Consider the following 114,900-nt stretch of genomic DNA (forward strand, 5'->3'; position numbering starts at 1 on the left):
ACCACGAGCTTCGCCTGAGCTACCTGGCTGCCCTGGTACTGGATCGGGAGCGGACCGGTGAGCCCTGGGGGCTGCGGCTGCCGGGTATCACCATTGAGCCCGACCTCGGCAACCTCCACACTCGGCAGTGCCTGAGAACCCTGGCTACCTGGCAGAGGTCAGCACCCGGCGAGGGGGTCCAATGAGCCTAAAACCGTCGCTACTGCCCACCCGTGCCCTGCTGTGGCTGCTTTGTGGCTTCCTGTTGTTGCTGTTACCCCAGTGGGACCGGCTTCCGGTCTGGCTCGCCGCAGCCTGTATTGCACTGGCCGGCTGGCGGTGGCTGGCGCAGACCGGCCGGGCCCGTCTGCCGGGCAGATGGCTGAGGCTGGCCATTATGGGCACCCTGATTGCGGTCTACATCGCCACAGTCAGCGGTCGGTTCAGTGTCGATACGGCGGCCTCATTCTTTGTGCTGGCGGTCGGCCTCAAGTGGCTGGAAACGGCCAACCGGCGGGATTTCTTTGTTCTGTTCTTCATCCTGGTATACCTGGCCACAGTGAATTTCCTGTTTCGTCAGGACATTGGCTGGTCATTAGTGACCCTGGCCGGGGTGGTAGTGACCCTGGTGGCACTGCAACTGTTGCATACGCCTGCGGACAGCCGACACAGCTCATTCCATGGTCTCCGGCGCCTGGGCGGCATGCTCTTGAAAACCCTGCCGGTGGTGATCGCGCTGTTTGTGTTCTTCCCCCGTATGGCGCCGTTATGGAGTGTGCCCCTGGTTTCGGACCAGGCTCGAACGGGGCTGTCGGACTCCATGACGCCCGGGGATATTTCGAGCCTTGCGCAAAGCAGCGAGCGGGCGTTCCGTGTGACGTTCGCTGGCGAAACGCCCGAGCACAGAGACCGGTACTGGCGCGGCCTGATCCTTGACCGTTTCGATGGCCGTACCTGGAGTCAGTGGCAGCAGGAGCCCTATCGTCCCCTTGGCCGGGTCAACCGGGACGCAGGCCTCGAAGCGCTGGCTGACAATGAATACGATGTGCTGATGGAAGCCTCCGGCCAGCGATGGGTCTATGCGCTGGATAACTCCCGGCCGGTATCTGCCAATATTACGGAAGTTTCCGGGAGGGTATTCCGGCTGGAGCGGCCTGCGGATACCTCGGTGCGTTACCGTATGGAGCTGGAGCGGGAAACAGGCACGGCTGGCGAGCTCTCGCCTGCCGAGCGCCGCCAATACCTGCAACTGCCCCCGCAAGGCAACCAGCGTAGCCGGCAGTTGGCCCGGGACCTGGCCATGGGTGCAGGCACGGACCTGGCCTTTGCCAACGCGGTGCTCAACCGGTTCCGGGAGCAACCCTACTATTACACCCTGCGCCCACCGGCCATGCCAGACGACCCCGTGGACACGCTGTTGTTCGATGCCCAGCGAGGATTCTGCGCCCATTACGCCAGTGCCATGACCTTCCTGTTGCGGGCCGCTGACATACCTGCGCGGGTCGTGGCTGGCTACCAGGGAGGCTCCCCAGGCCCCGACGAGGCCTACCTGATTATCCGCCAATACGATGCCCACGCCTGGGTGGAAGCCTGGATCGAGGAGCGGGGCTGGGTGCGCTTCGATCCGACGGCGGCGATCGCACCACAGCGGATCGAGTCTGGCCTGCGGGATGCTGTCGCCGAGGAGGGCTCGTTCCTGGAGGATAGCTGGGCATCCCCACAGCGTTATGGCGATCTTCCCCTGGTGCAGTGGGCGAGCCTGCAACTGGACCGGATCAACTATAATTGGCAGCGCTGGGTTATTGGCTATCAGGGGCAGTCACAAATGGACCTGATGAGCCGTCTTCCAGGGAATATCGGACTCAGGGAGCTGGGCTACCTGACGGCCGGCCTGATGGGTGTTGCTTTGCTGGTGGCAGCGCTGGTCGCGGCGATTCGCCATGGCGGGGCAGCACGAACGGACCCGGCCGGGGTGCTGGTTTCACGGTGGACCCGGCTGTTGCAGAAGCGGGGGAGCACCGTACCGGCCGGGGCAACGCCGTTGGAGCTGGCCAGGATGACCGAGCAACAGGCGCCGGCAGCCGCTGCGGTCGCACGCGCCTTTGCCCGTGACCTTAACAATCATTACTATGGCTCCGGTTCCCGGTCGCGTCCCGGGCGCGGCAGCCACCGGTCAACCGAGCTGCGCCTGATGCGCCGGCGCCTGGCTCGCATCCGCCGGGAACTGAGAAAACGATCCACCGTACACGGGCCTGCGCAGCACCCGTCCTGATTCGGAAGTCACTGTGAACGACATGCCCTGGCTGACGCCGGTACTTGAACATTTCGGACAGGCCCTGGATCAGGGACGTTTGCCCCATGCCAGCCTGGTTACCGGTGAACGCGGCGTGGGCAAGCGTCAGCTGGCTGAGCGAATTGCCGCATTGCTGGTTTGCGACCGTCGAGCGCCAGGTATGCGCGCCCCGTGTGGGGAGTGCCGGCAGTGTCAGTTACGGGCGGGTGAATCCCATCCGGATATCCGGCTTTACCAGCCCGAGAAATCCCGCATGATCCGCATCGACCAGGTGCGGTCATTGTCGCAGTTTGCGGTGGCATCACCCCAGGTGGCTGGGGTGAAGGTTGCCATTGTCCACCGGGCGGATCAGCTGAACATCAATGCCGCCAACGCCTTGCTGAAAACCCTGGAGGAACCCGCGTCAGATGTGGTGCTGTTGCTCCTCCAGGAGAGCGGACGGCCAGTGCTTCCGACCATCCGGTCCCGCTGTCGTATCCTGCCAGTGGCAACCCCGCCGGCCGAAGAGGCGACCGCGTGGCTTGCTACAGAACTTAACGCCAGTGAAGGGGCGCCTGATCCGGAGCGCCAGGCCCTTGCGCTGTACCTGGCCGGCGGTGCTCCGAGACTGGCAATGGAGTTACTGGAGAGTGGCTTCCTCGACCAGCGGGACGCCGCCCTCGACGCTTTTCGCCAGTTTATGAAAGGCGCAATAACGGTTGCGATGACTGCCAGGGCGTTCCGGGACCTCGGTCACGAGGCCACCCTGAACCTGATGGAAGGGTGGGCCAATGACCTGGCTCGCGTTATGGCGGGAGGCCTCGCCCGCGATCCGGGGATCGCAGAGGTGGTACGATACCTGGCCCAGTCGAATCCGCCTTGGCGCGCGCAGCAACTTGTCGACGCGATCCGGGACTCCCGGCGCGCGCTGGTGAATAATGTGAACCCGGAACTGGAGACTGATCGTCTGCTGATTCAGTGGCGGAGCCTGATGCCTGGCCGGAGACGTTCGGCGGGCTAAGGGGCCAGTGTCACTCCGGCGGGAGGTTCAGGCCGGCCAATAATTATGAAGGGAGTGTGGCATCCTGTGACACTACCGGTAACCTGAAAGAACGATAACAGCTGGAGGAACAATATGGGTCCTGGATTTGGCGCGCGCAGCGGTATTCTGACCCTGACCATCAAGGATAAGGCGGTGCTTTATGCAGCATATATGCCCTACATTCGCCAGGGGGGGCTGTTCATTCCGACCCAGAAGCAGTACCAGCTGGGGGATGAGGTTTTCCTGCTGCTTAACCTGATGGATGAGCCCGAGAAGATACCTGTCGCCGGCAAGGTGGTGTGGATTACACCCAGGGGTGCCCAGGGAAACCGGGCGGCAGGTATTGGCGTACAGTTCAATGGTGAGGACGAAACCGCCCGCACCAAGATCGAAGCCTACCTGGCAGGGTCACTGAGTTCGGATCGGCCGACCCACACCATGTAGGATGGGCTGAACTCGCCCGTAGCAACCCTGTGGCAACACCGGGCGTCAATGCCCGCAGTTCCTTTAGGAGGATGAACCGCGTCCATGAACCTTTCCCTGTCTCCGGGCCCCCTGGCCGAAACCGAAGCAAGCTTCACCGAAATGCGCTGGCCGCTCAGGCACATTACCCTGGCAGGCCTGCACTGGCCCGCTTCCGGCGAGCCCCGGGACGGCCGCCCGGTCATCATGCTCCATGGCTGGCTTGATAACAGTCTCAGCTTCTGCCGGCTTGCACCGGGGCTTCGGCAGTTGGGTCCGCTCTGGGCCATTGACCACGCCGGGCACGGCCATTCTGACCACCGGCCGGAAGGTCAGGGCTACATGCTGGCAGACTATGTGTCTGACGTGGCGGAGTTGCTGGAAACCCATTTCAGCGACCATGAAACCGTCGATCTGGTAGGACACTCCCTCGGTGGCATCGTTGCCCTGCTGTTTGCAGCGGCGTTTCCGGAAAAAGTTCGCCGGCTGGTGATGATTGACAGCCTGGGGCCTATTTCCAAGGCGCCGGAGGAGGCGGTGAGCCAGCTTCGCCGCGGCATCCGCAAGCGTCTGGCTGGCTCCGGCACCAGCAACACATACCGTAGTCTGGAAGAGGCTGCCCGGCTGCGAACCGGGGGCCGCAACCCCCTGTCAGAAGACATAGCCCAGGTGTTGCTGTCCCGTAACCTTACTGAGGGTGCGGATGGGCTTCGCTGGCGTACGGATCCGCGGCTGAGACATCCCTCGGTAATGATGTTCACTGAAGAGCAGGTAATGGCATTTGTCGCTGCTGTGGAGGCGCCGACCCTGCTGGTTCGTGCCGAACATGGGCTGCTGGCCAGTTTCGATCGTTGGCAGGAACGTTTCGACACCCTGGCCGACGTGCGCTGCCTGGATATTGATGGCGGCCATCATTGCCACCTGGATGGTGACACGACTCCCGTTGAAGACGGCATACGTTCGTTCCTGTCCGAGAAGTGAGAATTGCAATGTCTGTCTGTAGTAGCCGTCATTCGCTGTCCAGCCGCCTTGCGCTGACCCTGTTTGCCTCGCTGTTGCCCTGGCTGCAGGCGGAAGCCAGTGTCCTGCTGGCGTTTCCCCAGGCGGAACTCGAGGAGGAACGGGTCCGGTCCTCGTCGTCATATCGCGTGATGCTGAGCCCCATCCGTGAGGTTGGTTCCGAGCTGCGTGCGGAGAATTCCGTACGCCTGGCTGTGGAAGGTAGCGGCCAGCTCTTCAGGATGGCTCCTGGTATCACCCGCCAGGATGCACGACGCTGGTACCTGGAACAGCTGCAGAATCGAGGTGCGTCCATCCTGTTCCAGTGTAGCGGGCGGGAATGCGGGCGCAGTAACGTCTGGGCAAACCAGGTATTCGACCTGTCGACGCTTTATGGCCGTGACGCACAGCAGGAGTACCTGGTGGCGGGTTTTGAGGACGGCGAAGGTGGCCGGTGGCTGGTGGTGCTCTATACCGTCACCCGCGGCAACCAGCGGGAGTACCTGTGGCTCGAGCAATTGCAGCTGGCGGACGATGCCGTTTTACCTGGCCTGGATGGTGAAGGCGGTCGACTGGCCGGCCCGGTCATCGTGCCCTGGGAAGGGAGTGTTAGCGTAAGTTTCGAGTGGGGTGCTGAAAGCCAGCGTATACTGGACAGTATGGCTTCGGACCCGAATGCCCGCATCGTGATTGCCGGTTTTTCCGGACTCGAACCGGGGGAGACCCTGGAAGCGGCAACCGATCGGGCCGAGCGGGCAGCCAACACCATGTCGGACCTGCTAGACAGGTCCGGACTGTCCAGCTCACGGCATATCGTCCGGGCTATCGGTCCACTGGTACGGTTCTCGACACCGGAACGCCCCGAGAACCGGATCGAAATCCTCGTAATCAGGCCCCCGGAAGGAAGTAGTGGTAATGAGTGACACCCCAAAGCCCAGCCCCCCTGCAAAATCCGGGGGGGCGGAGCAGGTCGGAGCGGTCAGCGTCGGGCAGGGTTCATTACCCCAGGAGACCGGTCGTAAAACCGTTGCCCTGGCACTTGGCTCCGGAGGTGCCCGCGGCTATGCCCATATCGGTGCCATCGAGGTGCTCAGTGAGCGCGGTTACGACATTGTCGCTATTTCCGGCTGTTCCATGGGGGCACTGATTGGCGGCGTCCATGCTGCGGGCAAACTACAGGCCTACAAGGACTGGGTGACCGGTCTTGGACAGTTTGATGTGTTGAAACTGCTCGACCTTACCCTCAACTCCGTGGGGGCTATCCGCGGAGAGAAAGTATTCTCGGTAGTCAGGGAAATGCTCGGGGATACCCGCATTGAAGACTTGCCCCTTGCCTATACGGCCGTTGCGACGGACCTGCTGAGCCACAAGGAGATCTGGTTCCAGGAAGGTCCATTGGACCAGGCGATTCGTGCGTCTATTGCCATACCCGGCCTGATTACCCCGGTCGTGATGAACGGGCGGGTGCTGGTGGACGGTGCACTGCTTAATCCGCTGCCAATCATGCCGACCATCTCGGCCCATGCAGACCTGGTGTTTGCGGTCAATCTCAGTGGTGAGGATGACGCAGGCCGGCGTATACCTGATGCGGCCTTTCATCCGGTAACAGACGACAGTGAGCTGGATGAATGGGTCGGCAAGGTCCGGGACAAGGCATCGCGCTGGTTTGACTGGGATGTCCTGAAGAGTTTTGGCGGCTGGCGCGATAATGGCGTACCGGACAAGGCCGGCACTCCGGAAGAAAAGCTGGAGGAGGAGATGAGGGACCAGGCCGAACAGAAACCCGCGGCACGCCAGGACCCCTGGGCTGAGACCGGCACCATCAATTGGGAAAAACTGGGTATTGGCAAGTTCGATATCATGAACCTGACAATCGAAACGATGCAGAGCGCCCTGGTGCAATACAAACTGGCCGGGTACCCGCCAGACCTGCTGGTGAACGTGCCCAAGAACTCTTGCCGCACCTACGACTACCATAAGGCGCCGGAGTTGATCCAGATCGGTCGCGAACGCATGCATGCCGCCCTGGACCGGTTTGAGAAGAATCGCAGCAGTTCCGGCCCCCTGTCCCTCTGAGGACGCTGAGCCTTCGGGGCTGCCCGGGGGCAGGGAATCCGCGTATAATCCGCCACAACCATTCATGGTCCGCCCCGTGGCGGCCCGGACAGAAGGACCCGGCAGTGACCCGTCCCATTGACGACCTGATCACCGTAAGAGACTACCTCAGGTACGCCGCTTCCCGCTTCAGCGAGGCTGGCCTGTATTACGGCCACGGTACCGACAACCTGTGGGATGAAGCGGTATTGCTTGTCATGCGAAGCCTGCATCTGCCGCTGGAAAACAACAATCTGTTCCTGGAAGCTCGCCTGACCCGGGATGAACGCCAATTGATACTCGAGCGGATTGAACGACGCATCAATGAACGGCGCCCGGTAGCCTATCTTATCGGCGAAGCCTGGTTCATGGGGTTGCCCTTCCACGTAGATGAGCGGGTCCTGGTGCCCCGATCCCCCATTTCTGAGCTGCTCGAAGCCCGGTTACAGCCCTGGCTGGCGGACCACCCGGTGGAGCGCATCCTGGACCTCTGCACGGGCAGTGGCTGTATCGGTATTGCAGCAGCCACGGTTTTCCCGGAAGCAGAGGTGGAACTTTCCGATATCTCGGAAGATGCCCTCGCTGTCGCGGAATCCAATATCGAGCTGCATGAGGTCGGTGATCGTGTAATGACCGTTCGTTCGGATGTATTCGACCAGGTAACCGGACGTTATGATGTGATCGTCAGCAATCCACCCTATGTGGACGCCGAAGACATGGCCGACATGCCAGCCGAATACCACCACGAGCCCCGTCTGGGCCTGGAAGCGGGTGATGATGGCCTCTCTATTGCCCATCGCATACTGGCTGATGCTGCCGACCACCTGAATCCCGGTGGCCTCCTGGTGGTGGAGGTGGGCAACAGCTGGCACGCGCTGGATGCTGCCTATCCGCAGCTACCCTTCACATGGCTGGATTTTGAGAATGGTGGTGACGGTGTCTTCCTGCTGACCCGTGAGCAACTGGTGTCAGGGCTGGCAAATTCCTGAGAATCTTTCTGAATACTTTATTACAAGATACTGAATCATGTCCGGAAATACGTTTGGAAAACTGTTTACCGTCACCTCCTTTGGCGAAAGTCACGGGTTAGCTCTGGGGTGTATTATCGACGGCTGTCCGCCTGGGCTGGAGCTCACTGAAGCCGATCTCCAGAAGGACCTTGACCGGCGCAAGCCTGGCACCTCCCGCCACACCACCCAGCGCCGGGAAGCAGACGAGGTGCGTATCCTGTCCGGGGTGTTCGAAGGAAAGACAACCGGCACGCCTATTGGCCTGCTGATCGAGAACACAGATCAACGGTCCAAGGACTATTCGAAGATCGCGCAACAGTTTCGACCGGCCCATGCCGACTACACCTACATGCACAAGTACGGCGTGCGGGACTATCGTGGCGGGGGCCGGTCCTCAGCCCGGGAAACCGCCATGCGTGTTGCGGCAGGCGCGGTGGCCCGGAAATACCTGGAGCAGAGACTGGGAATCCGTATCCGTGGCTACCTGTCCCAGCTGGGCCCGATCAAGGCAGAGTCCTTCGACTGGGACGAGGTTCATCAGAACCCGTTCTTCTGCCCGGATGCAGGCAAGGTGGCGGAAATGGAAGCCTACATGGACGCCCTGCGCAAGGAGGGTAATTCCATCGGTGCCCGTATCAACGTCGTGGCCGACGGGGTGCCACCGGGGCTGGGCGAACCCATCTTTGACCGGCTGGATGCTGACCTGGCCCATGCGCTGATGAGTATCAACGCGGTCAAGGGCGTGGAGATCGGCGCCGGTTTTGAATCGGTGACACAGAAGGGCACCGAACACCGGGACGAACTGACCCCCGAAGGCTTCCTTAGCAACCATGCCGGTGGTGTTCTGGGCGGCATTTCGTCGGGGCAGCCCATCGTTGCGAGCATTGCACTCAAGCCGACGTCCAGCCTGCGCCTGCCGGGGCAGAGCATCGACGTGGACGGCAACCCGGTGGAAGTGATCACCACGGGCCGCCATGACCCCTGTGTTGGCATACGGGCAACACCCATCGCCGAGGCAATGATGGCCATTGTGCTGATGGATCACTACCTGCGCCACCGGGGTCAGAACGGCGATGTCGAGGTGACGACACCCAATATCGGACAGCGTTGACAGCGGGGGCGAAAGCCCCCGTAACGGGTTTTACCGGACGATCTGAATCTTAAGGAAAACCGTTATTTACTGGCGACTCTCAAACCTTTACTTCTGGTTCTTCGCCCTGCTGGGCTCACTCTTGCCTTACTGGTCCCTGTACCTGGAAGGGCGTGGCTTCTCCTACCTGCAGATCGCCACCCTGATGGCGACCATCCAGCTCACCAAGATCTTCGCTCCCAGCCTGTGGGGATGGCTGGGAGACCGCACCGGCCTGCGGGTTCGGCTGGTGCGCTTCGGCGCTGTCATCGGCTCACTTTGCTTTGCCGGTGTATTCCTGGAGCCGGGCTTTTACGGTCTGCTGCTGGTGATGCTGCTGTTCACCTTCTTCTGGAACGCCATCCTGCCGCTGTACGAAGTGATTACCCTGCGTGTGCTGGGCCGCCAGAAGGAACGTTATGGCCGGATCCGTCTGTGGGGGTCTGTAGGTTTCATCGGTGGCGTAGCCATTATCGGAGGGGTGCTGGAACGGGTACCCATTACATCGCTGCCCTGGCTATTGCTGCCGGTGTTTGCTGGTATCGCCATCTCGGCGTTCCTGGTCCCTTCAGAGCGGGGCGAGAAAAAAGCCCCCGCGCCCCGGGGCAGCCTCAAGGCCATCGTCAGCCATCCCGCCGTGGTGGCCTTCTTTGCCATGAACTTTCTGTTGCAGGTATCCCACGGAGCCTACTACACGTTCTTCAGCATCCATCTGGAGCAGTTCGGCTACAGCAAGCTCAGTATCGGATTGCTCTGGTCCCTGGGTGTCCTGGCGGAAATTGGCCTGTTCCTGGTCATGCACCGGATTACCCGGCATTTCTCCGTACGCCAGATTGCCATCGGCGCGCTCATGCTGACCATGGTTCGCTGGATCCTTATTGCTGAAGTCACCGACGTAGTCTCTGTCCTTATCTTCGCGCAATTACTCCACGCTGCCTCGTACGGCGCGTTGCACGTTATCTCCGTGCAGTACGTCCAGGGCTTCTTCGGCCAGCACCACCACGGGCAGGGGCAGGCGCTCTATAGTGGCTTGACCTTTGGCGCTGGTGGCGCAGTGGGGGCCTGGCTCTCCGGCTTCCTGGTGGAGGGCTTCAACACCTCGATCGCCTTCTGGGGCGGCGCCATCGCCATGGTCTTCGCCGTCGGCATTACCTGGCGCTGGCTGCGGCCACCACCGGAGAGCACCGTTACCTGATCTCACCGGCAATCCCCAGCAGTGCCCTTGCCTGGGGACTCAGCGTTCGCCCTCTCAGCCCGATAGCGCCGAGGAAACGGCTTACCCGGTGCGGCACGGGTACCACCTTCAGGGATTCATCCACCATATTGACCGGTAGCACGCTCCACCCGAGACCAACGCCGGCCATAACCTTCAGCGTTTCCATATAATTGGTTGGCATGGGCAGGTTCAGGGGCAAATCTGCGTCCAGGAACAACCGGCTCACTGTCCGATAGGTCGCGGTACCTGCCTCCGGCAGCAGGGCATCGTAGCGGGATAGCTCAGCCAATCCGGGGCTGTCCAGCTGCGCCAGAGGATGGTCCGGCGACACCACGAACGCCATGCGGTCCTCCCAGCGCACATGCACTTCAAACGACTGGTCCATACTCTCACTCAGCGTCACAAACGCCAATTCCGCCGTCCGCTTGCGCATCTGGTCATAGGCACCCTCCGAGTCCATAAACTGCAGCCCCAGCGACACCTCCGGATACTCACGACTCAGCCGCTGCAACCAGGCTGGCAGGTGGTGTAATCCGATATGGTGGCTGGCAATCAACGCCAGGTGCCCCGACACCTCACCGGCCCCGTCCTGCAGCGCCAGCCGGGCATTATGCACCTCATCGAGAATCCGCCGGGCATGGGGCAGCAACCGGGCGCCGGCATCGGTTAGCCGGATCTGCCGGTGGCGACGTTCCAGCAGCGGAGTCCCCAGCTGATTCTCCAGGGCCGCCAGTCGCTTACTGATGGCCGGCTGGGTCAGGTGGAGGGTTTCGCCAGCCTCAGAGAACGATCCCTGGTCCACGATGGTTACAAAGGCTTTTAAGGCGTTGGAGTCCAAGGTGCTTTTCCTGAGAGGCGTGCAGTTAGTATGCGGGACGGGGTGGGGGATGACTTTCCAGGACCGTCGAGCGCCATGGACGGCGCTCGTCGAGCCCTACATGGACGTACTTGCGGGGCGTGTCCTGGAAAGTCATACCGCATTCCGGCCCAGGCACCACTCTATCATGCCTATATGGAATGCATAAGATAAAAAACATGAATTGCGGTTATTCGATACGCGGGAGTAAAATCCACCCAGAGCAATCAAAACCAGACCCGAACAACCGAGAGAGACACCACCATGGCGGGCAAGACCTTATACGACAAATTGTGGGACGACCACCTGGTCAAACAGCGGGATGACGGCTCGGCCCTGATCTACATCGACCGGCAACTGCTCCACGAAGTCACCTCACCGCAGGCCTTCGAAGGACTGCGCCTGGCCGGTCGCAAACCATGGCGCATCGACGCCAACATCGCCACGCCGGACCATAACGTCCCCACCACCGACCGCGAGCGGGGCGTAGAGGGCATCGTCGACCCGGTCTCCCGGATCCAGGTAGAAACCCTCGACAAGAACTGCGACGAGTTTGGCATCCTCGAATTCAAGATCAAGGACCAGCGCCAGGGCATCGTCCACGTCATAGGGCCAGAGCAGGGCGCCACCCTGCCGGGTATGAGCATCGTCTGTGGTGACTCCCACACCTCCACCCACGGCGCCTTCGGCTGCCTTGCCCACGGCATCGGCACCTCCGAAGTGGAACACGTGCTGGCCACCCAATGCCTGGTCCAGCAGAAGATGAAAAACATGCTGGTCAAGGTCAATGGCAAGCTTGGTCCCGGCGTGACCGGCAAGGATGTGGTACTGGCCATTATCGGCAGGATCGGCACCGCCGGCGGCACTGGCTACGCCATCGAGTTTGGCGGCGAGGCCATCCATGACCTGAGCATGGAAGCCCGCATGACCATCTGCAACATGTCCATCGAAGCTGGCGCCCGTGTTGGTATGGTCAGCGTTGATGACACCACCATCGACTATGTTAAAGGCCGTCCGTTTTCCCCGAAAGGCGAACAATGGGACAGGGCCGTAGACTACTGGCGCACATTGCATAGCGATGACGACGCCGTGTTTGACAAGGTGGTGGAGCTGGAAGCTTCCGAAATCCAGCCCCAGGTAAGCTGGGGGACCAGTCCGGAAATGGTCACCGGTGTTGATGGTTCGGTACCGGATCCGGACCGGGAAGACGATCCCATCAAACGCGAAGGCATCGTCCGGGCGCTGAAGTATATGGGCCTTCAGCCCAACCAGAAGATCACTGACATCAAACTGGATCGTGTTTTCATTGGCTCCTGCACCAACAGCCGCATCGAAGACCTGCGGGAAGCGGCCAAGGTTGTAAAAGGCCACAAGGTGTCTCCGACCCTGAAGCAGGCCATGGTGGTGCCGGGCTCCGGCCTGGTGAAGGCCCAGGCCGAGAAGGAAGGCCTCGACAAGGTCTTTATCGAAGCCGGCCTGGAATGGCGGGACCCGGGCTGCTCCATGTGCCTGGCCATGAACGCCGACAAGCTGGGGCAGGGGGAGCATTGCGCGTCCACCTCCAACCGTAACTTCGAGGGGCGCCAGGGCTTTGGTGGCCGGACTCACCTGGTCAGCCCCGCCATGGCGGCGGCGGCAGCCATAAAGGGTCATTTCGTCGACGTCCGCGAAATGATGAACTGATTGATCCACAGGAGACAAAGCCATGCGCGCATTCAAGCAACATCAGGGCGTCGTCGCCCCCATGGACCGGTCCAATGTGGATACGGACATGATCATCCCCAAGCAATTCCTGAAATCCATCAAGCGGACCGGCTTTGGCCCCAACCTGTTTGATGAACTGCGTTACCTGGATGAGGGCAAGCCTGACCAGGACTGTTCCAACCGGCCCCTGAACCCGGCTTTCGTACTCAACCAGGATCGCTACAGGAACGCCAGTGTGCTGCTGGCCCGCCGCAACTTCGGTTGCGGCTCAAGCCGCGAACATGCCCCCTGGGCCCTGGATGACTTTGGATTCCGCGTGATCATTGCCCCGAGCTTTGCAGATATCTTCTACAACAACTGCTTCAAGAATGGCCTGTTACCCATTGTTCTTGACGAAGAAGTGGTTGAGAAGCTTTTCCAGGAGACCTATGAGAATGAGGGCTATCAGCTGTCCATAGACCTGGAAGCAAAGACGGTTACAACACCGTCCGGCGAATCCTTCAGCTTTGACGTGGACGATTTCCGCCGGCACTGCCTGCTGAACGGACTGGACGATATCGGCGTGACCCTTGAGGACGCAGACCTTATCCGCGACTACGAAAACAAGCGGCGCGAAACGGCCCCATGGCTGTTCAACACGGCGAACTGATCATCCAAGCAGACAACGGAAAAAATATTATGTCCAGAAGCGTACTGATGCTGCCCGGTGACGGGATTGGCCCGGAAATCGTGGCCGAGGCCGAGAAAGTCCTGAACAAGGTTAACGACCAATTCGATCTGGGACTGCAGTTCGAAACCGGCCTGGTCGGTGGTGCTGCCATCGACGAAACCGGCGAACCACTGCCCAGTGACACCCTGGAGCGGGCGAAGAAGGCCGACGCCATTCTGCTGGGTGCCGTTGGCGGTCCCAAGTGGGACAAACTGGAAATGGCAAAGCGGCCGGAAAAGGGGCTGCTGGGCCTGCGCTCCAATCTTGAGCTGTTTGCGAACCTGCGGCCAGCCATCCTGTACCCGCAGCTGGCGTCGGCATCTTCCCTTAAACCTGAGGTGGTGTCCGGCCTGGACATCATGATTGTCCGTGAACTGACCGGTGGTATCTATTTCGGCCAGCCCCGAGGCGTTCGTGAGCTTGAGGGCGGCGAGCGGCAGGGTTTTAATACCTATGTCTACAGTGAGTCCGAGATCCGTCGCATTGGCCGGGTTGCCTTCGAGGCGGCACAGCAACGCAATGGCAAGCTCTGTTCCGTGGACAAGGCCAATGTCCTGGAAGTTACTGTACTCTGGCGGGAAATCATGAATGACCTGGCAAAGGAGTATCCGGACGTGGAACTGTCTCATATGTACGTGGACAACGCCGCCATGCAGCTGGTCCGCGCACCCAAGCAGTTCGACGTGATTGTGACCGGCAACATGTTTGGTGATATCCTCTCGGATGAAGCGGCCATGCTCACCGGCTCTATCGGCATGCTGCCGTCCGCCTCGCTGAACTCCGAAAAACAGGGCATGTATGAGCCCTGCCACGGGTCAGCGCCGGACATTGCCGGGCAGGGCATTGCCAACCCGCTGGCCACTATCCTTAGTGGTGCCATGATGTTGCGCTACAGCCTGGGCGAGGAAAAAGCCGCCGAGGCCATTGAGGCAGCGGTCAGCAAGGTACTGGACCAGGGGCTGCGCACTGCGGACATCATGTCCGAGGGTGCAAAACAGGTTTCTACCCGTGAAATGGGTGAAGCTGTGCTGGCGGCCCTGTAAGCTTCAGGTACCATTTGTTTCATCGAAACCCGACGGCAGCACAACGCCGCTGCCGCGGGGTCATCCATCCTGTCCCTGCCAGCGATAACGGTAGCGGGCGGGCATAGAGTCAAAGGTCGCACATGAAGCGAGTTGGACTTGTAGGTTGGCGTGGCATGGTGGGCTCGGTCCTCATGCAGCGCATGCGTGAAGAAAACGACTTTGCTGACATCGATCCGGTGTTTTTCTCCACCTCCCAGACCGGTAAACCGGCCCCGGATGTTGGCAAGGATGGCGTTCCGCCACTCCAGGACGCCTTTGATATCGACACCCTGAAAACCCTGGATGTCATCGTTACCTGCCAGGGCGGTGATTACACCAATGCGGTCTATCAAAAGCTCCGTGATGCGGGCTGGGACGGCTACTGGATTGATGCTGCTTCCACACTGCGCATGGTGGATCACTCCGTCATTGTTCTCGATCCGGTCAATCGTAATGTCATCGATGCGGCATTGGACAAGGGCGTCAAGGATTACATCGGCGGTAACTGCACCGTCAGCCTGATGATGCTGGCCCTGGGCGGCCTGCTGGAGCAGGACCTGATCGAGTGGGTGTCCCCCATGACCTATCAGGCGGCCTCCGGTTCCGGCGCCCAGAATATGCGTGAGCTTCTTAATCAGATGGGTGAGCTCAACGGCGCGGTGAAGTCCGAGCTGGAAGATCCGTCCTCGGCCATCCTGGAGATTGACCGCAAGGTTACCGAGACCATGCGTGCCGGCAGTTTCCCCACCGAGCACTTCCAGGTACCGCTGGCAGGCAGCCTGATTCCGTTTATCGACAAGCAGCTCGATAACGGCATGAGTAAGGAAGAGTGGAAAGCGGGCGTCGAGACCAACAAGATTCTTGGTCGCAGTGATAACCCGATCCCCATTGACGGTATCTGTGTCCGGATCGGTGCCATGCGTTCCCACAGCCAGGCGCTGACCATCAAGCTGAAGAAGGACCTGCCGGTTTCAGAGATCGAATCGATCCTGGCAAAGGCCAATGACTGGGTGAAGGTCATCCCCAATGAGAAGGAGGCCACCATCGAGGAGCTGACGCCGGCGAAGGTTACCGGCACCCTCAGTATCCCGATCGGCCGTATCCGCAAACTGACCATGGGCCCGGAATACATCTCCGCGTTCACCGTGGGTGACCAGTTGCTGTGGGGGGCGGCGGAACCCCTGCGGCGGATGTTGCGGATCCTGCAGGAGCGTTAAAAATCTGTCGCGGACAAGTGCGTGTAATGCCAACTGTGTACCGTTTCAGGTAACAGGCCAGGGGCGGCGGCTGAAATCAGTCGCCGCCCCTGTTATTTTCTGAGATCTTCTCCTTGGCTATCCCGGGATAGCCAAGGCAGTTCTAATCTTGGTTTCACAACTGGTTCCGTGAAATACATCAGGAAGTGGTACAAAGTTGATGCGTGATTGATTGATAAAGAAGGCATTATCAACAATACTTTCGAAACCCTGATTTTAATAACACGAAAGTCATCCAACCTCGTCCGAATCTGTATTCAATATGCGGTAACGAATAACGGAGACTGGTAAGGAAAAAGCATGAAGGTACGCAAGCTTGCGGTTGCTCTGGCTCTGGCGGGAGGGCTTGGTTCCGGTGTCGCACAGGCATTGGGGCTCGGGGAAATAGAACTACAGTCCTATCTCAACCAGCCATTGGATGCAGAGATCGACGTAAACAGGGCGGGAGGCGTCAGCCCGGGCGATATTATCGTCAACCTGGCATCGGAACGTGACTACGAACGTGTCGGTCTCCGCCGTGACTACTTCCTTACCCAGCTGGATTTCAACGTAACCACTGCACCTAACGGTGAGCTGGTTATCTCTGTCACTTCCCGGGACCCCGTCCGCGAGCCGTACCTCAACTTCCTGGTGGAAGTAACCTGGCCCAGCGGCCGCGTCATGCGTGAATATTCGGTACTTGTAGACCCGCCGGTTTATGCGGAAGAATCCGGCGATACCCAGCCGGTTCAGCAAGCCCGGACTACGGCTGTTACCAGTGAGTCCCCATCCCGGCCTCGCGCCGAGTCCGGCTCCACCTCGACCGGTCGGAGTGCAGCAGCAACATCCTCCGGTCCGCGTACCCTGGGTCCTGTCCAGGCATCGGATACGCTGTGGGAGATTGCCCAGTCCATAAGGCCCGACAACAGTGTCTCCATGCAGCAGGTCATGCTGGCCATCCAGGACCTGAACCCGGACGCATTTATTAATGGCAATATCAACCGACTCAAGCGTGGCGCCGTTCTGCGGGTGCCGGATATGGATGATATCCGATCCCGGAGCCAGGCCCAGGCCAACCGTGAGGTCGCCGCGCAGAACCAGGCGATCGCCCAGCCGGAGCCTTCCGTCGATGCGACCGCCGGGGATGTAGCTGATGCCTCGGGTGGCACAAGTGAAGCAGGTCAGCAGGGTGCCGATGAGCTCAGGTTGGTGGTTCCCGGAGAGGGTGAAGACGCCCGTAGTGAAGGTTCTGCCAGCGGTGACGGTACCCAGGGTGGCACTGCGGATGCTGGCTCCGCGATAGCCCTCGAAGAACTGGACAGCGTACGCCGGGAAAACGAAGAGCTGAACAGTCGCCTCCAGGATTTGCAGGATCAGGTGGAGACACTTGAGCGGCTGATCGAACTGAAAGACAGCCAGCTTGCGGAAATTCAGGGAAGTGTTGGCCAGGGCGACGCTGAAGTTGTGCCTGGCGCCGGCGATGAAGCCACTGCCGATGCCGCCGACGAGAACCGCTCTGTCGCAGAAGGAGCCACTTCTGGTACCGGTGACGACAACCTTGCTGGCGTGGATCAAAGTGGGACTGGAGTAGCTGAAGACGCTTTCGGAGCAGAGGTTTCTGCGGACGCAGCGGCTGGCGAAGACGGACAGCCACCCGAGTCTGAATCAGCGGAAACGCCCGCCGCGGGCGCCGGAGAGAGCGACTCAACAGAAACAGCCCAGACTACTGACCTGGACCAGGGTTTAAGTGCCGAAGAGGACGCCGAAAGCACGGCAGAACCGATCCAGGCAGACGAGCCCGTGGCCGCCACCGGCGAACAGCCTGAGCAGCAGCCTGCTACCACCATCGCTGAGGAACGTACTGCACCGGAGAAAGGGTTCCTGGCAACCGCTATCGACCTGATCGCCGGAAACTTCATGTACCAGATTGCGCTTGGCGGTTTCCTTGTGCTGCTGTTGTTGCTGGTGCTGCTTGTTTCCCGGCGCCGTGCCAGTAAGGACGAAGAATTTTACCAGCAACTTGATGACGAGTCCGATGACGATGGTTTCGAGCTGACCCTGGGTGAAGAAGAGGCAGCAGCTTCCGGGAATGCCCTGGAGGAAGCCGACCGGTACATCTCTTACGGCCAGCATGATTCTGCTGCGGAAGTACTGGAGAACGCCATCTCTCGTGAACCCAGCCGTTCCGATCTGCGGCTGAAGTTGCTGGCTGTCTATGCGGATACCGGTAACCGGGCCGCGTTCGACAAGCAGTATGCCGAACTGGAAGCCATGGAGCACGATGATGTCCAGCCGGAAGCTGAGGCCTTGAGGGCGCGTCTGGAAGAAGTCGAATCCACACCGAGCATTGATGAACTCGAATCCCAGCTACGGGGCGGCGACAGCCTTGGTACCCCCGCGGCAGACGAAACAGCTTTTGCTGAGGGTAACGTTGCTTCATCTGAAGCACCGGCCGACCCGGAAACCAGCGAGCTGATGTCTGCCTTCGAAGAGCTGGATCTGCCGGAAGAGGAATCCCGGGCTGGCGACGAGCCGGAAGAGGACGGCGATATCGAATACGACTTTACCGGTTTCGATACTACCGGCGCTGATGAGCCTGCGGGTAAGGCGGCAGCGGCTGAGGGCGACACGGTCGAGGAGCCCTTGGCCGAGGACGACTTCGCGAGCATCGATTTCGAGTTGCCGGCAGAAGACAGCGCCACCGCGGAAGCCGCGGACGAGCCCTCTGAGCAGCCACTCGACCTGGAAGACGACTTCAGTTCCCTGGAGTTGGACGATGCCGGTATCGACAGCGAGCCCCGTGCGGAAGACGTTGAGGGCGCGGCCGACCTCAGCGAAGAGGATAACCTGGACTTCGGCGACCTCGACCTGGAGGACGCTGCCGCCGAGCAAGGGCCTGTCGACCAGTCTGCCAATCCGGAAGAAGAAGCCGACCTCGACGAGTCTTTCCTCGACGAACTGGATGCGGAGCTGGACAAGGTTTCCTCGGAGGAAGATGAAACGACTGACGGTCTGGACGACCTTGAGCTGGATGTGTCTGATGAAGACCTGGCGCTGATGGATCAGGCCTCAGATAGTGAGCCGGAGGATGAAAGCCAGTTGGATCTGGGTGACCTTGACCTGGATGAGCAGGCGCTTTCCGAAGCGCAAGGTACCGAGGAAGACGATCTGTCTGACTTCGATATCCCAGAGCTGGAAAGCGACGAAGCCCTGGAGGAGGAACTTGGCGAATCCGGAGTTGATGCGGTTACCCCCGCGACCGGAGTCTCCGGTATCGATGAGATCAGTGAGGCATCCCTTGGCGATGACGATGATTTCGATTTCCTGTCCGGTACCGACGAGGTGGCTACGAAGCTGGACCTGGCCCGCGCCTACGTGGACATGGGAGACAGCGAAGGTGCACGGGAGATTCTTGAAGAGGTAATCCTCGAAGGCACGGACGAGCAAAAGGAAGATGCCCAGTCATTGCTCAAAAAGCTGCCCTGATACGTTATAATCCTGCCCCTGAACTGAACGCCGGCCCAGAGCCGGCGTTCTTTTATGTCCGTAATCCCATTATTTTCAGGTAGACACTTGTTTCAGACCCCGGTAGCACTGACCACCGACAACGCCATCGGACAGGGCAGGGTTGCACTTGCCCTGGAGTACGATGGTGCCGCGTACCATGGCTGGCAAAAGCAGAAGAGCGGTGTCCCTTCGGTCGAGGAAGAACTGGTTCGCGCAGTCAGCAAGGTGGCCAACGAACCTGTCGAACTGGTCTGTGCCGGGCGTACAGACGCCGGTGTCCATGGCAGTTACCAGTTGGTGCACTTTGATACCAATGCAGTCAGGGACCTGCGGTCCTGGGTCATGGGCATCAATACCGCACTACCGCCTTCCATTGTGGTTCATTGGGCCGGAAACACCCCGGAACCCTTCCACGCGCGCTTTTCAGCCGTGTACCGGCGCTATCGTTATGTTATCTTCAACGGTCCGGTCCGCCCGGCGTTGCTGGCACGCCAGCTGAGCTGGACGTTTCGCCCGCTGGACGAGAAGGCGATGCAGGAAGGGGCCCGGCAACTCGAAGGTGAGCACGATTTCAGTTCTTTCCGGGCCGCGGGGTGTCAGTCCCGGTCTCCCTGGCGTTTCGTGGAGTTTGTCCGGGTCTGCCGCCGGGGTGATTTTGTGGTCATTGATGTCCAGGCCAATGCCTTCCTTCACCATATGGTGCGGAATTTTGCCGGTGCGTTGATGGCGGTCGGGCAGGGAAAGTACCCGCCGCAGTGGGTGGCTGAGGTTCTGGCCGGAAAGGACCGGCGTATGGCCGGGATCACCGCACCGGCGGCCGGTCTGTACCTGGTGGATGTGGGGTACCCTGCAGAGTTTGGTATTCCCCGGGCCAGCTGTGGGCCGGCTTTTGTCAGACCCTGGTTCGAAGATGATCAGAATGCGCCCATTGCCCCGAGCTGGGTCCACCGTAAGACGCCACTAAGTAGCTGAGCAGGATACGCCGCGAGGAGCAAGAGTGCAGCCCACCCGTATTCGTACCAAGATTTGTGGTATCACCCGGCCGGAAGACGCCCTTGCAGCGGCGGAAGCCGGTGCGGATGCTATCGGGCTGGTGTTTTACGAGCCCAGCCCCCGGAGTGTGTCCATCGAGCAGGCCCGGGCCATTGTCAGCAGTGTACCGGCGTTTGTCACCGTTACCGGTTTGTTCGTAAACCCCGACAGGATGGCGGTGGAACAGGTCCTGTCCAGGGTACCGCTCGACCTGCTGCAGTTTCATGGTGATGAACCGCAGGATTTCTGCCAGCAATTTCATCGTCGCTGGATAAAGGCGGTCCGGGTACAGCTGAGGAGCGACATTGAACAGGCGTTTGATAGCTGGAGCCAGGCATCGGGTTTGCTGGTGGATGCGTATGACCCTCAACGCTATGGCGGTACCGGACAACGTTTCGACTGGTCTGTCATACCTGAAAAACGACCCATGCCGCTGATTCTTGCCGGAGGCCTGGAGGCCGGCAACGTGGCCCGCGCTATCCGTCAGGTTCGTCCCTGGGGCGTGGACGTCAGCGGTGGGGTGGAAGCTTTCGACATAGAACGCGGAACAGCCCTGAAGGGCATCAAGGACGCCGCCAAAATTACCGAGTTTCTGAGCGAGGTTAATAGTGTCAATCAAACTGACTGAAGAAATGCTGAGCCATCTGCCGGACGCCAGGGGGCACTTCGGCGCCTATGGTGGCCGCTTTGTATCCGAAACCCTGATGGACTCCCTGATGACCCTGGAACGGGAGTACCTGCGCCTCAAGAAGGACCCCGACTTCCAGGCAGCCTTTGACAAGGACCTGGCCCATTACGTAGGCCGACCAAGCCCGCTGTACTTTGCCGAGCGTCTGACTCGTGAGACCGGTGGCGCCCAGATCTGGCTCAAACGTGAAGATCTTAACCACACCGGCGCCCACAAGGTGAACAACACTATTGGGCAGGCCCTGCTGGCAGCGTTTCTGGGCAAGAAACGCATCATTGCAGAAACCGGTGCGGGTCAGCACGGGGTGGCTACGGCCACTGTATGCGCCCGTCTCGGCCTTGAATGTCATGTGTTCATGGGGGCCGAGGACGTGCGCCGTCAGTCCCTGAACGTCTATCGCATGAAGCTGCTTGGCGCCCAGGTCCACGCCGTCCAGAGCGGTACCCGTACCCTCAAGGATGCCATGAACGAGGCCATGCGGGATTGGGTAGCCAATGTCGACGATACCTTCTATATCATCGGTACCGTTGCAGGCCCCCATCCTTATCCGTTGCTGGTCCGTGATTTCCAGTCGGTTATCGGTCGCGAGACCCGGGCTCAGGCCCTTGAGCAGGCCGGCAAACTGCCGGATGCCCTGGTGGCCTGTGTGGGAGGGGGATCCAATGCTATCGGTATGTTCTATCCGTTCCTCACTGACGAATCAGTACAACTTTATGGTGTCGAGGCAGGTGGTCTTGGCGTTGAAACCGGCCAGCACGCGGCACCCCTGGCAGCGGGGCGCCCAGGTGTCCTCCATGGTAACCGAACCTACCTGATGGAAGATGAGAACGGCCAGATTGCCGCTACTCACTCCGTCTCTGCCGGCCTCGACTACCCCGGTGTTGGACCGGAGCACAGCTGGTTGAAGGATATCGGTCGGGCCAACTACGTGTCGGTAACCGATCAGGAGGCGCTGGACGCATTCCGCAAACTGACCCGTGTCGAAGGTATCATGCCGGCCCTGGAAACCGCCCATGCAGTGGCCTACACCATCAAGCTGGCAGCCACCATGGATCCGGAACAGATGGTGGTGATCAATATTTCCGGCCGGGGCGACAAGGACATCCATACCATCGCCGAACTGGACGGTATTGAGGTCTGATAACCGTTCCGGTGAACCGGGTCTATTTCTTACAGGAGCAGGCATGAGTCGAATTACAGGGGTACTCGAGACCCTCAAGGAACAGGGCCGCAAGGCATTGATCCCATACATTACCGCCGGGGATCCCCATCCGGACCAGACCGTTGACCTGATGCATGCGCTGGCGTCGGCCGGAGCCGATATCATTGAGTTGGGAGTACCCTTCTCCGACCCGATGGCCGACGGCCCGGTCATTCAGCTGGCCTGTGAGCGGGCGCTGAAACATGGCACCTCCCTGCGGCAGGTGATTGGCATGGTAAAAACTTTCCGTGAACAGGATCAGGACACCCCTGTGGTGTTGATGGGATACCTCAACCCGATGGAAGCCATGGGCTACGAAGTCTTTGCCGATGCGGCGGCCGAGGCTGGTGTCGACGGCATCCTCACGGTGGACCTGCCTCCCGAGGAAGCGGAGGACGTGGCTCCACTGTTTTCCCGCCGCAATATGGACCCGATTTTCCTGCTCGCCCCCACCACCACTGATGACCGGATACGTGCAATCAGTGAACACTCTTCCGGCTATGTGTACTATGTTTCAGTCAAAGGGGTAACTGGCTCTGCAGCCATTGATGTGGAGGAGGTTGGTCGCAAGGTGGCCAATGTTCACCGGATAACTGCCTTGCCGGTTGGGGTTGGTTTCGGAATCCGTGACGCAGACACCGCAGCTGCGGTGGGTAAGGTATCCGATGGTGTAATAGTCGGCTCCGTGCTGGTGGATACAATAGCCCACCACCAGACAGATCCCGCCGCTCTCAGACAGGCCCTGACGGATCTGTTGCACCCGATGCGCGAAGCACTGGACGCGCTGGCCTGAGGCCGCCCGTACAGTGAATGGAATGACAGGATGACAACATGAGTAACTGGCTAGACAAGATCATGCCGAGCAAGATTCGCTCGGAATCCAAGCAGCGGACCGGTGTGCCGGAAGGGCTGTGGAAGAAATGCCCGAAATGTGGGGCGTTCCTGTACAAGCCTGAACTGGACAAGAACCTGGATGTTTGCCCCAAATGTAACCACCACCTGCGGGTAACTGCACGGCGGCGGTTGGAAATCTTCCTCGACGAGGATGGTCGTGAAGAGGTCGCAGCGGACCTGGAACCCTGGGATCGGCTCAAGTTCAAGGACACCCGCCGCTACAAGGAACGCCTGGCGCAGAACCAGAAAGCCACCGGCGAGAAAGACGCACTGGTGGTCATGAAGGGTCGTACCCTGGGCATTCCACTGGTAGCTTGTGCGTTCGAATTCAACTTCCTCGGCGGCTCCATGGGGCAGGTCGTTGGTGAAAAGTTTGTCCAGGCCGCGAATATCTGCCTGGAAGAGCGCATTCCGCTGGTGTGTTTCTCGGCGTCCGGTGGTGCACGCATGCAGGAGGCGATCCTGTCCCTGATGCAGATGTCCAAGACGGCAGCCGTGCTGGAACGGATGAAGCAGGAAGGCATCCCCTATATCTCGGTGATGACGGACCCGGTGTTCGGCGGTGTGTCTGCCAGCCTTGCCATGCTGGGTGACCTCAATATTGCCGAGCCCTACGCACTGATCGGGTTTGCCGGCCCCCGTGTTATCGAGCAGACCGTCCGGGAAAAGCTGCCGGAAGGCTTCCAGCGCAGCGAATTCCTGCTGGAGCACGGCGCCATCGACATGATTCTCCACCGTCACAAGATGCGGGAGCGGATTGCGGCCATCCTGGCCAAGTTCACGGGCCAGGAAAAACCGGCCCCCGATGAACCCATCGAGTTCGATGTGAGTGAAAGGCCGGACAGTCCCGACGTAGCCGATGCCAGGGAATGAAACCATCCCGGCCCCCGGGCCGGGCGCATCCCTTGATCAGTGGCTGACCTACCTGGAGTCCATTCACCCGGTGGAAATGGACCTGGGACTGGACAGGGTGCTGCTGGTCCTGCGGCGACTGATGCCGGCCCGGCCAAGGGCCCGGGTGATTACCATTGGCGGCACCAACGGAAAGGGCAGTACCGTCGCTGCCCTGGAAGCCCTGTTGCTAGCAAGTGGTGAATCGGTCGGCAGCTATACGTCTCCCCACCTGATTGATTACAACGAAAGGGTTCGTGTTAATGGCAGTAACGCCAGTGATGAGGCCTTTATCCGGGCCTTCGAACAGGTGGAAGTTGCCAGGCGCGACACCACCCTGACGTATTTCGAGTTCGGCACCCTGGCGGCCTTTCTGATCATGGCCGAGGCCGGTGTCAGTAACATGGTGCTTGAGGTGGGCCTGGGGGGGCGGTTGGATGCTGTCAACACCCTCGATGCGGATCTTGCAATTATAACGTCCGTGGACCTGGATCACACCGCCTGGCTGGGTGATGACCGCAATACGATCGGCTTCGAGAAGGCCGGAATTCTCCGTCCAGGACAAACGGCGATCTACGCAGACCTGGATCCACCCCCTTCGGTGTTGCAGCAAGCCAATGCACAGCGTGTGAACCTTCTCCGGCCCGGTAATGGCTATGTCGTCCTGCAGGAAGGCGGGCATGTGGCTGTCATGACGGACTCCGGGCACCAGGTCGTCCTTCCCGGCGACCGCCTGCCGGTTCATAGCCTTGCTGCCGCTGCCGTCGCAGCAACCGAGCTTGGTCTGTCGTTGTCTGACCAGCGTATCGGTGAAGTACTGGCCGGGGTATCGCTGGCGGGAAGGTTTGAGCAGGTCAGTCATCACCCGGATGTGTTCCTGGACGTGGGCCATAACCCCCACGCCGCCCAATGGTTGTCCCGCCGGTTGTCATTCCTTCGTCGTACCGGGGGTTATACCCGCATCGTTGCCGTGTATGGGGGGCTTGCCGATAAAGACTCCGCTGGCGTAGCACGGGCGCTTCTACCTGTCGTGGATCACTGGCTCCTCGGCCGACTGGATGTCCCTCGCGGCTTGTCGGCGACAGCCCTTCAGGATCGCCTGGGTTCCGTGATCCCCATGGGCCGACTTACGGTCTGCGACAGCATAAGGGAGGCAATTTCGGAGGCAATGGCAAGCGCGGGCGCTGAAGGGCTGGTGCTGGTCTTTGGGTCGTTCTTCACAGTGGCTGAAGGGCGTCGCTACTTTTCCGCAAGCCCTTAAATATTGGTCATAGACCCGCTGCCACTTTGAGTTGGGGTTTTACGACAGTTATATTCAATGGTGTCGATGCCTCGAAAGGGGCTGGTCGTTAACCGGTTACAATGCCGGGGGCTGCAACAGGGAGCCGAAGTAACGTGAGTGGATTGAAACAGCGGATTATAGGCGCACTGGTGCTGATTTCACTGGCGGTGATTTTCGTACCAATGATGTTTGACGAGCCCCATAACGAGCGGGCTGTGCGTTCCCTGGATATTCCGGAAGAGCCTCCATTCCCGGAGGTGAACGCCCCCGGGGATGCAGACCGACTTGAGGGTGTGCCGAGCTACCGGGTTGAGGAACTTGACCCTGCTCCAGTCCCCGACGTCATTGAAGCCCCGGCCATGGGCCAGGAGCCTTCGGTAGCCGGGGACGACTCGGCGTCGGCTGAAGCAGGGGACCCGGTGCCGCTGGTTGGGGAGCAGGACCCCGAAAGCCCGCCTTCGGTCCGGCAGGAAACCCGGCCCGCAGAAGTTACCGACACCGAGGTTCCTGCCGAAGTTGCTGACAGCGATGCCGGACCCGCGTCCGGCGACGAAGCTTCTGAAGCGGACGCCGACGCCGATTTCCAGCGCACACTGGAGGGCGCGTGGATCCTCCAGTTGGGCAGCTTTGGTAATGCGGATAACGCGCGCCGCCTGCGTGATAACGTGAGGGAGCGGGGTTACGGTGCCCACTTGCAGGAGGTCACTCGGGGTGACCAGCGTCTGGTAAGGGTGTTTTCCGGTCCGTTCGCCGAAAAGGCAGAAGCCGAAAAGGCCAAGTCCGTTCTGGACGAGGCATTCGGCATCAAGTCCCTCGTCACCAAGGGCGAAGGCTGAGACTGTCCGCAGACTGAGCGATGGGGCAGGGCGGCCAGCACGCCTTCCCGGTTGTGGCTTGCGATGGGGTAATTGGTTTGGGTTGCCGGTGATTCCTGATAGAATTCGCGGTTCCTGTTCATCACCGGGTAATTCATGAACGCGCTGATCTGGATCGACTGGGTCATCATCGCCCTGCTGACAATCTCCACCCTGATCAGCCTGAAAAGGGGCTTTGTCAGGGAAGCCCTGTCGCTCATTACCTGGGTGGCAGCGTTCATTGTCGCCCGCACGTTTCATCCGCAAATGCAGTCCCTTCTGGCTGGCACGGTGGAAACTCCCCTGGTTCGCCTGATTGCCGCCTTTGCTATCCTTTTCGTGGCCACTTTGATTGTCGGCGCCATTATCAACAACCTGATTGGCCACCTGGTCCGGGTAACCGGCCTGAGTGCCACCGACCGTGTGCTGGGGATGGTTTTCGGGTTGCTGAGGGGCGTGGTCGTTGTTGTGGTCGCCATTGCCTTTACCCGTTACACCCCGCTGGCTGAGGACACCTGGTGGCGCACCTCCGTAATGATTGAACGGCTTGGTGTGGTCGAGGACTGGTCCCGGCGAACCTTTGGTGATGAATTCGAACGTTTCCTTGGGCCCGCGCCAGACGGTGACGTGGTCCGGGAGCAGGTGTCCGACGCCGTCAAGGCTCAGGCGCTGTAAGTAACGCAGTCGTTTCAATGTTCTGGAGAACGCAGCACCCATGTGTGGAATTGTAGGAATTGTCAGTACGCAGTATGTCAATCAGGCGTTGTATGACGCTCTGACGGTACTCCAGCACCGGGGTCAGGACGCGGCCGGTATCGTAACCTTCCAGGATGACCGGTTTTATCTGCGTAAGGACAATGGCCTGGTGCGTGATGTGTTCCGCACCTCCCACATGCGCAGGCTGGTGGGTAACGTTGGCATCGGTCATGTACGGTATCCCACCGCCGGAAGTTCCAGTTCGGCCGAGGCGCAGCCGTTCTACGTGAACAGTCCCTACGGGATCACACTGGCCCATAACGGCAACCTGACTAACGCCGATGACCTGTCCCGGGACCTGTTCCGCACCGACCTGCGCCATATCAACACCAATTCCGACTCGGAAGTGCTGCTCAACGTATTTGCCCATGAACTGCAGAAACTGGGCAAGCTCGACCCCAGCAAGGACGAAATCTTTGCTGCAGTGCGTGCCGTACACCAGCGCTGCCGGGGAGCCTATGCGGTGATTGCCATGATTACCGGCTACGGCATCGTCGGCTTCCGTGACCCTAACGGTATCCGTCCGGCCTGTTACGGTGTGCGGGAGACCGCGGAGGGCAAGGAATACATGATTGCCTCTGAAAGCGTGGCCCTGAGCGCAGCCGGGTTCAAACTGGTGCGGGACATAGCGCCGGGTGAAGCGGTGTATATCGAAACTGATGGCACGCTCTATACCCAGCAGTGCGCAGAGGCTCCGAGCCTGAATCCCTGTATCTTCGAGCATGTCTACTTCGCGCGGCCCGACTCCATCATGGACCAGGTGTCGGTCTACAAGGCCCGGCTGCGCATGGGTGAAACCCTGGCTGACAAGGTGCTTCGCGAGCGCCCTGACCACGATATTGATGTAGTGGTGCCCATCCCGGATACCAGCCGGACCTCTGCGCTTCAGATGGCCCACCGGCTCGGCGTGAAGTTCCGGGAAGGCTTCATCAAGAATCGCTATATCGGCCGAACCTTCATCATGCCGGGTCAGAAGATGCGCAAGAAGTCGGTGCGCCAGAAGCTCAATCCCATTGACCTGGAATTCCGTGGCAAGAATGTAATGCTGGTTGACGACTCCATCGTGCGAGGGACCACCTGCCATGAAATTATCCAGATGGCCCGTGACGCCGGGGCCCGCAAGGTCTACTTCGCCTCGGCCGCTCCCCCGGTACGTTTTCCCAATGTTTACGGCATCGATATGCCATCCCCCGGGGAACTGATTGCCCACGACCGCACCGTGGAAGAGATCCAGACCCTGATTGGGGCTGACTGGCTGGTCTACCAGGACCTTGAAGACCTGATCTCCTGCGTTAACGATGTGAACCCGGACATAGAGGGCTGGGAGTGTTCCGTATTCAATGGAAAGTACATTACCGGCGACGTTGACGACGCCTACCTGGCCAGGCTGGATGCGCAGCGCCGGGATGAGGCCCGTGAAGCGGCCCAGGCCGGGCTCCCCGAAGACAACGGTATTATCGACCTGCACAACGACGAAGACTGAGGCTAGCACCACCATGACGCAAAGCCGCGAAGAGCACATCATGATTCCGGAAGCAGACCTGGACGGGGTCTCAGTGGACACCCTCGCGGTACGGGCCGGCCAGCACCGGACCGGAGAGCTGGAACACAGTGACGCTATCTTTCCCACGTCCAGCTTTGTCTATGGGAGTGCCGCCCAGGCGGCGGCACGGTTCGGCGGTGAGGAGCCTGGCAATATCTACTCCCGTTTCACCAATCCGACCGTAAAGGCATTCGAGGAGCGCATTGCCGCCATGGAAGGAGGGGAGCGAGCCGTTGCCACTGCCTCCGGTATGGCGGCTATCCTGGCAACCTGCATGTCGATGCTGCAGAGTGGGGATCACGTGGTCTGCTCCCGGGGGGTCTTCGGGACCACCAACGTGCTTTTCCAGAAGTACCTGGCCCGCTTTGGCGTGAGCACAACCTTTGTCGGACTCACTGACATGGATGGCTGGCGTGATGCGGTAACCGGGAACACCCGCATGCTATTTATCGAGACCCCGTCGAATCCGCTGTGCGAGGTGGCCGATATGTCCGCACTGGCGGAGCTGGCCCATGCCCATGGTGCACTGTTTGTGGTGGACAACTGTTTCTGCACACCGGTACTGCAGCGCCCGCTGGAATTCGGAGCCGACATCGTGATCCACTCCGCCACCAAGTACCTGGATGGACAGGGACGGTGTGTTGGCGGTGTGGTGGTTGGCAGTGCTTCGCTGATGGAAGAGGTATACGGATTCCTGCGCTCGGCGGGGCCCACCATGAGTCCGTTTAATGCCTGGGTGTTCCATAAGGGTCTGGAAACCTTACCAATCCGTATGCGTGCGCATTGTGAGAATGCGCTACAGTTGGCCCGTTGGCTGGAGCAGCAGTCAGCGGTGGAGAAGGTCTATTACGCCGGGCTGGAAAGCCACCCCCAACATCAGCTGGCATGTCGCCAGCAGAGCGGCTTCGGCGGTGTGTTGTCGTTCACCGTGAGAGGCGGCCAGGCTGAAGCCTGGGCCTTTATTGATGCCACTCGCATGGTGTCCATTACTGCCAACCTGGGTGATGTGAAAACCACCATCACCCATCCCGGCACCACCACTCATGGCCGCCTGTCGCCGGACGACAAGGCACTGGCGGGGATCACTGACAACCTGATCCGCCTGTCGGTGGGCATCGAGGCCCTCGAAGACCTGAAAAACGACATGAAGCGGGGGCTGCAGGCCCTCCAGAATTGATGCCGGCGGTATCGACGCTTTCGCCATTTCATCAGCAAAGGATCATGTCCCGACTTCATGGCTAAAACCGGCAAGCAAGAGCAAGCCCCAGCGGCTCTCACCGAAAAACAGCAAAGGTTCCGTCGCCTGGTCGCCCAAGGCGCCAGGGAAGGCTTGGTTATTGCGCTGATTGCCATGGCCATTTTCCTGGCCATGGCGCTGGCGACCTACAGTGCAGCGGACCCCGGGTGGGCGTCGATCGGCCATGATGTTCGGGTCGATAACTCAGCTGGCCGTTTCGGGGCCTGGCTGGCCAGCCTGATGATGGATGTATTCGGCCAGGTTTCCTATCTGTTTCCGCTGATGGTCGCAGGTTATGCACTGTTGTTGATACGTCTGCGCCATGACCCACTGGAGATGCACTGGCCGCTGTTGCTGGTGCGCGCCGGTGGTTTCCTGCTTATCCTTCTGTCCGCGTGCAGCTTGCTGGCACTCTATTCCCTGTTTGGCCTCGGAGCTGCCTCCGGAGGCGTTCTGGGGCAGGCGGTGTCTTCCGCGATGGTTCGTTTCTTTAACTTGCCCGCTACCACCCTGATCCTGGTGGCAATCTTCCTGTTTGCATTGACGGTGACCACGGGACTGTCCTGGTTCAGCCTGATGGACAGGGTAGGGGGCTATACCCTGGAAGGCATGCTCTGGCTTCGCGGACTCTTCGCCTCGGGAGATGGGCCGGATGCCTCCCCGAAAAAGGAGCCGCCCCGGAAGGAACCGGAGCCTCCGCTACTGACCTCTGACAATGAGGTCTCTGACAAGCCGTCCTGGTGGCGACGCTTGTGGCCGTTTGGTGGCACCGAAAGACCGGTTCAGGACCACGGCTCATCCGATCATGGCAAGCAGCAAACCGGTTCTGCGCGTCGTCGTCCTGATGACGACGAACCTGTCTTGCTTGAGAGTTTCAGCTCCCGCGATGACGCAGAACCCGAACCAGAGTCCGTCAGGCCGGCAAAGGCCGCCGGTGTCGCCAGCAAAGTGAAGATCTCGCCGTTCAAGCGGGACGACAACACGGACTCCGAGAAGGAAAAGACCCGTAAGCAGGCTTCGCTGTTCGAGGACCTGGAAAGTCCGATTCCGCCACTGACATTGCTCGACCCCCCCGACGAGCACCAGGAAAAAGGCTATTCCGAGGAATCCCTGGAACATATGTCCCGCATGCTTGAAGAAAAGCTGGCGGACTTCGGCGTAACGGTCGAAGTGGTGGAGGTAAACCCGGGGCCTGTCATTACCCGTTTTGAGATTAAGCCGGCGCCGGGCGTCAAGGTCAGCAAAATCTCGAACCTCGCGAAAGACCTGGCCCGCTCACTTGCGGTACTGAGCGTTCGTGTGGTCGAGGTTATCCCGGGAAAATCGGTGGTGGGCATCGAAATCCCCAACGAAAAGCGCCAGATGGTTCGCCTCAGCGAGGTTCTTGGCGCCCGGGTATTCACCGAGTCCTCTTCGCCGCTGACCCTCGCCCTGGGGAACGACATTGGGGGTAACCCCATGGTAGCCAACCTGGCGAAGATGCCTCACTTGCTGGTGGCCGGTACCACCGGCTCGGGCAAGTCGGTGGGGGTTAACGCCATGCTGCTAAGCATGTTGCTGAAAGCCACGCCGGATGAGGTTCGCTTCATCATGGTGGACCCCAAGATGCTGGAGTTGAGCATCTATGAGGGTATCCCTCATCTGCTCTCACCTGTGGTGACGGACATGAAGGAGGCCGCCAACGCCTTGCGGTGGTGTGTGGCCGAGATGGAGCGCCGCTACAAGCTCATGGCAAACCTGGGTGTCCGGAATATCGCAGGCTACAACCGCAAGGTGAAGGATGCCCGTACCGCGGGGGAACCCCTGCTTGACCCTCTCTGGAAGCCGGACGAATACCTGGAAAACGACGAGCAGCAGCGCCCCGAACTGGACACACTGCCGTTTATCGTGGTTGTGATCGACGAGTTCGCCGACATGATGATGATTGTCGGCAAGAAGGTGGAGGAGCTCATTGCCCGTATTGCCCAGAAGGCCCGGGCGGCTGGAATCCACCTCATTCTGGCGACCCAGCGTCCGTCGGTAGATGTCATTACTGGCCTGATCAAGGCGAACATTCCCACCCGGATTTCCTTCCAGGTGTCGTCGAAGATCGACTCCCGTACCGTGCTGGACCAGGGGGGGGCAGAGCAGTTGCTTGGTCATGGCGATATGCTCTACCTGCCGCCTGGCTCCGGGCTGCCGGTCCGCGTCCACGGGGCCTTTGTGGATGATGATGAGGTGCACCGGATTGTGAATGCCTGGAAGGCCCGTGGGGAACCCGAGTACGTCGATGATGTCCTTAATGGGGCCGAGGGCGAGAGTTTGCCCGGTGTGCCCACCCTGAGCGAGGGGGGTGACGATAGTGAAGGTGACGCCCTGTTCGATGAGGCTGTTGCCTTTGTGACGGAGGGTCGTCGGGTCTCCATTTCTTCCGTTCAACGCAAGTTCAAGATTGGCTATAACCGTGCCGCCAACCTGGTGGACGCCATGGAAGCCGCCGGTGTTGTGAGCCCGGCCGGCCATAACGGTGCCCGGGAAGTTCTGGCACCGCCACCCCCGAAAGCCTGATCCATCAGGAGGTTCCAGATGATCAAAACCGGTCGTGTAATATTGGCCTCATTCGCGCTCCTGCTCTTTGCGACCGGCACAGTCCGGGCAGAGCAACAAGCTGCCGATCGACTGGCGGATGTCCTTGGCGGCTATTCCACCTTTCAGGCAGCTTTTACCCAGGTCGTTGCGGACGAACAGGGCAGGGTTATGCAGCAAACCACCGGTAATCTGAAGGCCAAGCGTCCGGGCCTGTTCTACTGGGAAACCGATCCCCCTGCCAACCAGTTTATCGTTAGTGATGGCGAGACCGTTGAACTCTACGATCCAGACCTGGAGCAGGTCACCGTCCAGGAACTGGACGAGCAGGTGAGTACAACCCCGGCTTTGTTGCTCAGTGGCGAAACCGAAGGCCTGGCCGAGACCTACGAGATCACGGAAGAGCGCTATGGTGACAGCACCCGTGAATATACCCTCTTGCCCCGCAGTGAGGATTCGCTGTTCGTCTCGCTGACCCTTACCTTCTATAACGGAGAGCTTCAGGCCATGCGCCTGGATGACTCCCTGGCCCAGCGCACGGAGCTGGAATTCGGCAATATCCGCATCAACGAGCCCGTGCCGGATGGGGCGTTCGAGCTGGATTACCCTGACTCGGTAGATGTGATTCAGGGCATTCAGTAATGCAGGACAGCCTGTTCGACAACCAGCCGGGATTTGAACCCCTGGCCGCCCGCATGCGACCGCGTAACCTTGATGAATACGTTGGCCAGGCCCACCTGGTCGGGCCTGGAAAGCCCCTTCGCATGGCGGTCGAGCAGGGTCAGTTGCATTCAATGATCCTCTGGGGGCCGCCAGGCGTTGGCAAGACCACCTTCGCCCGGTTGCTGGCCAGTGTCGGGGATATGGGCTACGAAACGCTCTCAGCGGTACTGGCGGGCGTGAAAGATATCCGTGCCGCGGTGGACCGGGCGCGAAGTCGCAAGCAGGCAGAGGGAAGGGATACCTTACTGTTTGTTGACGAGGTCCACCGCTTCAACAAGAGTCAGCAGGATGCGTTCCTGCCCCATATCGAGGATGGTACCTTCATATTTGTGGGGGCGACCACTGAAAATCCCTCCTTTGAGTTGAACAGCGCACTGCTGTCCCGAACCCGGGTCTATGTCCTGAAAAACCTTGAAGAACCTGACCTGATCGCGCTTCTGCAGCGGGCATTGACCTCCGCAGAGGGGTTGGCAGGGAAGGTCAGAGTGAGTGAAGACGTGCTCGCAATGATCGCCAGTGCCGGCGGGGGTGACGCGCGGCGGGCGTTGAACGTGCTGGAGGTGGCGTCGGATCTCGCTGAGCCCGGGGTGGAAGGTATTCCCGAGATCACCGAAACGGTTCTCGAGCTGGTGCTGCAAAGCAGCCTGAGGCGCTTCGACAAGGGCGGCGATGTTTTCTACGATCAGATATCTGCTCTGCATAAAGCTGTGCGCGGCTCTGACCCTGATGCTTCCCTGTACTGGATGTGTCGCATGCTCGATGGAGGCGCTGAGCCGGTGTACGTGGCCCGGCGGCTGGTCCGGATCGCCTCCGAAGACATCGGCAATGCTGATCCCCGGGCCCTGAGACTTTGCCTGGACGCGTGGGACGTTCAGGAGCGGCTCGGATCGCCGGAAGGTGAGCTGGCCATGGCCCAGGCGGTCATCTACCTGGCACTGGCACCGAAGAGCAATGCTGTCTATAACGCCTACAACCGTTGCATGGCGGACATCCGACAAGATCCGGACTATCAGGTGCCGGTGCATATCCGGAATGCCCCGACGGCCTTGATGAAGGACCTCGGCTACGGTGAGGAGTACCGCTACGCCCACGATGAACCCGATGCCTTTGCCGCCGGGGAGGCTTATCTTCCGGAAGATATTCACCAACGCCGATATTACATGCCGGTGCCACGGGGGCTTGAAATCCGGCTGGGCGAGAAACGTGAGCGGCTGGACGCCATGAACCGGGCCAGTGATCGTCAGCGCTATCCTTCCGGCTCGCGCTGAGCCCCACACATTCGGTGGTTTTATCCCCCCCCGGCTGACCATAACCGGCGAATTGGCAGCCACGCCTTAACGGCACGCAGGCCCCAAGGTTATAATGCGACGCTGTCCAAACCGATTTCATCCAGTTAACCACAGGGATTGCCATGCTCGACCCCAAACGCGTCCGCGCTGAAACCGACGAGATTGCCCGCCGCCTGGCTATCAAGCACTTCACCTTCGACCGGGATGTATTCAACGAGCTCGAAGAGAAACGTCGTGCCATCCAGGTGCGGACCGAGACGTTACAGGGCGAGCAAAACCGCCGTTCCAAGTCTATTGGCAAGGCCAAGGCAGCCGGAGAGGACATCCAGCCGCTACTGCAGGAAGTGGAAGAGCTCAAGCGTCAGAAGGCGGAAGCCGAGGATGAGCTTCGTTCAGTTCAGGAGGCCCTCAACGCATTTTTCTCCGGTATCCCCAATGTGCCGGACGAGACCGTACCGGAAGGTGAGAGTGAGGCGGATAACGTTGAAATTCGCCGCTGGGGCGAGCCCCGTGCCTTTGACTTCGAGGTCAAGGACCATGTGAGCCTTGGTGAAGAACTCGGTGGTATGGATTTCGAGGCAGGAACTCGCCTGGCCCACAGTCGGTTCGTTGCCATGCGCGGCGCCATTGCCCGCCTGCACCGGGCCCTCACCCAATTCATGCTTGATCAGCACACGCTTGAGCATGGTTATGAAGAAACCTATGTGCCTTACATGGTTAACGCCAACACACTTTATGGCACCGGTCAGTTGCCGAAGTTCGAGGCAGACCTGTTCCGCACCGTGGGCGAACACCCCCTTTACCTGATTCCCACAGCGGAAGTGCCGGTCACCAACCTGGTGGCCGACAGCATTATCGATGATGCCAGCCTGCCGTTGAAGTTTGTCGCCCATACGCCATGCTTCCGCAGCGAAGCCGGTTCCTACGGACGTGACACCCGTGGCATGATCCGTCAGCACCAGTTCGACAAGGTGGAGCTGATCCACGTGGTGAGACCGGAGCAATCCGATGCGGCGCTGGAGGAGCTCACCGGCCATGCAGAAAAAATCCTGCAGTTGCTGAACCTGCCCTACCGGGTGGTCGAGTTGTGTGGCGGCGATATCGGCTTCTCGGCTGCCCGTACCTATGACCTTGAGGTCTGGCTGCCGGGGCAGGATCAGTACCGGGAAATTTCGTCCTGTTCCAATACACGGGATTTCCAGGCACGGCGCATGCAAGCGCGTTGGCGTAACCCGGAAACCGGCAAGCCCGAACCTGTACACACCCTGAACGGTTCAGGCCTGGCGGTAGGCCGAACCTTGATTGCAGTTATGGAAAACTATCAGCAGGCTGATGGCACCATTGAGGTGCCGGAAGTACTGAGACCCTATATGCGAGGCCTCGACAGGATTCAATGACACGACCGGACCGGAGCGATATCAACAGGCTACAACAAAGGGCAGGGCGGCCCGAAGATGCACCACTCAGAGGCAAGGACGGCGTTCGCCTGCCGCCCCGGTACCGGGCCAATCCCGTTACCCGGAACCCTAACTCGTCCGCAGGGGAGGTTTTCCTGGTGGGGGCCGGTCCGGGCGATCCCGAACTGCTCACCCTGAAAGCCTGGCGCATCCTGCAGTCAGCAGAGGTCGTACTGTATGACCGACTGGTTTCCCAGCCCATACTGGATATGATTCCTGACGGTGCCCATATGGTGCATGTGGGCAAGCAGCGTTCCAATCACAGTGTTCCCCAGGACGAGATCAACCAGCGCCTGGTGACCCTGGCCCGTGAAGGCCGGCAAGTGGTACGCCTGAAGGGCGGAGATCCGTTCATATTCGGTCGTGGCGGTGAAGAGATTGAAACCCTGGCAGAGGCGGGTGTTCGCTTCCAGGTTGTGCCCGGGATCACTGCGGCCTCTGGTTGCGCTGCCTACGCAGGCATACCATTGACCCACCGGGATCACGCCCAGTCAGTCCGGTTCGTAACAGGCCATCTCAAGAACGATACCTGCGACCTGCCATGGAATGACTTTGTACAGACTCACCAGACCCTGGTGTTCTATATGGGGCTGGTAGGCCTGCCCATTATCGTCCGGGAGCTGACAGCCCACGGCATGCGGCCAACCATGCCAGTGGCGCTGGTGTCCCGGGGCACCACGCCGGAACAGGAAGTCGTGTGTGGCACCCTTGAGAATATTGTCGAGCGTGTACAGCAACGGGAGGTGCCAGCACCGACCCTGGTGATTATCGGTGAAGTAGTGAGTCTGCGGAATCGACTGGACTGGATGGCTGCGGTTCAGACTATGGACGGCCGGGAAACACCGTAAATTCCAGCCAGGGAAGGGGAGCAAGGGCGGACCGTATTACCGGACCGCCTCAGTATCGATGCAGATCAGCCCAGACGGCGTGGCAGTACGTCTTTCAGTTTATCCCGCATTTCGCGCAGGGCTTTTTCGGTGGTTTCCCAGTCGATACAGGCATCGGTTACCGATACGCCGTACTTCAGGTCGGCCAGGTTTTCCGGAATGGGCTGGTTGCCCCAGTTCAGGTTGCTTTCAATCATCAGGCTCTGGATAGAGCGATTGCCTTCCAGTATCTGGTGGGTGACATCCTGCATCACCAACGGCTGGATAGCCGGATCCTTGTTGGAGTTTGCGTGACTGCAATCCACCATGATGGACTTGCGTACCCCTGCCTTCTCCAGGGCTTGTTCACACAAGGTTACGCTCACAGAGTCGTAATTTGGCTTTCCGCCGCCTCCGCGAAGTACCACGTGGCCATACTTGTTACCTCGCGTACGGATGATGGCGCCTTTGCCCTGCTGATCGATGCCCAGGAAAGAATGGGGGTGGGATACTGACTTCAGGGCGTTGACGGCCACATCGAGGCTGCCATCGGTGCCGTTCTTGAAGCCAATGGCCATGGACAGGCCGCTGCTCATCTCCCGGTGAGTCTGGGACTCAGTGGTACGGGCGCCAATGGCGGACCATGAAATACTGTCCTGCAAATACTGGGGTAAGGTTGGATCCAGGGCCTCGGTAGCCGTCGGCAACCCAATCTCGGCGATATCCAGCAGCAGGCGGCGGCCAATATGCAGCCCCTGTTCGATGTCAAAGGAGTCGTCCAGGTGCGGGTCGTTGATCAAACCCTTCCAGCCCACGGTCGTACGTGGTTTCTCGAAATACACCCGCATGACGATGTACAGGGTATCACTGACTTCATCCGCCAGGGCCTTGAGACGGCGGGCGTATTCAAGGGCTGCCTCTACGTCATGTACCGAGCAGGGGCCAACCACAACAAACAGGCGGTGGTCCTTGCCGTCAAGAATGTCATAGATGGTTTGCCGACCTTCTGTCACGGTGGCGGCGGCCTTGTCAGTGAGGGGCAGTTCCCGTTTCAGGGCTTCCGGGGTGATCAGCGGCTCTTGACTGGCCACGTTCAGATTCTCTAGTTGCTTGCCGGACATACTGTTGTGTTCCTGGTGCTCTCTCTTGGAAGCCTTGCGGTCTGTGCCTTGCAGGGCTTTCAGTGGTTATTTTGATGGATGGATATACTGCGCCATTTGACAGGTCAATGCAACGAGCCAAGGGGGACAGCGCCGGCGTTTTGGCTGGACCTGGGGAACTTGCCGTGATGCAATGTGATCCTGTACCTCTATGTTCGAAACACAGACTGTGTCACTGAATAACCCCATGCCGGTAAGCAGCCCCTATGCCTGAAACCCCACCCCCCCTGGCGATGTCTGCCAGGATTGACGGTGTCCTCCGGGAAATCCGGGTTCCGGACCTGCCTTATCCCGTAGGCCAGCCAGTCCAGGCAGCGGACTGGAACGGGCTGTTGCGGTCGCGGTGGGCTGACCAGGTCGACCAGCGGGTCTCGGATCTGCTCCGGCACCTGGACGGACCCTGGTCGGTGATACAGGTGAATGCGGCCTATGTGGCCGATCGCATTATGGATGTCTTCCTGCGCTCGTCAGGATTACACCCGGTGCTGGTAGCCCGGCTGGCACGGCTTCGATACCCTCTGGCATGGCAGCTGGCAGGGGATCAGAGGGAGGCCTTTCTCGACACCCTTGTAACCTGGCTGGACAGTTTTGTTGACTGGCGGGGCTGGAGCGACTCCGGTGGCCGCTCTTCCCGGGCGCTGCTGGACCGCCTGGACGTCCTGGTTGGTGACATCGATCAGTGCTTCGAAAACAGGGATATTTCCCCGTTCATGGCATATTGCGAAAAGTGGCAAACCGACGCCCAGAGACGTCGTGAGCATTCAAGCCGGCTGCACCAGCGATTACTGGAAACCGAAGCGGGGGCGGCACGCCAGCGCCGGGCTGACCAGGTTTCCCGGGCGATTACTGGCCGTGCACTCGAAGGTCGCCAGTTGCCGGCGGCTACCCAGGACTTCCTGGTAGATCACTGGGTGCCCCTGCTTCGCCAGATTGCCTGGCGTGAAGGACTGGAAGGTGAGAACTGGCGGCATGGACAGCGGTTGCTGGAGTGGATGGTCTGGGTTGGTGATCCGGCGTTGGCTGGACAGAACCTCGAGCGCCTCTACCAGGTGGGTGAGCAGTTAACTGACCGGATTACCGAAGTCTGGCAACGAATCTGTCATCAACCCCCACCCCGGGACGAGCTGGCGGCGATGGAACAGGTGCTGGTAGCGCGGCTTCGCGGTGACGAGCCCGAAGTTGTGTCCACCAGGAAGCGACTCGCCACCCTGGATTACCACAGCCACTGGCTGGACCTTCCGGATGTTCCCACCGAAGAACTCAGTCGCTACCGGGACAACTGGTTTGTGGAAGGCGAGGGAGAAGATGAGCAGCGCCGTTATTTCCTGGCCTGCTTTCCGGAGACGAGCGAAATCCTCTGGAGCAATGGTTTTGGCGTCAGGCTCGCGACGACTGACTGGCAATCGTTCCAGCAATCCCTTGCCAACGGCGCTGTACGGCCTTTACCGGAACTGACACGCTTTGGGCAGGTGCTTGATGACACGGTTAACGCCCTGAGCCGGGTGCTTGAGTCACAGAGACAACAACGACAGGAGGCAGCCCGTCGTGCGCGGGCCAAGGCTGAACAGTTGCGCTTGCAGCAAGAGGCGCAGGAACTCGAGCAGCGCCAGGCAACAGCACGGAGACAGGCCGAAGAGGAACACCAGCAACAGCAAGCCCGGGCGCGAGCCCTTGAGGAGGAGGCAGCCCGCATTGAGGCGGTCCGTGCTGCTGCCCGGAACCAGGCCCAGACGGAGGTTGACCGCCTCGGGCCGGGTAGCTGGATTGCCTTGAGGGTGCCGGTTGAGGGGCAGCAAGGGCAGGAGCAGCGATTGAAACTGGCGGTCCGGATTAATGCCCGCCGTAAACTGGTTTTCGTAGACCGGCTTGGACTCAATCGTACCGAGTTGACGGTAGATGGCCTGGTCGATCACTTGCTGGCAGGAACGGCCCGTATACTCGGGGCCTCTGCGGAGTTCGACGAAACCCTGAGTCGGGTGGTGGGTCGCATCCGGGTGGGCCGTTAGCAAGGGACGAACGCAGACGGCTGGAAAGCATCTGCCAGAAACTACGGGGAAACACCGACACCATGACAACACAGGATCCATACTCGTTCGGTAATCCGGAGTCGGAACCCGAGCAGGACAAGCGAGCGGAATATCGCCTGACCGGGCGGGCCGGCGTTACGCTGGAACTGGTGGCGGCAGAGCCGGGTAGCGGCACTGAGGCCAATATCATCCAGGCGACAAGCTCAGATGTGTCCGCCGGTGGCATGCGCCTGGTGACCGAAGAACCGTTGCCTCCGGGCGCCTTGTTGCCGGCACGGGTGCTACTGCCCGGAGAAGAGCAAGGGTTTGAACTGACAGTGGAAGTGGTCTGGTGCCGCCCAATGGCAACGGATGGCCAATGGCAGTCAGGGCTTTGCGTACTGGAGTCGGGGGAAGCAAACTACCTGGCCTGGATAGAGGCGATGGCCCGGGTAATGGAGGCGGGCTAGCCCGGGCCAGGCCCGGGCTAACTAACCCCTGGCGCCCCCCTTAGAACAGGTGCACCTGGCGTGGTATCAATCTTCCAGGGTACCCATGCCGGTGATGTTGAAGCCGCAGTCCACGTACATGACTTCACCAGTCACGCCGCTGGCCAGGTCAGAGCCAAGGAATGCGGCCGCATTACCAACTTCCTTCTGGGTGACGTTACGCTTCAGTGGTGCCCGGCCGGCGTTCTCATTCAGCATCCGGCGGAAGGCCTTGATACCAGAGGCGGCGAGGGTCTTTATGGGGCCCGCAGAAATCGCGTTGACCCGAACACCGTCACCACCCAGGGCGACGGCCATGTAACGTACACTGGCTTCCAGCGAGGCCTTTGCCAGCCCCATGACATTATAGTTCGGAAGAACTTTTTCGGAGCCCAGGTATGAAAGGGTCATCAGGGAGCTGTTCTGGTTCAGCAGCCCCTGCTGGCGGGCGCCCTTGGCCAGCGCAACAAAGCTGTAGGAACTGATGTCGTGGGCAATGCGGAAGCCTTCCCGGGTTGTGACATCCACGTAGTTGCCGTCCAGTTCATGAGCGGGCGCGAAGCCGACTGCGTGAACGATGATGTCAACCGAATCCCAGTGCTGCTTCAGGTCAGCAAATACCTGATCAATTTCTTCGTCGGAAGCGACATCGCAGGGAAAGGTCAGGGTGCTTCCCCAGCCTTCGGCAAATCCCTGTACCCGGGACTTGAGCTTGTCGTTCTGATAGGTGAACGCCAGCTCGGCGCCTTGCTCGTGAAATGCCTCGGCAATACCGTAGGCAATGGAGTGCTTGCTCGCGACACCTACGATAAGTGCGCGTTTTCCGCTGAGGATTCCCATGGTTTTTCTCCCTATGATGAATGTTGCGGGCATTATCCCTGATGGAGGTGGTGCTGCCTAACGGTCCATTGGTCGTAGGTCTGCCACCGGTTCGGTCACTGGTGGCCGATAGAACAGGGCGGCCGTCAGGAGTTCCCGGGTATAGTCAGTTCCGGGGTTCCGGAAGATGGTTTCTGCCGGACCACTTTCAACGATCTGGCCACCGCGCAAAACCAGCAACTGGTGACTCAGGGCCCTTACCACCGCCAGATCATGACTGATAAAAATGTAGCTCAGGCGGTAACGGGCCTGCAATTGCTGCAATAGTTCAATAACCTGCTTTTGTACCGTACGGTCCAGGGCCGACGTGGGCTCGTCCAGCACAATGATATCCGGTTGCAGAACCAGCGCCCGGGCGATGGCAATTCGCTGTCGCTGGCCACCAGAGAACTCGTGAGGATAGCGGTGGCGAACGGTAGGGTCCAGCCCTACATCCTGCAGGGCACGGATAACCTGCTGTTCCTGGACGTCCCGGCTATCTGTGCCGTGTACTTCCAGGCCCTCCCGAACAATGTCACCTACCGACATGCGCGGGCTCAGGCTGCCAAAGGGGTCCTGGAAAACCAGCTGCATACGCCGGCGCCAGGGCCGGAACTCCCTCTGGTTCAGATGATCAATTCGCTCACCGAGAAAATGTACGCGGCCCTGGCTCTCGGTGAGCTTGAGCAAGGCATGGCCGATAGTGGTCTTGCCACTGCCGCTTTCGCCGACAATGCCCAGGGTTTCGCCCCTGTGCAGCCGGAAGCTGACGTTCCGGACGGCATGGAACCACTCGCGGGTACGACCGAAAAGGGATTGCCGGACCGGGAAACGAACACCCAGGTCCTCCACGTGAAGGAGTTCTTCACTGTTGCTATCCAGTGCGCCCGGATGTTCGGGCGGTTCGGAGTCCAGCAACTTTCGGGTATAGGGATGTTCAGGCTTGCTGAATACAGTCCCTGTTTCCCCGTCCTCAACCTTGGTGCCCCTTTCCATGACCACTACACGGCGGGCGTAGTGGCGCACGATGGAGAGGTCATGGGTGATCAGCAGTATGGCCATGCCAAATCGCTGCTGCAGGGACTTGAGCAGCTCCAGGACCTGCTTCTGTACGGTCACATCCAGCGCCGTCGTGGGCTCGTCAGCGATAAGGAGGTCGGGTTCGTTTGCCAGTGCCATGGCAATCATTACCCGCTGTTTCTGGCCGCCCGAAAGCTGGTGTGGGTAGCTCTTCAGACGATCCCGTGGCTCGGGGATGCCGACCAGTTCCAGCAGCTCCACAACCCGCTCCCGGGCTTTTGGCCCACGCAGCCCCTTGTGTACGGCGAGGATCTCGCTGATCTGCTTCTCCACCGTATGGAGAGGATTGAGCGACGTCATTGGCTCCTGGAAAATCATACTGATGGACCGGCCACGTACCTGCCGCAGGCGTTTTTCGTCGGCATGCAGCAGATCCTCGCCCCGGTAGAAAATCGAGCCGCCCGGGTAGCTTACCAGTCGATGATCAAGCAGGCGTAACACGGACAGTGCGGAGACGGACTTGCCTGAGCCGCTCTCGCCAACCAGGGCAACGGTTTCTCCTTCGTAAATCTCGAATGACAGGTCCCTGACCGCGGGTTCGTCGTGGCCAAAGCTCAGGGTCAGCCTGTCGAAGCGCAGCACACTGCCCATATCAGTTCTTCCTCGGGTCGAATGCGTCACGAACTGCCTCGCCGACGAACACCAGCAGGGTAAGCATGAGCGCCAGGCTGAAGAATGCGGAAATGCCCAGCCAGGGCGCGTGCAGGTTTTCCTTTCCCTGATAGATCAGTTCACCAAGGGAAGGTGATCCCGGAGGCAACCCAAAGCCCAGGAAATCCAGCGACGTCAGCGCGGTTATTGCGCCGGTCAGGATGAACGGCAGAAAAGTCAGGGTAGCCACCATCGCATTGGGCAGGATGTGCCGGAACATTATCTTGCGGTTGCCCATCCCCAGGGCGCGGGCGGCCTTTACGTACTCGAGGTTACGGGCGCGAAGGAACTCGGCACGAACGACGTCCACCAGTCCCATCCAGCTGAACAGCAGCATGATGCCCAGCAGCCACCAGAAATTCGGCTGCAGTATGGCTGACAGGATAATCAGCAGGTACAGCACCGGCAGCCCGGACCAGATTTCGATAAAGCGCTGGCCGAACAGGTCGATCTTGCCGCCGTAATACCCCTGGAGGGCACCCACGGCCACGCCAACGAGACAGCTAAGTGCCGTCAGGATCAGCCCGAACAGCACGGAGATACGGAAACCGTAGATTACCCGGGCAGCCACGTCCCTGGCCTGGTCATCAGTACCCAGCCAGTTCTCGGTTGAGGGTGGTGCCGGTGAGGGCTGGTCCAGCTCATAGTGCACTGTGTCATAACTGAAGCGGATAGGCGGCCAAAGCATCCAGCCGTGACTGTTGATTTCGTCGGCGATGACGCTTTCCCGGTAGTCGGCTTCCGAGGGCAGAAAACCGCCGAAGGTTTCCTCCGGAATGGACTGTACTACCGGAAAATAGAGGTCTCCCTGGTAGGACACCAGCAGCGGCCGGTCATTGGCGATGAGTTCCGCGCACAGGGACAGGCCGAACAGCGCGAGGAATATCCAGAGCGACCAGTACCCACGGCGGTTACGGCGAAAATTGGCCAGGCGGCGTTGCTGAATGGGAGACAAACCTAGCCCTCCCTGCTTTCAAAATCGATGCGTGGATCCACCGCCACGTAGGTGAGGTCACTCACCAGCTTCAGCAATAGTCCCATCAGCGTAAAAATGTACAGGGTGCCGAAAATGACCGGGTAGTCCCGGTTGAGTGCCGCCTCGAATCCCAATAATCCGAGGCCGTCGAGGGAGAAGATGACCTCGATCAGTAGTGAGCCGGTGAAGAACAGGCTGACCAGGACCCCGGGCATGCTCGCAATCACAATCAGCATGGCATTTCGGAACACATGCCCGTAGAGCACCTGGCGCTGGCTGAGACCCTTGGCCCGGGCTGTCACCACGTAGTGTTTGCCGATCTCGTCCAGGAAGGAATTCTTGGTGAGCAGAGTGAGGGTGGCAAAGCCGCCGATGACGTTGGCAGTAACAGGCAATACCAGGTGCATGAAGTAGTCCTTCACCTGTTCAGGCCAGGACAGTTCGTGGAAATTGCTGGAAGTCAGCCCGCTGTTCGGGAAAATATCGAAATAACTGCCGCCAGCGAACAGGACGATCAGCAGTATCGCAAACAGGAACCCGGGTATGGCGTAACCGATGACGATCAGCGAGCTGGTCCATACGTCGAACCGGGAGCCATCCGACACTGCCTTGCGGATGCCCAGGGGAATGGATATCAGATAGATGACGAGGGTAGACCAGAGGCCTAGGGAGATGGATACCGGCATCTTGTCGATGATCAGCTCCACCACGCTGCGGTCCCGGTAGAAGGAATCACCAAAGTCGAAGCGGGCATAGTCGCCCACCAACTGGAAAAAACGTTCATGGGCCGGTTTGTCAAAGCCGTACATGGCTTCGATTTCGGCCAGGAGTTCCGGGTGTATCCCCCGGGATGCCCGAGAATCCCCCCCACCGCTGGAGACCTCCGCTCCGCCACCGCCGCCGGCACGGCTGAGCGCGCTGCCACCATGGCCCTGCATTTCAGCCAGCATTTGCTCGACAGGTCCACCGGGTGCCGCCTGGATGATGACAAAGTTGAGCAGCATGATCCCGAACAGGGTCGGAATGATCAACGCAAGTCGCCGGAGTATATAGCCGCCCATGGTTGCTATCAGCTCCGGTGGAGGGGGTGGATAGTGGTCATCAGCATGAAATCAGTTGCCATACCACCAGTTGTTGATGTCGACGCCATTTTTGGGAGTGGTTTCCGGCCTTTCCAGGAAGGACCAGTAAGCGATCCGGTCCATGGACAGGTGCCACTGAGGCACCACATAGTGGCCGTGAAGCAGAACCCGGTCCAGGGCACGGGTTCGATACACCAGCTCTTTCCGGTCAGGCGCCTGGATAACCTGCTCCACCAGGGCGTCCACCACCGGATCACGGACGCCGGCGTAGTTGCGGGAGCCTTTGATATCGGCAACGGAGGAGTGCCAGAAATCCCGTTGTTCATTACCGGGGGAGTCCGACTGGGCAATCACCTGCGTAATGATGTCGAAGTCGAAATTCTGTACCCGCTCAACGTACTGGTTGGTGTCCACCAGCCGGACCTCCACTTTCATACCCAGCCGCTCAAGATTGTTCTTGAAGGGCAGCACAATACGTTCGAAGTTTTTCTGGTGCAGCAGAAACTCGAAGGAAAGGGGCTGGCCGGTCTCGCTGTGCACCATGATGCCATCCTGGATACGGTACCCGGCTTCCTTAAGCAGTGTCAGCGCCTTGCGGAGATTATCACGGAGCGTCTGGTCACCTTCCGTAGATGGAGGCGAGTAGGGTTTGTTGAATACTGCGTCCGGGATTTGTTCCCGGTGTCCTTCGAGTATCTCCAGTTCACGGCCTTCAGGGAGTCCGGAGGAGGCCAGCTCGCTGTTCTCGAAATAGCTTTGCGTCCGGGTGTACTGATCGTGGAAAAGGTTGCGATTGGCCCAATCAAAATCAAAGGCGTGGGCGATGGCCTCACGGACCTTCGGGTCAGCGAACTGGCCGCGGCGGGTGTTGAAAATGAAGGCCTGCATCCCTGCGGGGCGTTGGTGTTCGATGGCCTCGGTAACAATCTGTCCGGTACTGAAACGGTCCCCGGTATAGGCCGTAGCCCAGTTCTTCGCGGAGCTTTCGACGCGGAAGTCGTAGTCACCCGCCTTGAAGGACTCCAGTGACACGGTCTCGTCCGAATAATAGTCGTAGCGCAGCCGGTCGAAGTTGTAACGTCCCTTGCGGACTGGCAGGTCCTTGGCCCAGTAGTTCTCTACACGCTCATAGGTAATATAGCGGCCCGCCTCGAATTCCTTGATGCGGTAGGGGCCGCTACCCAGGGGTGGCGTCAGGCCATTGTCGCCAAAACTGCGCTCTTCCCAGTAGTGGGCTGGCAGCACCGGCATCTGTCCCAGGATCAACGGTAGCTCCCGGTTGTTTGTTTCGCCGAAGTCAAAGCGTACCCGGCGCTCGGACTCCACCGTGACGCTTTCAACTCCGCCATAATAGCTGCGGTAGAACGGATGTCCTTCCTTCATCAGCGTATTGAAGGTAAAGGCGACATCTTCTGCCGTGATGGGGTGGCCGTCATGGAAGCGTGCGTCCGGGCGAAGGTTGTACACAACATAGCTACGATCTTCCGGAGTCTCGATGCTTTCGGCAATCAACCCATAAGCGCTGAACGGCTCATCGTCAGAGGACACCAGGAGGGTTTCGTACAGATAGCTGTTGATGCCGGCGGCAGCAACGCCGCGGACAACGAACGGGTTGAAGCTGTCATAACCGTTAGCACGAACCGCCAGTCGCAGGCGTCCGCCCTTGGGCGCGTCCGGGTTGACGTAGTCAAAGTGCTCAAAGCCCGCAGGGTAGGCCGGCTCTCCGTGCATGGCGAGTCCGTGCACCGGCTCCGGAGCCGGGTTCGATGACGCGCGTTCTGGGGACTGAGCCGCGCTGAAACCAGCGGGCAGAATCAGGGCACCAATGAGAAGGAGAGAGCGCGATAATCGGGAAGTCCTTGGACTGCTGGCCATAGCTGTTGTTATACCCGTTGTCGGTGGCCGGGCTGCCAGTCAGACAGCCCGTGGAAACTTTCGAAAGCGTTTGACCGGAAAACTCAGGGGCTGTTCCGTACGTCCACGTAAAGTACCAGACTCTGTCCTGGCTGCAGGTAACGGGATGTATTCAGGTCATTCCAGGCCGCGATATCACGGACGTTAACTGCGAACCGGTTGGCGATAGCGGACAGCGAGTCTCCACGGCGGACCCGGTAACCCACCTTGCGCACCATGCCGGCGCGGTTGTTGGTGGCAACACGGGCGCCGGAGGCTGCCTCAGCGTTCTTCGACCATATCACCAGCTTGCGGCCGGGGACCAGTGGGTCTCCGGGTGCCATGCCGTTCCAGGCGGCCACCTGGCGGACACTGACACCGTGCTCACGGGCAATATCCCAGAACGTATCACCCCGGGTCACGCGGTGTTCAACACGTTCACCCCCGTTATTACGCCCGGCGCTTTCCTGTTTGCGGGCGAGTCGCTGGTTCTGGCTGAGGCTGTAGCTGTCCTGACCGGCTCGGGCCGAGGGAATCAGCAGTTGCTGGCCAACCCGGATAAGGTCATTGCTGAGTTTGTTGACTTCTTTCAGAACTGAAGGCGTAGTGCCATAGCGCCGGGCTATGGCGCCAAGGTTATCGCCGGAGCGGACCTGGTAGTTCTCCCATGAGACACGACTGTTCGGGTCCAGCGACGCGATACCCTCACGAAAACGGTTTGCGCTGGCCACCGGGACCAGCAAGCGGTGAGGCCCATCGGGGCGAGTTGCCCAGCGGTTGAAGGACGGGTTGAGAAGGTAGATTTCATCCACGTCTACCTCTGCCAGTTCCGCCGCATGGGCAAGGTCGATCTGACCGCCGGTTTCGACCACCTCGAAATAGGGCTTGTCTTCAAGAGGCGGTAGCTTGACACCATAGGCCTCCGGATCATCGAAGATCCGTGCCAGGGCGATCAGCTTGGGCACATAGTGACGGGTTTCCTTGGGCAGCTGCAGTGACCAGTAATCTGTGGGTTTGCCCTGGCGGCTGTTGCGGCGGATGGCACTGTTTACCGTCCCGCCCCCACTGTTGTATGCAGCCAGCGCCAGTGTCGGGTCGCCATCAAACCGTTTCGCAAGCTGATCCAGATAGGTAAGCGCTGCATTGGTGGAAGCGATCACGTCACGCCGGTCATCGTGCCACCAACTCTGGTCCAGCCCGAAGTGGCGTCCGGTTCCGGGGATGAACTGCCACAGACCGGAGGCGCGGCCATGGGAGTAGGCGAAGGGGTCAAAGGCACTTTCGACCACCGGTAGCAGGGCGTACTCCATTGGCAGCCCACGGCGCTCGGTTTCGTCGATAATATAGTGCAGGTAGCGCCGACCACGCTCAACAACCCGCTCTATATAGGCAGGATGACGGGCGTACCAGTTCAGTTGCTGCTGGACCCGCTCGTCTCCCTGCTCGTGGTCCATGTCGAAGCCATTACGAAGCCGGGTCCAGAGGTCACGCTCTTTCGGGGGTGCTTGGTCCCCGGCTACCTGACCGGAATCCAGCCGGTTGCGGGCCTGCTCTGCGGTCTGCTTGAGAGAGGGCTCTATGGAGTCATCCAGCCGGGTGGTGTCTTGCTTGTTGCCTCCCTCCACGGAGTCCTTGAGGGCTTCATCGCCAGCTGCAACCGTTTGCTGGTGGGTACCCAGAACGGCGTCATCATTGTTACCTAGCCATGCAGGTGTGGAAGAGCAACCAGTCAGCAATACGGTAAGGAGGGTCAGCGTGGTCGTACGTCTTGCCATCATAATCGACATTCCAGGGCTCGGAAGGGGCCTGGAAGTCTGCAAGGCAGGAAAGTCGGGCAGACTCCCGCGATGTTCCCGGGCTTCCGAGCGGGTTATCGGGTTCTATGAAACGTTCGCGATTCTATGTGTGCCGGCAATCCGGGTCAATGAAACCTGCGTTACGGGATCGAAACGACTCGCCTGGCAGCCGCTGGTTGCCGGGCGAGCAATCATTTTACTGGATCAGAAATGATCCTTGCCGTGACGCACTGCCGCAAACACGCCACTGTCACTGTCGGTAACGAGCCCGTGCCCTCGTCCATAGTCTGTTGCCACCCGGATAACGGCCGGGTCATCCCAGCGCAGGAACGGGTTGCGCTGTTTTTCGTCACCGAGCATCACTGGCACCGTGGGCTTGCCTTCGTCTCGCAGGTTCTGGCAATGAGCTTCAAATGAGGATAGTGCAGGGTCGTCCGGGAGCCAGTCGCGGGCGAAACGAAGGTTTGCAAGGGTATACTCATGGGCGCAGTACACCATGGTTTCGTCGGGCAGGGCCCTCAGGCCGGCAAGGGATTCCACCATTTGTCCCGGTGTGCCCTCGAACAGCCTGCCGCACCCGCAGGCAAAGAGCGTGTCACCGCAGAACAGAACCGGGTGTCCGGCTACCTGTGTGTCCGAGAAGTAGGCAATATGGTCAAGGGTGTGACCGGGTGTGGCGAGCACTTCGAACGTCAGGCCCAGCCAGACCACTTCGTCGCCGGCATGAACGGCATCGGTTCCACCGGTATAGGGGGAGTCGGCGGGCGCCACGATCCGTTCCGGATTATAGCGTTCAAACAATTCGGCGATTCCGCCGGTGTGGTCCGGGTGGTGATGGGTTACCAGGATAGTATCCAGGGTAAGCCCCTGGCGCTCAAGAAAGTCAGCGACCGGGGCCGCCTGGCCCGGGTCGACCACGAGTGCCTTGCCGGACTCCGAATCGGACAGGCACCAGATATAGTTGTCGGAGAATGCCGAAATCGGTGTAATGCTCAGCATAGGGCCCTCATGTTCAGGTGGCAGATGGTGACTGCTATCATAGTGCATCAGGCAGTCCCTGCCCAAGGGAACCACTGCAGGGCTTCCATACCGGGTTGGGGGAAGGATGATGCAAAGCAATCGCGGTCAATGGCAGAAACCGTTCAGGTCAAGTGGCAGGCGACGGCCTGATTACCGGGTCTCTCACCGCAACCTGGAGCACTGGTTCCGTTCGCCTCTGGGCCAGGCATTGCTGGAAGATCAGCGGGCCTGTGTCAATACCCACGTGCAGGACCTGGGAGGTGCACGGCAGTTACACATCGCCCTGAGTCATCGCCTTCCGCTGGCTGCTGATACCGACTATACCCAGCATATTGTTGCGACACCCTACTGGCACGCTGAACTCCCCGATGGTGTGGTGGTCTGTGATCCTGACGAGTTGCCACTTCCCTCGGCCTCCATTGACCTGGTCATCCTCCATCACAGCGCGGATTTCTCTGCCTGGCCCCACCAGGTGTTGAGGGAGTCTGCCCGGGTGTTACGGGGCGGGGGACAGTTGCTGGTGCTGGGTTTCAACCCTCTCAGCAGCTGGGGTATACGCCGGTTGCTGAGCCGCAGGCGGCGAGGCCCCTGGGGCGGTCGTTTTCTCCTGCGATCACGAATGGAAGACTGGCTTAACCTGCTTGATTTTACGGTGGAAAGCTCCGGCAGCTATTTTTTCCGTTTGCCGCTGCAAAATGAGCGACTGCTGGAGCGTCGCAGTGCCCTGGAGTATCTCGGTACCCAGGGCATGCTCCCGGTAGGCGCCTATTACTGCATCCTGGCGAGCAAACGGGTTTGTGCGCCCATTGCCCGCCGGCGCCTGTGGCGCCCCGGTAAGGTGATTCCATTGCCTACACCCGGTACACTCGGCGCCTCAAGACAGGCCCGGCGTCAGGAAGGACCGGGGCGGAACGCCGAAGGATGCTGACTGCGGATATATCATGAGCAAACGAGTAACGCTGTATACCGATGGCGCCTGTAAGGGGAATCCCGGGCCCGGCGGCTGGGGTGTCCTGTTGCGGTACGGGGATAAATCCAGGGAGCTTTGTGGGGGTGAAGCCGACACCACCAACAACCGGATGGAGTTGATGGCCGCCATCGAGGGTCTGAAGGCCTTGAGACGGAGTTGCCCAGTAGATCTCTATACCGACTCCCAGTACGTGCGTAAAGGCATCACCGAGTGGATGACCGGCTGGAAAAGGAACGGTTGGAAAACCGCCGCAAGGAAACCGGTCAAGAACGAAGACCTCTGGCGCACCCTGGACGAGGAAGTGGCGAGGCACGAGGTGAAGTGGCACTGGGTGAAAGGGCATTCCGGCGTGCCGGACAACGAGCGTGCGGACGCACTGGCTAACCTGGGCATTGAAAAGGCCGCGGCCAAGAGAAAAGGGTAGTGAACCAATGAGACAGATTGTTCTGGATACGGAAACCACCGGTATTGATCCCAATGAAGGTCATCGCATTATCGAGATCGGATGCGTTGAACTAATGGAGCGTCAGCTCACCGGGCGCCACTACCACGTCTACATCAACCCGGATCGTGAAGTGGAAGAGGAGGCCATCTCGGTTCACGGTATTACCAATGAGTTTCTGGAGGACAAGCCACGGTTCAGGGAGATTGCCCGGGAATTCCTGGACTTTATTGACGGTGCCGAGCTGGTCATTCACAACGCGGCCTTTGACGTGGGTTTTATCGACGCAGAGTTTGCCCGCATCAAACCGGTGCGTAAGGTCGCGGACCATTGTTCTGTACTGGATTCGCTGGCGGTTGCCCGTCGCAAGCACCCGGGCCAGAAGAACAGCCTGGATGCCCTCTGCAAACGCTACGGCGTGGACAACAGTAACCGTGAGCTGCACGGCGCCTTGCTGGATGCCGAGATCCTCGCCGATGTATTCCTGCTGCTCACGGGTGGACAGACAGCGTTATCCCTGGACGCAGGCAGCGATGGTGACCAGGGTGGACAGGTTATCCGGCGGTTGTCGGCGGACCGTCCGGCGCTGTCTGTCCTCCGTGCATCTAATGAAGAGGTGGAAGCCCATGAAACCTTCCTGGATACGGTAGAGAAAGCCGGCGGCGAAGCGGTCTGGCGTAACGCCTGAAATGCAAGCTCCCGGGGCGGTGTGCGATGGCCAGCGTGCAGAACTGAGAACTGCTTAGGATATCGCGAAAGTGGTTGCAGCAGGCCCTTGAGCGGCCAGCCTTTTGTGTTATAAGTAATGGACAGTCCTTGAATTACGGCAGTTCGTCAGGGCGTTCATTGGTGCGACTTTGTCGTGCCGGCTGGGGCGCCCGACCAGGCAGTACCCGTTGTAGCCGGGGGTCGGATTTCCGACGCCCCCGGGGAAACCCCTGTTCAGGTCAGCCCTGTGCAGGAGGTGCCCGGATAATGTTGTGACCAGGGTACCTGCGCAGGCAAAGCTGAGACAGGAAGCGCCAGTATATGATCCAGTCGTCACTCGCGACGAAGTCACAGTCGTTCGATCTGGTAAAAAGTGAGATCGAACAGACCATCCGTAATGCGGAAACCAGCCTGGAACGCTTCCAGGAAAACCGTGAAAGCGGAGAAGACCTCCAGAACTGTGTCGATTACCTGAACCAGCTCCGGGGCATTTTTGTGCTGGTGGAGCTCAGGGGCGGCACACTCCTGTGCAAAGAGGCAGTGACCGTTGCCAATGACGTTCCTGTAGGCGCCAGTGACGACAAGAATATTCTGCTAACCACGCTCAATAGCGCGTTGTTTATCCTCCGTCGTTACGTTGAGTACTATCACCAGCAACGGGAAGATCACCCGGAGCTACTGCTGCCCATTATCAACGAACTGAAAGTAGCCCGGGGCGAGGCGCCCCTTCCGGAGTCCCATTTTTTTGAGCTGGACACGGAACAGCGACCGGATTTCTGCACAGGGGTTGCGGCAGAGCCGGTGCAACTCTCCGACACCGAATTTGAAGCTTACGCCCGTCGTATGCGTCTCATGCTTCAGGTGGCGCTGGTAGGTGTCATCCGGGAGCGCAACGAAGAGGTTAGCAAAAAGCTGATAGCCCGTTCGTCCCGGGGGTTTGCGCGTCTTTGCGGAGAAGGTCAACTAAAGCAGTTATGGTGCCTGCTGGTCGTTGTGGCGGAGACCATGACTGACCGCGCCATGGGATTCAACCAGGCCCGCAAGCGCCTGCTGATGCGAATCGAGAAGTATAGCCGGGACATTGTCTATGTAGGTCGCACCGCTGCCCGCCGCACTCTGGACGAGTCCGTCATTCGGGACCTGGTCTACCTGTTGTATCGCAGTGGCTCTGCCAACCAGGAAGTACAGCGCATTCTGTCGGCCTGGAAGTTGGCCCCTTCAGACTACCCGGAATCCATGATGGAGGCGCATCGCAAGCGCCTGTACGGGCCTGGGGCAGACGTGCTCAAGTCGCTGTCCAGTGCGCTGCAGGATGAGCTCAACCAGCTCAAGGACCGCCTGGATATCATTGAGCGGGGCATTGAACCGGACCTCAGTGAACTTTCCACCATTGCAGATTCGCTGAAGCGGCTGGCCAACACCCTGAACATGCTGGATCTGAACCGCCTTTCGGATATTGCCCGCAACGAGGCAGACCGCCTGCTTACCTGGGAACAGGCCGGTGAGCTGCCTGCGGAAGATGAATTGTACGCATTGGCGGACGCTGTGCTTGGCATCGAGAGCGCTGTCCAGCAGATGGTAAGCCGTGGCATTACCTCCGAAACCGACGCCCTGGCGATTGCCCGCCCTGACACCCGGGAAGGCACCCTGTACCTGCGAGAAGCAGCGATTGTAGTCGGTGACGAGGCAAAAAGTGCCCTGACCCTGGCAAAGCGGGCCATCACGGCCTTTGTCGAGTCGGACTACGACAAGTTGCACCTGGCAAACCTGCCCAATACGCTCCACAGCATCTGGGGGGGGCTGATGATGATCGGCGATCCCGACGCCGCGGACGTCATGGACAGGGTTGCCCGATCAATCCAGACCCGCCTGCTGGATGTCAAAGAGCCTCCTGGCAATGCGGTACTGGAGTCACTGGCGGATGCCCTGACATCACTCGAGTATTACATCGAGAACATTGGTACCCGTGATAGCCGCAATCCGGACCTGTTGCGCCTGGCGGAAACGTCACTACAGGACGGCGGGCTTTGAAAAGGCTCCTGCCATAAACGACAAAAGGCACCTCGAAAGGTGCCTTTTTTGTCCACGAAGCGCTTGATCGCTTAGCCCATGGAAAAGAGCTGGCCCAGCTTGGTTGCCAGCATCATGTCGCCTTCGGCCCGCAGCTGACCGGACATGAATGCTTGCATGCCATCGGTCTCTCCGGAAGCGATGCCCTTAAGGGTGGCGGCATCCATGATCAGGGTAACGGAAGGGTCTTCGTGTTCGCCTTCAACCACCTTGCAGGTGCCATCCTTCACGATGACATGGTGGTTCTGGTCGTCTTCGATATTGAACTGGAAGACCAGATCCATGCCTTCGGCGGCTTCCGGATTGAAGTTCTGCTCGAATTTCTCGAATACCTGGGCTACGGACATTATTTTTCCCTTTAAATAAAACGGAGTCTGCGGGGCGGGTGAGGTTGTCGCTCCCTGCCAATCGGCCGGCTGGTACGTCTATTGGTTTAATGGGGCTGTCGGGCCTCCCTGCCAGCCGGCTCATTCCGACTTTAGGGGCCGCACCCAGGCGTGTCAAGGAAAAATCAAACGATCGTTTGATAACTTTTCCGGGTGGGAGGTTGTACACACCATGGCCTCGGTTACAATCGGGTTTCCGTCGTTTGCCGTGTGGTGCATTTTGGCACCAGGACAGTGGCAGGGCACGGTTTCAGACCGTGTACCACGAACATCATGGAGTGTGCATTGGAATTTCTATCTGAGTACGGGCTGTTTCTCGCCAAGGCGGCGACCGTTGTCGTTGCTGTCGTGATCATTATCGCACTCGGTGCAGCTGCCGTTCAGCGTAACCGGGGCGAGGGCGACGATGAGGGTGAGCTCACCGTTCGCCGCCTCAATGAAAAGTACCGCAAACTGCGTGAAGCCATTGAAGGCCGCATGCTTGCGCCGGATCAGCGAAAGGCGTGGACGAAAGCGAAGCATAAGGCTGAAAAGGCTGCCCGAAAGGCGCGTAAGGGCAAGGCAGGGGAGGAGGAGACTCCCAGTCGGACCTTTGTCATCGAATTTGACGGAGACATCAAGGCCTCGGATACGGAAACCCTCCGCAAGTCTGTCTCAGCGGTACTTGCCGTGGCCGATCCGGAAAGGGATGAAGTAGTGATCCGGCTTGAAAGCGGCGGCGGCCTTGTCCACGCTTACGGACTGGCTGCAGCCCAGCTGGACCGTATTCGTAGCAAGGGCGTCAAGCTGACTGCCTGTGTCGACAAGGTGGCCGCCAGTGGCGGCTACATGATGGCGTGTGTGGCGGATCGCATTGTTGCATCACCCTTTGCGATACTTGGCTCCATCGGCGTTGTTGCCCAGCTTCCCAATTTCCACCGGGTCCTGAAAAAGCACGAGGTTGACTACGAGATTCTCACCGCCGGGGAACACAAGCGAACATTGACCATTTTTGGTGAGAACACCGAGAAAGGCCGGCGTAAGTTCCTGGAAGACCTGGAAGATACCCATCACCTTTTCAAGGACTATGTCAGTGAACGACGCCCGGAGCTGGATATCGACAAGGTCTCCAATGGTGATATCTGGTTTGGTACCCGTGCCCTTGAGGTAAAACTGATCGATGAGGTCAAGACCTCTGACGAATACCTGATTGACGCCTGTGAGCGATCCGAAGTGGTCTCAGTCGGATTCCAGCGCAAACGAACCCTGCCCGAAAAGCTCGGGCTGGCCACCAGTGCAGCCTTTGAACACACCGTGTGGCGGTTGCTGAGTACCTTTCGTAACCAGAATCTCCAATAACAATTCCCAACCCCCAGGAGGACGAATATGAGTAATGACATCGAATACAAGGCGTGGCGCGTTCATGAAAAGGACGGCGAGTACGTTGGTGCAGAAGAAACCTGCCGCGTGGCTGACCTTCCTGCCAATGAGGTGCTGATCCGGGTCACGCACTCGTCCCTGAACTACAAGGATGCACTGTCGGCGTCCGGTAACAAGGGGGTAACCCGGAACTTCCCGCACACCCCGGGTATTGATGCAGCCGGGGAAGTCGTGGAATCCAGTGGCACTCCGGGTAAGGGTAGCCAGGTGATTGTCACCGGCTATGACCTTGGCATGAACACCCCGGGTGGCTTCGGTGAATATATCCGTGTACCGGCGCAGTGGTGCGTGGAAATGCCGGCCGGATGGGACGCCCGCAAGGCGATGATCTATGGGACCGCTGGACTGACGGCAGGACTTTGTGTCAATAAACTGCTGAGAATGGGCGCCGCTCCCGAACAGGGACCGGTGGTAGTGACCGGCGCCAGTGGTGCGGTCGGAACAGTCGCCGTGGAAATCCTGGCGGGCCTTGGCTTTGAGGTTACCGCGGTTTCCGGCAAGGAGGATCAGGTGGACGCCCTCAAGGGTTTGGGCGCAACCGCGGTGGTTGGCCGCGAGACTCTGGAGGCCTCACCCAAGCCAATGCTGAAGCCGGTCTTTGCCAATGCCGTGGACACGGTCGGTGGTGCGCCGCTGGCTGAGTTGCTCAAACAGGTCCTGCCGGGCGGCTCAGTGTCCTGTTGTGGCCTGGTTGCTGGCCCGAAGGTGGAAACCACGGTAATGCCCTTTATCCTCCGGGGTGTGAACCTGCTGGGTGTTGACTCGGTGGAGATTCCGCTGGATCAGAAGCGGCAGGTCTGGCACAAGCTTTCTTCGGACTGGGCATGTCCGAAAACCGAGGCGGCTGCGCGGGACATTGGCCGTGGTGACCTGGACGGGGCGCTGAGGGCCTTCCTGAAGGGCGAGTCCATAGGCAAGATCGTGCTCGACCACGCCCGCTGACGGTAAGCCCGGCCGGTCTTCATCCGACGATGGACCGGCTTGCAGGTGTAAAAACGCTGACCTGTTCCAGGTCAGCGTTTTTTTTGCCGTGCTCAGGGATTATGCCGTTGCCGCGACCGGAAATTCGCCCCGGCGACGGAACAGTGGTTCATCATTGTCTGTAGCGGCCTGGTAGGCGTTGCTGAAGAAGTTCAGGCAACGAGGGGCCTTGCTGATGTCCTTGTCTGGCCGCAAGGCGTAGCTATCAAAGCCGCAGCGCTTCATGAACTGGAGCTGATCCAACAGAACATCGCCGATTGCCCGGAGTTCACCCCGGTAGCCAAAGCGCTCCCGGAGCAGGCGAGCGGAGGAATATCCCCGGCCATCACTGAACTTGGGAAAGTTCACTGCAATCAGGGGAAGCTGATGAATATGGTCCGCAATCAGCTCGGGCTCTTCATGACTGTCCAGCCACAGGCCGACCTGCTCATTACCGACGAAATGCTCCCGGCCTGCGAGCCAGAGCTCCGCAGGAACGAGGCATGGCCCCTCCGGCAGGGCCAATGAATCGCCCTCGGCCGGATGCTCAAGTACCTGCCAGGCATCGACAACAATCGTGCCGTCGTGTTTGACAATATTACGCATATACACGCTCCTTGAAGGGGGCGATTCCGATACGGCGGTAGGTATCGAGGAATTCTTCTTCCTCGGTCCGGTTGTCCACGTAGACGTTGATAATCTTCTCGATCACCTGGGGCATGTCATCCCTGGCGAAGGAGGGCCCCAGGATCTTGCCGATAGCAGCGTCGTGCTGCGACGCGCCTCCGAGGCTGATCTGGTAGTACTCTTCGCCTTTCTTGTCCACGCCCAGCACGCCGATGTGACCGACATGGTGATGACCACAGGCGTTCATGCAGCCTGAAATGTTCAGATCGATATTGCCGAGGTCGTAGAGAAAATCCAGGTCATCAAAGCGACGCTGTATCGACTCTGCCACCGGAATCGACTTGGCATTGGCGAGGGCGCAGTAATCGCCTCCCGGGCAGCAGATAATGTCGGTCAGGGTGTTCAGGTTGGCGGTGGCAAAGCCCATGGGCCGGATGGCCTGCCACAGCTCGAACAACTGGTCCTGCCGAACGTCGGCCAATACCACGTTCTGTTCGTGGGTCACCCGCACTTCACCGAAACTGTATTGGTCTGCCACGTCGGCAATCTGCTCAAGCTGGCGGTCAGTCACATTGCCTGGCGGTGTACCGGTTTTCTTCATGGTCAGGGTGACGATGGCATAGCCCGGCTGCTTGTGGCTGTTTACATTGCGGCGGATCCAGTTGTCGAACGCCTTGCTTTCGCTACGGGGCGTTGCCAGCGCCGGCGGGTTATCCTGCAGCGCCTTATAGGCGGGTTCGGTGAAGAACCCCTTCATCCGGTCAATGGCGTCACGGGTGAGGTGAGTGGGGGAGTCCTTGATGTGGGCCCACTCTGCTTCAACCCTCTCGGCGAACCCTTCCGGGGTCAGTGCCTTTACCAGGATCTTGATCCGCGCCTTATATTTGTTGTCACGGCGACCATAGCGGTTATAGACGCGCAGAATGGCTTCAAGATAGGTCAACAGGTCATGCTCGGGAATAAAGTCACGAATCACCGGGCCAACCATGGGAGTACGACCAAGCCCGCCACCTACATGCACCCGAAAGCCCAGTTCACCCGCCTCATTACGGACCATCTGAAGGCCGATGTCGTGGATCTGGATAGCCGCACGGTCGCTATGCTCGGAGGCATTGACCGCCACCTTGAACTTGCGGGGCAAGAAAGCAAACTCAGGGTGATAGGTGGACCATTGCCGGATAATCTCGCAATAGGGTCGCGGGTCGGTAATCTCGTCCGCCTGTACGCCGGCAAACTGATCCGTTGTGGTGTTGCGAATGCAGTTGCCACTGGTCTGGTTAGCGTGCATTTCCACCTCGGCCAGTTCCGCAAGGATGTCAGGCACGTCCTCAAGCGCCGGCCAGTTCAGCTGTACGTTCTGGCGGGTGGTGAAGTGGGCATAGCCCTTGTCGTAGTCACGGGTAATTCGCGCCAGGCGGCGAAGCTGCCCGGAGCGCATCATGCCGTAGGGTACGCAGATGCGTAGCATGGGGGCCAGCCGCTGCACGTACAGGCCGTTCTGCAAACGCAGGGGGAGAAACTCGTCTTCACTCAGCTCGCCAGCGAGGGCACGATCGGTCTGGTCCCGGAACTGGGCAACGCGCTCTGCCAGAAGCTGCCGGTCGTGTTCATCGTAAACGTACATAATCGGGTGGTCCTGAATAAGTCTGGGCACTGTTCCTGAAAGGGATGACATCGGTCAATCAGTGCAGATGCGGGGCAGGATAGCACCACGCCCTTATTCTTAAAATGATTATTTCAAAATATAGTAATCGATTTAAGTGATAAGCAGCGGCTGACTTTCCGGTGGTTTTAATCCGGGTTGCCGGTTAACAAAAACAGGAAATAGGGGGCACAGCCGGGTGGACTTGCCCGATAAGGTAACCTAAATTAGGGGGGCCGATCGCGGTAACCGGAATTCGAGGAAAAACAAGACCAACAACAGTAATCACGGAGAACCGTCTATGAAGAAAAGTACCCTGAAAGACAGTCAGGTCGATGCCATCGCATTCACCATGCTGGCTCTGCTGGTGGTGGCTTTCGCTGTTACCTGGGTGTCCGGCCAGTAACCCGGTCGAAATGCCCCACGGCAGGTGGTACTTACGGGTATGCCTGCCGTTGTTTTCCCTCCTGCCAGTGCTTTGTATAGCTCACTGCCATTTTCTTAATGTGACGCCAGTACCCACTGGACAATCAGCGCCAGCGCGCCGACAAAGCCAACGGTGAAGATCAGGCCCGCGACGATATAGGGCCAGGGGCTGTGGCTGCTGAAATCCTCTTCGTGGCGTTTACCGGACTGAACACCAAAGGCTCCAGCCATTACGCTCTGGAGAACCTTCAATACGCCCGGACCCTTGCGGCGAGGGGGATGATCCCCGTTTCGTGACTGCCCTGATACCTGGTCTGACATGGATATTCTCCGTCCCGGATTGTTCTTGTTCTATTGAGAATGCCGGGTGGCCGGAAAGAACTCAAGGGCTCTGCCGACCACCTGTGCTTCATTGCTATTCCGCGGGATCATAGGCCAGGCTTGGGGCGAGCCAGCGCTCAGCCTCGGCCTTGCTCAGTTCCTTGCGCTCCGCGTAATCTGCTACCTGGTCCTTGCCGATCTTGCCCACGGCGAAGTACTTTGATTCCGGGTGGGCAAAATACCAGCCGGAAACCGCCGCGGTCGGGAACATGGCAAAGTGTTCGGTCAGCTCGATACCCGCATTTTCCGGCGCCTGCAGCAGTTCAAACAGCGTCGCCTTCTCGGTGTGGTCCGGGCAGGCCGGATAGCCAGGGGCGGGGCGGATGCCCTGGTATTTTTCCCGGATAAGGTCTTCGTTCTCCAGCGACTCTTCCGGTTGATAGCCCCAGAACTCCTTGCGCACACGCTCATGCATACGCTCGGCGAAGGCTTCCGCCAGGCGGTCTGCCAGCGCTTTCACCATAATGGCGTTGTAGTCATCATTGGCCTCCTTGAACTCCAGGGAGAATTCTTCAGCGCCGATGCCGGTAGTCACCGCAAAGCCACCGACGTAGTCGCAGCCATTGGATTCTGGCGCGATGAAGTCCGACAAGGCCCGCATGGGTTGCCCCGGGGCTTTCTCGTCCTGTTGACGCAGGTGGTGGAGCACAGTCAGTTCGTCACTGCAGGACTCGTCCTTGTAGACCACAATGTCATCGCCACGTCGGCGAGCAGGCCAGAAACCGATAACCGCCCGGGCCCGGACGCGTTTTTCCGCGATCATCCGCTTCAGGATCGCCTGGCCGTCGTTGAACAGGCTGCGGGCCGCCTCTCCACGCTTGGGATCGTCCAGTACCGCCGGGTATTTGCCTGCAATGTCCCAGGAGATGAAGAACGGCGTCCAGTCGATATAGTCCACCAGCTCTTCCAGGTCGTAGTCCTCGAAGCTGCGTACACCCAGGAACGAGGGGCGTACTGGCTGGTAGGTCTCGAAGTCGATCTCTGGCGCGCGCGCCCGGGCTTCGCTCAGGGAGACCAGTTTGGTGCGGTCGCCACGGTTCTTGCGGCGTTCGCGAATTTCATCGTATTCCTTGCGAATGCCTGCGACGTACTCCGGCTTGCCATTGCGACTGAGCAGGGTGGAGGCCACGTTGACGCAACGGGAAGCATCGGACACGTACAGGGCAACGTCGTTCTTGTACTGGGGCTCAATCTTGACTGCGGTGTGAGCCTTGGACGTGGTAGCGCCACCAATCATCAGGGGAATGTTGAAGTCGAGCCGCTGCATCTCACGGGCCACGTGGACCATCTCGTCCAGGGACGGCGTGATCAGACCGGACAGACCGATAATGTCGACGTTTTCCTTGCGGGCGGTATCCAGGATCTTTTCGCAGGGAACCATAACCCCCAGGTCGATGACTTCATAGTTGTTACACTGCAGGACCACTCCAACGATGTTCTTGCCGATATCGTGGACGTCACCCTTCACGGTAGCCATGAGGATCTTGCCCTTGGCTTTCTGGTCCTCGGTCTTCTCCGCCTCGATATAGGGAATCAGGTGGGCAACTGCCTGCTTCATGACGCGAGCGCTCTTTACCACCTGGGGCAGGAACATCTTGCCGTCACCAAAGAGGTCGCCCACCACGTTCATGCCGTCCATCAGGGGGCCTTCGATAACCTCGATGGGGTGTTCGGCCCGCTGACGGCATTCTTCAGCGTCTTCCAGGATATAGGTGGTGATCCCTTTCACCAGGGCATGCTCGATCCGCTTTTCAACGGGCCATTCGCGCCATGCCAGGTCTTCTTCCCTGGTCTTGCCGCCCTGGCCCTTGTAGCGCTCGGCGATCTCCAGCAGCCGGTCGGTGGCATCTTCACGGCGGTTAAGCACCACGTCTTCGACCAGCTCCTTCAGTTCCGGGTCAATCTCGTCATAGACCACGAGCTGGCCGGGGTTGACGATACCCATGTTCATGCCAGCCTTGATGGCGTGGTACAGGAACACCGAGTGAATGGCTTCGCGCACGACATCGTTGCCCCGGAATGAGAAGGAGACGTTACTTACGCCCCCTGAGATCGAGGTGTAGGGCAGGTTTTCGCGGATCCAGCGGGTCGCGTTGATGAAATCCACCGCGTAGTTGTTGTGTTCTTCAATCCCGGTGGCGATGGCAAAGATATTGGGGTCGAAGATGATATCCCCGGGGTTGAAGCCTATGCCGACCAGCAGATCGTAGGAGCGTTTACAGATCTCGGTCTTGCGTTCAAACGTATCCGCCTGGCCCTGTTCATCAAAGGCCATGACCACAACCGCAGCGCCGTACCGCATGCAGTCCCGGGCCCGCTTGAGAAACTCTTCCTCACCTTCCTTTAGGGAGATGGAGTTGACGACGGACTTGCCCTGAACGCAGCGCAGGCCAGCTTCAATGACCTCCCACTTGGAGGAGTCCAGCATAATGGGCACACGGGAGATATCCGGCTCGGAGGCCACCAGCTTCAGGAAGGTAACCATCACCTCCTTTGACTCCAGCATGCCCTCGTCCATGTTGATATCGATGATCTGGGCTCCATTCTCCACCTGGTCCCGGGCCACACTGAGGGCCTCTTCGTACTGCTCTTCCTTGATAAGCCGCAGAAAACGTTTTGAGCCGGTGACGTTGGTGCGCTCACCCACATTGATAAACAGGGTGTTTTCATCACCAGTGAACGGTTCCAGGCCGGAAAGGCGGAGAACCTTCGGGCGCTCGGGGATCTGGCGGGGAGGGTACTTGGCTACGGCCTCGGCAATGGCTGCGATATGATCCGGGCGAGAACCACAGCAGCCGCCGATGATGTTGAGGAAGCCATCCCGGGCAAAGCCCTCGATGATGGATGCCATTTCCTCGGGGGTCTGATCGTATTCGCCGAACTCGTTGGGCAAGCCCGCGTTGGGGTGGGCGCTGATATAGGTATCCGCCTTTGCCGACAATTCTTCCACGTAGGGTCGAAGGGCATCCGCCCCCAGGGCACAGTTCAGCCCCACGGTGAGCGGCCGGGCGTGGGCAACGGAGTTCCAGAAAGCCTCAGTAGTCTGGCCAGACAGGGTACGACCGGAAGCATCGGTAATGGTGCCGGAAATCATCAGCGGCAGTTCGACACCGGAATCCTCAAAGTACTGTTGTACCGCGTAGATGGCAGCCTTGGCGTTGAGGGTGTCAAAGATGGTCTCAATCAATATCAGGTCACAGCCGCCTTCGGTGAGATACCTGGCAGCTTCGTAATAGTTATCGACGAGGGTCTGGAAATCCACATTGCGGTAACCGGGGTTATTTACATCCGGAGAGATAGACGCTGTGCGGGAGGTCGGCCCGATGGCGCCGGCCACGAAGCGGGGCTTGTCGGGGTTGCGGGCGGTAAAGTCGTCCGCGACGGCCCTGGCAAGCCTTGCAGATTCCAGGTTCAGCTCCGGGACCAGCGCTTCAAGGCCGTAGTCGGCCTGGGACAGCCGGGTGGAGTTGAAGGTATTGGTTTCGATGATATCCGCCCCGGCTTCCAGGTAGTCGGCATGGATGCGGGTCAGGAGGTCAGGTTGGCTCAGGCAGAGCAAGTCGTTATTGCCCTTGATCTCTCGTTCATAGTCCCGGAATCGCTCACCGCGAAAGGCGGCCTCATCCAGCTTCTCGTTCTGGATCATGGTGCCCATTCCGCCATCGAGGACGACAATGCGTTCCTTGAGAGCCTGGTGAAGCTGGGCGAGTCGTGTTGCGCGATCGGTCATGGTCAGGTCTTTCCGGGAGTAATGAGTGTGCGATTCGGAGCGGCGCATAATACCAAAGTTGTCCCATGGCGTCCTGCAGGCCCTGATATGGGTCAAGTCTCTCAACCCTTGAATCGTCGGGTCTGCGCCTATATCCAGTATAAAGTCTGACTATTTTACTTGGTCTTTCAGGATCCCGCGAACTCCGTTAAAATGAACTCACATTTTCAAACAGGTTTACGAAATGGCACTGGTTACTGTTACCGACTCTGCAAGAGACTATCTTGCCGAACTGATCAACAAGCAGGACGTAGAAGGCATGGGTGTGCGCATTTTCGTGACCCAGCCGGGCACCAAGCACGCCGAGACCTGCCTTGCCTACTGTCCACCCAACGAGGTGGTGCCCACCGATGAGCAGCTCGACCTGGGCAAGTTCACCCTGTTCCTGGACCACAACTCGGTACCTTTCCTGGAAGAAGCCTACGTGGACTATGCCAAGGATCAGATGGGTGGCCAGCTGACCATCAAGGCGCCCAATGCGAAGGTTCCCAAGATTGATGACGACGCTCCGCTGCCGGATCGGGTCAACTACATACTGGCGTCAGAAATCAATCCGGGGCTGGCGTCCCACGGCGGTGATGTTCAGTTGGTCGAAATTGTTGATGAATCCGTTGCCGTACTTCGGTTCGGCGGCGGTTGCCAGGGTTGCAGCGCTGTCAGCCTGACCCTGAAGCAGGGCGTTGAATCCACACTGAAAGAGCGTGTGCCGGAGATTACTGCAGTTCGGGATGTCACCGATCATTCCTACAAGGAAAACGCTTACTACCAGTAAGGTTTCCAGGAAGGTTTCGGTGTTCCTGGCGGTCTGCTGTCCAGCCTGAAAAGCCCCGATCTCCAGAGATCGGGGCTTTTTTATGGGAGCAAACCGGACCGTCTGTATCATTGTCTACAGGCAATTCGTGGGCCTGGGCAGGCCCGCGATTCGGCACGCGGTTTTTGCCGGTGTGCCCGGGAACAGCTGCATCAGGTAGATACTGTTACCCTTTTCCTCTCCCAGAATTTCCCTTACGGCCTTCACAAACAGGCGGTTGGATGGTGGGGAAATTTCATGTTCTTTGTAAAAGTCCCTTAATAACCATATGATCTCCCAATGCTTTTCATCCAGGTCAATATTTGACTCTGAAGCAATTTTGCTGGCGATAGCTTCATTCCATTGCCAGGCATCTTCGAGAAAGCCTTCGTTGTTGCGTTCGGGTATTGGCATCCGGACTTGTCTCCTGAAACGGCTACCAGCTGACCACTCGTGGGAACCGGTCGGTGAGCTCGACCATGCCCCGGATATCGATCAACTCCACGTCCTCCTGGGTGTCTTCGTCGAGACCCCGGGCCAGGCAGTCGTGCCTTAACGCACGGGTATTGGCCGGTAGCGCCAGGGTGGCATCAGCCAGTGCGATAACCGCACTTTCCATCAGCAATAGACTATCCTCGTTTGCTACAGCGCCCAGACAGTCCCGAAACCGTGGGTGTGAGGGGGGCTTGTTGAGCAGGTGCAATGTGGGCAGTGTCTTGCCATTGACGGCTGAGCTGGTCATGGCTGGATCACCTCCTGAAAGCGAGTATAGAAAGCGGCGTCAGCAACGACCGGCTCAACCTCGGGCTGGGGCCTTTCTACCCCGAAGCGAGCCAGGGAGGCTGTATCGGCAAAGAGTTCACTGACACCGAACATCCTTGCCGCGCCCAGGTTCCGGCTCACGGTTTTCTGGTTTATCGATGCGCCATCCTGGCCAGGTCTGAGCCAATTGACGCCTTCACCACGGAACAGCAAGGCGACAGGCTGGTCAAATGCTGCCAGCGAAAAGGCCATATCCAGGGCTTCCCGGCCCCGCCAGTCACCGTATGGTGGGCTGTCAATGACGATAAGAAGGGTCTTGGTGGTGGCATCGCTCATCTCACGCACCTCCATGGAAATAGACCACCCGATCCGAACTGGTCACCGCTTGTACCCACTCTCCGAGCCCTGCGATGGCGAATCCATTGGCCAGATTGGCCGCAGGCTTCTCATAGCGGCGTGCTTCCTCGTCGTTCAGCAGCCCCCGGCGCAGGGCGGAGGCGATGCAGACCACCGGGGTAATCTGGTGTTCGCCAGCGAGGGCCTGCCAGCGAGATGTCCAGTCAGTTTCATCGGAAGGCGGTGTATTGAGGGCAGAGGCCAGGTGGACTCCGTCACCATACAGGAACACCAGGTCAATCTTGTGGCCGGTCTCCAGTAACGTCTGGCAGAAGGCATGGGCGGTGGCGGGTGCCTGGCTGACATAGGGTGCCCCGGTGATCACCAGGCTGTAGCCGGGTTTGCTGGTTGTAGAAATGTCAGGCATTGCCAATATCCCGGAATCAGATCAGTTGTCCGTAATGGATGGTAGCAAGAAAAAAGCCCCGCAGGGCGGGGCTTTTCCGTTGGGCGTCAGGTCGCCTGACGCGCTATTCGTTGCTCAGCGCACCAATGATGTGCAGCAGGGAAACGAACAGGTTGTAGATGCTGAGGTAGAGGCCAACAGTCGCCATGACGTAGTTGGTTTCGCCACCGTTCACGATTCGACTGGTGTCGAACAGGATAAAGCCAGACATCAGCAGCACAATCGCACCGCTCAAGGCCAGGCTCAGCATGCTGACATCAACGCCGAACATGGAAGCAACCATAGCGCCCAGCATGGTTACCAGAACCACCACCAGACCGGCGACCAGGAAGCTGCGCATGAAGGAGAAGTCCTTCTTTGTGGTCAGCACGTAGCCGGACAGGGCGAAGAACACGATCGCCGTGCCGCCCAGCGCCTGCATAACAACGGCGCCACCGTTCGAAAGTGCCAGGTAATGGGACAGAAGCGGCCCCAGGGAAAGGCCAAGCAGGCCGGTAAATGCGAATACCACACCGATACCTGCCGGGCTGTTGGCAGTGCGGGGTAGTACAAACCAGATCAGACCCAGTGCAACGAGGGAGCAGACCATGCCAATCCCGTGGCCGAGTCCCATTGCCATGGAGACACCCGCCATAACAGCGCTGAAGACAAGTGTCATGGCCAGCAGCATGTAGGTATTTTTCAGCACCTTCGTGGCATCGGCGCTGATGCCGGTGCCTGCACCGGCTCGCGGAGCCGCATAGGTACCCTGGTTCTGGTTGACGTTGAAACGCCTGTTATCCATGTGTGTCTCCGTAGGATGATTGCTCGTGGGTTAGCGGTTCCCGGTTCGGAACCCTTGCGCCATACCGCCCATCATAATGGACGGCCATCAAGTTTCAATCGTTAAGGTTCAGGAATTCAGACAATTTTCAGTTGTCAGGGTTCCGCATTACTTCAAATTAATGTTTGTCGGATGCTGACTGGCCATGACCGGAGTCTTCGGGCTGCCGTTTTCTGCCGGTAGTGCCGGGCTCCCAGTCGAGTTCAGGATTGGCCTGGCAAAATGTGCATTCTTCGATATCAACAGATGCGCCACCAGCCTCGACATATCTTATCCGATGACGGGCCGAGCCACGGTTTGCTGAAACCGAGAATCGCCGATCCCGTTCCCGTTCCGGCTGATCAGATTGAGGGGTTTTGTCAGTGGTCATAGAGTCTCACCGTTGGCTTGGAATCGGAGCGGTAGCATCCGGTATCACTGACCTTCAATTTGGGGGCACCCGGGCAGGAATCAATGGTTACACCACCAGGGTAGGGCACTTGGCCATACTGGCGACGCGTTGGGAGACACTGCCAAGGACCATGCCGTCCTTGTCGCTGTGAGTGCCCCGGGAGCCCAGCACGATCAGGTCTACATCATGCTGTTTTGCGAACTTTACGATGGCTTTCGACGGTCGGCCGCCCTTGACGAAGCCACGCACACTGGGCGCACCCAGTTCCAGTGCGTGCTGCTTGGCATGCTCCACCACTTCCCGTGCGTACTCGGTCAGCGCCTGGTCGGGAATCTGCAACTCCTGGGGGCGGACCATGGACAGAGACGCCTCGAACAGGCTGTGATGCTTGAACACGCAGATGATATAGAGCTCAGCACCGGTCAGTTTCTGGAATTCCACCGCTTTTTCCAGTGCATACAGTGCCGGCTTGGAGCCATCGACGGCTGCCAGGATTCGTCGGAACATGATCACCTCCTCAACGCGCGTTCGCGCTTTCTGGTCAACGGAATGCCACGTCCCGCAGGAACAGGGCTATTTGCGGGAAGGCGATCAGCAGCGCAGCCGCCAGAATCAGGATAAAGATAAACGGCGGTGTACCCCGGATAACCTCCCAGTAGGGTCGTTTGAAGATTGCGATTGCGGTGAAGATGTCGCAGCCAAACGGCGGGGTTGCCGAACCGATAGCAACCTGCAGCGTGATCAACACACCCACCAGCACAGGATCGAGGCCGGTAGCCTGGATTGCCGGGGCAAAGATCGGGGTGAGTACCAGGATCACCACGATGGGGTCAACGAACATGCAGGCGATAAAGAAGGCCACACAGATGGCAACCAGAACACCCACCGGCCCGGCTTCGTTCACACCGACAGCTGCCAGGATGGTCTGGGGAATCTGTGCAAACGAGATGATATAGGAAAAGCCGTTGCCCGCCGCGACCAGGATAAACACCACTGCAGTAATCAGGCCAGTGGACTTGGCAATCCTATAGATATCGATTGTCTTCAGGGAGCGGAAAATCACAAACTCCAGGAGCAATGCATAGAGCACACAGACGGCAGCTGCCTCAGTGGGGCTGAATATGCCGCCATAGATCCCGCCCACGATAATAACCGGGAAAAACAGCGGCCAGACCGCCTGGCGGACTGAGCGCAGCCGCTCTCCCCAGCTTGCCTTGTCTTCGGTAGGTACCTTGTTGCGATAGGCATAGAACAGGCAGTAAAGGGAGAACATCAACAGGATCATGATGCCGGGGCCGATGCCGGCAATAAACAGTTCGGCGATGGACGTTTCAGAGATTACCCCATAGATAATCATGCCGATGCTGGGAGGAATCAGGAAAGCGATATCGCTGGCATTGATGATCAGCGCCAGGGTAAAGGAGTCAGAGTAACCGGCTTTGAGCATCTTTGGCCGCAGTGGCGAACCAATGGCCACTACCGTCGCCTGGGTGGAACCGGAAACTGCGCCGAACAGGGTACAAGAGGTGGCGGTACTGATCGCCAGGCCACCCTTGATATGGCCGATAAACGACATAACCATCGCAATCAGGCGGTCGGCAGACTGGCCCCGGGTCATGATATCGGCCGCCAGGATAAACATGGGTACCGCAATCAACGAGGCAGGGCGAATGCCCCCCATCATCTGCTGGATCAGGGTGGTCATCTGTCCGAAGCCGTTGAACATCTCGTAGAAGCCGACCAGGGCTGCGGTCAGCAGCGGGATCATCATCGGGAAGCCCAGCAGGAGCAGCACGATCATGATCACCAGTAGTAAAGTCGCCATGAATGTTTCCTTTTTTCTTGCTCTTGCGGGGCGTCAGACTTCGGATTCGGTGTCGGCGTAGCCGTCCAGCACGGAAGTCGACAGATACACGTCCCTGGCCATGAGGTTCTTGATGGCGGTGAGAACGTACTGAATACCCGTGATGGCGAAGCCGATGGGTACCCAGAGGTAAATAATCCAGATCGGCAGGCCCAGGGCTGGCAATACCCGTCCACGGCTGTAGAGGTTCTGTATGTATTCCACCGAGTAGTAGCACAGGAAGAACATGACCGCTGCCGTAAACAGGGCAATCACCACCATCAGGACCTTGCGGGCCGTCGTTGGCAATGTGTCGTAGATGGCAGACATCCGGATGTGCCGCCCATGGCGTGCGGCGTAGCCGAGGCCTGCAAAGGTGATCAGGATAATCAGTATGCGGTTGATCTCGCCCGAGAAGAAAAGGCCCTCTCCGAACACAAAGCGGGCGATGACGTTAATGCAGGTGTTCAGGGCCATTAGCAACACACCGGCCGCAAGCATCACAGCTTCTATTTTTGCGATTGCCAGGTCGACAAAGCCCAGTGGGCCAGGTAGTCCCGATTTGTAGCCTTCGGCTTCATCCGGTTCGGTGGCTGAATTGGTCATGACGGGCGAACTCCGTTCTGAAACAGGTCTGTAAAGCAATCAGGCCCCGGGGTGATCCCCGGGGCCTGCCGGCTCAGTTGCTTTGTACTTCTTTGAGGTCTTCCTTGAACTGATTGAGCAGCTCCTCACCACGTTCGCCGGTCATTTCGATGAAACGCTCCTCAACCTGAGGGGCGCGCTCACGGAATGCCTGGATCTGCTCTTCATTGAGCTTGGTCACGGTAACCTCGTCAGACGCTTCCGTGATCTTCTCAAGGGACTCCTCGGCGAGACCGTCGATATGGCCGATGATCTTGTCAAAGGCGTAGTCTGCGGCTTCCTGCACCAGCTTCTGGTCTTCCTCGGACAGACCGTTATAGAAGTCCTGGTTCGCCATGATGGCGGTGGTGAACCAGCCGTGGCCGGTGAACAGCAGATTCGGTGACACCTCGTACAGACCCCCTGACTCGATCCAGAAGATCGGGTTTTCCTGGCCGTCGATCATATTGGTCTGCAGGGCACCATAGACCTCACCCCAGGGCAGTGGTGTTGGCGTGGCGCCGAAGGCCTCGTAGGTGGCAGACAACAGTGGGTTGGTCATGACCCGGATCTTCTTGTTCTGAAGGTCTTCCGGTGAGGAGGCCTTCTCATCGAGGGTGATGACCATTTCACCCTCGGGATACATTTTCAGGAGCTCCAGGCCTTTTTCTGCGTACAGCTCCGGGAACATCTCGTTGATGGCGTCACTTTCCCGGAAGAACTCCACTACCGTGTCCATGTCGGTGGGCATGAGGTAGGGGATGAAAAAGATCTGGGCTTCCGGGATAAGCGCGCCGGTAAAGCCGGGAGACTGGTTCACAAACTGCAGAATACCGTTCTGGGTCTGCTCCATGATGTCATCGGATTCGCCCAGCTGGCCGAACTCGAAGATCTGGATCTGGTGGTCAGAGTTCTCCTCAACGTATTCCTTGAAGAACTCGGCATAGACGTCCTGGACGTCGCCGTCATACTCCTCGTGGGCGTAGCGCCAGGTCGCAGCGTTGGCAACACTGGTCGCACCGATGGCCGCAGCCAGGGTGAGCGTGGTTGCACCGGTGATTTTCCGTAACATTGTGCTCTTGTTCATGCCTTTCTTCTCCATCGTCCTCAAGAGGCACGGCTGGGGTCTGACCGGCTTTATTATTCTGTAGGTAGGCCGAGGGATCGGGCGCGAGAAACCCGAACCCAGCCGTGGCATTTTTTGATTAACGCCTTTTTAGACTGGCAAAACATTGATAATAAGGCAAGAAAACCGTTGGCAAAGGTTTCCAACTGGCCCGGGTAATAATCTCGAAAACGCCCCGGAGTTCTGGTTTCTCAAAGGACTGTGAGGTGGTAGAGCCGCATAATGGGTCGCCAGGAAGGTTTTTCCCTGGGGGTGTTAACGCAACGCTGTATCGTCGCTCGGTCTGGGACGGCTTTCAGGGAAGATGTCGAGGGGGAGGGACTATAAAGCAAGGAAAATGGCGGTGGGCCAGGGATTCGAACCCCGGGACGGCTATTAACCGTCGGCGGTTTTCAAGACCGCTGCATTCAGCCACTCTGCCAGCCCACCGTTGATCCAAATTGTTGCTGCCATTGCGACAGCGACGTGCATGATACCGGAATGTTCTGGGCTGTCAACGCCTTCCCTGCGCTAAGCTGAACCCGGGCCTGGTGGCCAGGTCGGTTGCCTGCGTGATTGGACAGCGGCCATCAGCCCCTGCGCCGTACCAGACGGCCCTCTTGATCCCAGCTCATTGAGTTCATCTGTTCCTCGAACACCATGCGCTCAGCCTGGCATTCCGCGACATCCGCCCAGGTAAAACGTATGACGTCACCGGGGCGGCACTGGGCCAGCCGGCTGCAGTCCAGTCGTGGCACAGTACCCGGTACCGTGTAGCCGCCAATGGTCTGGCGATCGTTGAGCATAACCATCGGTTTGCCATCTCCGGGAATCTGCACGGTGCCGCAGTTGACCGCCCTGGAAGTCACGCCACCTGGAGAGCACAGTGCCGGTCCTTCAAGCCGGTAACCCATTCTGTCCGATAACCCGGACACCCGGTAGTCGCTCAGTACAAGGCGGGCCAGGTCGGTCGGTTTGAACTGTGACCGGTCCGGGCCGGGAATGAGCTTCAGGGGTTTGTCCGGTTGCGCTGGCTGTGACCGCCATTGTTCAGGTACCTGCCGGCGCCTGATGGTGTCGCTTGCTGCTTCATGGCGAATCGGCTGGGCAGGCAACAGGTCACCACAGCGCAGGGCACGAAGTTCCCGGAGCCCCTCCCGTGCGACCGTTGACCGGCTGCCGAGAAAGGAGCGGGTGCGCCAGCCGCCCGCGACCGCCAGGTAGGTCAGCAGCCCATGCCCTGGCGCTCCGAGCTGCAAACGGTCGCCTGGCAGCATGCTGAACACACCCCATTCGGGTACCGGCTTGCCATTGACATGGACGGCACCGCTTGCCCCGGTTACGGCGAGCAGAAGGTCACCCTCGGCCTCTGCCGCGAAGCCCCCGAGGGTAATTTCCACACAGGCCGCGTCCGGGGGATTGCCGAGCAGGTGGTTGGCCCATCGCCATGCACGAAGATCGGCCGCTCCCCCCGGGGAAAGGCCCTGATGCTGGAAACCGGTGCGACCGCCGTCCTGTACGGTGCTGCGGGGGCCGGGGTTTTCAATCCGAAGGCCGGTCACCGGGGGCTCTCCGTGTCTTCAAAGGGTGTTTCGTCACCTCCAAGCTCCACGAAACGATGCCTGTTAACGGCGATAAACCTCACCCGATCGCCGACGGTGAGTAAGGCAAGGTTGTCCTCGTCGAAGAGCGGCGTCGGGCATCGACCGATCAATTGCCAGCCACCAGGTGATAGCGAAGGGTAAACCGCGGTCTGGCGATTCGCGATGCCTACGCTGCCGGCTGGTACGAGGGTACGCGGCCGCTCAAGGCGCGGGGTTGCGACAGCAGGGTCTACCAGGCCCATAAAGCCGAAACCCGGGCTAAAACCCAGGGCGTAGACCTGGTATGTGGTTGCGCTATGGATGTCGGCGACCTGGTCGGGGCTAAGCCCACGGGCGTGGGCAAGGGACTCCAGGTCCGGCCCCACCGAGGGGTGATACCAGACGGGTAACTCAACCAGGCGCCCGGGGCGTTGAGCTGGTTGTCGGGAAAGCTTCTCAGGAATAGTCTTTAATAGACTGATAATTAGCCGGAAATCAGCTGAGGTCAGATCATAGTAAACGGTGATAGAACCGTAGGACGGCACCAAGTCTGTCAGTCGTTGGCCAAGCTGTTGGCGAATGGCTGCAGCCCAGGCTGAAATAACAGGTGCCAGTTGCGGATCGATCTGCTGGCTGAATTCAAGCAGCACGGCATCTTCAGCCACAGGAATGATGCGAGGAAGGGGGGCTGTCACCGTCATTATCAGGCGCTGGCCTGCTGTTCTCTGATGGCCTTACGGATCAGGCGGGTGGCTTCAAGGGCATGGGCGTTGTCGCCATGAACGCAGAGGGTGTCGGCAGCCAGGGACAGCCACTGTCCAGACCGGCTACACAGGCCCTGGCGGCTAACCAGCGAGAGCGCCTGCTGCACAATCACCTCGGGATCCTCATGCACAGCACCGGCCTCCCGCCTGGCTACCAGGTGGCCCTGGTCATCATAGGCCCGGTCAGCGAAGGCTTCGAAAATCAGGGGAAGGCCGATTTGCCCGGCCAGCTCCCGATGCTGGTCGGCCTGCAGGGTGACCGGAAGCATCAGCGGCAGTCCGTCACGGAAGCTGGCAACAGCCTCCATGACCGCCCTCAGGACGGTCCTGTCCTTCATCATGTCATTGTTGAGGGCGCCATGGGGTTTCACGTACGTCACACGGGTGCCGTGCGCCCGGCAGATGCCATCAAGGGCGCCCGCCTGGTACCAGATCAGCCCCCGTATTTCCTCCGGGGTGTGGGATATTGAGCGCCGTCCAAAGCCCACCAGGTCCTGGTAGGAGGGGTGCGCTCCGATCTCGACACGGTGTTGCAACGCCAGGGCTACCGTTGTCGCCATAATGGACGGATCGGAAGCATGAAAACCGCAAGCAACATTGGCCATGTCAATATAGGGCATGACCGCCTCATCCTGGCCCATGGTCCAGGCGCCGAAACTTTCCCCGAGATCGCAGTTGAGCTTCATGGCTGTTGACCCTCTGATCGAAAGACTACCGGGTCAGTTTACCACCCAAGCTGTTCTTTCACCGATTCTGCCCGCTGCTCGCGATTGCGTAACGTTTCCGGGTCATTGGATGGAGCGGCCCAGCCTTCAAGGTTTTGCTCGATCAGTGCAACCAACGCCTCGATGTGCTCCTCACTGGCGTTGAGCGCAGGAATGTAGGCAAAGCCCTTGCCGCCTGACTCAGTGAAATATTCCCGGTTTTCCTCGTTAATCTCCTCGATGGTCTCAAGGCAGTCGGATGAAAAGCCGGGACAGAACACGTCCACTGACTCAACGCCCTTGCCCGGGAGGGACTTCATGGTTTCGTCTGTGTAGGGCTGCAACCATTCCTCGCGGCCAAACCTGGACTGGAACGTGGTCATGAACTCGTCTGCGCTGAGCCCCAGACGCTCCGCCAGCAGCCTTGAGGTCTTGTGACATTCGCAGTGATAGGGGTCCCCTCTCAACAGGTACTTCTTCGGGACCCCGTGATAGGAAAGTACCAGCTTCTGGTTACGGCCATTGGCTGCCCAGTGGCGTTCAATCCGGGTGGCCATGGCTTCGATGTAGGGGGAGAAGTCATGGTAATGGCTGATAAACCGGAAGTCCGGCAGCCAGCGGCGACGAGTGAAGTCCTTCGCGATAGCATCGAAGGTGGACCCCGAGGTCGACGCGGAATACTGCGGGTACAGGGGAAGCACCAGAAGCTGGCGCACGCCCTGTTGCTGCATCTGGTCAAGCACACTGGCGATTGACGGGTTGCCGTAACGCATGGCAAACCCGACCACCAGGTTGTCGCCGTACTTCTTCTGCAACGCGGCGCGGATGCCCTCACACTGGTCGGCGGTATGAATCAGCAGGGGCGAACCTCCCGGTTGCCACACCGAGCGGTAAGCCTCGGCGGAGCGGGAAGGCCGAATCCGCAGGATAACGCCGTGCAGAATCAGCCACCACAGCGGGCGAGGTACCTCGACGACTCTTGGATCCCACAGGAATTCGGCGAGATACCTGCGCAACGCACTGGTGGTGGGGGCATCGGGGGTGCCCAGATTGGTAACCAGGATACCCAGGCGTGATGGCTGGCCGTGGCGAAAAGTTTCCTCACCCTTGTAGGTCATGGGGGCGGTGATCCTCAGAGTAGTTGGTTCGGAGCAATACAGCGAAGCCGGTCATACGAACCCGGCTTGTTCCGGGATCAGTCCTGGTGGCTGGATGCCTGCTGCTGAAGACGCGGTACCAGCCCACGGATATCGTAGCCGGCCTGTCCGGCGCGCTGGATGATGGGTTCCAGGGGCATGTGGCGGGCTGAGCTCAGGGCCCACAGCACAGTGCACCGGGTGCCAGAGCGACAAAATGCCAGCATGGGCTTTTCAGCCTCTTCGAACATGGGGGCAAAGGCATCTACGTCAGAATCCTGGATATTACCGGACTCCACGGGCAGGAAAACCCAATTCAGACCGTTCTCCTCGGCGGCACGCTGAATATCAGCCATGGCCGGTTGTCCGGGCTCTTCCCGATCGGGGCGATTGGCGACCAGGGTGCGGAACCCGAGGCGGGCAAGCTCCGCTACATCTTCCGGGGTTATCTGGGGGGCAACAGAAATGCTGTCGTCGATCTTGCGAATATCCATGTCTGGGATCTCTTTGATGGCATGGTCACCGGCCTGGCCTGCCTGTGGAGCGCTGGACAGGCCGGAAACGCGTCAGTAACAAACCTGAATGGATTCTACAGAAAAGCGCCCGCCAGGACAGCCTGGAACCAAGCCTGTCAGGCTGATTGACGGCGCCGTTCTATCAGCTGGAACAGGGCCATGCCTGCGACCATTGCTGCCACAAACGTTACCGCTTTTGGCTCGCCGGCACCCAGGGCTACCAGGCCCGGGCCAGGACAGAAGCCAGCCAGGCCCCAGCCTACACCGAACATGACACTGCCGATGACAAGCCGCCTGGATATCTGGTCACCGGAGGGCAGGCGCATGTCGAAGCCCAGAAAGGAAACATGCCGCTGCCTGGCAATGGCAAAGGCAATAACGCCAACTATGATAGCGCCCGCCATGACGAGGGCCAGGGACGGGTCCCAGTTGCCTGCCAGGTCAAGGAATCCGAGAACCTTTTCCGGATTGGCCATACCCGAGAGCAGGAGACCGAGGCCAAACACCAGGCCAGCCACAAAAGACGAAAGTGTGTACTTCATACTGGAATCTCCTGTGGAAATGTCAGGCGCCGAAGGCGTGGCGCACAAGGTAAACGGTGACAAAGCCGGTCAGCATAAAGCTCAAGGTGGCAACGAGGGATCTCAGGGAGAAGCGCGACAGTCCGCATACCCCGTGACCACTGGTGCAGCCAGAGCCATAGCTGGTACCGATACCAACCAGCAGGCCGGCCACGATAACCACCGGGTAGCTGGCTTCTACGCGGATATCGGGCAGGGCAGCCAGGGCCATCCAGCCCAGCGGCGCAAGGACCATTCCGGCCAGGAAGGCTACACGCCAGGCAATATGGCCTTTCTCAGGGGCAAGCAGGCCGCCAAGTATGCCGCTGATGCCTGCAATCCGGCCGTTAAGCAGAACGAACAGGGCGGCTGCGAGGCCGATAACCAGTCCGCCGGCAAGGGCGGACCAGGGGGTGAAACTCTCCCAGGCGATAGTGGGCATGGATACCTCCGGTTGAACGCTGGACCTCCGCCGTCAGGCGGAGTGGTGAACTGCCGATATAATAAATGAAACTAAGCTTATATCAAAATGAGGTTGTTCTCAGGAGATATACGGATCCGGCAAAAAAAGGCCCGGCACTGATGGCCGGGCAGAGGCGTGCGAGTAGTATCCATGAAAGACTTCCAGACAAACTGACATCAGCAAGGATGCCAGTCAGTTTCAGTATTGACCATATTTTGAACACTTCAAGGATACAATGTGTGATCTCTAAAACTGTTTTTGAATATGAATAGCACTCTTATAGTTAAACTGCATGGCTGTATGGTCAGGGACCATCATGAATTGTGCCGATTCTTGTAATAGACTAGGGACAGTAACCTTCGCTCATTGCTCTCCCGCAAGCTGGAAAAGAAGCCTTGTCTATGCCCAACAAAAAGCCTGACCGCAACGCTGATACACCGCCGTCCAAGTTGGAGGACGATCCCCAGCTTGCAGGGAAGATCCGCGATTCTGCCCGCCAGATCTGGTTGGCAGGTCTTGGTGCCTACACCAAGGCGGAAGAAGACGCCGGCCGGTTTTTCGAACGTCTGGTGCACGAAGGAGAAGAGCTTGAGGGCAAGACTCGGGGGCTGGTAGAGCGCCAGGTCAAGGCGGTTGAGCACCGGGTGGAAGATGTTCGTGACCGTGCCACTGGCACCTGGGATCGCCTTGAAACCCTGTTTGATGACCGCGTCGCTGGCGCCCTGCGGCGACTTGGCATTCCACGCCGCGAAGATCTCAGGCGGCTGGAGGATCGGGTAGAGGCATTGGAGCAGGAACTCGCCGAACTCCGTTCAGCCGGCACCAAGATGACTGGCACTCGTGTGCCCGGGTCTGACGAGGAAGAATAGGGAGTCAGTCGGGTTGGTAGTCCTGCGCCAGAAGATACAGCTCCCTTGAAGCAGATGCCCCAAGGTGGGGTATCAGCAAGTGGAAGACCTGGTAGACGCCCCGGCGAGGGTCAAGGTTGTTCCGATTTCCCGCATCTCTCAAAGAATCAAAACTCTCCCAGTAACATACAGTTAAAGTTAGTTGTTCGCATAGTGCTTTAATTATCGTTGGCTCAGTTGCCATCAGCCCCTGGTTTGCCAGGCTGTCGCACAGGATTTGAAACCCTTTCTGTTTGCTATCCAGAATGCGGCGAAACCCTGGCCGAAGTTCCTGGTAACGGGAGAGGATATTCACCAGGTCGTGGTAGAGAAACCGGTAACGCTCAATGGTTTCGAACAGCAGGTGCAGAAAGAACCCGAGCTGGTCGAGGCTCACTTCCACATCCTTCGGAATGGCCAGCAGGTCGTTGATCTCATGACTGTATTGACCGAACAGTTCACCGACGATGTCGGATTTGCTGCGAAAATGGTAATACAGGTTTCCAGGGCTGATATTCAGCTCGTCGGAGATAAGCAGTGTGGTGACGTTCGGTTCACCAAGCTCGTTGAACAGCGCCAGGCTGGTGGTGAGTATCCTGTCCCGGGTTTTTACCTTCGCCACCGCCGTCTCCCTGGCTGAGGTTTGCTCAGAGATCGAACTCAGCCCAGACCGGGCAGTGGTCCGATGGTTTTTCCATGGCTCGGATGTCATAACTGACACCGGCGGCCCTGGCTTTGGGCAGGAGGCTGTTGCTGGCCATAATCAGGTCAATGCGCAGGCCTCGCTTCGGATCCCGTTCGAATCCCCGGCTTCGGTAATCAAACCAGCTGAAGGTATCGGCTTCTTCCGGGTGGAGATGCCGGAACACGTCCGTCAGGCCACGACGCTCCACCTCGGCCAGCCAGCCCCGCTCCTCAGGCAGGAAACTGCATTTTCCGGTACGAAGCCAGCGCTTGGCGTTGTCCGCTCCGATACCGATATCCCGATCAGTGGGGGAGATGTTCATGTCACCCATCACCACCAGGTGACCACCTTCGGCCTGAAGGTCATCTATGAGGCGCATCAGATCCTGGTAAAACTTTTCCTTGGCGGGGAATTTTACCGGGTGGTCGCGACTCTCTCCCTGTGGGAAATAGCCGTTGATAACGGTCAGGGGAGTACCATTCACCTTAAAACGACCGCGGATAAGCCGCCTTTGCGCCTCTTCACCGTCCCAGGGAAAACCCCGGTAAACGTCCTCAGGTGCCTGCCGCGACAGCAGTGCTACGCCATAATGGGTCTTCTGTCCGTGGAAGTGAACGTGGTAACCCATGGCTTCCACTTCGGCAACCGGGAACTGGTCGTCATTCACCTTGGTTTCCTGCAGGCCGATAATGTCCGGGTTCAGCTGGTCCACCACGGCCTGCAACTGGTGAAGTCTGGTTCGTATGCTGTTGACGTTAAAGGAAACAAGTTTCATCAGGTCTGGCCCGCCGTTCACTATGAATGCCCCGGCAAGTCTATCACAGCCCCCGGCAGGGCCAAGTCACCGGCGTCTGCGGGGAAAGAACGTCAACGGGACTGGCTGGAGGGCAGCAATGAGCAGCCGGGCGCCTCGATCACCTGGTAGCGAATAGAGACGACATGGTTCTCGTCCTGGTTACGGCGGATATTGCCCAGCCCGGCATAGTGGGTGAGAAAGCCATCGTCTCGATAACCAAGCCGGATGGGGTCCACCAGGACTCGTAAGAACATGCCTGCCGGCCGGATACGAAAGCTGTGGTCGGCGCCTGCAAGTTTGTCTGGTGCCGGTTCAGCGACAAAGTCGTAGCTCTCGCCACGTGTCGGTGCCAGTACGGAAAAGTCCACCGCATTGCCGTCAGTCAGGGCTTGCCAGTTCGCACGGACAAAATGATCGAACCCCGCGTCAACCACCAATTGGTCTTCAAATGGGACACGCCAGCGTTTCGAAGGTTGATCAGACATTGTCCATTCTACTTTGAGCGTTTCATCCCCATCATGGCGAACCAGCAGGTGCTCGCTGAAGTCTGGTTGCTTGAAGTCGACCTCCGGCCGTAACGGGGAGTCCTTATAGGTAAGTGCCTTGGCAGCAAACGGACTAGGACTGTCCTGGCGAAGGTAATCGACGTTCTGTTGTTCGGGACGCCAATGGCCCTCCACACAGGAACCGGTGACCCTGTGCTCCTCCTGATAGAGTTGGACACCGTCGGTATTGGATGCGATTCCGCTGAAAACGAAGGTTTCCGAGGCAGCTGCGGACAGGGCAAGCAATGGGTAACCGAACAGTGCCAGCCAGGATTTCATGCCAGTGTCTCCGAAAAGTAACGCCGTTGAATGCGCATTAACGCCGGGAACATCACCAGCCACCCGGCGGAAAGGGCCGCAAGCGAAACCAGGGCGTAGGGCAGGGTAATGGCGCCCAGTGCCGCTGCGGAGAAGTAGGCAAAAGGCCCCGCCAGTGGGGCAAACACGAACGGGTACCAGCGTCGGCTGTGCATCCAGGCGAGGGAGTGGGACAATGTGGTGAGGAACAGGGCCCATATTATGACCAACCAGGGCGGCGTCCAGCCGCTCATGGAAGCATCCTGAAGGACGCCGGTGCGGAACCACAGCCCATCGAGCAGGCTGCCCAGCACCACACCGACCAGGATGAACCGAGCTTCCGCCAGGGGGCGGTCACTCAGGGCCAGCAGGTGGATGGCCACCAGGACCAGGCCGATAGCGACTGCCGTCCAGTTCCCCATCAGTACACAAATTAGCCAGCCCGCCTGGAACAGGATGAAGTTGGCGGCCTTGCGCAGGGTGTCGCGATTCATGGGATCAGCTACCGGCGACGTTTGCGATCAGGTGAGCCCGTTTGTTTTCCGGCTTTGCCATCAGGATCTGGTTAACGCCAATAGCCCGTTCACTGAAGCCAGCCTCGCAATAGGCAAAGTAGAACTTCCAGAGGCGCCGGAACGACTGGTCATAGCCAAGGGCTTCCAGTTCAGGGGTACGCTCGTCGAAGCGGTTGTGCCAGTCTCGGAGGGTGCGGGCATAGTGGAACCCGAAGTCCTCGGCGTGGGTCATCACCAGGTCGGACTTGCGACCCATGGACTCGAGTATCGCGCCAAATGACGGAATGAAGCTGCCAGGGAAGATATAGCGCTGGATAAAATCAACGTTTTTCAGGGCCCGCCGGTAGCGCTGTTCCGGCATGGTAATGGCCTGCACCAGCGCCAGCCCGTCAGGTTTCAGCAAGCGGCTGATCTGGTTGAGATAGCTGTCCAGGAACTGCGGCCCCACCGCCTCGATCATTTCAATGGAGACCAGCTTGTCGAACTGGCCTTCCAGGTCCCGGTAGTCATCAAACAACAGTGTCACCCGGTTTTGCAGCCCTTCCGCCTCAACCTTTTCGCGGGCCATGGCAAGTTGCTCAGCGGAGATGGTTGTGGTGGTGACGTGGCAGCCGAAGTGTTTGGCTGCATAGATGGCAAATCCGCCCCAGCCAGTACCGATTTCAATGACCCGGTCGCCGGGTTTCAGCTCCAGCTTTCGGCAGATAAGGTCCAGCTTGTAGATGGCGGCCTCGTCCAGCGTACTGTCCTCACCAGGGTACACCGCCGATGAGTACATCATGGTCGGGTCCAGGAATAACTCGAACAGCTCGTTGCCGAGGTCATAATGGGCCGAAATGTTCTTTCGCGAGCCCGTGGGTGTATTGCGGTTAAGCCAGTGGAGACCCTTGAGCGCAGGCTTGGTGACCCAGGCAAAACGATCTTCGAAAGCGTTCATCCGGTCCACGTTGCGGGTGAAGAACCGGAGCAGGGCTGTCAGGTCCGGGGAACTCCAGTCGCCGGCTACGAAGGCCTCCGCAGCGCCGATACCGCCACCGGTCAGCAAGTCCCGCCAGGCCGAGCCATCGTGAATGTCCAGCCTTGCAACCGGCCAGCGCTGGTCACCATCGCCGAAAACCTGTTCCGGGCCGCCCGGCTCCCGAACTACCAGCTGCCCGGCCCCCAGCTGCCCAAGCTGGCCGCATACCAGGTGACGGGCAACACGGGTCATCAGCGGCAGACTCTGGTGTGCAGCCTGGTTTTCTATGTTCTCCATGAAGTAATCCTCGTAACAGTGTCGCAGGCGGAGCCATTTGAATCGGGGGAGCCCTGGTCGGGGTCGATTTTCCGGTTGTCCCGGCCCCGGTCATCCCTCCCCAGCCCCCGGCTGGGGTGATCGGCGGGAAGTTTGTCCGGGTGGGTATGGAAAGGTACCCCCTTGAGTTTCAGGCGAAGGGCATGCCAGTAAATGCCGGCCACTACCTTGAAAGACTCAACCGGAAAGCGCATCAGGCTCCTGTATACCGTTTTACGGGTAAGGGGGGTGCGCCGGACCACCAGGGTGGCATCAAAAACCCGGCTTTTTGCACGCTCCTTTCCTGATTCGGCCCCGCTCACGTTCATGTGAATCCTCAGTTCCGGGCCCCGGAAACTGAAAGTCCACTGATAGCTCTGCTCCATGGGATTGAAAGGTGATACGTGGAATCGCTTGTCGAAGCCGGCCTTAACCGACCGCCATCCGCTATTGCTGACGGGGACATCGCCCACTTCGAGGCAGTACACGTGCCGTTCATGCCAGGGGGTATTGGTGATCTGGGCGAGAATCACCCGGGGTACTGCCCCGTTAGCCGGGTCGTCACCGTGGCGATAACAGAAATAGAAACTCACCGGGTTGAACACATAGCCGAAATGCCGCGGATGGGTAATCAGTTCCAAAGGCCCGTCCGGTCGCCACCTGGTGGCAGTCTCCACCCGGTCGCGAACAGCCTGTTGGATGTCTGGTATGTGGGGGTCGAGGTAATCCCGGCGGCGTAATGACAGAACGTTGAAGCTTTCCACCGATACCAGGGGACCCAACTGATCGAACACCGACCAGTCGGCCAGGTTCAGGGCCAGCATGCCGGTGCGGTACTGGAATTCATGGCGAACCGGAGACCGGCGCCGATGCCTTACGGTACCGGTGAGCCAGCTACTGGCAAGGGCCGGAGCTGTCGTGGTCACAACCTTACCCCGAAGGCGTCTGCTACCCGCAGCGCACTGCGTACGCCATCCTCGTGGAAGCCGTTAAACCAGTAGGCTCCGCAATAGTGGGTACGGTTCTGGTTGCCAATCTCGGCGTACCGTTGCTGGGCGGCTACGCCCTCAAGGGAGAACACCGGGTGGGCATAGGTATAGCGCTCAATCACCCGATTCGGGTCAATGTCATGGCTACGGTTGAGGGTGACACAAAAGGTTTCCGGGGCGTCGTGGAAATTCTGCAGGATGTTCATGTTGTAGGTGACAGAAACCGGCTGATCCGGTTTCTGTGGAATGTAATAGTTCCATGCTGCCCAGGCGCGTCGATTTGAGGGAAGCAGCCGGCTGTCGGTGTGAAGAACCACATCGTTGTCCTGGTAGGGAATCGCTGACAGGATCGATAACTCCTGCTCCGTGGGGTCCCGGAGCATGGCGAGGGCCTGGTCGCTGTGACAGCCAAAAACAACCTGGTCAAAACGGTGATCCTTGCCCTGGGCCCGAACCGTCACACCGTCAGAATCCCGGATAACCGACTCCACTGGACTGTTCAGCCAGGTGCGATCGCCCAGGCGCTCCATCATGCGGTTAACGTAGGTCACTGAGCCACCTGAAATGACCCGCCATTGGGGACGATCATCCACCGAAAGCATGCCGTGGTTGTTGAAAAACTGCAGGAAGAACCTGACGGGGAACTGCTCCAGCACGACTTCGGGAGCTGACCAGATAGCCGAGCCCATGGGTACGATGTAGTAGTTCCGGAAGTAACGGGAAAAACCATGTCGGTCCAGGTAATCGCCAAGGGTCTGGGTGTCGTCCAGGGTGCCTGCCTCCAGGTCAGCCCGGGTCTGCCGATTGAACCGGAGGATTTCCCTGATCATCTTCAGAAAGGGGAGGTTGGCCAGGTTCCTGCGCTGGGCAAACAGGGTATTCAGGCTGGTGCCGTTGTACTGCAGACCGTTCGCTGGCGAGTCAACGCTGAAGCTCATGTCGCTGTCTTCGGAAGCGACCCCAAGCTTGTCCATCAACCGGATGAAATTCGGGTACGTCCAGTCATTAAATACTATGAAGCCTGTGTTCACCGGCCACTCCCGGCCACCGGCGCTCACCATTCGGGTGTTGGTGTGGCCGCCGGCATAGTTACCTGATTCAAACAGCGATACATCGTGTTTTTCGGAAAGCAGCCAGGCTGCCGTGAGCCCGGAGACTCCGGCGCCGATAACCGCGATACGCTGGGGGGTATTGCTCATGGTGATGGGTTTTCCTGGGTGGTGTTTCGGGCCATTTTCGCGGCCATTCGGTCGATCAGCCCCTGGGGCAGGTTACCCAACAGGCGCAGGGTCCAGGTAAAGCGTTTCGGGAATTCAATGGAATGCCGGCCCTTGCGCAGCCCGTCCACGATTCTCTCGGCGGCATCATCTGCTTCGATCAGGAAGGGCATGGGGAAGTCGTTACGGTCGGTGAGCGGCGTCCTGACGAACCCGGGAGACACCAGGAAGACCTCTATACCTTCCCGTGCCAGGTCAGCACGTAATGACTGGGCGAAGTAGGCCAGTGCAGCCTTTGACGCCCCATAACCCTCCGCGCGAGTAAACGGAAACCACCAGGCCGACGAGCCGACAATGACCAGTGCTGCAGGGCGACCAGAGGCACGCGTCCGGCGGAGGTGGGGCAAAATCCGTTCAACGGAACGCACGGTGCCCATAACGTTGGTTTCTATATTGCGCCCGACCAATCCGGCGTCGAACTGATTCACATCAAGATACTCACAGGTGCCGGCGTTCAGAATGGCCAGGTCGACAGGACCTGCTGCTGCCAGTACTGGTTCGATCTGCTCCAGGTCTGATGTCTGTGTGGTATCTGCCCGGGCACTTTTGAGACGCTCCGGAGCCAGTGCCACCAGTTCATCGAGGGCAGGTTGCCGCCGCCCTGTCAGCACCAGTGAGTGACCGTCTTTAATGAGTCGCCTGGCGAGTGCCTCACCAATACCGGAGGTAGCACCTGTGAGCCAGATGCTGGATGGCGTCTGGAGAAATTGGCTCATGACGCATAGTTCCGGATCCAGCGTATGGCGCCGCCCAGCAACGGCAGGTTGCCGTAGAGCAGTTCCGCGCCGTCAAAATAGTCCCGGTGATAGTTCACACGGCCGGCCTCGATGGTGAGGTGGGTCATTCCGTGGACAGTGATTTCGCGGCCACGTCGCAATTTCGGGTGTTCCAGGTGCATCACCCAGGCAAGGCAGGCGTGGTCGCGGCTTATGATGACCTCGGCAAAGCTGAACCGGCACGACCGGACGTTGGTGTAGACTTTTTCGAAATAGGCCTGCAGTTCCTCACGGCCAGTGACGGTTCCGAAAGGATCAGTGAACCGAATGTCGGTACTGTAGACCTCTGCCAGCCCGGTAACGTTGCCGGACGACAGGGTGTTGAACAATCTCTGAAACCGTTCGACCGTTGCCGAGGCCGTTTCGTTCTGGTGGATATCTGTGGCAGTTGCCGTTGTGCCTTGAATAGTCATGGGGTCCTCCGCTGCAGGTCAAGACGGCGGGTTTCATCGCGGATGGTCTGGGGAACCGGCTTAAGGTCGTGGATAATGCCGACCTTTGACAGCAGCCAGAGTCCGTAATAGGTCAGGTCAATTTCATACCAGCGAAAGCCCTGGCGCGCGGACTGGGGCCAACGGTGATGATTGTTGTGCCATCCCTCACCAAAGGTGATCAGTGCAAGCCAGAAATTATTACGGCTGTCGTCGGGGGTATCAAAGCGCCGGGAACCCCACACGTGTGACAGGGAGTTGATGGAGACCGTGGCGTGGAACAGAGCGACGGTAGAGATAAAGAACCCCCACACCAGTAGCTGCAGGCCGTTGGTGCCCAGGCCGGGAGCCCAGGCCGCCAGTGCCTCGCCAAGGGCGAAGATCGCCACCGCAAAGGCAGCGGGCACCAGGGCGTCGAAGCGGTTGATAAAGCGCAGCTCCGGGAATCTCATCCAGTCCTTGACCCGTCGTTCTTCGGTTCGGAAAGCGGCGTCACAGGTAAACCAGCCCACGTGGGACCACCAGAACCCGCCCTGATGGGGGGAGTGAAGGTCTTCCTTACCATCCGAATGCTGGTGATGGTGCCTGTGGTGAGCCGCCCACCACAGGGGGCCGCGCTGGGCTGCGCTGGCGCCGAGGATGGCAAACACCAGTTGCCAGCCGCGACTGGTCTTGAACGTCTTGTGTGAGAAATACCGGTGATAGAATCCGGTAATGGCGAACATTCGAATGGCGAAGAACCCCGCAGCAAACACAACTGCGAAGGTACTGACCCCGGTGTAGAACGCCAGCAGACAAGCCAGGTGAAGGACCATGAAGGGTATTACCCGGACCACACTGAAATGCCGGGAGGTTAGGTCAAGATGATCCGATCCGGCCTCGGAATCGAACCATCTCAGAATGTCCGTGAACCAGGACTGAACTCTGGTCATACAGCTAAAACCTTTTCTGACTGTTGTAACGGGCTTGGGCTACAGACGCTGTCACCAGACAGCATCGTTGGCATTGATACGTAATCGACTGCTATTTCGGATGTTTGGATAACCATGATTCATACGCAAGCGACTCAGGATGTTATACGACGACTGGCCGTCGTCGGTTCAGGGCTTGCCGGCCTCACCGCGGCCCGCAAGTTAGTGGCCGCGGGGGTAGACGTCACCCTGTTTGAAAAAAGCCGTGGCCCGGGCGGACGCATGGCCTCGAAACGACTGACTGACCCTGCAGACTCGTCGGCGGACATCGGTGCACAGTATTTCACCATCCGCAATCCTGCGTTTCTTGACTTCCTCACCGAACATGCCGGCACCGGGTGCTGGGGGCAGTGGGATGGCCGCTTCCGTTATCAGGGTGCCGATAACGGCTGGCAGAACATGCGGCCGGCGGAGCGTTACGTGGGCATACCCCGGATGTCTGCCATCACCCGGGCCCTGTCCGCAGGCCTTGATGTCAGAACGGGTGTTCGCATCGCCTGCCTTGAGCGGGACACGGATGAGCTATGGCAGTTAAGGGACACCGAGGGGGCGGTTCACCGGGGCTACGATGCTGTGCTGTTAACCCCGCCGCCGGCCCAGACTGTGGACCTCCTGAATGACAGCGGCCTGGCAAGCCTGGCGGATGATTTCAACATCCAGATCAGTCGTATGCAGGCCTGCTGGACAGTAATGGCGTATTTTCCGGATGGCGCCGGTGCGGACTTCGAGGCACTGATGCCGAACAGCCGAGTGCTCAACTGGGCGGCCAACAACTCCAGCAAGCCCGGACGCGAGGATCAGGGTGAATGGTGGGTGCTCCACGGCGACCCGGACTGGTCTGACGCACACACCGAGGCAGACCCTGACCAGGTTGCAGACCGGTTGGTAAAAGAGTTTCGTCACTTCGGTGCTATCGAGGCAATGCCCGGTACGGTAAGGGTACACCGCTGGCTCTATGCGAGGCCCAAGGCAAGGACAGGCCCCGGGCAGCTGTGGTTTGAGCGTGAGCGCATCGCCATTGCCGGTGACTGGCTGGACGGTGGACGTGTCGAAGGGGCCTTTAACAGCGCCGACAGCCTGGTGAAGCGCCTTGCGTCACTAGGTGTTCTGCCGGACAGCCCCTGACGACTGCCCGGTTCACTCGGTCTCCGTCACCTGCTGTGGCCTCAGATAGAAGTGGGTAATGGTGCCGTCACCAAACTTGCTGAAGAACGCGCTGACTTCACTGATGCGACGCAAGCTACGGCGGCGGCTCACCGGATCCCGCACCAGCACCTGGATGCCATCGAAGTTCTCACCAATGCGGGAGAACTTTGCCCGCATGGTGCAGGTCACCACATCCGCTGGCGGAAGTTGTAATTCCCGGGCCAGCCAGTGACGGTGGGCACCAATTTCGTCTTCCCCCAGGTTCTCCCTGGTGTCCAGGTGCCGCAGCTTAACCCGGTCCACGATACACCGGGAATAGCTTTCAGGTCGACGGCGGGCGATGCGCCGGAAGGCTTCCCAGAAAAAGCTGTCGGTCAGGTCGGCGAAGTACTGCATGTCACTCAGGCATGTATTGACCCACTCGAAGATTTCCGGGTCTTCCAGTGCTTCATTGATGGCCTCCCGCAACAACCAGTCAAAACCCAGCGCGGTCTTGTGGGCATAGACCTTGCGATACATCTGGTGGCGGCTGTATACGAAGTCCTCCAGTGCTCCCAGCCCCTTGTGGGTGATGGCGAGACCCAGCCAGGGTGTACGTGTATCCCAGCCGAAACGCAGGTTGCTGAGCAGGTGATCCAGGTTGAAACCGCCAATGGTCACGGAGGAGTGGAAGCCATCCCGCAGCATATAGTCTGCCCGGTCAGCGTCGATTTCCCCGGACACAATGGATGACAGCATCGTCATGACCAGCGCCGGGATATCCGCCCGCCGTAATCGACCGGCCTCAGAATCCTCGCCGGCGATAAACTCCCAGAAGGTATGGGCATGGCGTGAAAAGGCCTCACTGGGGATTACCTCGGTTGTCTCCATGATCCCCATAACGTCCTGCGCATGCAGTCCGGCCTCTTCCAGGTCAATGCTGGTGAGGATGTCGTGGGCCACCCGCACCGAATAGTGCTCGTGTTCCAGTTCTTCCGGTGGTGCCCGGAAATAGGTCCGGTAATCCGCACCTTCCCAGAGCTGTTCAAAACGACCGGGCTGGGCCATCAGGTCGTGGATGCGCCTGGCCTGGGTAAACTGGTGGGAAAAGCTGGAGTGCCCGCTGTCGTGGAGCAGGCAACCCAGGCGAATGGTCTTGGACAGGTAGTCAATCGCGTCCAGCTGGCTGAGGGTCAGGTCGACCTGCTCGCTGAGTTGTCTTTCTCGCAGGTAGGCATCGATCATAGCCCGGAACATGCGGCCGCCAACGTGCATGACTCCAACGCTGTGCAGAAAGCGGGAGTGGGTCGCTCCGGGAAAGACCAGGCTCAGGATGTCATTCTGGCAGATATTCCTTAGTCTCTGGAACAGCGGATGGTCGATAACCTGTATTTCGTGGCGATACAGGGGAATGCCCCCGTGAACCGGATCCATGATGATCTTGTCATAGGCTCCGAGAAGGTCGTTTACCGCCCTGCGCATGATGAAACCTCGCGGGAAAACAGTGTGGCACTTGTTATATCACACCACCGTGCCAGAATACCCGGTATAAGCAGTGGCTTATCCAGAACAAGACCCGAGATGACTTTGAAGGCCAACGCATGACATCGCGCACCGAGCGCATACTGATTATCGACCCGGACGAGGCTGCCCGGGCAGAACTCGACCGTTACCTGGTGTCCCGGGGATTCTATGTGCATGGCTATGGCAGTATCACCGAGGCTCGTCGACTGTTTGAGGACCGGCCACCGGATGTCATCTTTGCGGACCTGCCGCCAGCAACCATCTCCGAGCTTACTGCCTGCCTGAAGGACGAAAGCGGCTTCCTTCCGCTGATTGCCTATTCCCACGCCAGCGAGGCCAGCCAGGTCATCGAGGCCTTGCGTGCCGGCGCGGCGGACTTCATCCGCAAGCCGCTGTCGGACAGGTCCGTGGTAGAAGATGTGCTGGGCCGGCTGTTTGACCGGGTGCGGGTCCACCGACTTAACCAGCTTTACCGGCAAGAGCTTGAAGAAGCCAACTCCGACCTCAGGGAAGGCATCTCCGAGTTGCGGGCGGACCAGCGGGCCGGGCGCAAGGTGCAGATGAAAATGCTGCCGGACCGGCAGGTCATCCTTAACGGCCTTGCAATTGATCACCTGATCAAACCGTCCCTGTTCCTGAGCGGCGATTTTCTTGACTATTTCCGTATTTCCGACGACGAAACCCTGGTCTATATTGCCGATGTCTCCGGGCATGGTGCCAGTTCTGCCTTCGTGACGGTGCTGCTCAAGAACCTGACCAACCGTCTGCAGCGAAACCTGCGTCGGGGTTCCTCAGATGACATCCTTTATCCGGCGCGGTTTCTTCAGCGTATCAACTCGGAGTTGCTGGATACCGGCCTCGGCAAGCACGTCACGGTATTTGTGGGCATTATCTCCGCGTCCAGGCGAACCTTGCGCTACGCTGTCGGTGCCCACTTCCCGATGCCGGTGATTGCATTTGAAGACAGTGAGACCCGTTTCCTGGAAGGTTCCGGACTCCCGGTGGGACTGTTTGAGGACCCGGAGTGGGACGAGTATGAGATTCCCTTACCGAGGCCGTTTCACCTGATGCTGTTCTCGGACGGTATACTGGAAGTACTGGACGCGGAGAATCTGGATAAAAAGGAACGGCAACTACTTGAACTCATATCAGGAGGCCGTCACACTATCGCATCGTTGAGTGAGGCTCTGCACCTTGAAAGCACGTCAGAGCTTCCGGACGATATAGCGATCGTGTCTGTCACCGATATAAGACTGACCGATCCGGATCTGCAAGGTGTATCGGTCACTGATGCCGGGAAGCCGGCGGGTGTCAGGTAAGCCAGGCTTACCGGGCGTTTCCGTTTTGTCGAACGACTGGCAGTAGAAGACATGGCTGGCTACAAGATTCTGCAGGCTGAGAAGCAGGGGATTTACGTCCTCAAGTTTATTGGAGAAATCCGTCTCAACCTGTGCTCGACGCTGGACAACCTGGTGGAATCCATCACGTCCGATCCCGCGTTCAAGACCGTGGTAATCGATCTGACCGAAACCGAGGTGATTGACAGTACCACCCTCGGACTGCTGGCCAAGATAGCCATGGCCGCCAAGCGGCAGAGCCATTTTCTGCCAACCCTGATTTCCACCAATCCGGACATCACCCGAATCATCACGTCGATGGGGTTTGACCGGATTTTTATTATTGTGCGTGAGCCTGCCTCGCGTATCGAGGAACTCGAAGAAATTCCCGTGCTGCGTGCCAGTGAGCAGGAAGTACGGGACAAGGTACTGGATGCCCACCGTGTACTGATGGGGCTGAACAGCCGCAACCGGGAAGAGTTTCACAACCTGGTTCGTGCCCTGGAGTGTGAGGATACGGGCTGAGTTCAGCACAGGCGCCAGCTACGCCCAATGACACGACAGGGCCGATACGGAAGCACTATGTCTGAAACTACACGGCCCGGTAACGGGCACACCTCCGCAAACACTTCCCGGTCATCTGACAGTAAACACGACGTTGCCGTCCTTGGTGGCGGCAGCTTCGGCACTGCCATGGCCAAGGTGTTGTGCGAGAACGGCCACCGTGTGCATTTCTGGATGCGGGACGAGCAGCAAGTCCAGGAACTGAAGGAGAATCGCACCAACAGCCGTTACATGCCCGATGTCCGCATCGAGGGCGACCTCCTGCCCACCACTCGCTTTGCCGAGACCCTCGCGAACGCCGAGATCGTGTTTGTTGCCATTCCCAGCAAGGCCTTCCGGGATGTCATTCGCGCCCATGCCGGCGACTTCCGGCCGAACCAGATCGTCATCAGTCTGACCAAGGGGATTGAGCGGGAGGGTTTCAGGCTGATGAGTGAAATTCTCCAGGAAGAAATCCCCCGTACACGCATCGGTGTATTGAGCGGCCCCAACCTGGCCGCTGAAATCGTCAACCGGGAGTTGACTGCAACGGTTATTGCGGCGAAAGACCCGGACGTAAGGCGAACCGTCCAGGAGTTGCTGGGCTGTGATTATTTCCGGGTCTATGCGAACGTCGATATCTACGGGGTTGAGCTGTCGGGGGCGCTCAAGAATATCTATGCTATCGTGGCGGGAATGGGAGCGGCCCTGGATCTGGGAGAGAACGCCCGAGCCATGTTGCTCACCCGCAGCCTGGCCGAGATGAGCCGCTTTGCGGTGAGCCTGGGCGCGAATCCCATGACGTTCATGGGCCTGGCTGGCATAGGCGACCTGGTCGTAACCTGTACCTCCTCCAAGAGCCGTAACTTCCGGGTTGGCTATGCGGTGGGCAAGGGCGCCCGCCTGGAGGACGCCGTGGCGGAGCTTGGCCAGGTAGCCGAAGGCATCCATACACTGTTACTGGTCAAGGAAAAGGCAGAGAGCGTGGGCATCTATATGCCACTGGTACGGGGCCTCTATGACATCCTCTATGGCGGCGCCTCCATAAAGGCCGTTATCAATGGCCTGATGACCGCTGTCCAGAACTCCGATGTGGAGTTCATTCTTCCCAGAACCCTGGCAGGGCAGCGCTGAGTCGTGAAAGTACTGGTGATGCGCCATGGTGAAGCCGGCTGGCACTCCGTTGACCAGCAGCGCGAGCTCACCGAGGCAGGGCGCTATGGAACGGGCAGGGTGGTTCACCAGATTGCAGAGTCCCCCTGGCGTCCCCGGGAGATCTGGTGCAGTACCTTGATTCGTGCTCGCCAGACCGCCGCAATAGCTTCCGAGATACTCAACTGCAGGGTCACCGAGAAACCCTTCCTGGCACCGGATGACGATCCGGGCCTCTGCCTGGATGCGCTGCTGGAAGAGTCGCCGGCAACTCGGGTGTTGATTATCTCCCACATGCCCCTGGTGGGTGCCCTGGCTACGCTGCTTGTGGATGCCCATCGCCAGGGCATTCCGTTCATGACCAGTCAGGCCGTCGCCCTGGAGATGCCGGTGGTGGGCCCTGGCTGCGCCGACCTGAAAGCCCAGTTCCTCCCCTGATTCCTTGTCATGCCTTACCGCCGGACGGCTTCGTGACAGGGCCCGATGAAGGGTTGCAACTTTCCGTGTCCGGCCCCATTTTTACCCCATAAGATGACTTAGCCCGTATCGTTTCAAAAATCCTTCAGGAGAGACCCATGAGCCAGGACCCGAAACGTCTCGCAGATCAGGTGAAAGCCGCTGCAGAAGGTGCCAGCCTGCCACCTATCGAAAAATGGAACCCGGAGCTTTCCGGCGATATCGATATACGAATCGCCCGCGACGGAAACTGGTATCACGAGGGCGAACTGATCCAGCGTGAAGCGATTCCGCGCCTCTTCTCCACCATCCTTCGGCGTGAGGATGACGGCGAGTACTACCTGGTTACGCCGGTAGAGAAATGGCGCATCCAGGTGGAAGACACACCATTACTGGCCCACAGTCTGGAAGTGGCCGGAACCGGCGAAGAACAGGTTCTGGCAGTGACCACCAATTTCGGCGAACGCCTGTTACTGGGTCAGGATCATCCCCTTGACGTGGGCACCTATAACAGTGATGGCAGCCCGCGCCCGGTCGTTCAGGTGCGGCGCGGACTGGAAGCGAGGCTGGTTACTGCTGCCTATTACGAACTGGCAGATCTCCTGGTCGAGCAGCCCTCCGGTGATAGCGCTGCACTTGGGGTCTGGAGCAATGGTGAATTTTTTCCGGTAGGTAACGGTTGAAATACGCCCGCCTGGCTCCACCAATGGGTGCAACACGGTAGAAAACGCAGTCTGACCCTTGTTAGACTGTCTTTTAGATCTTGTTACCGAGCCCGGCTCTCTAACGAGGCCCGGTGGTCGTTAGTTCCTCTGTGCAGTCCGACTGTTCAAGATCATCGATCATCCGTTTTTACATTTACAGTCATTGCGACATGCAAGGAGAAACCATGGCCCAACCTCGCGTTGTTACCATTCACTACACACTGACCAATGATCAGGGAGAAGAGCTGGACTCCTCCCGCGTGGAAGGTCGTGAGCCACTGTCGTATCTCGAAGGTGCACAGAACATCATCGGCGGGCTGGAAAGCGCGCTGACCGAAAAGGACTCTGGCGACCAGGTCAAGGTATCCGTTGATCCGGCCGAAGGTTACGGCGAAAAGAACGACGAACTGATTCAGCCGGTTCCGCGTTCCGCGTTTGAGGGTGTCGACACCATTGAGCCTGGTATGCAGTTCCAGGCACAGACCCCGGGTGGCCCCCAGATTGTTCGTGTCGTGGAAGTCAACGACGAAACCGTCACCATTGATGCGAACCACCCGCTGGCCGGCGAAACCCTCCACTTTGACGTGGAAGTGGTAGAAACCCGTCCGGCAACCGACGAAGAGCAGGAGCACGGTCACGTGCACTGATGCCTTCCGTCAAGGTTGCGTAAGAAGCGGCTCCTACGGGGGCCGTTTTTTTATGTCCGCAGAAAAGCCGGCTGCCAGAGAGGGGCGGGCGTATTCTACGGGCACAAAAAAGGCCGGAGCGAACCCCGGCCTTACTGCTATCCGATACGCTTTTACATGTTCGGGTAGTTGGGACCACCGCCGCCTTCGGGCGTCACCCAGGTGATGTTCTGGGCCGGGTCCTTGATATCACAGGTCTTGCAGTGAACACAGTTCTGGGCGTTGATCTGGAATTTCTTGCCACTGCCGTCCTCCGCTTCTATTACCTCGTACACACCAGCCGGGCAGTAACGCTGCGCTGGCTCGTCGTACTTGGGCAGATTGTGCTCGATGGGAATCGACGGATCCTTCAGCCTCAGGTGAATCGGCTGATCTTCCTCATGGTTGGTGTTGGAGATAAACACCGAGGAGAGCTTGTCGAAGGTCAGGGCATTGTCCGGCTTCGGATAGTCGATCTTCTTGCACTGGTCCGCCGGCTTCATGGTGGCGTAATCCGGAACGGTATCACGGAAGGTGATCGGCAGCGGACGCCCAAGAATGTTCTGCTCAACAAATGCAATCGCGCCCCCGACAACCTGGCCGAACTTGTGAATGGCTGGGCCGAAGTTGTGCTCCTGGAACAGCTCCTTGTAGAGCCAGCTGTCCTCGAACTGCTTCTGGAAGCCGGTGATCTCTTCACCGCTCTTGCCTTCCTTCAGGGCTTCGAAAACAGCCTCAGCACCCAGCAGGCCGGATTTCATGGCAGTGTGGGAGCCTTTGATCTTGGAGAAATTGAGCGTACCAGCGTCGCAGCCCAGCAGCAGGCCGCCGGGGAAGCTCATTTTCGGCAGGGCATTCAGGCCGCCCTTGGTGATCGCCCGGGCGCCATAGGAAACACGCTTGCCGCCTTCCAGGTACTTTTTGATTTCCGGGTGCAGCTTCAGGCGCTGCATCTCATGGAACGGGCTGACATGGGGGTTGCTGTAGGACAGGTCGGTGATCAGGCCCACGTAGACCTGGCCATTTTCCAGGTGATACAGGAAAGAACCACCGGTGGTGCCTGATTCGCTCAGGGGCCAGCCGGTGCTGTGTACCACCAGGCCCGGCTCATGCTTCTCGGGATCGATGTCCCACAGTTCCTTGATGCCGATACCGTAGTGCTGGGGATCCTTGCCTTCATCCAGTTTGAAGTCGTTGATCAGGCGCTTGCCCAGGTGGCCGCGACAGCCCTCGGTAAACAGGGTGTACTTGGCGCGCAGTTCCATGCCGGGCATGTAGCCGTCTTTCTCGCTGCCGTCACGGGCAACGCCCATATCGCCAGTGATAATACCTTTCACCTGGCCATCTTCAACGATGGTCTCGGCGGCGGGGAAGCCGGGATAGACTTCAACGCCCAGCGCTTCAGCCTGTTCGGCCAGCCAGCGGCACAGGTTGCCCAGACTGATGATGTAGTTGCCTTCGTTGTGCATGTTCTTGGGAACAAAGGCATTGGGAATCTTGGTGGCCTTGTCCTGACTCTTCATCAGGAAGATGTCATCCCGGGTAACCGGAGTGTTCAGGGGAGCGCCACGCTCTTTCCAGTCCGGAAACAGTTCGTTCAGGGCAGTGGGCTCGAATACGGTGCCGGCGAGAATGTGGGCACCGATTTCGGAGCCTTTCTCAACAACACATACGGTCAGTTCCTCGCCGGCTTCCTGGGCAAGTTGCATCGTGCGACAGGCTGCCGAGAGACCCGCAGGTCCTCCGCCGACGATCAGAACATCAAATTCCATTGATTCGCGTTCCACGTTGGTCTCCTCAAACATCTCATCAGTTGAACAGAAGGAATCTGGCACGTTCGGGCGCCGACCGGATTCAGCCGGGGCAGGTGATGCGCCGGGCACACACTGCGTCTGTCCCTTCATCTATTTGGTTTATTGAACATGTCACATGTTCGTGGCCAGGGCCCGGCGTGGCGTACCCGCGCTCAGGGCAAAGGGCACATATTACCGGACAACTGGCTGATAAACGACAGTTTAACCTGCTTTTTGCTTAGTTCAAACGCTCGTTTGAATATGGTGCCGGTTTCTGGCAAGGTTTGAACGCTCCGGTTACTACCCCGATCAGGAGGAAACCAACCGGATAGCAAGCAAAGCTAATCTTACCATATTTTGCGAAACAGTGTTTCAATAACGCAATCAAAACTGGCTTTTAAGGGTCAAAATCAGAACATGCGATCCGGAAAAATACCGCAAAAAAGCCCTGAAATGCCTTGCAAAGCCGCCGCAATGCTGCATTTGCTATTGACCCACCGGGTCTTTGCCTTCAGTATTATGGCGCCCTGACAGCAGGTCCAACGGAGTTTTGCTGTTTGAATCAAGGTTCGGCCGCGGCGTCTCGAGCGGTCGGAGCGACAGGAATCATGAATGCTCTGGTGTTGCCAGCCCTGGCGGTTCGTTTCCCGGGTGGTTCCGGCGAGAGTCTTTCTGATTACGAGTCATTAAACCCATCGTAGAAGAACGAGGAATCTATGAAGGTTCTGGTCGCTGTAAAACGAGTTATCGACTACAACGTGAAGGTGCGCGTCAAGCCGGACAACTCCGGTGTTGATCTTGCCAACGTCAAGATGGCAATGAACCCCTTCTGTGAAATCGCGGTTGAAGAAGCGGTTCGCCTGAAGGAAAAGGGCGTTGCCAGCGAGATCGTCGTGGTTTCAATTGGCCCGAAGGCTGCCCAGGAGCAGATCCGCACAGCCCTGGCCCTCGGTGCTGATCGCGGTATCCACGTGGAGACTGACGAAGAAGTCCAGTCCCTGGAAGCTGCCAAGCTGCTGAAGGCGATTGTCGAGAAGGAAGAGCCGAAGCTGGTTATCCTCGGCAAGCAGTCCATCGATTCCGACAACAACCAGACTGGCCAGATGCTGGCCGCCCTGACCGGTATGGCCCAGGGTACCTTCGCGTCCGAAGTTGTTGTAGATGGTGAAAAGGTCAACGTAACCCGTGAAGTTGACGGCGGCCTGATGACCGTTTCCCTGAACCTGCCGGCTGTGGTCACCACTGACCTGCGTCTGAATGAGCCGCGCTACGCTTCACTGCCGAACATCATGAAGGCCAAGAAGAAGCCGCTGGACGCCACCACCCCGGCTGACCTGGGTGTCGATATGGCCCATCGCCTGGAAACCGTCAAGGTTGAGGCGCCTGCCGCACGCAAGGCTGGTATCAAGGTAGAAGACGTAGCCCAGCTGGTCGACAAACTGAAGAACGAAGCGAAGGTGATCTAAATGAGCATCCTGGTATTTGCTGAACACGATAACAGCAGCCTCAAGCAGGCTACCCTGAGTGTCCTGGCTGCTGCCAAGGAGATCGGTGGCGATATCGACGTTCTGGTTGCCGGCGAGAACTGTGGTGCGGTTGCCGAGCAGGCCGCGAAGGCCGAAGGCGTTAACAAGGTACTGGTTGCCGACAACGCTGCCTACGGTCACAACCTGGGTGAGAACCTTGGCGAGCTGGTCGCCGAAGTAGGCAACGGTTACAGCCATATCCTGGCCGCTGCCGGTACCACTGGCAAGGACTTCATGCCGCGTGTTGCTGCGTTGCTGGACGTTGCCCAGGTATCCGACATCATGGGCGTCGTTGACGCTGACACCTTTGTTCGTCCGATCTATGCCGGTAACGCCATCGCGACCGTCAAGTCCAAGGACAGCACCAAGGTGATCACCGTTCGCCCGACCGGGTTTGATCCGGTTGCCGGTGAAGGTGGTTCCGCTTCTGTCGAGAACCTGGACGTGGTCAAGGATGCCGGTATTTCTTCCTTTGTCAGCGAAGAACTGGCCAAGTCTGACCGTCCGGACCTGGCAAGCGCCTCCATCGTTATCTCCGGTGGCCGCGGCATGCAGAACGGCGAGAACTTCAAGATGCTCGAGCAGGTTGCTGACCTGCTGGGTGCGGCTGTTGGTGCATCTCGCGCGGCTGTTGACGCCGGCTTCGTGCCTAACGACATGCAGGTCGGCCAGACCGGCAAAATCGTTGCTCCGCAGCTATACGTTGCCGTGGGCATCTCCGGTGCTATCCAGCACCTGGCTGGTATGGGTGATTCCAAGGTGATCGTTGCGATCAACAAGGACGAAGAAGCCCCGATCTTCCAGGTTGCAGACTACGGCCTGGTAGCTGACCTTTTCGAAGCTGTTCCACAGCTTGAAGAGGAACTGAAGAAAGTCCTGTAAGGGCTTGTTTCAGATGAAAAAGGGGCGCTTCCGGGCGCCCCTTTTTTGTCCCCGGAAGAAAGAAACGTCCCGCTTACATCATGCCCGCCTTCGCTCTGCTATCCTTGCAGACTCCCGGACCATGTTGACCAACTTCCCCTCACCCCAAAGGAGCAACTGCCATGGAAACTCCGTTTGATATCGTGCTGTTCGGCGCTACCAGCTTTGTCGGAAAGATCCTCACTCGCCGGATGGCTGAACGTCATGGTTTTGGAGACGGGAAGGACTCACAGGGTAACGAAGGAAAACCGGTACGCTGGGCCATTGCCGGTCGTTCCAAGGCAAAGCTGGACAGGTTGAAAGATGAGCTGGGCCCGGCAGCCGTCAACCTGCCCATGCTCATTGCAGATGCTGGCGACGCGGATTCCCTGAACGCCATGTGCGAACAAACCCGGGTCGTTGTCTCCACTGTGGGCCCCTACGCACTTCACGGCGAGCCCCTGGTCCGGGCCTGTGTGGAAACCGGGACGGACTATTGTGACCTGACCGGTGAAGTGCAGTGGATACGCCGGATGATCCAGCTTTATGAGGAGAGGGCGAAGGTCACCGGCGCAAGGATCGTTCATTGTTGTGGTTTTGACTCCATTCCTTCCGACATGGGGGTGTGGTACCTGCAGCAGGAGGCCATCTCCCGTTTTGGTCAGCCCTGCCAACGCGTGAAAATGCGAGTAAAGGCCGCCAAGGGTGGTCTTTCCGGGGGCACCGTCGCCAGTCTGATGAACGTCATCAAGGAAGCCGCCTCCAACAAGGCACTTCGAAAGGAGCTTGCGAACCCCTTCTCCCTGTGTCCGCCAGACCATCGTTCTGTCACTCGCCAGCCCAGCGTCAAGGCGGCGGAGTTCGACCATGACCTGGAATCGTGGGTGGCGCCGTTTCTGATGGCCGCTATCAACACCCGGGTGGTGCACCGCTCCAACGCATTACTGGACGCCTGTTACGGAACCGAGTTCCAGTATGACGAGGCAATGATGACCGGGCGCGGCCTGAAAGGACGGGGAAGGGCGCTGGCAGTTGCCGGTGCCATGGGCGGTTTTGCCCTGGCAACCGCCATCAAGCCCACCCGCTGGGCCCTGGAACGATTCGTGCTGCCGGAACCCGGCGAGGGTCCGGACCAGGCAGCCCAGCAAAAAGGCTTCTACGACCTGCGATTTATTGGCACCACGGAGGGTGGCGAGAGCCTGACGGTCAAGGTGACCGGCCAGGGCGATCCGGGATATGGTTCCACCAGCCGAATGCTCGCCCAGGCGGCGGAATGTCTTGCCTTTGATGTGCCAGAGGATGCAGTGGGCGGGTTCTGGACGCCGTCGAGCCTGATGGATGGCGACCTGCTGAAGCGATTACAGGCCAACGCGAAGGTAACGTTCGAGGTTTTGACAGCCTCGACTGCCTGAAACCCACAGCACCCTGCAGCCCCTGTTCTAAAGGGGGCTGTTAACTTTCCATTCTCTCGAACAGTGCCGCCATAATGTCGTCCATCGTCACGAACCCCAGCAGGCGGTTGTCTTCCAGTACCAGCAGACGTTTCACCCGGTGGTCGCTCATCAGAGCAGCCACGTGGCGCAACCCGAGACTTTCGCCAACGCTGATTACCGGCTTCGCGCAGACGTCGTAAACGTTGAGCAGGTCGATATCACCGTCTTCTGCAATTACCGTCTTGAGAATGTTGGTGTAGGTGATCAGCCCCCAGGCATCGTGCTCGTTCTGTTGTTCTACCACCAGCGATTTCACACCATGTTGCTTCATCAGGGTTATCGCCTCCCGGATGGTGGCAAAGGGCGACACCTTGATTACTTCCCGAACCATCACGTCCCTAACTGTCAGCATCAGGTGGCTCCTATTCCTGTGAATCTTTGAGATGTTGCTCGAATTTCTCTACCTGGCTGAAATCGATCCCTCCCAGATGTTCAAGCGGAAGGGTAAACACGATGCCGCTAGAGTCCCTGTTGTCCGGCATGATCACTTTCTGGATAGCCTTGAGAATTTCCAGCGACAGGCCTTTTTCCAGCACCATCAGCAGGACGCTCTGGCTCCCATCGTAGGTAAGCCCAAAGAAGGTCTTGCGGGCGGTATTGCTGATCCCGCGGCCAGCCAGAACCGTGATACCACCAGCGCCCAATTCCCGGGCGGCATCGATGCATTCCTGCTCCAGGTCCTCAGGGACGATGGCCGCAAGCGCGGAAAATTTCATGATTCTACCTCACGTCGTCGGTTCATCCACTCGGCCAGTATGGCGTAGCCCATGACCGTCACAATAGGGAAGATCGAGGCAAAGGCAATAAGTCCAAAGCCGTCGATCAGTACATTGCGCCCCTCGATATTCGTCGCCAGGCCTATGCCGAGCGCAGTCACCAGTGGCACCGTGACTTCCGACGTGGTAACCCCGCCAAGGTCGTAGGCGAGGGCCACGATGTACCGGGGCGCCAGTAGCGTCAACAGTATGACCACGGTATACCCGCCGATAATATAAAAATGCATGGAGTCGCCGGCGATGATGCGGTGCACACCAATGGTGATACCAACCGCCACCCCGCAGGCCACCAGTATACGAATCACGTTACCGTTAATCTGGCCCGCAGCCGCCTCCTCAGCCTGCTGGCCTATAGCAATCAGGGCGGGTTCGGCCATGGTAGTGGCAAAGCCGATGGTAAATGCAAACAGGTAGACGAACAGGTAACCGTCAAGCCTGATCAGCTGCTCTGCCATACTGGTACCAATCGGGAAAAGGCCCAGCTTCAGGCCCACCACAAACGCGTAGAGACCAAGAATCACCAGTATGAAGCCGAAGGCAACACGGCGAGGGTTTGCGAGGGTCTTGCGTAACACCAGGTACTGGAAGATGAGCACTGTGGCGATGATGGGTAGCACATCCCGAACCATTCCCGCGAGTTCGCTGATTATCGTTGCAATGCCGGAAGCGGGTGAGGTTTCGCCGCCTGATGCGAGCAACGACACATCATCGGGCAGCTCTTCTTGTCCCCCATACACCACAATGCCGTACAACTGGACGGTAATCATGGGCACCATAACCGCAAGGGCCACCAGTCCGAATCCGTCAATTAACGGGTTACGACCGCGGATGGATGTAGCCAGCCCGATACCCAGCGCAGCAATCAGGGGGACCGTTACGACATTGGTGGTGACCCCACCGGAATCGTAAGCCAGACCCACGATTTCGGGCGGCGAGAACCAGGTAACAATGACAACGGTGACATAGCCGGTGATCATGAACCAGTGCAGGGGCAAGCCGAAAATCGTTCGAAACACCCCGAGTGCTGTCACAAGGCCCACGGAAACCGCGACCAGCATTCGCAGGGTGAATCCGTCAATCCGGCCGCCGCTGATCTCCTGGGCCTGCATGGCGACAGCGATCAGAGCCGGTTCGGCCACAACCGCCGAAAAGCCGAGCGCAAATCCGAAGGCCAGTAGCACCGGCACGGAACCCTTGCGGGCAAATTGGTTCGAGAGGCTTTTGCCGACCGGGAATATACTCAGGTCCAGGCCCTGGAGAAAAAGTGCCACACCGGCCGCCACGATCAAAAGGCCAACGATCATACTGGCCAGGTTATCGGGAAGCTGCTGAAGCACCAGCACCTGGAAGAAGGCCACAACCACCACGATCGGGAGGAGGTTTTTCAGTGCATGCAGGAAAGCATGGGAAAAGGCCTTCAGATAGTACACTTCATCTCCGGTGCAACTTGGTGGGGTGCGAAAGCTGAGGAGAAAAACTCTGGAATACAACGAGATATTGCCATTTTAGTTAACCCGCTTTACTGACTTCCGTCAAGGTTCAGCTGGATGTCGGTACCTGGCAAGGCGGCAGTATTGTGGCCGGCAAACACGCAGGTCCGTCCTTGTAGCCAGGGTTCCATGGACACACGGATCTGCTCGATGGTGGCGCTGTCCAAGCCTGTGAATGGTTCATCGAGCAATAGCAACCAGGAAGGTCGCAACAGGGCTCTGGCCAGGGCGAGGCGGCGACGCTCACCGCCGGATAGCCTCCGCCCCTGTTCGCCAATCATGCTGTAGAGCCCATTGGGTAACCGCTCCAGCAACGGCGTCAGTGCGACAGCGGCCAGTACCGCATTGAGTTCCTGGTCCGCGGCCTCCGGCTTTGCGATCCGCAGATTGGCGGCGACGGTATCGCTGAACAGGTGGGTACGTTGGGTCAGGTAACTGACACCGCTGCGCCAGTCCCTGGTGCTGGCCGGGTCAAGTGCTCGGCCTGCCAGTTTCAGCTCGCCGTGCCAGTTGTCGTTCAGACCCGCCAACACATCCAGCATCGTGGACTTGCCAGCGCCGGACCGGCCAATGAGGGCCAGGCGGCCGCCCTCCGGCAGTTCCAGGGAAACGGGGCGCATCAGGGCCTCTCCGTTCTGCTCCACAACCAAGTCGGCGAACTGCAGGTTACCCGGGCCAGGATGCGGGCCAGAATCGCCCGGGGAGCGGGACTCACCTTCACCGTTCAGACGGCCGGCCGCACCAAGGGTCGCCCCAAGACGGCTGAAGGCCGCCGGCAAACCGGTAAACGCTTCCCCGAGGCCCAGAACCGCCAGGGTAAACAGCAAGGCTACCGGACCGCTGAGCTCGCCAGATCGCCAGAGTGACAGCCCGGTCAGCATGGCAATCACTGACGCCAGCTGGACCGCCATCAAGGTCAAACCATTGGCCATTGCGGCCTGCCGCTCAACCAGCAAGCGCGTGTTATCCAGGGTGCGACTGTTGTGAAGCAGGGCATCGGCTTCCCTGGACCACAGGTGGGCGGCCTGGAGTTCTGCGTTACCCTCAATGACATCGACAAAGCGGCCACGCAGGGCTTCGGCCTGCTCGCCCTGGTTGCGAGACGGTGCCAGGGTGTGGCGGGCCAGCAGGTATAAAACCAGGGGTAACAGCGCCAGGGGCACCAGCGACCAGATCAGCGGAGGTGCTACCATGGCCATCACCAGGCCAGCGAGCAACAGACCGGCCAGGGCCAGTCCAGGCGGGGCGACCAGTTGCAGGTAAAGGGTGTCCAGCGCGTCAATATCAGCAATCAGTCGATTCAGCCAGTCAGCCGGGCGCTTGGCCCCAACCCGGTTGGGCCTGGTCATAGTCAGGCGGGAAAACAGGGTAACCCGCACATCGGCAAGTAACCTGAGCACGGTGTCATGGTTGTAAACCCGCTCCAGGTAGCGGGATACGGTTCGCGCCAGGGCAAAAAAACGTATACCGCCGCCCGGTGTGTAGATATCCAGTTGTGCCGCTACGCCGGCCGCCAGCAATAATCCGGTCAGGGCTGTGGCGGTGATAAACCAGCCCGACAGTGCCAGCAGGCCAATCCCTGCCAGCACCGTGGCAAACATCAGCAGGCCGCCAACCAGCAGCCTTCGCCAGCGGGCGGCAATGAGCTCAACCCAGGGCCGCAGTTCATTCATCCTGGAGTCTCCCGTCCACCAGGGTCAGACAACGGTCTGCGGCAGCCAACGCTGCCGGGTGGTGACTGGCCATAATGATGGTAGAGCCCTGATCCCGCAGTTGGCGAATGGCCTCCAGCAGGTAATGCTCGCTGCGGGTGTCCAGCCCGGCGGTAGGTTCGTCCATCAGGATCAGTGGGTAGCGTGCCAAAAACAGCCTGGCCACAGCCAGCCGGCGGGCCTGGCCACCTGACAGCCCCCCGCCACCTTCATTAACGGGTGTATCGAGTCCCCCGGGGCGCTGCCGGACCAGGTCACCCAGACCGACTTTCTCAAGGGCATCCAGCAACGTCTCGTCGGTTGCATCCGGTGCCACCATCCGCAGGTTACCGGCCCAGGTATCCTGCCGAATGAATGGTGTCTGCCCCAGCCAGCCAAAGGGCCGGGCCCCCGGTTCCTCACCGTTCACACGGACCACGCCGCTTGTGGGGGGCAGAAATCCGGCAATCAGGTGGAGCAGGGTGGACTTGCCCGAGCCGGAGGGGCCAGCCAGGGCAACCAGCTCGGCTTGACCTCCGCCTTTGCCGACCACCAGGGACAAGGGCTCAAGGCCGATGCTCCCGTCGGGAAAAACAACGGACGCATGAACCACTTCCACCACGGCAGTCCTGTTTCCGCAGGCCTGACCGGGCGAACCCGTGGTGGCGCCGGGACGCGTTGCAAGCCGTTGCTGCAACTGCGCTGCCGCGCCCAGCGCTGTCGCCCGGTCGTGGTAATGCTGTGCCAGCTGGCGCAGGGGCTGGTAGAACTCCGGTGCCAGTAGCAGTATGAACAGGCCCGAGAACAGGGTGAGCTCCGGGGACGGACCGTAGGAGATATAGCCCAGTAACCCGAAACCGATATAGATGGCAATCACTGCGATGGCAATGGAGGCGAAGAACTCCAGCACCGCCGAGGACAGAAACGCCACCCTGAGGGTCTTCATGTTTACCTGCCGGTACTGGTCGGTGGCCTCCGCAATCTCGCGGGTGGCGGCACCGGTGTATTCAAACAGCTGCAAGGTGGACAACCCCCGCAGGCGGTCCAGGAAATGACCGGACAGGCGTCCCAGGGTTTCCATGTGTTGCTGGTTCAGCTTCTCCGCTCCCATACCCACCAGGGCCATGAACAGGGGAATCAGCGGAGCCGACAATAGCAGGAACAGTGCGGCCAGCCAGTCCAGCCAGACTACAGTGACCAGTATCAACAGTGGCACCACCACCGAGAGCACCATCTGGGGAAGGTAGTGGGCGTAGTATCCGTGCAGTGCTTCTACCTGGTCCTGCCACTCTGACGCCAGGGTGCCCGCTGAGGACTGACCGACACCGATAGGGCCAAGGTGGTGAAAATGATCAAGCAGGTCCCGGCGCAGGGCCAGCCGTATCCGGTCACTGGCGCTGGCTGAAAATCGGTTCTGCAGGGCAACGGCGGCTGCCCGCACTGCAATGACGGCCAACACCATGATAACCACGGCAACCAACTGGTCTGGCGGCTGTTTGCCCACCAGTACCTGATGGGCAATCCAGGCCATTCCCCCCAGCTGGAAGAAAGATGCAACGGCGGCGAGGATGCCCGCCAGAGCGGCGGCTCGAATGACACCCAGGGCAGGGCGCTGGCGCTCCCTCAGCCAGCGCGCTGCCTCCCGGGAGGGTGTGTCGGGGGAGGGTTCAGGCACTCAGTGGTAGCCTTCCCCGGCACGGACCTTGCCGCGGAATACCCAGTAGGTCCAGGCGGTGTACCCCAGCACGACCGGGATCACGAACAACAGGCCCAGCAGCAGGAACAGCTGCGATCCATAGGCTGAAGATGCGTCCCACAGGGTGTAGTCCGGCGGCACTACGTAAGGCCATTTGCTGACGATCAGCCCAAGGTAGGTACTGATAAATAATCCCATGGTCGCAACAAACGGCATGCCGTCCTTGTGCCGGCGAGTGGCCCGGAAGATCTGCCAGGCGCAGAACAGGCCGAAGGCGGGGAACACCCAGATCAGTGTGATGTGATTAAACCAGCGGTCGCGCACGAACGGATCGACGAACGGTGTCCAGATGCTGATGATCGCAAACACCACCAGCACAGCCACCAGCAGAGGTATAACCAGTCTGCGCGCCCATTGCTGGAGTTCACCCTCGGTCTTGAGCACCAGCCAGGTGGCCCCCAACAGGCTATAACCGGCCAGCAGGCCAAGTCCGGTCAGCACGGTAAAGGGTGTCAGCCAGTCCAGCGCACCACCGACGTAGACGCCGTTTGCCGTTTCAAAACCTTCGATATAGGCACCGACCACGACGCCCTGGGCAAAGGCAGCAACGGTGGAACCACCGGCAAACGCCCAGTTCCAGAGGTAACGGGAGGTATTGGCCTTGAACCGGAATTCAAAGGCCACCCCGCGGAAAATCAGGCCGGCCAGCATCAGGAACACGCCGATGTACAACGCCGGCAGGAGAATCGAGTACACCATGGGGAAGGCTGCCAATAGCCCGGCACCGCCAAGTACCAGCCAGGTCTCGTTACCATCCCAGACCGGTGCCACGGAGTTCATCATCACATCACGGGACTCATCATCCGGCGCAAAGGGGAAGAGAATTCCCACGCCCAGATCAAAGCCATCCATCAATACATACATGATGACGCCAAAGCCGATGATGAATGCCCATATAAGGGCCAGGTCAAAAAGTTCCATAATCAGTACCCTCCCGGACGCACGATGTCTTCGTTGTATTCAAACGGCACATGGGCTGCGGAAAGCGGCCGCTTGGGGTGGTCCGACGAGTATTCCCGGTCCTTTGCCTCAAGTCCGTCGTGCAGTACTCGCATCAGGTAGTAAACGCCTGCCGAGAACACCAGGGCGTAGACAACGATATAACCGATCAGGGTAAACAGGGCCATGCCGCCAGTGAGGGAGGGTGTCAGCCCCTCCGCCTGGGTCATCATGCCGTAGACTACCCAGGGCGCGCGGCCAAACTCGGTAACGAACCAACCGGCCAGTACCGCTACAAAGGGCGTCAACGACATCAGCCGCAGCCCCTGCAGGAACCAGCGGTTCTCGGCGTAACGCCCACCCCGGCGCAATACCAGGCCGGCGATGGCGAAGCCGATCATCAGGAAGCCAAGCCCCACCATTACCCGGAAGCTCCAGAACACCAGCATTACCGGGGGCTGCTCCTCTTGCGGTACCAGGTCCAGCCCGGGCACTTCACCGTCGATATCATGGGCCAGGATCAGGCTGGCCATCCCCGGAATCCCGATTTCGAAGTGATTGGTCTGGTTTTCCTGGTCGGGCAGGGCAAACAGCAGCAGGGGCACACGGGTATCGGTTTCCCAGTTACCTTCCATCGCGGCAACCTTGACTGGCTGGTGTTCCTGGGTATTCAGACCATGGAAGTCGCCAATCACTGCCTGGGACGGGGCCATGACCAGGAGCATCCACAGGCACATGGACAGGGCCTTGCGGTTGGCCTCAACCTCGCGTCCGCGCAGAAGGTACCAGGCGCTCACACCTGCAACCACAAAGCCACCGGTGAGGAATGAGGCCATCACCATGTGAACAAAGCGCCACGTGAATGAGGGATTGAAGATGGCTTCGGACCAGGACGTGACATGGAAAATCCCTTCCCGAAACTCAACGCCGGCCGGGGTCTGCATCCAACTATTGGCGGAGAGTATCCAGAAGGATGAGATAAACGTGCCGAAAGCCACCATGATTGCCGCGAAGAGATGGACCCCTGCCGGCACCTTGTCACGGCCGAACAGCAATACGCCCAGGAATGCGGCTTCCAGGAAGAACGCCGTCACCACCTCATAGCTGAGCATGGGCCCGAGGAAGTTGGCCGTCGCCTGGGCAAAGTTTGACCAGTTGGTTCCGAACTGGAACGACATGACAATCCCGGACACCACGCCCATGCCGAAAACCACCGCAAACACCTTTATCCAGAAAGTGGACAGTCGGGTCCAGACCGGGTTTTCAGTCTTGAAGGCTAGCCCTTCCAGCACCGCGATGTAGGAGGCCAGGCCAATGGTAAAGACGGGGAAAATAGCGTGGAAGGAAACCACGAACGCGAACTGGATTCGCGATAGCAACAGGGGATCTAGCTCCATCGTAAACCTCCGGTACCTACAGTTCTTATGGAGAGTGAGGCCACTCCCACCTTGGTATACTGCCTTCCGTTTGTGCAGTTTTTGTTAGTACCGGCAGCTAACTTATATTCTGGAACACTAGCATGCTACTCTGAAGCCGCTGTTCTCCATAGGGGCAGAATGTCGCACGCACTTGCGTTAAATCAATTGTGGAGAAAACCTTGGGCTTTTACGAGGAACGCATACTTCCCCATATCATCGACAAGGCGTGTTCAGTGGGCCAGGTCATGAAGCTGCGCAGCCAGTTAGTCCCGCGGGCCACCGGTATCGTACTGGAAGTGGGCATGGGGTCGGCCATTAACCTTGAGTTCTACAACCCGGATACTGTCCAGTTGGTGTATGGTTTGGAGCCTTCACCGGGTATGCGACTGAAAGCCGCCGATAACATGGCCAAATCCCGGGTACCCGTCCAGTGGCTGGACCTTCCAGGAGAGGAAATTCCACTTCCGAATAACAGTGTAGATACGGTTCTGCTGACTTTCACACTTTGCACTATTCCGGGTCACCAGCGCGCCCTGGAGCAGATGATGCGGGTCCTCAGGCCTGGTGGGGAGTTGTTGTTCCTGGAGCACGGTGAAGCCCCCGAGAACCCTACGCGGAAGTGGCAGCACAGAATCACCCCGGTCTGGAAGAAATTCGCCGGCGGTTGCCACCTGAATCGCCCGATCGCTCGGCTGATCGAACAGGCGGGGTTCTCCATTAAGGAGTTGGAAAACTTTTACATGCCCGGAGCCCCACAGATCGCCGGCTACCTCTATCATGGTACGGCGGTCAAAATTGCCGCAACCCCAGACAGCGGTTAGCCTGCCAATTGCTTTGCGCGCCATGGCCTTATACAATTCGGCGCGTCTTTACCCTTCCGAAATGCCCGGGTGGTGAAATTGGTAGACACTGGGGACTTAAAATCCCCTGACCGTTAGGTCGTGCCGGTTCGAGTCCGGCCCCGGGCACCACTTGCTATAGAAACATTCCCCGCTTTCGACTCAGGTTGATCCGCTTCCCCTCGTCCATTCCGACGATTTTTTAACCAATCGGTTGATTGGTTAGGCATTGCACGACTATCGTGATATTTCAGGATGTGAACCATTTTGGGGAGGGAGCCCAAAACCCGTATTACAACAACAAATATCCGGAGTACTAGCATGCCTGTAACATCCCTGGTTCGTGTTTTATCAACGTCGCTGGTCGTCGGCGGTATGGCCCTTTCCTCCGTTGCGGACGCCAGAACCCTCTCCTATGCGATCGGTTACCCGCCCGGAAGTGATTCTGCCAAGGCCGCGCAAAACTACGCGGACCGTGTAGAAAAGTTCTCCGATGGGGAGCTCTCTGTGAAAGTGTACCCACTGTCGCTGCTTAATTTTGCGGAAACTTCAGCGGGAATTAGGGACGGGATGGCCGACATTGGCTATCTGCTTAGTGCGTACTTTCCGTCTGAATACGCTCATACCAACCTGCTTGCCGAAGCGGCTATGCAGCTCCAGTTTTTCGGTGACGAAATACAGGGCAAGGAGGGAACAGCGTACATTGGAGCATTAGCGGAGTATATTTTTTTCCAGTGTGAAGAATGCCATAGTGAATTTGAGGCTCAGAATCAGGTCTTTACCGGTATCGCGTCCAGTTCCAACTACATGCTGAACTGTAGTGAGCCAGTGACCACAGTGGAAGAGCTCAAAGGTAAGCGTCTGCGTGCGGCGGGCTCCCAATGGTCGCGGTGGGCACAAACATTTGGAGCTAGTCCGGTTACGCTCTCCGGCAACGAAACCTTTGAAGCTCTGGAGCAGGGTGTGGTGGACTGTGCAATCATATCCGCACCAGACCTTGAAAACCTCGGGATCATTGAAGCTACTACCGATATTACCATCGATGTACCTGGCGGCGTCTTCGCCGGAGCGCCAATTTCCAACACTAACAGGAGCACTTGGCAGAGTCTGACGGATAATCAGCGTACTGCCATGCTGCATGCCGGGGCCTATATTTCCGCCGAGATTCCCTGGGTATATCACCAGCGTGAAGCTGCCGTGTTGGAGCGTGCCCGCGATGAAATGGGGATTGAGGTTCACACCGCGTCAAAGGAGCTTCAAGAGGCAACACGTGCGTTTGTTCGTAAGGATATGGAGGTTATCTCCCAGTTCTACGAGGAAACCTATGGCGTGACGAATGGCGCAGAAATGCTCGAAGAGTTCCGCCCGGTTCTCGAAAAATGGGTCGAACTGGTAAAGGATGTGGACTCTCAGGAAGAGCTGGGCGAGCTTTATTGGAATGAGGTGTTTTCGAAAGTGGATGCATCTACCCACGGCATGTAGGAACTGCGTGCAAGCTGACAAAAACGTCCCGGCTGTCGCCGGGACGTTTTTTATTTGACCTGGTGTCCTGTCAACCGATCAGGCCGGGTAAACCTCCGATACCGTGGCCCGCATAGCCGAAGCGGTCTAGAGAAGAGGCAGAACCAGAAACGTGTCAAAAGGCTGTGAGATCTATCAAGGACTGGTACCGGGCCAATGATTCAATCAGCCATGGAGCAGGGTATATTGTCGTTCAGGTTTGCAACTAACTTGTCGCCAACGTCGACATGATGTGTCTCGAAAAAACCGGCGTTCATTTCCAGCACGTTCCGGTGTGGAACCCCGGCAGGCCAGGTGGGGCAGTCGCGGGCCTGGTCGGTTTCGCACGGTGTCATGGTGTCCATGGCGAGGATGACACCATTCTCATCCAGCCAGGCGATATCCAGGGGAATTCGGGTTCGGTACATCCAGAAACCCGCAGAGGCAGGGCGATCAGAATCGTAAAAGAACAACATACCGGCGCGGGCCGGCAGGCTTTGCCGCTCCATCAGGCCCCAGCGCCGCTGTTCGGCTGTCACCGCGTGTTCGAGGGTTACCGGAATGGCCCTTTCATCGGTGATCAGGCAGGCCTCCCAGGTCTCAAGTTGCTGGGGTGGGGAACTCTGGGCAAAGGCCGCTGCCACGACCAGCCAGAAAGCCAGAAACGCCCGGAATAAACCTGCAATCCGGCTACGGGATGTCATGGCTTGAGCCGGTACCCGGTGCGGAAGATCCATGCGATCAGCACCATGCACAAGGTCAGGAACACCATAATCATGCCAACACTGATACCGATGTGAATGTCCGAGACGCCATAGAAAGCCCACCGGAAACCGGAAATCAGGTATACCACCGGGTTGAACAGGGTGATGGTCTGCCAGATCTCCGGCAGCATATCGATGGAATAGAAGGTCCCGCCGAGAAACACCAAAGGCGTAACGATCATCAGCGGCACGATCTGAAGCTTCTCAAAACCGTCCGCCCACACACCGATAATGAAACCGAACAGGCTGAAGGTCACCGCGGTCAGCACCAGGAACGAGATCATCCAGACGGGATGCAAGACGCTGTAATCCACGAACAGCCGTGCGGTGGCAAGGATGATCAGGCCCAGGATGACCGACTTGGTGGCTGCCGCCCCGACATAGCCGATGACCACCTCAATGTAGGACACGGGCGCCGACAGTACCTCGTAGATGGTGCCCGAGAACCGTGGCATGTAGATGCCGAAGCTGGCGTTGGAGATGCTTTGCATCAGCAGCGTCAGCATGATCAGCCCCGGTATGATGTAGGCGCCATAGCTGATGCCGTCAATATCTCCCATGCGGGATCCAATGGCGGAGCCAAACACCACGAAATACAGGGATGTAGAGATCACCGGTGAGGCGACACTCTGCATCAGGGTTCGCCACATGCGGGCCATTTCAAACTTGTAGATGGCGAGGATGCCATACAGGTTCATAGATTCTCTCCGGTTGTGGGGCGTATCAGTCGTGATGAACCAGCCCTACGAAAATCTCTTCAAGGGAACTCTCACGGGTCTGCAGGTCCCGGTACTCCACACCCAGCTCTCCCAGTGTGCGCAACAGCAGGGCCACACCGGCCTGCTCCTGCTGGCTGTCGAAGGTGTAGATCAGCTCATAGCCATCTTCGGAAAGCTCAATGGGCTGGTCTTTCAGTTCCGGCGGCAATTCTTCCAGCGGGGCTTGCAGGTGCAGGCGCAGTTCCTTTCGGCCCAGCTTCGACATAAGGGTGGCCTTATCCTCCACCAGGATCAGTTCGCCGTTGCGGATCACGCCGATGCGGTCCGCCATTTCCTCGGCTTCCTCGATGTAGTGGGTCGTGAGAATGATCGTAACGCCACTCTCCCTTAACTTGCGTACCATCTCCCACATATCCCGGCGCAGTTCCACATCAACACCGGCGGTGGGCTCGTCAAGGAACAGGATATCCGGCTCGTGGGAAAGGGCCTTGGCGATCATGACGCGGCGCTTCATGCCACCGGAAAGGGACATGACCCGGTTGTTGCGCTTGTCCCACAGCGACAGGTCTCGCAAGACTTTCTCGATATGGGCCGGATTGGGTGGCTTGCCGAAAAGCCCGCGGCTGAAGCTGACGGTGTTCCAGACTTTTTCGAAGGAGTCGGTATTCAGTTCCTGGGGTACCAGGCCGATCGCCTGCCGCGCAGCCCGGAACTCACGGACGATATCGTGCCCGGCGGCGGTCACCGTGCCGCTGGAGGGGTTCACGAGACCACAGATGATACTGATCAGGGTGGTCTTGCCGGCGCCATTGGGGCCGAGCAGGGCGAAGATCTCCCCCTTCTGTATGTCCAGGCTGACATTCTTGAGGGCCTGGAAGCCATCGCCGTAGGTCTTGCTGAGGTTCTGGACCGATATATCCGGTTGCACAGCGGGTTCTCCGTCAGCAGGTTTTGGAAAAGTCCGGCATTTTCGCATGTTATGGGTGAACAGGGCACCCCGTTCCGGTGCGTATACGGACAAATCCTGTGCCGGACCAGTGGAGAAGGTCATTGGCCACAGGCATAATGCCACCGGATCGGTGTCCCGCCTGGTTGTTGGAGTACCCATGATTCGCACTGCGTTAGCCGTATTATTTGTTGTTGCCCTGGCGGCTTTTGCCTGGTGGTTGCCGCAATGGCTGGGTGCGCCTGAATCGGCCACGGACAACGCCAGTCAAGCCACTTGCCATCCACTGGTCGAAACCTGCCAGTGGCAAACGCCAGGTGGCGCCGCAAAACTGACGCTGATCCCGCTTTCAGGGGATGAGCTGCAACTGGACGTGACCATACCCGGCGTGGCTGCCAAACCCCTGATCGTACTCACCGGTGAGAGTATGTACATGGGGGAGTATCCCATGGCACTGAGCGCGACAGGCCTGCCCGGGGAATACCGGGTGCGCTTCGTACCACCGTTCTGCACCACCGGTGACGAGATGGTTTGGCGGATTAACGTGCAGGTTGCCGGCGAGCCGTTCGAACTGCCTTTCCGGGCCCTGTTCAGTCCTTCCGAAGCTTCCTGAGCATCAGCAATGTCAGCAGGTTGGCATGGTCTGCAAGGCCAGGCACCGGCGAATACGGCGGGATAGCCCGTCGATCCCGATATTCAGTAACGCCGTGACCAGAATCAGGATCATGGCCTTGTCGAACTGGATATTCTGGATGGCGCTGTCGACATAGAAGCCCAATGTATAAATGCCCAGAATCCCCAGGATGGCGGTTTCCCGCATGATGATCTCCCATCGATAGAACAGGAATGCCAGGAACGACGGGTACACCCGGGGTACCAGCTCATAGCCGTAGCGCATCAGCCCCCTGGGTGCGTCAGGGCGCAGCCCAATGGTGCTGGACTGACGGCCAATCAGATGGCCGATAATACCGCCGTTGTGCAGGGCCAGGGCCACCACTGCCGGTAGCATGGACGGCCCCCACAGCTGCAGCAGGATATAGGCCAGGATGTATTCAGGGGTGGATCTGGCAATCACCAGCAGCACGTGGCCCCCGGTGCGGGAGAGCCGGTTTCCGAAGTGGCGCGAAATCAGCGGGAAGGCCAGCAACGCTATAACACCGGTCGCCACCAGGGCCATCTGTGTCAGCAACAACGTGTTCCAGATGCCAGGGAGGGCCTGGTTCACCACCAGGTCACTCAACCAGGGCCAGAAGGCTTCGGAAGATGTCTCACGCAGGGGCGCCGGCACGATGTCTTCGGTAAAGAATCGGCGGACATTCCCCCACATAATGGGCATTCCGTCACCCAGGAAGAAGGGCGCCGCCACAATATAGAATGGCAGCATACGTGGCCGCACCCATAACGGGATAGTAGCAATCAGTACATAGAACAGAATCAGCACCGCCCCGGCTTCGGAGTAATGTCCCTGGGAGAACGCCGATTCCAGGTAGAAGCCAAGGGTAGGCAGGCCGACAAACCCCAGGATGGCGCTGGACCGAAAGCCGCACTCCAGGCGGTAGGAGGTATAGGTGCGCAGCTGTTCCCAACAATCCGGGATGCGGGTATAGACGAAGGCCGAAAGCGCTCCGACGCCAGAAGGAAGCAGGTTACGGGGCTCCTGGTCCGCCTCGTCCAGTATTTCCGAATACACCTTGGCAAATATTCCGGCGTAGGGAATGGCAATGGCGAGGACCCCGGTGAGGGGATGGAAGCCGAAGAACTGAAGGAAGATCAGCGCCCAGAATAGCTCGTGAATGGCGCGGATGAACGCGCAAAAGGTACGAACCATTCGGAAGCGGTACACCAGCGCCAACAGAAAGCCGGCGCCAGCTCCAAGGGTCACCCCCACAAAGGCGAAGGCCAGGGTGCGGAGCAGGGCGGTAGCGAGTCCCGCGCTGGAGAAGAAGTCCGGGGTCATCACACCCCAGAAGAAACGCATCAGGTCCTGCCAGGGGTTCGCCGTGGTAATGGCAATATCCGCCATGGCCAGGCACACCAGGGCCAGCGCCACGAAGAACAGGCTGGTTCTGGCCGTTCTGGAGCGACTTATGGGTATATTGGCCCAACCCTGCATCATGGTGTGGCCTTCAGTCGTATAGCGGGCGGATGTCCGCCGCCGTCAGGGACTGACTTGGCTCATCCAGGGCGATTTTGCCGTCCTGGATGCCCACGATCCGGTTACTGTAGGCCAGCGCAAGCTCCACGTCATGTAACGCCACTATCGAGGTGTTAAATCTGTCCCTGAGCAGCGCCATGACCTTGTGGGCCAGTGGGCCATCGAGGGCGGAGACCGGCTCGTCGGCCAGCAGCATGTCGGCGTTGCGATAAAGGGCGCGACCAATGGCGGCGCGCTGACGCTGGCCACCAGACAGCCTTGCGGCCGGGCTCCACAGCTTGTCAGACATATCCAGTTCGCCCAGGATGGCAGTCACCGCTTCCCGGTCGGCTTTGAACGGCCGAATCAGTGTGGCCAGGTTGTAGAGTGCGTTGTGCTGCTCCAGCCTGGCCATAAAGACGTTATGGAAGACGGGCAGGGCGTTGACCAGGCCCAGTTCCTGGGGAACCAGGGCCGCCTCATCGCCCACCCGGTCGTGGATCAGCCGGATCAGGGTGGACTTGCCCGCACCGCTCTTGCCCACCAGGGCAATCTTGTCCCCTGGCGCAACCGACAGGGACAGCGGGCCAAGAACCCGTTGCCCCCCGAAGTAGCCTGACAGTCCATCCAGTTCCAGCGGTGCCTTCATCAGTTCAGCAGGCCCAGTTCTTCGGCGGTTTCTTCGATGGGCGCATAGTCCTCGTTCGATGCCGGGATAAAGCCGGCCCGGGGGAACCGCTTGAGCAGCTCAGGGTCGTCCATGTCCAGCAAGGCCTGGGTTACGCGATCCTTGAAGCCTTCGCCGAAGCGCTCGTCGACGTCACCGCGAATGGTCCACTGGTAATCCGGGTAGTAAGGCGTCTTCCAGATCACCTGTACCTTGTCGGTATCAATAGAGCCATCTTCCACACCGGATTCCCAGACCTTGTAGTTGACCGCGCCTAATTGATAGGTGCCGGCCTCCACCAGGCGAACGGTTCGGGTATGGTTTCCGCTGAAGCCGACCCTCGAGAAGAACTCGTCAGGGGCCTCGCCAT

At 59.0% G+C, this 114,900-nt stretch carries 107 protein-coding genes, 2 tRNA genes and 3 pseudogenes (2 of these 112 running past the window's edge); 55 read left to right on the forward strand and 57 right to left on the reverse strand.

Annotated elements, in window-relative coordinates; all coding sequences use genetic code 11:
• The 10 genes from BM036_RS08055 to BM036_RS08100 all read left to right on the forward strand — a co-directional run.
• Positions 1–185, forward strand: the 3' end of a protein-coding gene (locus BM036_RS08055) for a DUF58 domain-containing protein (RefSeq protein ID WP_245742534.1). Its footprint begins 886 nt before the window's first position; only the last 185 of its 1,071 coding nucleotides appear in the window; its start codon lies off the left edge, out of view; it ends in the stop codon at positions 183–185.
• Positions 182–2,251 carry a transglutaminase TgpA family protein gene (locus BM036_RS08060; protein WP_091850303.1) on the forward strand — a complete coding sequence of 690 codons (2,070 nt, stop codon included), beginning with the start codon at positions 182–184 and terminating at the stop codon, positions 2,249–2,251. Before BM036_RS08055 ends, BM036_RS08060 begins: the two co-directional genes overlap by 4 nt.
• Positions 2,252–2,273: 22 nt before the next feature.
• Positions 2,274–3,272 carry a DNA polymerase III subunit delta' gene (holB, locus tag BM036_RS08065; RefSeq protein ID WP_091850582.1) on the forward strand — a complete coding sequence of 333 codons (999 nt, stop codon included), beginning with the start codon at positions 2,274–2,276 and terminating at the stop codon, positions 3,270–3,272.
• 114 nt (positions 3,273–3,386) lie between these two features.
• Positions 3,387–3,737 (forward strand): PilZ domain-containing protein, encoded by a 351-nt coding sequence (locus BM036_RS08070; protein ID WP_091850305.1) that lies wholly within the window; start codon positions 3,387–3,389, stop codon positions 3,735–3,737.
• A gap of 84 nt (positions 3,738–3,821) precedes the next feature.
• The gene (locus tag BM036_RS08075; RefSeq protein WP_091850307.1) at positions 3,822–4,736 is read left to right on the forward strand and encodes an alpha/beta fold hydrolase; all 915 of its coding nucleotides are present in this window, start codon (positions 3,822–3,824) and stop codon (positions 4,734–4,736) included.
• 8 nt (positions 4,737–4,744) lie between these two features.
• Complete coding sequence (locus tag BM036_RS08080) at positions 4,745–5,677, forward strand: DUF4892 domain-containing protein (protein ID WP_091850309.1); 933 nt, start codon at positions 4,745–4,747, stop codon at positions 5,675–5,677.
• Positions 5,670–6,830 carry a patatin-like phospholipase family protein gene (locus BM036_RS08085; protein ID WP_091850311.1) on the forward strand — a complete coding sequence of 387 codons (1,161 nt, stop codon included), beginning with the start codon at positions 5,670–5,672 and terminating at the stop codon, positions 6,828–6,830. The genes BM036_RS08080 and BM036_RS08085 overlap by 8 nt, the downstream gene beginning before the upstream one ends.
• 104 nt (positions 6,831–6,934) lie before the next feature.
• Positions 6,935–7,837, forward strand: coding sequence for a 50S ribosomal protein L3 N(5)-glutamine methyltransferase (gene prmB / locus BM036_RS08090; protein ID WP_091850313.1), 903 nt, complete (start codon positions 6,935–6,937; stop codon positions 7,835–7,837).
• 37 nt (positions 7,838–7,874) lie between these two features.
• A complete protein-coding gene (aroC, locus tag BM036_RS08095; RefSeq protein ID WP_091850315.1) occupies positions 7,875–8,969 on the forward strand; it encodes a chorismate synthase in 1,095 nt (364 codons plus the stop codon).
• A gap of 64 nt (positions 8,970–9,033) precedes the next feature.
• A complete protein-coding gene (locus tag BM036_RS08100) occupies positions 9,034–10,182 on the forward strand; it encodes an MFS transporter (protein WP_281247020.1) in 1,149 nt (382 codons plus the stop codon).
• On the opposite strand, the gene BM036_RS08105 is transcribed toward BM036_RS08100, so the two are convergent.
• The gene (locus BM036_RS08105) at positions 10,175–11,041 is read right to left on the reverse strand and encodes a LysR family transcriptional regulator (protein ID WP_091850319.1); all 867 of its coding nucleotides are present in this window, start codon (positions 11,039–11,041) and stop codon (positions 10,175–10,177) included. The two genes, BM036_RS08100 and BM036_RS08105, sit on opposite strands and share 8 nt — an antisense overlap.
• Before the next feature lie 282 nt (positions 11,042–11,323).
• Here BM036_RS08105 and leuC point away from each other — a divergent pair, with 282 nt between their 5' ends.
• From leuC to cobA, 21 genes and pseudogenes are all read left to right on the forward strand, one after another.
• On the forward strand, positions 11,324–12,742 hold the full coding sequence (leuC, locus tag BM036_RS08110) for a 3-isopropylmalate dehydratase large subunit (RefSeq protein ID WP_091850320.1): 1,419 nt from the start codon (positions 11,324–11,326) through the stop codon (positions 12,740–12,742).
• Between the two features lie 22 nt (positions 12,743–12,764).
• The gene (leuD, locus tag BM036_RS08115; RefSeq protein WP_091850322.1) at positions 12,765–13,412 is read left to right on the forward strand and encodes a 3-isopropylmalate dehydratase small subunit; all 648 of its coding nucleotides are present in this window, start codon (positions 12,765–12,767) and stop codon (positions 13,410–13,412) included.
• Positions 13,413–13,441: 29 nt separating this feature from the next.
• Entirely contained in the window at positions 13,442–14,515 is a 1,074-nt protein-coding gene (gene leuB, locus BM036_RS08120) for a 3-isopropylmalate dehydrogenase (RefSeq protein WP_091850324.1), read from the forward strand.
• A 122-nt stretch (positions 14,516–14,637) separates the two neighbouring features.
• On the forward strand, positions 14,638–15,753 hold the full coding sequence (gene asd, locus BM036_RS08125; RefSeq protein ID WP_091850326.1) for an aspartate-semialdehyde dehydrogenase: 1,116 nt from the start codon (positions 14,638–14,640) through the stop codon (positions 15,751–15,753).
• Between the two features lie 339 nt (positions 15,754–16,092).
• A complete protein-coding gene (locus BM036_RS08130; protein ID WP_091850328.1) occupies positions 16,093–19,257 on the forward strand; it encodes a FimV/HubP family polar landmark protein in 3,165 nt (1,054 codons plus the stop codon).
• 87 nt (positions 19,258–19,344) lie between these two features.
• Positions 19,345–20,250: a tRNA pseudouridine(38-40) synthase TruA gene (gene truA, locus BM036_RS08135; RefSeq protein WP_177186029.1), complete on the forward strand. Its 906-nt coding sequence runs from the start codon at positions 19,345–19,347 to the stop codon at positions 20,248–20,250.
• Between the two features lie 25 nt (positions 20,251–20,275).
• Positions 20,276–20,938, forward strand: a complete 663-nt coding sequence (locus BM036_RS08140; protein WP_091850332.1) for a phosphoribosylanthranilate isomerase — start codon at positions 20,276–20,278, stop codon at positions 20,936–20,938.
• 4 nt (positions 20,939–20,942) lie between these two features.
• The gene (gene trpB / locus BM036_RS08145; protein WP_177186031.1) at positions 20,943–22,139 is read left to right on the forward strand and encodes a tryptophan synthase subunit beta; all 1,197 of its coding nucleotides are present in this window, start codon (positions 20,943–20,945) and stop codon (positions 22,137–22,139) included.
• Between the two features lie 43 nt (positions 22,140–22,182).
• Positions 22,183–22,992 carry a tryptophan synthase subunit alpha gene (trpA, locus tag BM036_RS08150; protein WP_091850336.1) on the forward strand — a complete coding sequence of 270 codons (810 nt, stop codon included), beginning with the start codon at positions 22,183–22,185 and terminating at the stop codon, positions 22,990–22,992.
• Positions 22,993–23,030: 38 nt separating this feature from the next.
• Positions 23,031–23,966: an acetyl-CoA carboxylase, carboxyltransferase subunit beta gene (accD, locus tag BM036_RS08155; RefSeq protein ID WP_091850338.1), complete on the forward strand. Its 936-nt coding sequence runs from the start codon at positions 23,031–23,033 to the stop codon at positions 23,964–23,966.
• On the forward strand, positions 23,953–25,245 hold the full coding sequence (folC, locus tag BM036_RS08160; protein WP_091850339.1) for a bifunctional tetrahydrofolate synthase/dihydrofolate synthase: 1,293 nt from the start codon (positions 23,953–23,955) through the stop codon (positions 25,243–25,245). Before accD ends, folC begins: the two co-directional genes overlap by 14 nt.
• Positions 25,246–25,379: 134 nt before the next feature.
• Positions 25,380–26,102 (forward strand): SPOR domain-containing protein, encoded by a 723-nt coding sequence (locus BM036_RS08165; RefSeq protein ID WP_091850341.1) that lies wholly within the window; start codon positions 25,380–25,382, stop codon positions 26,100–26,102.
• Positions 26,103–26,237: 135 nt separating this feature from the next.
• Positions 26,238–26,795, forward strand: a complete 558-nt coding sequence (locus tag BM036_RS08170; RefSeq protein ID WP_091850343.1) for a CvpA family protein — start codon at positions 26,238–26,240, stop codon at positions 26,793–26,795.
• A gap of 40 nt (positions 26,796–26,835) precedes the next feature.
• Entirely contained in the window at positions 26,836–28,359 is a 1,524-nt protein-coding gene (purF, locus tag BM036_RS08175; protein ID WP_091850345.1) for an amidophosphoribosyltransferase, read from the forward strand.
• Between the two features lie 13 nt (positions 28,360–28,372).
• A complete protein-coding gene (locus BM036_RS08180) occupies positions 28,373–29,596 on the forward strand; it encodes an O-succinylhomoserine sulfhydrylase (RefSeq protein ID WP_091850347.1) in 1,224 nt (407 codons plus the stop codon).
• Between the two features lie 57 nt (positions 29,597–29,653).
• A pseudogene (locus BM036_RS20525) lies at positions 29,654–30,260 on the forward strand (DNA translocase FtsK 4TM domain-containing protein); the annotation flags it as partial.
• A gap of 401 nt (positions 30,261–30,661) precedes the next feature.
• Positions 30,662–32,203, forward strand: a pseudogene (locus BM036_RS20530) (DNA translocase FtsK); the annotation flags it as partial.
• 18 nt (positions 32,204–32,221) lie between these two features.
• The gene (lolA, locus tag BM036_RS08190) at positions 32,222–32,863 is read left to right on the forward strand and encodes an outer membrane lipoprotein periplasmic chaperone LolA (RefSeq protein ID WP_091850351.1); all 642 of its coding nucleotides are present in this window, start codon (positions 32,222–32,224) and stop codon (positions 32,861–32,863) included.
• Positions 32,863–34,212 carry a replication-associated recombination protein A gene (locus BM036_RS08195; protein ID WP_091850353.1) on the forward strand — a complete coding sequence of 450 codons (1,350 nt, stop codon included), beginning with the start codon at positions 32,863–32,865 and terminating at the stop codon, positions 34,210–34,212. Before lolA ends, BM036_RS08195 begins: the two co-directional genes overlap by 1 nt.
• A 143-nt stretch (positions 34,213–34,355) precedes the next feature.
• Positions 34,356–35,630, forward strand: a complete 1,275-nt coding sequence (gene serS, locus BM036_RS08200; RefSeq protein ID WP_091850355.1) for a serine--tRNA ligase — start codon at positions 34,356–34,358, stop codon at positions 35,628–35,630.
• A gap of 116 nt (positions 35,631–35,746) precedes the next feature.
• Positions 35,747–36,538, forward strand: a pseudogene (gene cobA, locus BM036_RS08205) (uroporphyrinogen-III C-methyltransferase); the annotation flags it as partial.
• A 65-nt stretch (positions 36,539–36,603) separates the two neighbouring features.
• Here cobA and BM036_RS08210 read toward each other — a convergent pair.
• A complete protein-coding gene (locus BM036_RS08210; RefSeq protein WP_091850359.1) occupies positions 36,604–37,677 on the reverse strand; it encodes a 3-deoxy-7-phosphoheptulonate synthase in 1,074 nt (357 codons plus the stop codon).
• A gap of 245 nt (positions 37,678–37,922) precedes the next feature.
• On the opposite strand from BM036_RS08210, the gene BM036_RS08215 reads away from it, so the two are divergent.
• The gene (locus BM036_RS08215; protein ID WP_091850361.1) at positions 37,923–39,722 is read left to right on the forward strand and encodes a DUF1631 family protein; all 1,800 of its coding nucleotides are present in this window, start codon (positions 37,923–37,925) and stop codon (positions 39,720–39,722) included.
• A 62-nt stretch (positions 39,723–39,784) separates the two neighbouring features.
• Positions 39,785–40,192: a PilZ domain-containing protein gene (locus tag BM036_RS08220; protein WP_091850363.1), complete on the forward strand. Its 408-nt coding sequence runs from the start codon at positions 39,785–39,787 to the stop codon at positions 40,190–40,192.
• Positions 40,193–40,258: 66 nt separating this feature from the next.
• Here the strand turns inward: BM036_RS08220 and BM036_RS08225 are convergent, their stop codons facing one another.
• The 7 genes from BM036_RS08225 to gloB form a co-directional block, all read right to left on the reverse strand.
• Entirely contained in the window at positions 40,259–41,050 is a 792-nt protein-coding gene (locus tag BM036_RS08225) for an enoyl-ACP reductase FabI (protein WP_091850365.1), read from the reverse strand.
• A gap of 57 nt (positions 41,051–41,107) precedes the next feature.
• On the reverse strand, positions 41,108–42,739 hold the full coding sequence (locus tag BM036_RS08230) for an ABC transporter ATP-binding protein (protein WP_091850367.1): 1,632 nt from the start codon (positions 42,737–42,739) through the stop codon (positions 41,108–41,110).
• A 1-nt stretch (position 42,740) separates the two neighbouring features.
• Positions 42,741–43,754: an ABC transporter permease gene (locus BM036_RS08235; RefSeq protein ID WP_091850369.1), complete on the reverse strand. Its 1,014-nt coding sequence runs from the start codon at positions 43,752–43,754 to the stop codon at positions 42,741–42,743.
• 2 nt (positions 43,755–43,756) lie between these two features.
• Positions 43,757–44,836 (reverse strand): microcin C ABC transporter permease YejB, encoded by a 1,080-nt coding sequence (locus tag BM036_RS08240; RefSeq protein WP_091850371.1) that lies wholly within the window; start codon positions 44,834–44,836, stop codon positions 43,757–43,759.
• A 51-nt stretch (positions 44,837–44,887) separates the two neighbouring features.
• Positions 44,888–46,732: an extracellular solute-binding protein gene (locus BM036_RS08245; protein WP_245742536.1), complete on the reverse strand. Its 1,845-nt coding sequence runs from the start codon at positions 46,730–46,732 to the stop codon at positions 44,888–44,890.
• 83 nt (positions 46,733–46,815) lie between these two features.
• A complete protein-coding gene (locus BM036_RS08250; RefSeq protein ID WP_091850375.1) occupies positions 46,816–48,528 on the reverse strand; it encodes a lytic transglycosylase in 1,713 nt (570 codons plus the stop codon).
• A 222-nt stretch (positions 48,529–48,750) separates the two neighbouring features.
• Positions 48,751–49,545: a hydroxyacylglutathione hydrolase gene (gene gloB / locus BM036_RS08255; protein ID WP_091850377.1), complete on the reverse strand. Its 795-nt coding sequence runs from the start codon at positions 49,543–49,545 to the stop codon at positions 48,751–48,753.
• Between the two features lie 109 nt (positions 49,546–49,654).
• Between gloB and BM036_RS08260 the strand changes: the two genes are divergently transcribed.
• The 4 genes from BM036_RS08260 (at position 49,655) to BM036_RS08275 (ending at position 53,717) form a co-directional block, all read left to right on the forward strand.
• Positions 49,655–50,494 carry a class I SAM-dependent methyltransferase gene (locus BM036_RS08260; RefSeq protein ID WP_091850380.1) on the forward strand — a complete coding sequence of 280 codons (840 nt, stop codon included), beginning with the start codon at positions 49,655–49,657 and terminating at the stop codon, positions 50,492–50,494.
• Between the two features lie 13 nt (positions 50,495–50,507).
• Complete coding sequence (gene rnhA, locus BM036_RS08265; protein WP_091850382.1) at positions 50,508–50,960, forward strand: ribonuclease HI; 453 nt, start codon at positions 50,508–50,510, stop codon at positions 50,958–50,960.
• A 7-nt stretch (positions 50,961–50,967) separates the two neighbouring features.
• Positions 50,968–51,666, forward strand: coding sequence for a DNA polymerase III subunit epsilon (gene dnaQ, locus BM036_RS08270; protein ID WP_091850384.1), 699 nt, complete (start codon positions 50,968–50,970; stop codon positions 51,664–51,666).
• A 341-nt stretch (positions 51,667–52,007) separates the two neighbouring features.
• On the forward strand, positions 52,008–53,717 hold the full coding sequence (locus BM036_RS08275; protein WP_091850386.1) for a FimL-related protein: 1,710 nt from the start codon (positions 52,008–52,010) through the stop codon (positions 53,715–53,717).
• A 71-nt stretch (positions 53,718–53,788) separates the two neighbouring features.
• Here the strand turns inward: BM036_RS08275 and BM036_RS08280 are convergent, their stop codons facing one another.
• Positions 53,789–54,103, reverse strand: a complete 315-nt coding sequence (locus BM036_RS08280) for an SCP2 sterol-binding domain-containing protein (RefSeq protein WP_091850388.1) — start codon at positions 54,101–54,103, stop codon at positions 53,789–53,791.
• Between the two features lie 324 nt (positions 54,104–54,427).
• Between BM036_RS08280 and sohB the strand changes: the two genes are divergently transcribed.
• A complete protein-coding gene (gene sohB, locus BM036_RS08285) occupies positions 54,428–55,480 on the forward strand; it encodes a protease SohB (protein WP_091850390.1) in 1,053 nt (350 codons plus the stop codon).
• Positions 55,481–55,507: 27 nt separating this feature from the next.
• Positions 55,508–56,503 carry a YhdH/YhfP family quinone oxidoreductase gene (locus tag BM036_RS08290; RefSeq protein WP_091850392.1) on the forward strand — a complete coding sequence of 332 codons (996 nt, stop codon included), beginning with the start codon at positions 55,508–55,510 and terminating at the stop codon, positions 56,501–56,503.
• Between the two features lie 99 nt (positions 56,504–56,602).
• Here the strand turns inward: BM036_RS08290 and BM036_RS08295 are convergent, their stop codons facing one another.
• The 4 genes from BM036_RS08295 to metH all read right to left on the reverse strand — a co-directional run bounded on the left by BM036_RS08295 (position 56,603) and on the right by metH (position 63,327).
• On the reverse strand, positions 56,603–57,127 hold the full coding sequence (locus BM036_RS08295) for a DUF934 domain-containing protein (protein ID WP_091850393.1): 525 nt from the start codon (positions 57,125–57,127) through the stop codon (positions 56,603–56,605).
• Positions 57,120–58,772: a nitrite/sulfite reductase gene (locus BM036_RS08300; RefSeq protein WP_091850395.1), complete on the reverse strand. Its 1,653-nt coding sequence runs from the start codon at positions 58,770–58,772 to the stop codon at positions 57,120–57,122. Before BM036_RS08300 ends, BM036_RS08295 begins: the two co-directional genes overlap by 8 nt.
• Positions 58,773–59,291: 519 nt before the next feature.
• Positions 59,292–59,537: a DUF2970 domain-containing protein gene (locus tag BM036_RS08305; protein ID WP_091850397.1), complete on the reverse strand. Its 246-nt coding sequence runs from the start codon at positions 59,535–59,537 to the stop codon at positions 59,292–59,294.
• 94 nt (positions 59,538–59,631) lie between these two features.
• Complete coding sequence (metH, locus tag BM036_RS08310) at positions 59,632–63,327, reverse strand: methionine synthase (protein ID WP_091850399.1); 3,696 nt, start codon at positions 63,325–63,327, stop codon at positions 59,632–59,634.
• 223 nt (positions 63,328–63,550) lie between these two features.
• Here metH and nfuA point away from each other — a divergent pair, with 223 nt between their 5' ends.
• Positions 63,551–64,138, forward strand: coding sequence for a Fe-S biogenesis protein NfuA (gene nfuA / locus BM036_RS08315; protein WP_091850400.1), 588 nt, complete (start codon positions 63,551–63,553; stop codon positions 64,136–64,138).
• A 114-nt stretch (positions 64,139–64,252) separates the two neighbouring features.
• Here nfuA and BM036_RS08320 read toward each other — a convergent pair whose 3' ends face one another.
• The 18 genes from BM036_RS08320 to BM036_RS08405 form a co-directional block, all read right to left on the reverse strand.
• Positions 64,253–64,570: a TusE/DsrC/DsvC family sulfur relay protein gene (locus BM036_RS08320; RefSeq protein ID WP_091850401.1), complete on the reverse strand. Its 318-nt coding sequence runs from the start codon at positions 64,568–64,570 to the stop codon at positions 64,253–64,255.
• 22 nt (positions 64,571–64,592) lie between these two features.
• Complete coding sequence (gene tusB, locus BM036_RS08325) at positions 64,593–64,898, reverse strand: sulfurtransferase complex subunit TusB (protein ID WP_091850403.1); 306 nt, start codon at positions 64,896–64,898, stop codon at positions 64,593–64,595.
• Positions 64,895–65,254 (reverse strand): DsrE family protein, encoded by a 360-nt coding sequence (locus BM036_RS08330; RefSeq protein ID WP_091850405.1) that lies wholly within the window; start codon positions 65,252–65,254, stop codon positions 64,895–64,897. The genes tusB and BM036_RS08330 overlap by 4 nt, the downstream gene beginning before the upstream one ends.
• A gap of 1 nt (position 65,255) precedes the next feature.
• Positions 65,256–65,681 carry a sulfurtransferase complex subunit TusD gene (gene tusD, locus BM036_RS08335; protein ID WP_091850407.1) on the reverse strand — a complete coding sequence of 142 codons (426 nt, stop codon included), beginning with the start codon at positions 65,679–65,681 and terminating at the stop codon, positions 65,256–65,258.
• 103 nt (positions 65,682–65,784) lie between these two features.
• Complete coding sequence (locus BM036_RS08340) at positions 65,785–66,504, reverse strand: Bax inhibitor-1 family protein (RefSeq protein ID WP_091850409.1); 720 nt, start codon at positions 66,502–66,504, stop codon at positions 65,785–65,787.
• Between the two features lie 157 nt (positions 66,505–66,661).
• The gene (locus tag BM036_RS08345) at positions 66,662–66,913 is read right to left on the reverse strand and encodes a hypothetical protein (RefSeq protein WP_091850410.1); all 252 of its coding nucleotides are present in this window, start codon (positions 66,911–66,913) and stop codon (positions 66,662–66,664) included.
• Positions 66,914–67,000: 87 nt separating this feature from the next.
• Positions 67,001–67,441 carry a universal stress protein gene (locus tag BM036_RS08350; protein WP_091850412.1) on the reverse strand — a complete coding sequence of 147 codons (441 nt, stop codon included), beginning with the start codon at positions 67,439–67,441 and terminating at the stop codon, positions 67,001–67,003.
• Between the two features lie 34 nt (positions 67,442–67,475).
• The gene (locus BM036_RS08355; RefSeq protein WP_091850414.1) at positions 67,476–68,759 is read right to left on the reverse strand and encodes a TRAP transporter large permease; all 1,284 of its coding nucleotides are present in this window, start codon (positions 68,757–68,759) and stop codon (positions 67,476–67,478) included.
• A 33-nt stretch (positions 68,760–68,792) separates the two neighbouring features.
• A complete protein-coding gene (locus BM036_RS08360; RefSeq protein WP_091850416.1) occupies positions 68,793–69,383 on the reverse strand; it encodes a TRAP transporter small permease in 591 nt (196 codons plus the stop codon).
• 73 nt (positions 69,384–69,456) lie between these two features.
• Positions 69,457–70,488 (reverse strand): TRAP transporter substrate-binding protein, encoded by a 1,032-nt coding sequence (locus BM036_RS08365; protein ID WP_091850418.1) that lies wholly within the window; start codon positions 70,486–70,488, stop codon positions 69,457–69,459.
• Positions 70,489–70,865: 377 nt separating this feature from the next.
• A tRNA-Ser gene (locus BM036_RS08370) sits at positions 70,866–70,956 on the reverse strand.
• Positions 70,957–71,096: 140 nt separating this feature from the next.
• Complete coding sequence (locus BM036_RS08375) at positions 71,097–72,068, reverse strand: 5-oxoprolinase subunit C family protein (protein ID WP_091850420.1); 972 nt, start codon at positions 72,066–72,068, stop codon at positions 71,097–71,099.
• On the reverse strand, positions 72,065–72,790 hold the full coding sequence (gene pxpB / locus BM036_RS08380) for a 5-oxoprolinase subunit PxpB (RefSeq protein WP_091850422.1): 726 nt from the start codon (positions 72,788–72,790) through the stop codon (positions 72,065–72,067). Before pxpB ends, BM036_RS08375 begins: the two co-directional genes overlap by 4 nt.
• Positions 72,791–72,792: 2 nt before the next feature.
• Positions 72,793–73,539, reverse strand: coding sequence for a 5-oxoprolinase subunit PxpA (locus BM036_RS08385; protein WP_091850424.1), 747 nt, complete (start codon positions 73,537–73,539; stop codon positions 72,793–72,795).
• 38 nt (positions 73,540–73,577) lie between these two features.
• On the reverse strand, positions 73,578–74,675 hold the full coding sequence (gene hemH, locus BM036_RS08390; RefSeq protein WP_091850426.1) for a ferrochelatase: 1,098 nt from the start codon (positions 74,673–74,675) through the stop codon (positions 73,578–73,580).
• A gap of 77 nt (positions 74,676–74,752) precedes the next feature.
• Positions 74,753–75,187 carry a protein tyrosine phosphatase family protein gene (locus BM036_RS08395; RefSeq protein ID WP_091850428.1) on the reverse strand — a complete coding sequence of 145 codons (435 nt, stop codon included), beginning with the start codon at positions 75,185–75,187 and terminating at the stop codon, positions 74,753–74,755.
• Positions 75,188–75,324: 137 nt separating this feature from the next.
• Positions 75,325–75,750, reverse strand: a complete 426-nt coding sequence (locus tag BM036_RS08400) for a YeeE/YedE family protein (protein ID WP_091850430.1) — start codon at positions 75,748–75,750, stop codon at positions 75,325–75,327.
• A 22-nt stretch (positions 75,751–75,772) separates the two neighbouring features.
• Positions 75,773–76,210: a YeeE/YedE family protein gene (locus tag BM036_RS08405; RefSeq protein WP_091850432.1), complete on the reverse strand. Its 438-nt coding sequence runs from the start codon at positions 76,208–76,210 to the stop codon at positions 75,773–75,775.
• Between the two features lie 422 nt (positions 76,211–76,632).
• On the opposite strand from BM036_RS08405, the gene BM036_RS08410 reads away from it, so the two are divergent.
• Positions 76,633–77,100 carry a phasin family protein gene (locus tag BM036_RS08410; RefSeq protein WP_091850434.1) on the forward strand — a complete coding sequence of 156 codons (468 nt, stop codon included), beginning with the start codon at positions 76,633–76,635 and terminating at the stop codon, positions 77,098–77,100.
• Between the two features lie 4 nt (positions 77,101–77,104).
• Here the strand turns inward: BM036_RS08410 and BM036_RS08415 are convergent, their stop codons facing one another.
• From BM036_RS08415 to BM036_RS08460, 10 genes are all read right to left on the reverse strand, one after another.
• Positions 77,105–77,740: a TetR/AcrR family transcriptional regulator gene (locus tag BM036_RS08415; protein WP_091850436.1), complete on the reverse strand. Its 636-nt coding sequence runs from the start codon at positions 77,738–77,740 to the stop codon at positions 77,105–77,107.
• Between the two features lie 25 nt (positions 77,741–77,765).
• Complete coding sequence (gene xthA, locus BM036_RS08420; protein WP_091850584.1) at positions 77,766–78,578, reverse strand: exodeoxyribonuclease III; 813 nt, start codon at positions 78,576–78,578, stop codon at positions 77,766–77,768.
• A 92-nt stretch (positions 78,579–78,670) separates the two neighbouring features.
• The gene (locus tag BM036_RS08425; RefSeq protein WP_091850438.1) at positions 78,671–79,423 is read right to left on the reverse strand and encodes a hypothetical protein; all 753 of its coding nucleotides are present in this window, start codon (positions 79,421–79,423) and stop codon (positions 78,671–78,673) included.
• Positions 79,420–79,935 carry a DUF2878 domain-containing protein gene (locus tag BM036_RS08430; RefSeq protein ID WP_091850440.1) on the reverse strand — a complete coding sequence of 172 codons (516 nt, stop codon included), beginning with the start codon at positions 79,933–79,935 and terminating at the stop codon, positions 79,420–79,422. Before BM036_RS08430 ends, BM036_RS08425 begins: the two co-directional genes overlap by 4 nt.
• Positions 79,936–79,939: 4 nt before the next feature.
• Positions 79,940–81,211 (reverse strand): SAM-dependent methyltransferase, encoded by a 1,272-nt coding sequence (locus BM036_RS08435; protein ID WP_091850442.1) that lies wholly within the window; start codon positions 81,209–81,211, stop codon positions 79,940–79,942.
• On the reverse strand, positions 81,199–82,155 hold the full coding sequence (locus BM036_RS08440) for a DUF1365 domain-containing protein (RefSeq protein WP_091850444.1): 957 nt from the start codon (positions 82,153–82,155) through the stop codon (positions 81,199–81,201). Before BM036_RS08440 ends, BM036_RS08435 begins: the two co-directional genes overlap by 13 nt.
• On the reverse strand, positions 82,152–83,417 hold the full coding sequence (locus BM036_RS08445; protein WP_091850446.1) for an NAD(P)/FAD-dependent oxidoreductase: 1,266 nt from the start codon (positions 83,415–83,417) through the stop codon (positions 82,152–82,154). Before BM036_RS08445 ends, BM036_RS08440 begins: the two co-directional genes overlap by 4 nt.
• On the reverse strand, positions 83,414–84,211 hold the full coding sequence (locus BM036_RS08450) for an SDR family NAD(P)-dependent oxidoreductase (protein WP_091850448.1): 798 nt from the start codon (positions 84,209–84,211) through the stop codon (positions 83,414–83,416). The genes BM036_RS08445 and BM036_RS08450 overlap by 4 nt, the downstream gene beginning before the upstream one ends.
• Positions 84,208–84,684 carry a nuclear transport factor 2 family protein gene (locus BM036_RS08455; RefSeq protein WP_091850450.1) on the reverse strand — a complete coding sequence of 159 codons (477 nt, stop codon included), beginning with the start codon at positions 84,682–84,684 and terminating at the stop codon, positions 84,208–84,210. The genes BM036_RS08450 and BM036_RS08455 overlap by 4 nt, the downstream gene beginning before the upstream one ends.
• Positions 84,681–85,634, reverse strand: coding sequence for an acyl-CoA desaturase (locus BM036_RS08460; RefSeq protein WP_091850452.1), 954 nt, complete (start codon positions 85,632–85,634; stop codon positions 84,681–84,683). Before BM036_RS08460 ends, BM036_RS08455 begins: the two co-directional genes overlap by 4 nt.
• A 114-nt stretch (positions 85,635–85,748) precedes the next feature.
• Here BM036_RS08460 and BM036_RS08465 point away from each other — a divergent pair, with 114 nt between their 5' ends.
• Complete coding sequence (locus tag BM036_RS08465; RefSeq protein ID WP_091850455.1) at positions 85,749–86,798, forward strand: NAD(P)/FAD-dependent oxidoreductase; 1,050 nt, start codon at positions 85,749–85,751, stop codon at positions 86,796–86,798.
• Positions 86,799–86,810: 12 nt separating this feature from the next.
• Here the strand turns inward: BM036_RS08465 and BM036_RS08470 are convergent, their stop codons facing one another.
• Positions 86,811–88,280 carry an HD domain-containing protein gene (locus tag BM036_RS08470; protein ID WP_091850457.1) on the reverse strand — a complete coding sequence of 490 codons (1,470 nt, stop codon included), beginning with the start codon at positions 88,278–88,280 and terminating at the stop codon, positions 86,811–86,813.
• Between the two features lie 119 nt (positions 88,281–88,399).
• Here BM036_RS08470 and BM036_RS08475 point away from each other — a divergent pair, with 119 nt between their 5' ends.
• The 6 genes from BM036_RS08475 to BM036_RS08500 all read left to right on the forward strand — a co-directional run bounded on the left by BM036_RS08475 (position 88,400) and on the right by BM036_RS08500 (position 93,161).
• Positions 88,400–89,641 carry a PP2C family protein-serine/threonine phosphatase gene (locus BM036_RS08475; RefSeq protein WP_091850459.1) on the forward strand — a complete coding sequence of 414 codons (1,242 nt, stop codon included), beginning with the start codon at positions 88,400–88,402 and terminating at the stop codon, positions 89,639–89,641.
• 51 nt (positions 89,642–89,692) lie between these two features.
• The gene (locus BM036_RS08480; protein WP_091850461.1) at positions 89,693–90,184 is read left to right on the forward strand and encodes an STAS domain-containing protein; all 492 of its coding nucleotides are present in this window, start codon (positions 89,693–89,695) and stop codon (positions 90,182–90,184) included.
• Between the two features lie 57 nt (positions 90,185–90,241).
• Positions 90,242–91,336 carry an NAD(P)H-dependent glycerol-3-phosphate dehydrogenase gene (locus tag BM036_RS08485; protein WP_091850463.1) on the forward strand — a complete coding sequence of 365 codons (1,095 nt, stop codon included), beginning with the start codon at positions 90,242–90,244 and terminating at the stop codon, positions 91,334–91,336.
• 3 nt (positions 91,337–91,339) lie between these two features.
• Positions 91,340–91,792 (forward strand): SixA phosphatase family protein, encoded by a 453-nt coding sequence (locus BM036_RS08490; protein ID WP_091850465.1) that lies wholly within the window; start codon positions 91,340–91,342, stop codon positions 91,790–91,792.
• A 137-nt stretch (positions 91,793–91,929) separates the two neighbouring features.
• Complete coding sequence (locus BM036_RS08495; protein WP_091850467.1) at positions 91,930–92,493, forward strand: DUF1285 domain-containing protein; 564 nt, start codon at positions 91,930–91,932, stop codon at positions 92,491–92,493.
• Between the two features lie 206 nt (positions 92,494–92,699).
• A complete protein-coding gene (locus tag BM036_RS08500; RefSeq protein ID WP_091850469.1) occupies positions 92,700–93,161 on the forward strand; it encodes an FKBP-type peptidyl-prolyl cis-trans isomerase in 462 nt (153 codons plus the stop codon).
• A 152-nt stretch (positions 93,162–93,313) separates the two neighbouring features.
• Here BM036_RS08500 and BM036_RS08505 read toward each other — a convergent pair whose 3' ends face one another.
• Positions 93,314–94,966, reverse strand: a complete 1,653-nt coding sequence (locus tag BM036_RS08505) for an electron transfer flavoprotein-ubiquinone oxidoreductase (RefSeq protein ID WP_091850586.1) — start codon at positions 94,964–94,966, stop codon at positions 93,314–93,316.
• Between the two features lie 722 nt (positions 94,967–95,688).
• On the opposite strand from BM036_RS08505, the gene BM036_RS08510 reads away from it, so the two are divergent.
• The 3 genes from BM036_RS08510 (at position 95,689) to BM036_RS08520 (ending at position 98,810) form a co-directional block, all read left to right on the forward strand.
• A complete protein-coding gene (locus tag BM036_RS08510; RefSeq protein ID WP_091850471.1) occupies positions 95,689–96,438 on the forward strand; it encodes an electron transfer flavoprotein subunit beta/FixA family protein in 750 nt (249 codons plus the stop codon).
• A complete protein-coding gene (locus BM036_RS08515; RefSeq protein WP_091850473.1) occupies positions 96,439–97,380 on the forward strand; it encodes an electron transfer flavoprotein subunit alpha/FixB family protein in 942 nt (313 codons plus the stop codon). It abuts the gene before it with no gap.
• Between the two features lie 161 nt (positions 97,381–97,541).
• Entirely contained in the window at positions 97,542–98,810 is a 1,269-nt protein-coding gene (locus tag BM036_RS08520; protein WP_091850476.1) for a saccharopine dehydrogenase family protein, read from the forward strand.
• A 40-nt stretch (positions 98,811–98,850) separates the two neighbouring features.
• Here the strand turns inward: BM036_RS08520 and BM036_RS08525 are convergent, their stop codons facing one another.
• From BM036_RS08525 to BM036_RS08555, 7 genes are all read right to left on the reverse strand, one after another.
• Complete coding sequence (locus tag BM036_RS08525) at positions 98,851–99,243, reverse strand: CBS domain-containing protein (protein ID WP_091850478.1); 393 nt, start codon at positions 99,241–99,243, stop codon at positions 98,851–98,853.
• 10 nt (positions 99,244–99,253) lie between these two features.
• Positions 99,254–99,607: a transcriptional regulator gene (locus tag BM036_RS08530; RefSeq protein ID WP_091850480.1), complete on the reverse strand. Its 354-nt coding sequence runs from the start codon at positions 99,605–99,607 to the stop codon at positions 99,254–99,256.
• Entirely contained in the window at positions 99,604–101,097 is a 1,494-nt protein-coding gene (locus tag BM036_RS08535) for a DUF1538 domain-containing protein (RefSeq protein WP_091850482.1), read from the reverse strand. Before BM036_RS08535 ends, BM036_RS08530 begins: the two co-directional genes overlap by 4 nt.
• Before the next feature lie 89 nt (positions 101,098–101,186).
• Positions 101,187–102,830: a thiol reductant ABC exporter subunit CydC gene (gene cydC, locus BM036_RS08540; RefSeq protein ID WP_091850484.1), complete on the reverse strand. Its 1,644-nt coding sequence runs from the start codon at positions 102,828–102,830 to the stop codon at positions 101,187–101,189.
• Entirely contained in the window at positions 102,823–104,523 is a 1,701-nt protein-coding gene (gene cydD, locus BM036_RS08545; protein WP_091850486.1) for a thiol reductant ABC exporter subunit CydD, read from the reverse strand. Before cydD ends, cydC begins: the two co-directional genes overlap by 8 nt.
• On the reverse strand, positions 104,524–105,525 hold the full coding sequence (cydB, locus tag BM036_RS08550) for a cytochrome d ubiquinol oxidase subunit II (protein WP_091850487.1): 1,002 nt from the start codon (positions 105,523–105,525) through the stop codon (positions 104,524–104,526).
• Positions 105,526–105,527: 2 nt separating this feature from the next.
• Positions 105,528–106,940, reverse strand: a complete 1,413-nt coding sequence (locus BM036_RS08555; protein WP_091850489.1) for a cytochrome ubiquinol oxidase subunit I — start codon at positions 106,938–106,940, stop codon at positions 105,528–105,530.
• Positions 106,941–107,140: 200 nt separating this feature from the next.
• Here BM036_RS08555 and BM036_RS08560 point away from each other — a divergent pair, with 200 nt between their 5' ends.
• The 3 genes from BM036_RS08560 to BM036_RS08570 all read left to right on the forward strand — a co-directional run bounded on the left by BM036_RS08560 (position 107,141) and on the right by BM036_RS08570 (position 109,282).
• Complete coding sequence (locus BM036_RS08560) at positions 107,141–107,782, forward strand: class I SAM-dependent methyltransferase (RefSeq protein ID WP_091850491.1); 642 nt, start codon at positions 107,141–107,143, stop codon at positions 107,780–107,782.
• A 63-nt stretch (positions 107,783–107,845) separates the two neighbouring features.
• A tRNA-Leu gene (locus tag BM036_RS08565) sits at positions 107,846–107,932 on the forward strand.
• A gap of 189 nt (positions 107,933–108,121) precedes the next feature.
• The gene (locus BM036_RS08570) at positions 108,122–109,282 is read left to right on the forward strand and encodes a C4-dicarboxylate TRAP transporter substrate-binding protein (RefSeq protein WP_091850493.1); all 1,161 of its coding nucleotides are present in this window, start codon (positions 108,122–108,124) and stop codon (positions 109,280–109,282) included.
• Between the two features lie 200 nt (positions 109,283–109,482).
• Here BM036_RS08570 and BM036_RS08575 read toward each other — a convergent pair whose 3' ends face one another.
• Genes BM036_RS08575 through BM036_RS08585 form a run of 3 tightly spaced genes read right to left on the reverse strand, consistent with a single transcriptional unit; the run spans position 109,483 to position 111,711 of the window.
• Positions 109,483–110,004: a DUF192 domain-containing protein gene (locus BM036_RS08575; protein ID WP_091850496.1), complete on the reverse strand. Its 522-nt coding sequence runs from the start codon at positions 110,002–110,004 to the stop codon at positions 109,483–109,485.
• Positions 110,001–110,762, reverse strand: coding sequence for an ABC transporter permease (locus BM036_RS08580; protein ID WP_091850498.1), 762 nt, complete (start codon positions 110,760–110,762; stop codon positions 110,001–110,003). The genes BM036_RS08575 and BM036_RS08580 overlap by 4 nt, the downstream gene beginning before the upstream one ends.
• A gap of 25 nt (positions 110,763–110,787) precedes the next feature.
• Positions 110,788–111,711, reverse strand: a complete 924-nt coding sequence (locus BM036_RS08585; RefSeq protein WP_091850500.1) for an ABC transporter ATP-binding protein — start codon at positions 111,709–111,711, stop codon at positions 110,788–110,790.
• Positions 111,712–111,889: 178 nt separating this feature from the next.
• On the opposite strand from BM036_RS08585, the gene BM036_RS08590 reads away from it, so the two are divergent.
• Positions 111,890–112,342: a hypothetical protein gene (locus BM036_RS08590; protein ID WP_143066584.1), complete on the forward strand. Its 453-nt coding sequence runs from the start codon at positions 111,890–111,892 to the stop codon at positions 112,340–112,342.
• 12 nt (positions 112,343–112,354) lie between these two features.
• On the opposite strand, the gene BM036_RS08595 is transcribed toward BM036_RS08590, so the two are convergent.
• The 3 genes in view from BM036_RS08595 to BM036_RS08605 are tightly spaced (at most 10 nt apart) and all read right to left on the reverse strand, a layout consistent with a single transcriptional unit that may run on beyond the window.
• Positions 112,355–113,845 (reverse strand): PhnE/PtxC family ABC transporter permease, encoded by a 1,491-nt coding sequence (locus BM036_RS08595; RefSeq protein ID WP_425434082.1) that lies wholly within the window; start codon positions 113,843–113,845, stop codon positions 112,355–112,357.
• 10 nt (positions 113,846–113,855) lie between these two features.
• Entirely contained in the window at positions 113,856–114,512 is a 657-nt protein-coding gene (locus BM036_RS08600; protein ID WP_091850503.1) for an ATP-binding cassette domain-containing protein, read from the reverse strand.
• Positions 114,512–114,900 carry the final stretch of a putative selenate ABC transporter substrate-binding protein gene (locus tag BM036_RS08605; RefSeq protein ID WP_091850505.1) on the reverse strand. Its footprint extends 478 nt past the window's final position, so 389 of the gene's 867 nt are visible here — the last part of the coding sequence; its start codon lies off the right edge, out of view; the stop codon is at positions 114,512–114,514. The genes BM036_RS08600 and BM036_RS08605 overlap by 1 nt, the downstream gene beginning before the upstream one ends.

This window comes from Marinobacter segnicrescens (genome assembly GCF_900111555.1).
In the GTDB taxonomy this organism is placed as follows: Bacteria; Pseudomonadota; Gammaproteobacteria; order Pseudomonadales; family Oleiphilaceae; genus Marinobacter; species Marinobacter segnicrescens.

Bases quoted from the DNA above. Each gene is read 5' to 3' on its own strand.
- BM036_RS08060 (WP_091850303.1), top strand. From the start codon at position 182: ATGAGCCTAAAACCGTCGCTACTGCCCACCCGTGCCCTGCTGTGGCTG.
- holB (WP_091850582.1), top strand. From the start codon at position 2,274: ATGCCCTGGCTGACGCCGGTACTTGAACATTTCGGACAGGCCCTGGAT.
- BM036_RS08070 (WP_091850305.1), top strand. From the start codon at position 3,387: ATGGGTCCTGGATTTGGCGCGCGCAGCGGTATTCTGACCCTGACCATC.
- BM036_RS08075 (WP_091850307.1), top strand. From the start codon at position 3,822: ATGAACCTTTCCCTGTCTCCGGGCCCCCTGGCCGAAACCGAAGCAAGC.
- BM036_RS08080 (WP_091850309.1), top strand. From the start codon at position 4,745: ATGTCTGTCTGTAGTAGCCGTCATTCGCTGTCCAGCCGCCTTGCGCTG.
- BM036_RS08085 (WP_091850311.1), top strand. From the start codon at position 5,670: ATGAGTGACACCCCAAAGCCCAGCCCCCCTGCAAAATCCGGGGGGGCG.
- aroC (WP_091850315.1), top strand. From the start codon at position 7,875: ATGTCCGGAAATACGTTTGGAAAACTGTTTACCGTCACCTCCTTTGGC.
- leuC (WP_091850320.1), top strand. From the start codon at position 11,324: ATGGCGGGCAAGACCTTATACGACAAATTGTGGGACGACCACCTGGTC.
- leuD (WP_091850322.1), top strand. From the start codon at position 12,765: ATGCGCGCATTCAAGCAACATCAGGGCGTCGTCGCCCCCATGGACCGG.
- leuB (WP_091850324.1), top strand. From the start codon at position 13,442: ATGTCCAGAAGCGTACTGATGCTGCCCGGTGACGGGATTGGCCCGGAA.
- asd (WP_091850326.1), top strand. From the start codon at position 14,638: ATGAAGCGAGTTGGACTTGTAGGTTGGCGTGGCATGGTGGGCTCGGTC.
- BM036_RS08130 (WP_091850328.1), top strand. From the start codon at position 16,093: ATGAAGGTACGCAAGCTTGCGGTTGCTCTGGCTCTGGCGGGAGGGCTT.
- trpB (WP_177186031.1), top strand. From the start codon at position 20,943: ATGCTGAGCCATCTGCCGGACGCCAGGGGGCACTTCGGCGCCTATGGT.
- trpA (WP_091850336.1), top strand. From the start codon at position 22,183: ATGAGTCGAATTACAGGGGTACTCGAGACCCTCAAGGAACAGGGCCGC.
- accD (WP_091850338.1), top strand. From the start codon at position 23,031: ATGAGTAACTGGCTAGACAAGATCATGCCGAGCAAGATTCGCTCGGAA.
- folC (WP_091850339.1), top strand. From the start codon at position 23,953: ATGCCAGGGAATGAAACCATCCCGGCCCCCGGGCCGGGCGCATCCCTT.
- BM036_RS08170 (WP_091850343.1), top strand. From the start codon at position 26,238: ATGAACGCGCTGATCTGGATCGACTGGGTCATCATCGCCCTGCTGACA.
- purF (WP_091850345.1), top strand. From the start codon at position 26,836: ATGTGTGGAATTGTAGGAATTGTCAGTACGCAGTATGTCAATCAGGCG.
- BM036_RS08180 (WP_091850347.1), top strand. From the start codon at position 28,373: ATGACGCAAAGCCGCGAAGAGCACATCATGATTCCGGAAGCAGACCTG.
- lolA (WP_091850351.1), top strand. From the start codon at position 32,222: ATGATCAAAACCGGTCGTGTAATATTGGCCTCATTCGCGCTCCTGCTC.
- BM036_RS08195 (WP_091850353.1), top strand. From the start codon at position 32,863: ATGCAGGACAGCCTGTTCGACAACCAGCCGGGATTTGAACCCCTGGCC.
- serS (WP_091850355.1), top strand. From the start codon at position 34,356: ATGCTCGACCCCAAACGCGTCCGCGCTGAAACCGACGAGATTGCCCGC.
- BM036_RS08210 (WP_091850359.1), bottom strand. From the start codon at position 37,677: ATGTCCGGCAAGCAACTAGAGAATCTGAACGTGGCCAGTCAAGAGCCG.
- BM036_RS08215 (WP_091850361.1), top strand. From the start codon at position 37,923: ATGCCTGAAACCCCACCCCCCCTGGCGATGTCTGCCAGGATTGACGGT.
- BM036_RS08220 (WP_091850363.1), top strand. From the start codon at position 39,785: ATGACAACACAGGATCCATACTCGTTCGGTAATCCGGAGTCGGAACCC.
- BM036_RS08225 (WP_091850365.1), bottom strand. From the start codon at position 41,050: ATGGGAATCCTCAGCGGAAAACGCGCACTTATCGTAGGTGTCGCGAGC.
- BM036_RS08230 (WP_091850367.1), bottom strand. From the start codon at position 42,739: ATGGGCAGTGTGCTGCGCTTCGACAGGCTGACCCTGAGCTTTGGCCAC.
- BM036_RS08240 (WP_091850371.1), bottom strand. From the start codon at position 44,836: ATGGGCGGCTATATACTCCGGCGACTTGCGTTGATCATTCCGACCCTG.
- BM036_RS08245 (WP_245742536.1), bottom strand. From the start codon at position 46,732: ATGGCCAGCAGTCCAAGGACTTCCCGATTATCGCGCTCTCTCCTTCTC.
- BM036_RS08250 (WP_091850375.1), bottom strand. From the start codon at position 48,528: ATGATGGCAAGACGTACGACCACGCTGACCCTCCTTACCGTATTGCTG.
- gloB (WP_091850377.1), bottom strand. From the start codon at position 49,545: ATGCTGAGCATTACACCGATTTCGGCATTCTCCGACAACTATATCTGG.
- BM036_RS08260 (WP_091850380.1), top strand. From the start codon at position 49,655: ATGCAAAGCAATCGCGGTCAATGGCAGAAACCGTTCAGGTCAAGTGGC.
- rnhA (WP_091850382.1), top strand. From the start codon at position 50,508: ATGAGCAAACGAGTAACGCTGTATACCGATGGCGCCTGTAAGGGGAAT.
- dnaQ (WP_091850384.1), top strand. From the start codon at position 50,968: ATGAGACAGATTGTTCTGGATACGGAAACCACCGGTATTGATCCCAAT.
- BM036_RS08275 (WP_091850386.1), top strand. From the start codon at position 52,008: ATGATCCAGTCGTCACTCGCGACGAAGTCACAGTCGTTCGATCTGGTA.
- BM036_RS08280 (WP_091850388.1), bottom strand. From the start codon at position 54,103: ATGTCCGTAGCCCAGGTATTCGAGAAATTCGAGCAGAACTTCAATCCG.
- BM036_RS08290 (WP_091850392.1), top strand. From the start codon at position 55,508: ATGAGTAATGACATCGAATACAAGGCGTGGCGCGTTCATGAAAAGGAC.
- BM036_RS08295 (WP_091850393.1), bottom strand. From the start codon at position 57,127: ATGCGTAATATTGTCAAACACGACGGCACGATTGTTGTCGATGCCTGG.
- BM036_RS08300 (WP_091850395.1), bottom strand. From the start codon at position 58,772: ATGTACGTTTACGATGAACACGACCGGCAGCTTCTGGCAGAGCGCGTT.
- BM036_RS08305 (WP_091850397.1), bottom strand. From the start codon at position 59,537: ATGTCAGACCAGGTATCAGGGCAGTCACGAAACGGGGATCATCCCCCT.
- metH (WP_091850399.1), bottom strand. From the start codon at position 63,327: ATGACCGATCGCGCAACACGACTCGCCCAGCTTCACCAGGCTCTCAAG.
- nfuA (WP_091850400.1), top strand. From the start codon at position 63,551: ATGGCACTGGTTACTGTTACCGACTCTGCAAGAGACTATCTTGCCGAA.
- BM036_RS08320 (WP_091850401.1), bottom strand. From the start codon at position 64,570: ATGCCAATACCCGAACGCAACAACGAAGGCTTTCTCGAAGATGCCTGG.
- tusB (WP_091850403.1), bottom strand. From the start codon at position 64,898: ATGACCAGCTCAGCCGTCAATGGCAAGACACTGCCCACATTGCACCTG.
- BM036_RS08330 (WP_091850405.1), bottom strand. From the start codon at position 65,254: ATGAGCGATGCCACCACCAAGACCCTTCTTATCGTCATTGACAGCCCA.
- tusD (WP_091850407.1), bottom strand. From the start codon at position 65,681: ATGCCTGACATTTCTACAACCAGCAAACCCGGCTACAGCCTGGTGATC.
- BM036_RS08340 (WP_091850409.1), bottom strand. From the start codon at position 66,504: ATGGATAACAGGCGTTTCAACGTCAACCAGAACCAGGGTACCTATGCG.
- BM036_RS08345 (WP_091850410.1), bottom strand. From the start codon at position 66,913: ATGACCACTGACAAAACCCCTCAATCTGATCAGCCGGAACGGGAACGG.
- BM036_RS08350 (WP_091850412.1), bottom strand. From the start codon at position 67,441: ATGTTCCGACGAATCCTGGCAGCCGTCGATGGCTCCAAGCCGGCACTG.
- BM036_RS08355 (WP_091850414.1), bottom strand. From the start codon at position 68,759: ATGGCGACTTTACTACTGGTGATCATGATCGTGCTGCTCCTGCTGGGC.
- BM036_RS08360 (WP_091850416.1), bottom strand. From the start codon at position 69,383: ATGACCAATTCAGCCACCGAACCGGATGAAGCCGAAGGCTACAAATCG.
- BM036_RS08365 (WP_091850418.1), bottom strand. From the start codon at position 70,488: ATGAACAAGAGCACAATGTTACGGAAAATCACCGGTGCAACCACGCTC.
- pxpB (WP_091850422.1), bottom strand. From the start codon at position 72,790: ATGACGGTGACAGCCCCCCTTCCTCGCATCATTCCTGTGGCTGAAGAT.
- BM036_RS08385 (WP_091850424.1), bottom strand. From the start codon at position 73,539: ATGAAGCTCAACTGCGATCTCGGGGAAAGTTTCGGCGCCTGGACCATG.
- hemH (WP_091850426.1), bottom strand. From the start codon at position 74,675: ATGACCTACAAGGGTGAGGAAACTTTTCGCCACGGCCAGCCATCACGC.
- BM036_RS08395 (WP_091850428.1), bottom strand. From the start codon at position 75,187: ATGGATATTCGCAAGATCGACGACAGCATTTCTGTTGCCCCCCAGATA.
- BM036_RS08400 (WP_091850430.1), bottom strand. From the start codon at position 75,750: ATGAAGTACACACTTTCGTCTTTTGTGGCTGGCCTGGTGTTTGGCCTC.
- BM036_RS08405 (WP_091850432.1), bottom strand. From the start codon at position 76,210: ATGCCCACTATCGCCTGGGAGAGTTTCACCCCCTGGTCCGCCCTTGCC.
- BM036_RS08410 (WP_091850434.1), top strand. From the start codon at position 76,633: ATGCCCAACAAAAAGCCTGACCGCAACGCTGATACACCGCCGTCCAAG.
- xthA (WP_091850584.1), bottom strand. From the start codon at position 78,578: ATGAAACTTGTTTCCTTTAACGTCAACAGCATACGAACCAGACTTCAC.
- BM036_RS08425 (WP_091850438.1), bottom strand. From the start codon at position 79,423: ATGAAATCCTGGCTGGCACTGTTCGGTTACCCATTGCTTGCCCTGTCC.
- BM036_RS08430 (WP_091850440.1), bottom strand. From the start codon at position 79,935: ATGAATCGCGACACCCTGCGCAAGGCCGCCAACTTCATCCTGTTCCAG.
- BM036_RS08435 (WP_091850442.1), bottom strand. From the start codon at position 81,211: ATGGAGAACATAGAAAACCAGGCTGCACACCAGAGTCTGCCGCTGATG.
- BM036_RS08445 (WP_091850446.1), bottom strand. From the start codon at position 83,417: ATGAGCAATACCCCCCAGCGTATCGCGGTTATCGGCGCCGGAGTCTCC.
- BM036_RS08450 (WP_091850448.1), bottom strand. From the start codon at position 84,211: ATGAGCCAATTTCTCCAGACGCCATCCAGCATCTGGCTCACAGGTGCT.
- BM036_RS08455 (WP_091850450.1), bottom strand. From the start codon at position 84,684: ATGACTATTCAAGGCACAACGGCAACTGCCACAGATATCCACCAGAAC.
- BM036_RS08460 (WP_091850452.1), bottom strand. From the start codon at position 85,634: ATGACCAGAGTTCAGTCCTGGTTCACGGACATTCTGAGATGGTTCGAT.
- BM036_RS08465 (WP_091850455.1), top strand. From the start codon at position 85,749: ATGATTCATACGCAAGCGACTCAGGATGTTATACGACGACTGGCCGTC.
- BM036_RS08470 (WP_091850457.1), bottom strand. From the start codon at position 88,280: ATGCGCAGGGCGGTAAACGACCTTCTCGGAGCCTATGACAAGATCATC.
- BM036_RS08475 (WP_091850459.1), top strand. From the start codon at position 88,400: ATGACATCGCGCACCGAGCGCATACTGATTATCGACCCGGACGAGGCT.
- BM036_RS08480 (WP_091850461.1), top strand. From the start codon at position 89,693: ATGGCTGGCTACAAGATTCTGCAGGCTGAGAAGCAGGGGATTTACGTC.
- BM036_RS08485 (WP_091850463.1), top strand. From the start codon at position 90,242: ATGTCTGAAACTACACGGCCCGGTAACGGGCACACCTCCGCAAACACT.
- BM036_RS08495 (WP_091850467.1), top strand. From the start codon at position 91,930: ATGAGCCAGGACCCGAAACGTCTCGCAGATCAGGTGAAAGCCGCTGCA.
- BM036_RS08500 (WP_091850469.1), top strand. From the start codon at position 92,700: ATGGCCCAACCTCGCGTTGTTACCATTCACTACACACTGACCAATGAT.
- BM036_RS08510 (WP_091850471.1), top strand. From the start codon at position 95,689: ATGAAGGTTCTGGTCGCTGTAAAACGAGTTATCGACTACAACGTGAAG.
- BM036_RS08515 (WP_091850473.1), top strand. From the start codon at position 96,439: ATGAGCATCCTGGTATTTGCTGAACACGATAACAGCAGCCTCAAGCAG.
- BM036_RS08520 (WP_091850476.1), top strand. From the start codon at position 97,542: ATGGAAACTCCGTTTGATATCGTGCTGTTCGGCGCTACCAGCTTTGTC.
- BM036_RS08525 (WP_091850478.1), bottom strand. From the start codon at position 99,243: ATGCTGACAGTTAGGGACGTGATGGTTCGGGAAGTAATCAAGGTGTCG.
- BM036_RS08530 (WP_091850480.1), bottom strand. From the start codon at position 99,607: ATGAAATTTTCCGCGCTTGCGGCCATCGTCCCTGAGGACCTGGAGCAG.
- cydC (WP_091850484.1), bottom strand. From the start codon at position 102,830: ATGAATGAACTGCGGCCCTGGGTTGAGCTCATTGCCGCCCGCTGGCGA.
- cydB (WP_091850487.1), bottom strand. From the start codon at position 105,525: ATGGAACTTTTTGACCTGGCCCTTATATGGGCATTCATCATCGGCTTT.
- BM036_RS08555 (WP_091850489.1), bottom strand. From the start codon at position 106,940: ATGGAGCTAGATCCCCTGTTGCTATCGCGAATCCAGTTCGCGTTCGTG.
- BM036_RS08570 (WP_091850493.1), top strand. From the start codon at position 108,122: ATGCCTGTAACATCCCTGGTTCGTGTTTTATCAACGTCGCTGGTCGTC.
- BM036_RS08575 (WP_091850496.1), bottom strand. From the start codon at position 110,004: ATGACATCCCGTAGCCGGATTGCAGGTTTATTCCGGGCGTTTCTGGCT.
- BM036_RS08580 (WP_091850498.1), bottom strand. From the start codon at position 110,762: ATGAACCTGTATGGCATCCTCGCCATCTACAAGTTTGAAATGGCCCGC.
- BM036_RS08590 (WP_143066584.1), top strand. From the start codon at position 111,890: ATGATTCGCACTGCGTTAGCCGTATTATTTGTTGTTGCCCTGGCGGCT.
- BM036_RS08595 (WP_425434082.1), bottom strand. From the start codon at position 113,845: ATGATGCAGGGTTGGGCCAATATACCCATAAGTCGCTCCAGAACGGCC.
- BM036_RS08600 (WP_091850503.1), bottom strand. From the start codon at position 114,512: ATGAAGGCACCGCTGGAACTGGATGGACTGTCAGGCTACTTCGGGGGG.